Annotated in this window: 129 protein-coding genes and 1 riboswitch (2 of these 130 cut by a window edge); of the genes, 25 read left to right on the forward strand and 104 right to left on the reverse strand. The window is 38.7% G+C overall.

The genetic code is table 11. The features are described from left to right. Both spxB and ACTQ45_RS06505 read right to left on the reverse strand, forming a co-directional pair. Positions 1-297 carry the start of a pyruvate oxidase gene (gene spxB / locus ACTQ45_RS06500; RefSeq protein WP_441753260.1) on the reverse strand. It extends 1,485 nt beyond the left edge of the window, so only the first 297 of its 1,782 coding nucleotides appear in the window; its start codon is at positions 295-297; its stop codon lies beyond the left edge, outside the window. Positions 298-1,753: 1,456 nt separating this feature from the next. Beyond that, positions 1,754-3,370: a peptide ABC transporter substrate-binding protein gene (locus ACTQ45_RS06505; RefSeq protein ID WP_441753261.1), complete on the reverse strand. Its 1,617-nt coding sequence runs from the start codon at positions 3,368-3,370 to the stop codon at positions 1,754-1,756. Positions 3,371-3,909: 539 nt separating this feature from the next. Between ACTQ45_RS06505 and ACTQ45_RS06510 the strand changes: the two genes are divergently transcribed. From ACTQ45_RS06510 to ACTQ45_RS06520, 3 genes are read left to right on the forward strand one after another with little or no spacing between them, the layout of a single operon-like run. Continuing rightward, entirely contained in the window at positions 3,910-3,999 is a 90-nt protein-coding gene (locus ACTQ45_RS06510; RefSeq protein ID WP_441763336.1) for a hypothetical protein, read from the forward strand. Continuing rightward, entirely contained in the window at positions 3,999-4,283 is a 285-nt protein-coding gene (gene rhuM, locus ACTQ45_RS06515; RefSeq protein WP_441753262.1) for a RhuM family protein, read from the forward strand. Before ACTQ45_RS06510 ends, rhuM begins: the two co-directional genes overlap by 1 nt. Before the next feature lie 26 nt (positions 4,284-4,309). Continuing rightward, positions 4,310-4,411 (forward strand): DUF5960 family protein, encoded by a 102-nt coding sequence (locus ACTQ45_RS06520; RefSeq protein WP_441753263.1) that lies wholly within the window; start codon positions 4,310-4,312, stop codon positions 4,409-4,411. Between the two features lie 475 nt (positions 4,412-4,886). On the opposite strand, the gene ACTQ45_RS06525 is transcribed toward ACTQ45_RS06520, so the two are convergent. The 3 genes from ACTQ45_RS06525 to coaA all read right to left on the reverse strand — a co-directional run bounded on the left by ACTQ45_RS06525 (position 4,887) and on the right by coaA (position 8,877). Next, positions 4,887-5,399, reverse strand: a complete 513-nt coding sequence (locus ACTQ45_RS06525; protein ID WP_441763280.1) for a hypothetical protein — start codon at positions 5,397-5,399, stop codon at positions 4,887-4,889. 932 nt (positions 5,400-6,331) lie between these two features. After that, a complete protein-coding gene (gene guaA / locus ACTQ45_RS06530; RefSeq protein WP_441753358.1) occupies positions 6,332-7,891 on the reverse strand; it encodes a glutamine-hydrolyzing GMP synthase in 1,560 nt (519 codons plus the stop codon). Between the two features lie 44 nt (positions 7,892-7,935). Next, positions 7,936-8,877, reverse strand: a complete 942-nt coding sequence (gene coaA, locus ACTQ45_RS06535) for a type I pantothenate kinase (protein WP_441753267.1) — start codon at positions 8,875-8,877, stop codon at positions 7,936-7,938. Between the two features lie 320 nt (positions 8,878-9,197). Here coaA and mvk point away from each other — a divergent pair, with 320 nt between their 5' ends. The 4 genes from mvk (at position 9,198) to fni (ending at position 13,696) form a co-directional block, all read left to right on the forward strand. Then, entirely contained in the window at positions 9,198-10,235 is a 1,038-nt protein-coding gene (gene mvk, locus ACTQ45_RS06540) for a mevalonate kinase (RefSeq protein ID WP_441763281.1), read from the forward strand. Between the two features lie 83 nt (positions 10,236-10,318). After that, complete coding sequence (gene mvaD / locus ACTQ45_RS06545; RefSeq protein WP_441763282.1) at positions 10,319-11,317, forward strand: diphosphomevalonate decarboxylase; 999 nt, start codon at positions 10,319-10,321, stop codon at positions 11,315-11,317. A gap of 3 nt (positions 11,318-11,320) precedes the next feature. Then, on the forward strand, positions 11,321-12,496 hold the full coding sequence (locus ACTQ45_RS06550) for a phosphomevalonate kinase (RefSeq protein ID WP_441763283.1): 1,176 nt from the start codon (positions 11,321-11,323) through the stop codon (positions 12,494-12,496). Positions 12,497-12,601: 105 nt separating this feature from the next. Next, positions 12,602-13,696, forward strand: coding sequence for a type 2 isopentenyl-diphosphate Delta-isomerase (gene fni / locus ACTQ45_RS06555; protein ID WP_441753272.1), 1,095 nt, complete (start codon positions 12,602-12,604; stop codon positions 13,694-13,696). A 100-nt stretch (positions 13,697-13,796) separates the two neighbouring features. Here the strand turns inward: fni and ACTQ45_RS06560 are convergent, their stop codons facing one another. Then, on the reverse strand, positions 13,797-15,107 hold the full coding sequence (locus ACTQ45_RS06560; RefSeq protein WP_441763284.1) for an alpha-glucosidase/alpha-galactosidase: 1,311 nt from the start codon (positions 15,105-15,107) through the stop codon (positions 13,797-13,799). A 182-nt stretch (positions 15,108-15,289) separates the two neighbouring features. Here ACTQ45_RS06560 and ACTQ45_RS06565 point away from each other — a divergent pair, with 182 nt between their 5' ends. Continuing rightward, entirely contained in the window at positions 15,290-16,129 is an 840-nt protein-coding gene (locus tag ACTQ45_RS06565; RefSeq protein ID WP_441763285.1) for an AraC family transcriptional regulator, read from the forward strand. A 10-nt stretch (positions 16,130-16,139) separates the two neighbouring features. On the opposite strand, the gene ACTQ45_RS06570 is transcribed toward ACTQ45_RS06565, so the two are convergent. The 7 genes from ACTQ45_RS06570 to ACTQ45_RS06600 all read right to left on the reverse strand — a co-directional run bounded on the left by ACTQ45_RS06570 (position 16,140) and on the right by ACTQ45_RS06600 (position 23,542). Then, a complete protein-coding gene (locus ACTQ45_RS06570; protein ID WP_153831200.1) occupies positions 16,140-16,970 on the reverse strand; it encodes a carbohydrate ABC transporter permease in 831 nt (276 codons plus the stop codon). 5 nt (positions 16,971-16,975) lie between these two features. Continuing rightward, positions 16,976-17,869: a carbohydrate ABC transporter permease gene (locus ACTQ45_RS06575; protein ID WP_153831199.1), complete on the reverse strand. Its 894-nt coding sequence runs from the start codon at positions 17,867-17,869 to the stop codon at positions 16,976-16,978. A gap of 92 nt (positions 17,870-17,961) precedes the next feature. Further along, positions 17,962-19,224 (reverse strand): ABC transporter substrate-binding protein, encoded by a 1,263-nt coding sequence (locus ACTQ45_RS06580; RefSeq protein WP_441753277.1) that lies wholly within the window; start codon positions 19,222-19,224, stop codon positions 17,962-17,964. Positions 19,225-19,521: 297 nt separating this feature from the next. Continuing rightward, positions 19,522-20,508: an L-glyceraldehyde 3-phosphate reductase gene (gene mgrA / locus ACTQ45_RS06585; protein WP_153861538.1), complete on the reverse strand. Its 987-nt coding sequence runs from the start codon at positions 20,506-20,508 to the stop codon at positions 19,522-19,524. A gap of 418 nt (positions 20,509-20,926) precedes the next feature. Then, positions 20,927-22,231 (reverse strand): pyrimidine-nucleoside phosphorylase, encoded by a 1,305-nt coding sequence (locus tag ACTQ45_RS06590; RefSeq protein ID WP_441753360.1) that lies wholly within the window; start codon positions 22,229-22,231, stop codon positions 20,927-20,929. A 44-nt stretch (positions 22,232-22,275) separates the two neighbouring features. Next, positions 22,276-22,956: a ribose-5-phosphate isomerase RpiA gene (rpiA, locus tag ACTQ45_RS06595; protein ID WP_441753281.1), complete on the reverse strand. Its 681-nt coding sequence runs from the start codon at positions 22,954-22,956 to the stop codon at positions 22,276-22,278. 31 nt (positions 22,957-22,987) lie between these two features. Further along, the gene (locus ACTQ45_RS06600; RefSeq protein ID WP_441763286.1) at positions 22,988-23,542 is read right to left on the reverse strand and encodes a flavodoxin domain-containing protein; all 555 of its coding nucleotides are present in this window, start codon (positions 23,540-23,542) and stop codon (positions 22,988-22,990) included. 297 nt (positions 23,543-23,839) lie between these two features. Here ACTQ45_RS06600 and ACTQ45_RS06605 point away from each other — a divergent pair, with 297 nt between their 5' ends. Beyond that, the gene (locus ACTQ45_RS06605; protein ID WP_441753284.1) at positions 23,840-24,523 is read left to right on the forward strand and encodes a CpXC domain-containing protein; all 684 of its coding nucleotides are present in this window, start codon (positions 23,840-23,842) and stop codon (positions 24,521-24,523) included. A 58-nt stretch (positions 24,524-24,581) separates the two neighbouring features. Here the strand turns inward: ACTQ45_RS06605 and ACTQ45_RS06610 are convergent, their stop codons facing one another. The 8 genes from ACTQ45_RS06610 to ACTQ45_RS06645 all read right to left on the reverse strand — a co-directional run bounded on the left by ACTQ45_RS06610 (position 24,582) and on the right by ACTQ45_RS06645 (position 29,589). After that, positions 24,582-25,562 (reverse strand): glycosyltransferase family 2 protein, encoded by a 981-nt coding sequence (locus ACTQ45_RS06610; protein WP_441753286.1) that lies wholly within the window; start codon positions 25,560-25,562, stop codon positions 24,582-24,584. A gap of 30 nt (positions 25,563-25,592) precedes the next feature. Then, positions 25,593-25,988 carry a GtrA family protein gene (locus tag ACTQ45_RS06615; protein ID WP_441753287.1) on the reverse strand — a complete coding sequence of 132 codons (396 nt, stop codon included), beginning with the start codon at positions 25,986-25,988 and terminating at the stop codon, positions 25,593-25,595. Between the two features lie 273 nt (positions 25,989-26,261). After that, complete coding sequence (locus ACTQ45_RS06620; protein WP_441763287.1) at positions 26,262-26,915, reverse strand: YitT family protein; 654 nt, start codon at positions 26,913-26,915, stop codon at positions 26,262-26,264. 326 nt (positions 26,916-27,241) lie between these two features. After that, on the reverse strand, positions 27,242-27,724 hold the full coding sequence (locus ACTQ45_RS06625) for a hypothetical protein (RefSeq protein WP_441763288.1): 483 nt from the start codon (positions 27,722-27,724) through the stop codon (positions 27,242-27,244). A 215-nt stretch (positions 27,725-27,939) separates the two neighbouring features. After that, the gene (locus tag ACTQ45_RS06630; RefSeq protein ID WP_441763289.1) at positions 27,940-28,368 is read right to left on the reverse strand and encodes an ATP-binding cassette domain-containing protein; all 429 of its coding nucleotides are present in this window, start codon (positions 28,366-28,368) and stop codon (positions 27,940-27,942) included. Between the two features lie 4 nt (positions 28,369-28,372). Continuing rightward, positions 28,373-28,873 (reverse strand): hypothetical protein, encoded by a 501-nt coding sequence (locus ACTQ45_RS06635; protein WP_441763290.1) that lies wholly within the window; start codon positions 28,871-28,873, stop codon positions 28,373-28,375. Positions 28,874-29,046: 173 nt separating this feature from the next. Further along, entirely contained in the window at positions 29,047-29,268 is a 222-nt protein-coding gene (locus ACTQ45_RS06640; RefSeq protein WP_441763291.1) for a hypothetical protein, read from the reverse strand. 12 nt (positions 29,269-29,280) lie between these two features. Continuing rightward, positions 29,281-29,589 carry a hypothetical protein gene (locus ACTQ45_RS06645; RefSeq protein WP_441763292.1) on the reverse strand — a complete coding sequence of 103 codons (309 nt, stop codon included), beginning with the start codon at positions 29,587-29,589 and terminating at the stop codon, positions 29,281-29,283. Between the two features lie 531 nt (positions 29,590-30,120). Here ACTQ45_RS06645 and ACTQ45_RS06650 point away from each other — a divergent pair. Continuing rightward, positions 30,121-30,720, forward strand: coding sequence for an Rgg family transcriptional regulator (locus ACTQ45_RS06650; RefSeq protein ID WP_441763337.1), 600 nt, complete (start codon positions 30,121-30,123; stop codon positions 30,718-30,720). Between the two features lie 229 nt (positions 30,721-30,949). On the opposite strand, the gene ACTQ45_RS06655 is transcribed toward ACTQ45_RS06650, so the two are convergent. The 7 genes from ACTQ45_RS06655 to ACTQ45_RS06685 all read right to left on the reverse strand — a co-directional run bounded on the left by ACTQ45_RS06655 (position 30,950) and on the right by ACTQ45_RS06685 (position 40,958). Beyond that, on the reverse strand, positions 30,950-32,734 hold the full coding sequence (locus tag ACTQ45_RS06655) for an ABC transporter ATP-binding protein (protein WP_441763293.1): 1,785 nt from the start codon (positions 32,732-32,734) through the stop codon (positions 30,950-30,952). Next, the gene (locus tag ACTQ45_RS06660; protein ID WP_441763294.1) at positions 32,727-34,490 is read right to left on the reverse strand and encodes an ABC transporter ATP-binding protein; all 1,764 of its coding nucleotides are present in this window, start codon (positions 34,488-34,490) and stop codon (positions 32,727-32,729) included. The genes ACTQ45_RS06655 and ACTQ45_RS06660 overlap by 8 nt, the downstream gene beginning before the upstream one ends. Positions 34,491-34,700: 210 nt before the next feature. After that, on the reverse strand, positions 34,701-36,047 hold the full coding sequence (gene mgtE, locus ACTQ45_RS06665; RefSeq protein WP_441763295.1) for a magnesium transporter: 1,347 nt from the start codon (positions 36,045-36,047) through the stop codon (positions 34,701-34,703). Positions 36,048-36,249: 202 nt separating this feature from the next. Next, positions 36,250-36,413, reverse strand: a riboswitch (M-box (ykoK) riboswitch). Positions 36,414-36,495: 82 nt separating this feature from the next. Continuing rightward, the gene (locus tag ACTQ45_RS06670) at positions 36,496-37,329 is read right to left on the reverse strand and encodes an aldo/keto reductase (RefSeq protein ID WP_441763296.1); all 834 of its coding nucleotides are present in this window, start codon (positions 37,327-37,329) and stop codon (positions 36,496-36,498) included. A 271-nt stretch (positions 37,330-37,600) separates the two neighbouring features. Beyond that, entirely contained in the window at positions 37,601-39,139 is a 1,539-nt protein-coding gene (locus ACTQ45_RS06675) for an ABC transporter permease subunit (RefSeq protein WP_441763297.1), read from the reverse strand. Further along, on the reverse strand, positions 39,140-40,033 hold the full coding sequence (locus ACTQ45_RS06680; protein WP_441763298.1) for an ABC transporter ATP-binding protein: 894 nt from the start codon (positions 40,031-40,033) through the stop codon (positions 39,140-39,142). After that, positions 40,020-40,958: an ABC transporter ATP-binding protein gene (locus ACTQ45_RS06685; protein WP_441753326.1), complete on the reverse strand. Its 939-nt coding sequence runs from the start codon at positions 40,956-40,958 to the stop codon at positions 40,020-40,022. Before ACTQ45_RS06685 ends, ACTQ45_RS06680 begins: the two co-directional genes overlap by 14 nt. 166 nt (positions 40,959-41,124) lie before the next feature. On the opposite strand from ACTQ45_RS06685, the gene ACTQ45_RS06690 reads away from it, so the two are divergent. Continuing rightward, positions 41,125-41,706 carry a TetR/AcrR family transcriptional regulator gene (locus tag ACTQ45_RS06690; RefSeq protein WP_441753328.1) on the forward strand — a complete coding sequence of 194 codons (582 nt, stop codon included), beginning with the start codon at positions 41,125-41,127 and terminating at the stop codon, positions 41,704-41,706. 114 nt (positions 41,707-41,820) lie between these two features. Beyond that, complete coding sequence (locus tag ACTQ45_RS06695; protein ID WP_441753329.1) at positions 41,821-42,519, forward strand: pseudouridine synthase; 699 nt, start codon at positions 41,821-41,823, stop codon at positions 42,517-42,519. 150 nt (positions 42,520-42,669) lie between these two features. On the opposite strand, the gene ACTQ45_RS06700 is transcribed toward ACTQ45_RS06695, so the two are convergent. The 11 genes from ACTQ45_RS06700 to ACTQ45_RS06750 all read right to left on the reverse strand — a co-directional run bounded on the left by ACTQ45_RS06700 (position 42,670) and on the right by ACTQ45_RS06750 (position 48,038). Then, positions 42,670-42,963, reverse strand: a complete 294-nt coding sequence (locus ACTQ45_RS06700; protein WP_441763299.1) for a hypothetical protein — start codon at positions 42,961-42,963, stop codon at positions 42,670-42,672. A 201-nt stretch (positions 42,964-43,164) separates the two neighbouring features. Then, complete coding sequence (locus ACTQ45_RS06705; protein WP_441763300.1) at positions 43,165-43,500, reverse strand: hypothetical protein; 336 nt, start codon at positions 43,498-43,500, stop codon at positions 43,165-43,167. A gap of 154 nt (positions 43,501-43,654) precedes the next feature. After that, complete coding sequence (locus ACTQ45_RS06710) at positions 43,655-44,197, reverse strand: hypothetical protein (protein WP_441763301.1); 543 nt, start codon at positions 44,195-44,197, stop codon at positions 43,655-43,657. Positions 44,198-44,220: 23 nt separating this feature from the next. Beyond that, complete coding sequence (locus ACTQ45_RS06715; RefSeq protein WP_441763302.1) at positions 44,221-44,817, reverse strand: hypothetical protein; 597 nt, start codon at positions 44,815-44,817, stop codon at positions 44,221-44,223. Further along, positions 44,793-45,542, reverse strand: a complete 750-nt coding sequence (locus ACTQ45_RS06720) for a peptidoglycan recognition protein family protein (RefSeq protein WP_441763303.1) — start codon at positions 45,540-45,542, stop codon at positions 44,793-44,795. The genes ACTQ45_RS06715 and ACTQ45_RS06720 overlap by 25 nt, the downstream gene beginning before the upstream one ends. A 72-nt stretch (positions 45,543-45,614) precedes the next feature. After that, entirely contained in the window at positions 45,615-45,935 is a 321-nt protein-coding gene (locus tag ACTQ45_RS06725) for a hypothetical protein (RefSeq protein ID WP_441763304.1), read from the reverse strand. Positions 45,936-45,939: 4 nt separating this feature from the next. After that, on the reverse strand, positions 45,940-46,698 hold the full coding sequence (locus ACTQ45_RS06730) for a hypothetical protein (protein WP_441763305.1): 759 nt from the start codon (positions 46,696-46,698) through the stop codon (positions 45,940-45,942). Further along, positions 46,699-46,863 (reverse strand): YvrJ family protein, encoded by a 165-nt coding sequence (locus ACTQ45_RS06735; protein WP_441753338.1) that lies wholly within the window; start codon positions 46,861-46,863, stop codon positions 46,699-46,701. It abuts the gene before it with no gap. Beyond that, complete coding sequence (locus ACTQ45_RS06740) at positions 46,860-47,045, reverse strand: hypothetical protein (protein WP_441753339.1); 186 nt, start codon at positions 47,043-47,045, stop codon at positions 46,860-46,862. The genes ACTQ45_RS06735 and ACTQ45_RS06740 overlap by 4 nt, the downstream gene beginning before the upstream one ends. Next, entirely contained in the window at positions 47,038-47,442 is a 405-nt protein-coding gene (locus ACTQ45_RS06745) for a sigma-70 family RNA polymerase sigma factor (RefSeq protein WP_441763306.1), read from the reverse strand. The genes ACTQ45_RS06740 and ACTQ45_RS06745 overlap by 8 nt, the downstream gene beginning before the upstream one ends. A gap of 224 nt (positions 47,443-47,666) precedes the next feature. After that, positions 47,667-48,038, reverse strand: a complete 372-nt coding sequence (locus ACTQ45_RS06750) for a hypothetical protein (protein ID WP_441763307.1) — start codon at positions 48,036-48,038, stop codon at positions 47,667-47,669. Between the two features lie 549 nt (positions 48,039-48,587). On the opposite strand from ACTQ45_RS06750, the gene ACTQ45_RS06755 reads away from it, so the two are divergent. After that, positions 48,588-49,754: an ABC transporter substrate-binding protein gene (locus ACTQ45_RS06755; RefSeq protein WP_441753343.1), complete on the forward strand. Its 1,167-nt coding sequence runs from the start codon at positions 48,588-48,590 to the stop codon at positions 49,752-49,754. 295 nt (positions 49,755-50,049) lie between these two features. Here the strand turns inward: ACTQ45_RS06755 and ACTQ45_RS06760 are convergent, their stop codons facing one another. The 7 genes from ACTQ45_RS06760 to tsaE form a co-directional block, all read right to left on the reverse strand. Next, a complete protein-coding gene (locus tag ACTQ45_RS06760) occupies positions 50,050-51,123 on the reverse strand; it encodes an ABC transporter substrate-binding protein (RefSeq protein WP_441753345.1) in 1,074 nt (357 codons plus the stop codon). Next, entirely contained in the window at positions 51,120-51,950 is an 831-nt protein-coding gene (locus ACTQ45_RS06765) for an ABC transporter permease (RefSeq protein WP_441753347.1), read from the reverse strand. Before ACTQ45_RS06765 ends, ACTQ45_RS06760 begins: the two co-directional genes overlap by 4 nt. Further along, positions 51,943-52,761, reverse strand: a complete 819-nt coding sequence (locus tag ACTQ45_RS06770) for an ABC transporter permease (RefSeq protein WP_441753348.1) — start codon at positions 52,759-52,761, stop codon at positions 51,943-51,945. Before ACTQ45_RS06770 ends, ACTQ45_RS06765 begins: the two co-directional genes overlap by 8 nt. A gap of 14 nt (positions 52,762-52,775) precedes the next feature. Continuing rightward, positions 52,776-53,867: an ABC transporter ATP-binding protein gene (locus ACTQ45_RS06775; protein WP_441753350.1), complete on the reverse strand. Its 1,092-nt coding sequence runs from the start codon at positions 53,865-53,867 to the stop codon at positions 52,776-52,778. 1,139 nt (positions 53,868-55,006) lie between these two features. Beyond that, positions 55,007-55,927: a UDP-N-acetylmuramate dehydrogenase gene (gene murB / locus ACTQ45_RS06780; RefSeq protein WP_441763308.1), complete on the reverse strand. Its 921-nt coding sequence runs from the start codon at positions 55,925-55,927 to the stop codon at positions 55,007-55,009. 146 nt (positions 55,928-56,073) lie between these two features. Beyond that, a complete protein-coding gene (locus tag ACTQ45_RS06785) occupies positions 56,074-56,586 on the reverse strand; it encodes a GNAT family N-acetyltransferase (protein ID WP_441763309.1) in 513 nt (170 codons plus the stop codon). Positions 56,587-56,608: 22 nt separating this feature from the next. Next, positions 56,609-57,124, reverse strand: coding sequence for a tRNA (adenosine(37)-N6)-threonylcarbamoyltransferase complex ATPase subunit type 1 TsaE (gene tsaE / locus ACTQ45_RS06790; RefSeq protein ID WP_441763310.1), 516 nt, complete (start codon positions 57,122-57,124; stop codon positions 56,609-56,611). 159 nt (positions 57,125-57,283) lie between these two features. Here tsaE and ACTQ45_RS06795 point away from each other — a divergent pair, with 159 nt between their 5' ends. After that, positions 57,284-57,913 (forward strand): DUF4430 domain-containing protein, encoded by a 630-nt coding sequence (locus tag ACTQ45_RS06795; RefSeq protein WP_441763311.1) that lies wholly within the window; start codon positions 57,284-57,286, stop codon positions 57,911-57,913. Positions 57,914-58,349: 436 nt separating this feature from the next. Here the strand turns inward: ACTQ45_RS06795 and pta are convergent, their stop codons facing one another. From pta to nrdI, 8 genes are all read right to left on the reverse strand, one after another. Next, entirely contained in the window at positions 58,350-59,333 is a 984-nt protein-coding gene (gene pta / locus ACTQ45_RS06800; protein WP_441753702.1) for a phosphate acetyltransferase, read from the reverse strand. Positions 59,334-59,434: 101 nt separating this feature from the next. Further along, on the reverse strand, positions 59,435-60,391 hold the full coding sequence (locus ACTQ45_RS06805; protein WP_441763312.1) for a DUF4349 domain-containing protein: 957 nt from the start codon (positions 60,389-60,391) through the stop codon (positions 59,435-59,437). A gap of 138 nt (positions 60,392-60,529) precedes the next feature. After that, the gene (locus ACTQ45_RS06810) at positions 60,530-60,676 is read right to left on the reverse strand and encodes a hypothetical protein (RefSeq protein ID WP_153831162.1); all 147 of its coding nucleotides are present in this window, start codon (positions 60,674-60,676) and stop codon (positions 60,530-60,532) included. A gap of 105 nt (positions 60,677-60,781) precedes the next feature. Beyond that, positions 60,782-61,471, reverse strand: a complete 690-nt coding sequence (locus ACTQ45_RS06815; protein WP_441753706.1) for a permease prefix domain 1-containing protein — start codon at positions 61,469-61,471, stop codon at positions 60,782-60,784. A 17-nt stretch (positions 61,472-61,488) separates the two neighbouring features. Continuing rightward, a complete protein-coding gene (locus tag ACTQ45_RS06820) occupies positions 61,489-61,806 on the reverse strand; it encodes a PadR family transcriptional regulator (protein ID WP_441753708.1) in 318 nt (105 codons plus the stop codon). A gap of 432 nt (positions 61,807-62,238) precedes the next feature. Further along, entirely contained in the window at positions 62,239-63,219 is a 981-nt protein-coding gene (gene nrdF / locus ACTQ45_RS06825; RefSeq protein ID WP_441753710.1) for a class 1b ribonucleoside-diphosphate reductase subunit beta, read from the reverse strand. Positions 63,220-63,235: 16 nt separating this feature from the next. Then, complete coding sequence (gene nrdE, locus ACTQ45_RS06830; protein WP_441753712.1) at positions 63,236-65,413, reverse strand: class 1b ribonucleoside-diphosphate reductase subunit alpha; 2,178 nt, start codon at positions 65,411-65,413, stop codon at positions 63,236-63,238. Further along, on the reverse strand, positions 65,406-65,771 hold the full coding sequence (gene nrdI / locus ACTQ45_RS06835; protein ID WP_441753713.1) for a class Ib ribonucleoside-diphosphate reductase assembly flavoprotein NrdI: 366 nt from the start codon (positions 65,769-65,771) through the stop codon (positions 65,406-65,408). The genes nrdE and nrdI overlap by 8 nt, the downstream gene beginning before the upstream one ends. 1,054 nt (positions 65,772-66,825) lie before the next feature. On the opposite strand from nrdI, the gene ACTQ45_RS06840 reads away from it, so the two are divergent. From ACTQ45_RS06840 to ACTQ45_RS06850, 3 genes are read left to right on the forward strand one after another with little or no spacing between them, the layout of a single operon-like run. Further along, the gene (locus tag ACTQ45_RS06840; RefSeq protein WP_441763313.1) at positions 66,826-67,287 is read left to right on the forward strand and encodes a BlaI/MecI/CopY family transcriptional regulator; all 462 of its coding nucleotides are present in this window, start codon (positions 66,826-66,828) and stop codon (positions 67,285-67,287) included. A gap of 32 nt (positions 67,288-67,319) precedes the next feature. Further along, positions 67,320-67,529 carry a heavy-metal-associated domain-containing protein gene (locus tag ACTQ45_RS06845; RefSeq protein ID WP_441753363.1) on the forward strand — a complete coding sequence of 70 codons (210 nt, stop codon included), beginning with the start codon at positions 67,320-67,322 and terminating at the stop codon, positions 67,527-67,529. Positions 67,530-67,550: 21 nt separating this feature from the next. Next, the gene (locus tag ACTQ45_RS06850; protein ID WP_441763314.1) at positions 67,551-70,028 is read left to right on the forward strand and encodes a heavy metal translocating P-type ATPase; all 2,478 of its coding nucleotides are present in this window, start codon (positions 67,551-67,553) and stop codon (positions 70,026-70,028) included. A 118-nt stretch (positions 70,029-70,146) separates the two neighbouring features. Here the strand turns inward: ACTQ45_RS06850 and ACTQ45_RS06855 are convergent, their stop codons facing one another. The 4 genes from ACTQ45_RS06855 to ACTQ45_RS06870 all read right to left on the reverse strand — a co-directional run bounded on the left by ACTQ45_RS06855 (position 70,147) and on the right by ACTQ45_RS06870 (position 74,345). Further along, the gene (locus ACTQ45_RS06855; RefSeq protein ID WP_441763338.1) at positions 70,147-70,776 is read right to left on the reverse strand and encodes an IS3 family transposase; all 630 of its coding nucleotides are present in this window, start codon (positions 70,774-70,776) and stop codon (positions 70,147-70,149) included. Between the two features lie 520 nt (positions 70,777-71,296). Then, positions 71,297-72,136, reverse strand: a complete 840-nt coding sequence (gene fghA, locus ACTQ45_RS06860) for an S-formylglutathione hydrolase (protein WP_441763315.1) — start codon at positions 72,134-72,136, stop codon at positions 71,297-71,299. Between the two features lies 1 nt (position 72,137). Next, positions 72,138-73,256: an S-(hydroxymethyl)glutathione dehydrogenase/class III alcohol dehydrogenase gene (locus ACTQ45_RS06865; RefSeq protein WP_441763316.1), complete on the reverse strand. Its 1,119-nt coding sequence runs from the start codon at positions 73,254-73,256 to the stop codon at positions 72,138-72,140. 216 nt (positions 73,257-73,472) lie between these two features. Continuing rightward, positions 73,473-74,345: a DegV family protein gene (locus ACTQ45_RS06870; protein ID WP_441763317.1), complete on the reverse strand. Its 873-nt coding sequence runs from the start codon at positions 74,343-74,345 to the stop codon at positions 73,473-73,475. 514 nt (positions 74,346-74,859) lie between these two features. Here ACTQ45_RS06870 and ACTQ45_RS06875 point away from each other — a divergent pair. From ACTQ45_RS06875 to ACTQ45_RS06885, 3 genes are read left to right on the forward strand one after another with little or no spacing between them, the layout of a single operon-like run. Further along, complete coding sequence (locus ACTQ45_RS06875; RefSeq protein WP_441763318.1) at positions 74,860-75,336, forward strand: nucleoside 2-deoxyribosyltransferase; 477 nt, start codon at positions 74,860-74,862, stop codon at positions 75,334-75,336. Positions 75,337-75,366: 30 nt separating this feature from the next. Then, complete coding sequence (locus ACTQ45_RS06880) at positions 75,367-76,929, forward strand: Ppx/GppA phosphatase family protein (RefSeq protein WP_441763339.1); 1,563 nt, start codon at positions 75,367-75,369, stop codon at positions 76,927-76,929. Between the two features lie 38 nt (positions 76,930-76,967). Continuing rightward, positions 76,968-79,316: an RNA degradosome polyphosphate kinase gene (locus ACTQ45_RS06885; RefSeq protein WP_441753373.1), complete on the forward strand. Its 2,349-nt coding sequence runs from the start codon at positions 76,968-76,970 to the stop codon at positions 79,314-79,316. 221 nt (positions 79,317-79,537) lie between these two features. On the opposite strand, the gene ACTQ45_RS06890 is transcribed toward ACTQ45_RS06885, so the two are convergent. Beyond that, positions 79,538-79,882: an enoyl-CoA hydratase-related protein gene (locus ACTQ45_RS06890; RefSeq protein ID WP_441763319.1), complete on the reverse strand. Its 345-nt coding sequence runs from the start codon at positions 79,880-79,882 to the stop codon at positions 79,538-79,540. Beyond that, positions 79,879-80,253, reverse strand: a complete 375-nt coding sequence (locus ACTQ45_RS06895; protein WP_441763320.1) for an enoyl-CoA hydratase/isomerase family protein — start codon at positions 80,251-80,253, stop codon at positions 79,879-79,881. The genes ACTQ45_RS06890 and ACTQ45_RS06895 overlap by 4 nt, the downstream gene beginning before the upstream one ends. Before the next feature lie 158 nt (positions 80,254-80,411). Here ACTQ45_RS06895 and ACTQ45_RS06900 point away from each other — a divergent pair, with 158 nt between their 5' ends. Further along, entirely contained in the window at positions 80,412-80,882 is a 471-nt protein-coding gene (locus tag ACTQ45_RS06900; protein ID WP_441753377.1) for a VOC family protein, read from the forward strand. Between the two features lie 92 nt (positions 80,883-80,974). On the opposite strand, the gene ACTQ45_RS06905 is transcribed toward ACTQ45_RS06900, so the two are convergent. Continuing rightward, positions 80,975-83,134, reverse strand: a complete 2,160-nt coding sequence (locus ACTQ45_RS06905) for an LPXTG cell wall anchor domain-containing protein (RefSeq protein ID WP_441763321.1) — start codon at positions 83,132-83,134, stop codon at positions 80,975-80,977. Positions 83,135-83,448: 314 nt separating this feature from the next. On the opposite strand from ACTQ45_RS06905, the gene ACTQ45_RS06910 reads away from it, so the two are divergent. From ACTQ45_RS06910 to ACTQ45_RS06925, 4 genes are all read left to right on the forward strand, one after another. Beyond that, on the forward strand, positions 83,449-85,077 hold the full coding sequence (locus ACTQ45_RS06910) for an ABC-F family ATP-binding cassette domain-containing protein (protein WP_441753381.1): 1,629 nt from the start codon (positions 83,449-83,451) through the stop codon (positions 85,075-85,077). Positions 85,078-85,134: 57 nt separating this feature from the next. Continuing rightward, entirely contained in the window at positions 85,135-86,109 is a 975-nt protein-coding gene (gene guaC / locus ACTQ45_RS06915) for a GMP reductase (RefSeq protein ID WP_441753382.1), read from the forward strand. 225 nt (positions 86,110-86,334) lie between these two features. Next, positions 86,335-87,054: a YebC/PmpR family DNA-binding transcriptional regulator gene (locus ACTQ45_RS06920; RefSeq protein WP_441753384.1), complete on the forward strand. Its 720-nt coding sequence runs from the start codon at positions 86,335-86,337 to the stop codon at positions 87,052-87,054. Between the two features lie 51 nt (positions 87,055-87,105). Beyond that, complete coding sequence (locus ACTQ45_RS06925) at positions 87,106-87,579, forward strand: glutathione peroxidase (protein ID WP_441753386.1); 474 nt, start codon at positions 87,106-87,108, stop codon at positions 87,577-87,579. 497 nt (positions 87,580-88,076) lie between these two features. Here ACTQ45_RS06925 and ACTQ45_RS06930 read toward each other — a convergent pair whose 3' ends face one another. The 43 genes from ACTQ45_RS06930 to rpsJ form a co-directional block, all read right to left on the reverse strand. Continuing rightward, positions 88,077-88,724 carry a CBS domain-containing protein gene (locus ACTQ45_RS06930; protein WP_441753387.1) on the reverse strand — a complete coding sequence of 216 codons (648 nt, stop codon included), beginning with the start codon at positions 88,722-88,724 and terminating at the stop codon, positions 88,077-88,079. A 3-nt stretch (positions 88,725-88,727) separates the two neighbouring features. Then, on the reverse strand, positions 88,728-89,432 hold the full coding sequence (locus ACTQ45_RS06935; RefSeq protein WP_441753389.1) for an ABC transporter ATP-binding protein: 705 nt from the start codon (positions 89,430-89,432) through the stop codon (positions 88,728-88,730). Continuing rightward, positions 89,432-90,208, reverse strand: a complete 777-nt coding sequence (locus ACTQ45_RS06940; RefSeq protein WP_441753390.1) for an ABC transporter ATP-binding protein — start codon at positions 90,206-90,208, stop codon at positions 89,432-89,434. The genes ACTQ45_RS06935 and ACTQ45_RS06940 overlap by 1 nt, the downstream gene beginning before the upstream one ends. Then, on the reverse strand, positions 90,205-91,149 hold the full coding sequence (locus tag ACTQ45_RS06945; protein WP_441753479.1) for a branched-chain amino acid ABC transporter permease: 945 nt from the start codon (positions 91,147-91,149) through the stop codon (positions 90,205-90,207). The genes ACTQ45_RS06940 and ACTQ45_RS06945 overlap by 4 nt, the downstream gene beginning before the upstream one ends. 33 nt (positions 91,150-91,182) lie before the next feature. Then, complete coding sequence (locus ACTQ45_RS06950; RefSeq protein ID WP_441753391.1) at positions 91,183-92,061, reverse strand: branched-chain amino acid ABC transporter permease; 879 nt, start codon at positions 92,059-92,061, stop codon at positions 91,183-91,185. Positions 92,062-92,370: 309 nt separating this feature from the next. After that, positions 92,371-93,534, reverse strand: a complete 1,164-nt coding sequence (locus tag ACTQ45_RS06955) for an ABC transporter substrate-binding protein (RefSeq protein ID WP_441753393.1) — start codon at positions 93,532-93,534, stop codon at positions 92,371-92,373. A 518-nt stretch (positions 93,535-94,052) separates the two neighbouring features. Further along, positions 94,053-95,213: an ABC transporter substrate-binding protein gene (locus ACTQ45_RS06960; protein ID WP_441753395.1), complete on the reverse strand. Its 1,161-nt coding sequence runs from the start codon at positions 95,211-95,213 to the stop codon at positions 94,053-94,055. 249 nt (positions 95,214-95,462) lie between these two features. After that, positions 95,463-96,941 (reverse strand): hypothetical protein, encoded by a 1,479-nt coding sequence (locus ACTQ45_RS06965; protein WP_441763322.1) that lies wholly within the window; start codon positions 96,939-96,941, stop codon positions 95,463-95,465. Between the two features lie 38 nt (positions 96,942-96,979). Next, on the reverse strand, positions 96,980-97,378 hold the full coding sequence (locus ACTQ45_RS06970) for a DUF3224 domain-containing protein (protein WP_441753397.1): 399 nt from the start codon (positions 97,376-97,378) through the stop codon (positions 96,980-96,982). Between the two features lie 179 nt (positions 97,379-97,557). After that, complete coding sequence (locus tag ACTQ45_RS06975; protein WP_441753399.1) at positions 97,558-98,076, reverse strand: GNAT family N-acetyltransferase; 519 nt, start codon at positions 98,074-98,076, stop codon at positions 97,558-97,560. Between the two features lie 120 nt (positions 98,077-98,196). Further along, positions 98,197-98,967 (reverse strand): tRNA pseudouridine(38-40) synthase TruA, encoded by a 771-nt coding sequence (gene truA, locus ACTQ45_RS06980; RefSeq protein WP_441753401.1) that lies wholly within the window; start codon positions 98,965-98,967, stop codon positions 98,197-98,199. A gap of 11 nt (positions 98,968-98,978) precedes the next feature. Continuing rightward, entirely contained in the window at positions 98,979-99,785 is an 807-nt protein-coding gene (locus ACTQ45_RS06985; protein WP_441753403.1) for an energy-coupling factor transporter transmembrane component T family protein, read from the reverse strand. Between the two features lie 4 nt (positions 99,786-99,789). Then, on the reverse strand, positions 99,790-100,680 hold the full coding sequence (locus tag ACTQ45_RS06990) for an energy-coupling factor ABC transporter ATP-binding protein (RefSeq protein ID WP_441763323.1): 891 nt from the start codon (positions 100,678-100,680) through the stop codon (positions 99,790-99,792). Further along, a complete protein-coding gene (locus ACTQ45_RS06995) occupies positions 100,650-101,489 on the reverse strand; it encodes an energy-coupling factor ABC transporter ATP-binding protein (protein ID WP_441763324.1) in 840 nt (279 codons plus the stop codon). The genes ACTQ45_RS06990 and ACTQ45_RS06995 overlap by 31 nt, the downstream gene beginning before the upstream one ends. Positions 101,490-101,812: 323 nt before the next feature. Continuing rightward, entirely contained in the window at positions 101,813-102,193 is a 381-nt protein-coding gene (gene rplQ / locus ACTQ45_RS07000) for a 50S ribosomal protein L17 (RefSeq protein ID WP_441753408.1), read from the reverse strand. A gap of 34 nt (positions 102,194-102,227) precedes the next feature. After that, positions 102,228-103,172 (reverse strand): DNA-directed RNA polymerase subunit alpha, encoded by a 945-nt coding sequence (locus ACTQ45_RS07005; protein WP_441763325.1) that lies wholly within the window; start codon positions 103,170-103,172, stop codon positions 102,228-102,230. An 84-nt stretch (positions 103,173-103,256) separates the two neighbouring features. Continuing rightward, positions 103,257-103,649 (reverse strand): 30S ribosomal protein S11, encoded by a 393-nt coding sequence (gene rpsK / locus ACTQ45_RS07010; protein WP_441753412.1) that lies wholly within the window; start codon positions 103,647-103,649, stop codon positions 103,257-103,259. A 35-nt stretch (positions 103,650-103,684) separates the two neighbouring features. After that, complete coding sequence (gene rpsM, locus ACTQ45_RS07015) at positions 103,685-104,047, reverse strand: 30S ribosomal protein S13 (RefSeq protein WP_441753414.1); 363 nt, start codon at positions 104,045-104,047, stop codon at positions 103,685-103,687. A gap of 28 nt (positions 104,048-104,075) precedes the next feature. After that, the gene (gene rpmJ / locus ACTQ45_RS07020; protein ID WP_153831128.1) at positions 104,076-104,189 is read right to left on the reverse strand and encodes a 50S ribosomal protein L36; all 114 of its coding nucleotides are present in this window, start codon (positions 104,187-104,189) and stop codon (positions 104,076-104,078) included. Between the two features lie 33 nt (positions 104,190-104,222). Then, a complete protein-coding gene (gene infA, locus ACTQ45_RS07025; protein ID WP_153831127.1) occupies positions 104,223-104,441 on the reverse strand; it encodes a translation initiation factor IF-1 in 219 nt (72 codons plus the stop codon). A gap of 60 nt (positions 104,442-104,501) precedes the next feature. Then, the gene (locus ACTQ45_RS07030; RefSeq protein WP_441763326.1) at positions 104,502-105,152 is read right to left on the reverse strand and encodes an adenylate kinase; all 651 of its coding nucleotides are present in this window, start codon (positions 105,150-105,152) and stop codon (positions 104,502-104,504) included. A gap of 29 nt (positions 105,153-105,181) precedes the next feature. Next, on the reverse strand, positions 105,182-106,474 hold the full coding sequence (secY, locus tag ACTQ45_RS07035) for a preprotein translocase subunit SecY (RefSeq protein WP_441763327.1): 1,293 nt from the start codon (positions 106,472-106,474) through the stop codon (positions 105,182-105,184). Next, positions 106,474-106,914, reverse strand: coding sequence for a 50S ribosomal protein L15 (rplO, locus tag ACTQ45_RS07040; RefSeq protein ID WP_441753420.1), 441 nt, complete (start codon positions 106,912-106,914; stop codon positions 106,474-106,476). The genes secY and rplO overlap by 1 nt, the downstream gene beginning before the upstream one ends. A 33-nt stretch (positions 106,915-106,947) precedes the next feature. Further along, complete coding sequence (gene rpmD, locus ACTQ45_RS07045) at positions 106,948-107,127, reverse strand: 50S ribosomal protein L30 (RefSeq protein ID WP_441753422.1); 180 nt, start codon at positions 107,125-107,127, stop codon at positions 106,948-106,950. 13 nt (positions 107,128-107,140) lie between these two features. Further along, a complete protein-coding gene (gene rpsE / locus ACTQ45_RS07050; protein WP_441753424.1) occupies positions 107,141-107,644 on the reverse strand; it encodes a 30S ribosomal protein S5 in 504 nt (167 codons plus the stop codon). 20 nt (positions 107,645-107,664) lie between these two features. After that, on the reverse strand, positions 107,665-108,021 hold the full coding sequence (rplR, locus tag ACTQ45_RS07055) for a 50S ribosomal protein L18 (RefSeq protein WP_441753426.1): 357 nt from the start codon (positions 108,019-108,021) through the stop codon (positions 107,665-107,667). 60 nt (positions 108,022-108,081) lie between these two features. Beyond that, entirely contained in the window at positions 108,082-108,618 is a 537-nt protein-coding gene (gene rplF / locus ACTQ45_RS07060) for a 50S ribosomal protein L6 (RefSeq protein WP_441753427.1), read from the reverse strand. 43 nt (positions 108,619-108,661) lie between these two features. Continuing rightward, on the reverse strand, positions 108,662-109,060 hold the full coding sequence (gene rpsH / locus ACTQ45_RS07065) for a 30S ribosomal protein S8 (RefSeq protein WP_441753429.1): 399 nt from the start codon (positions 109,058-109,060) through the stop codon (positions 108,662-108,664). 37 nt (positions 109,061-109,097) lie between these two features. Next, positions 109,098-109,283 (reverse strand): type Z 30S ribosomal protein S14, encoded by a 186-nt coding sequence (locus ACTQ45_RS07070; protein WP_441753431.1) that lies wholly within the window; start codon positions 109,281-109,283, stop codon positions 109,098-109,100. 18 nt (positions 109,284-109,301) lie between these two features. Beyond that, the gene (gene rplE, locus ACTQ45_RS07075; RefSeq protein WP_441753433.1) at positions 109,302-109,844 is read right to left on the reverse strand and encodes a 50S ribosomal protein L5; all 543 of its coding nucleotides are present in this window, start codon (positions 109,842-109,844) and stop codon (positions 109,302-109,304) included. A 24-nt stretch (positions 109,845-109,868) separates the two neighbouring features. Beyond that, complete coding sequence (gene rplX, locus ACTQ45_RS07080) at positions 109,869-110,174, reverse strand: 50S ribosomal protein L24 (protein WP_441753434.1); 306 nt, start codon at positions 110,172-110,174, stop codon at positions 109,869-109,871. A 25-nt stretch (positions 110,175-110,199) separates the two neighbouring features. Continuing rightward, entirely contained in the window at positions 110,200-110,568 is a 369-nt protein-coding gene (gene rplN, locus ACTQ45_RS07085; protein WP_441753436.1) for a 50S ribosomal protein L14, read from the reverse strand. A gap of 33 nt (positions 110,569-110,601) precedes the next feature. Further along, complete coding sequence (gene rpsQ / locus ACTQ45_RS07090) at positions 110,602-110,865, reverse strand: 30S ribosomal protein S17 (RefSeq protein WP_441753438.1); 264 nt, start codon at positions 110,863-110,865, stop codon at positions 110,602-110,604. 23 nt (positions 110,866-110,888) lie between these two features. After that, positions 110,889-111,083: a 50S ribosomal protein L29 gene (rpmC, locus tag ACTQ45_RS07095; RefSeq protein ID WP_441753440.1), complete on the reverse strand. Its 195-nt coding sequence runs from the start codon at positions 111,081-111,083 to the stop codon at positions 110,889-110,891. Then, positions 111,073-111,507: a 50S ribosomal protein L16 gene (gene rplP, locus ACTQ45_RS07100; RefSeq protein WP_441753442.1), complete on the reverse strand. Its 435-nt coding sequence runs from the start codon at positions 111,505-111,507 to the stop codon at positions 111,073-111,075. The genes rpmC and rplP overlap by 11 nt, the downstream gene beginning before the upstream one ends. 3 nt (positions 111,508-111,510) lie before the next feature. Then, positions 111,511-112,167 carry a 30S ribosomal protein S3 gene (rpsC, locus tag ACTQ45_RS07105; protein ID WP_441753443.1) on the reverse strand — a complete coding sequence of 219 codons (657 nt, stop codon included), beginning with the start codon at positions 112,165-112,167 and terminating at the stop codon, positions 111,511-111,513. Positions 112,168-112,170: 3 nt separating this feature from the next. Continuing rightward, entirely contained in the window at positions 112,171-112,527 is a 357-nt protein-coding gene (rplV, locus tag ACTQ45_RS07110) for a 50S ribosomal protein L22 (RefSeq protein ID WP_441753445.1), read from the reverse strand. 18 nt (positions 112,528-112,545) lie between these two features. Next, complete coding sequence (gene rpsS, locus ACTQ45_RS07115; protein ID WP_441753447.1) at positions 112,546-112,827, reverse strand: 30S ribosomal protein S19; 282 nt, start codon at positions 112,825-112,827, stop codon at positions 112,546-112,548. Between the two features lie 37 nt (positions 112,828-112,864). Further along, positions 112,865-113,695, reverse strand: coding sequence for a 50S ribosomal protein L2 (gene rplB, locus ACTQ45_RS07120; RefSeq protein WP_441753448.1), 831 nt, complete (start codon positions 113,693-113,695; stop codon positions 112,865-112,867). A 33-nt stretch (positions 113,696-113,728) separates the two neighbouring features. Further along, a complete protein-coding gene (gene rplW / locus ACTQ45_RS07125) occupies positions 113,729-114,022 on the reverse strand; it encodes a 50S ribosomal protein L23 (protein ID WP_441753449.1) in 294 nt (97 codons plus the stop codon). After that, positions 114,022-114,645 (reverse strand): 50S ribosomal protein L4, encoded by a 624-nt coding sequence (gene rplD, locus ACTQ45_RS07130; protein WP_441753451.1) that lies wholly within the window; start codon positions 114,643-114,645, stop codon positions 114,022-114,024. The genes rplW and rplD overlap by 1 nt, the downstream gene beginning before the upstream one ends. 26 nt (positions 114,646-114,671) lie before the next feature. Next, positions 114,672-115,307, reverse strand: coding sequence for a 50S ribosomal protein L3 (gene rplC / locus ACTQ45_RS07135; RefSeq protein ID WP_441753452.1), 636 nt, complete (start codon positions 115,305-115,307; stop codon positions 114,672-114,674). 23 nt (positions 115,308-115,330) lie between these two features. Beyond that, positions 115,331-115,343 carry the 3' portion of a 30S ribosomal protein S10 gene (gene rpsJ / locus ACTQ45_RS07140; protein ID WP_441753454.1) on the reverse strand. It continues 296 nt past the right edge of the window, so 13 of the gene's 309 nt are visible here — the last part of the coding sequence; its start codon lies beyond the right edge, outside the window; the stop codon is at positions 115,331-115,333.

Raw genomic sequence — 115,343 nt, forward strand, 5'->3', positions numbered from 1 at the left:
TGGCGTGTTATCCATAGCTGCATCGTAAAGACCGTTGATTAAGTGAGACGCACCAGGTCCACCAGATCCCACACAAACACCAATTTTACCACCAAATTTCCATTGCATTACAGCTGCTTTTGCTGCAACTTCTTCATGCTTCACTTGAAGAAACTCAATGTTTGTTTCTTCTTGTTCACCTAGTGCTTCCATTAATGGAGCTAATGTACCTGAAGGAATACCGTAAATTGTTTCAATACCCCAATCTGCCATTACTTTTAAAGAAGCTGTACTAACTTTTGTTTTACCTGTTGTCATTATAATAATCCCCCTAATTGAATTTAGACAAAATATATATGTTTTAAATCTAACGCCCAAAATCTTATATCTAAGATTTCTCCCCATTTAATACGTTTTATAAACACTATTCTGTTCATTGGAACTAATTATATCCGAAACGTCTTTACATATCTATCTATCTTGACACCTTCTTTTTTATAAAATCATGACTTTTAATCTGTTTCATTAGGGATATTTTTCTGTATCATTTTATTGGGCATGCAAAATTGTCTGAAGCACTCACACATTCATATTCTTAGTAAATGACATCTTTTCCTTTCCAACATTTGGATTTGATTGCCTAGACATCAAAGTTGGTTTCGCTTTCCAGAAAGATTTAATCGCTTTTGATTTTCAATCTTCTCACTCTTTAGGGGGTGACTCTAGTCCGTTCTTTCTTAGTTTACGCTAACTATTTCTCTATATTTTTCAATAATAGTCCATTTGATTTTCATCATCTAAAATTCCCCATTAATTGAATTATAATAATTCTCATCATGTTCTTACGCCTTTTGATCAAGTTTAGCTCTTTATAGCTAGATAGTTGGGCAGATAAATCGGATAACTCAAGTAAGTCTGTTGATATTCTATGCTTGGTAGCAAAAATTAAGACATACCGGATTTGTTAGTAAACATACTCGACTCAAATTGAAACACAACGCATCAGGCTGTCCCCTTCATCTATTCAGCGTTTCTTAGTCTCTAAATAGCCTAACCACATCATGGCGACTTGAGCGACGATGTGAAACATGGCCTGAGATTCGTGGCGTCTTGAGCGATGGTGTGGTCGTATGACTCGGTTAGATTCTGTCTGATTTCGCCGTACTCTCTCTGGGGACCAAAACGATAGAGGTAGTCTATTTCTATATCATGCTTATTTAAATTGGCGGTGTTCTCGATCAATAAGAAATTAGCCACTTTTTGCATTTTACGGTCTTGATACTCTCTATCAATTTTAAAAGACAATAGCTTCTGCCTATTATCATAAGTTTCACTGTTTGATTACAAACATTTGAATGTACGTTCGCTTAATCAACAACCATTCATAAATATACCAAAAAAAAACTCATCCTCAATTAAGAGAGTGGGCTTGAACAATAAAATAATTTATCAATCCTATATTATGAATATTTAAACCCCCAATAGCAATTCATTATATAAATTTGATGTAATAATAGTAGCACTTAAAAAAAGACGTGTACGAGCAAACACATACAATAGCGGATTCAATCAAAGCATATTTGATTTCATCGTCCTATGAAATTTACTGCTCTCTTACATTGACTCTCATAAACATCTATTCATATTATTATTGTATATACTTTAAGTTTCATGTAAATAGCGCTAGCTAAGCCAATAAATAAAACCGCCAAAAACACTTTTAATAGTGTTTTTTGGCGGTTTTTCTACAATATTTCATAAATCAAAATAAATATTACTCTGCAAAATAAACATCTTTCAGATTAATACGCCCCACTCCATCATAATCCATACCGTGTAGTTTTTCATTCTGCACGTAAGCATTACTATAGTAGTAAAGTGGAATAACTGGCATATCTTCAATCATGACAGCTTCTGCTTGACGTAACAAATCTAGACGCGCATCAACATCTAATTCAAACATCGCTTGATCTAATAATTCTTTATATTCTTCTGATTCCCAGCCAGTATCATTATTACCGGCATCAGCAGTCTTGTAGTTGTCTAGGTAAGTCGTCGCATCATTGTATTTACCCGTCCAACCAATACGTCCAACTTGGTAATCTTTAGTATCTAATCGATCTAAGTAAACTTGCCATTCAGTGTTATCAATTTTTGCATTGATGCCTAATTCACGCGCCCATTTCTCTTGAATATCTTGTGCGATAACAGAGTGAGCTTCACTTGTATTGATTGAAATATTAATCGTTAACTCACTTGGATCCGATAGACCTAATTCTTCTAAACCAACCGTCAAGTATTCACGAGCCGAATCGTAGGCAGCATCTTCGAAGTAGCCGCGATCTTCCTCAAATCCAGGAATCACGTTTGGAACATAACCTAAAGCTGGAACTTGTCCACCCTTCGTAATATTATCGACAATATTCTGGCGGTCAACGGCAAAAGCAAGAGCTTTACGAATGTTCACATTCGCCATTGTTGGATCAGTTGTATTAATCACATACCAGTAAATCGCAGAAATAGGTTGAGTTTTTAAGATCCCTTGATCAGCAAATTCATCAATCATCCCTAAAGCGACTTCTCCATACGGTGAACCTAAATAATCCAATGAGCCTGACAAGTATTCATTACTTTGTGTAGCTTGAGATTCGATAATTTGTACATGAACTTCGTCCAAGGCTACATTCTCTTTATCCCAATATTGGTCATTCTTCGTTAATACATAGTGACTTTGATGAACCCACTCTGTTAATAAGAATGGTCCGTTTGTGATGTAATCATCTGTTAAACCAACCGCCCAATCTGGATTACCTTCCACTACCGACTGATGAACGGGTAAGAATGTATACATACCGAGTAACTCAGTAAAGTAAGCTGTTGGCGAAACTAAAGTTACTTCTAAAGTATAGTCGTCTAATGCCTTAACAGCGACATCATCGGCACTACCTTCACCAGTGTTATACGCCTGTGCGCCTTCAATGACGTATAAAAACTCTGCACGTTGTGATAAGGTTTCAGGATTTAAAGCACGTTTCCAACCATACTCAAAATCTCCCGCTACCACTTCATCACCGTTAGACCATAATGTGCCTTCACGCAGATAGAATGTATACACCAAACCATCTTCACTCATATCCCATGATTCTGCTAGTGCAGGAATTACTTCTCCTTCTGGCGTCGTATCTGTTAAGCCTTCAAACACGTTATCAATGATCGCACCAGATGTTGTATCCGTTGCGATAGCTGGGTCAATCGTTGGTGGTTCAGATCCAATAGCTAAATTTAGAATATTCTCCTGAGCACTCACTGCTAGTTGTGGAAATAACCCTCCAAATGAAACAATTAATGCCATAAAAAAAGTTGAGAGTTTATAAACAAAATTTTTCTTCATATTTTTAACACTCCTTATCCATTAATATACATAATTTCACATTAATGAAAGCGTTTGTCAAGGTTATTATTATAATTCAATTAGAATTGTTATCACTTTATTAACACCCCCTCATTTTAAAATCTGCATAATAAATATAAATTAATATCGGGGATGGTTATCACTATAATTCCCATCTATTAAATTGATAGTTTACTAATAAGTTCTGTATTTAAATGCGCTAATCTCAATTCTTTACAAAATATTAAACACAAAAGTTTGTATTATATAAATTAATCAATTTTATTATATTGTTAGCTGACACAAAATTATTTTATTTATTTCATGAGTTTATCGATTTAATACGTCTTAATGTGCCGGGTGTTCTTATAACTATCGGAGTGTTTTATATTTTTGGTTAGTATTATTCATTTGAGCTTAAATAAACTCAAAGCAAATTTCGAGCGACGTTTGTATCCAATATATTTAACGATAATTAGTTAGAACTTAATTCAACTGTTGTAAAAATTGCAACAGTTCGAAAAGAAGGTAATAGAGAGATTTCTAGGGGTTTAACCTATTATAGTATTGATGGAAATATATCAGTTGGATATCGAGTGAACTTTATACGCGCTACTCATTTCAAATAATGGGCTACCGGTGTTTTAAAAGAGTATATGATAAAAGGTTAAAACAAGGAGCGAATCTTTTAGAGAAAGACTATTTTCAAGAACTTCTCGAAATAGTACGCTCAATTCATGCGAGCGAACGAAGAATGTGGCTAAAACTGACTGCCATATTTTCCGAAGTAAGTACCGAATATGAAAATTCCAGTGAAATAACGAAATTATTTTACGCTAATGTACAAAATAAATTTCACTATGCAATTGTTGGTCAAACCGCTGCAGAAATCATCTATAATTTAGCGGATTAATCTAAAGACAATACGGGTTTTACCACTTGGAAAATTTCACCATGAGTCTTCTTATGACTTTTGTTACTGATGACTTATTATTATCAATGGCGGTCTCTCAAAAAAATTACTTTATCTTGAACAGATAAAATTCACTTGATCGAGAAAATCATTATTTTATTTTTAACGTTAAGATGGCTTCTGAAGCTTAGATGGTCAGAATTTATGAATACGTTGGACATTAGACAGCAAAAACAACCCAACACTCGGTTAAGAGAGTGGATTATTTGTACTAGAAAATACTAATGATAGTCCTTCTACTTTTTAGAGTAAGTAACCAAGCGAAAAGTAAGCATATATCAGAATTAATATTATAAGCAAAAGTATTTTACTTAATTCTATTTTACTTTTCATTCCTAATTTAGAATACTGATACAAAATATATAGATTACATACCAACGGGATTACGACAACTAATAATGTACTAAAAAAAAATTTATAATAATCTATTTCTAGTGCATTAAATAAAATGTTATAGACTAGCATAGAGATCGCACTTAAGATTTGAAAATTCTTTTTATACTTTTTATAGTTTATATCTTTCATGATAGCCCTCTTTTTTATTTATTCCCAAACTTCATATGTGTGAGTAAAAGTTGTCCCTGTTACATAATTAGTATAGGACGCATTACTATAGAAATTCATCCTTACAGTAACGTGGAACCTACCATTAGATTCTCTCCAACTTGACTGCTTGTAAGTATAGTAGATATAATCTGTATTATATTCAATTAATGTGCCAGCTATACCTATAACACCACCAACCGTACCCATACCTGCAACAGCAATAATTGCTCCAGCAAGTCCTACTACAGTTCCAGGTTTTTTAATAGAACCATAGATTGTATTTGCTCTCATCAAGGAACTTGAACCATAGTATTGTTCAAGTTCAGCCAATTCTTCCTCAGTAACCTTGTACACATATTCAATGTTTTCTCCATCTTCAATAACTGAGTATGGTTCTAGCTGATCCCATGAATTAGCATAAGCAATAGCGTTTGATAACGGAAACACAGATGGTAAAAAAATCATTACAACACAAATAAAACTTAAGATTTCCGCTATGTTTTTCCTCATTTTTATGCTCCTTTTTTGAACCGAGAGAAACAACAGAAAGCGCCTTTAGGGACGATTGTTTGGGTTTTGCTTCCACCTTCAAATGAAAAAGAAAATCACGAAAATCACGCAGCTGAAGAGAGAGTTGATAATAATATTTATAAATACAGAACAGAAGCTCGATTGCGAAGTAGGTCTTCACGCTTCGTTAAGGGCATTTTTCTAGTTTTAGATATATTAGGGTCGCTAATGATTGGTTGACTTTTTACGAATTTGACCAATAATTGGGATTATTTTACATATGGGATTGGCTCCTCCGTTGGTATACTACTAATATACCATTTGGTTACAAATGTCATTAGAATTTCTGAAAATCGTTATGTAAACAATTTAATACAAAATGATTTGATTGAAGTTCAAAATAAAAATTCTAATTTTTTAGAAATTCTATTATTCTACATAGAAAAGGTATTAGCACCGGACCATCAGGCACTCCTGATGGTCTAGTAGACAACTTGTCACAGGAAGTTGAATTCTCACAAGAAATTCCGGATACTAGTATCGAAATTTCACACACTGTAATAGACTAAGTAAGAAAACCTAGAACTATGTCTTAGGCTTCTTAGGTTCGATTCGTTTATACTATATCGTGATTTTTATTTTAGTTGAACTATTAAGCGCAGCTCATCGTGGTGGTTTACCAAAGCGGTAATAAGGGGAATCGGCGTAGCTTGGTCTGACTCTGAGCAACGCGAATTAGACAGAACCTAGCCGATTCAGCTGAAAAAGCACGAACGCCAGTGAGGCTTTGAAAGCGACCAACGCATTGGAAAACCAATAAGGTAAGCGAAGCACAAAAGGCATTCTATCAACTCTAACCTAATAATTCCTTATACTATAAAAACAGCGACGCCCCTATTTTAAAAGGGGTGTCGCTGCTTTCTTTTATTCTTCTATTCCCATTCAATTGTTGCTGGTGGTTTTCCTGTGATGTCATACACGATACGGTTTACGTGTGCGACTTCATTTACAATACGCGTACTGATTTTTTGAAGAATATCCCAATCAATACGAGCGAACTCACCAGTCATACCATCAATCGATGTCACTGCGCGAATACCAATCGTATAATCATACGTACGACCGTCACCCATCACACCTACACTACGAATACCTGGTAGGACTGTAAAGTATTGCCATACTTCACGTTCAAGACCGTGATTTGCAATTTCTTCACGTAAAATCGCATCGGATTCACGAACGATTTCAACTTTTTCTTCAGTAATTTCACCTAAGACACGAATCCCTAGACCGGGTCCTGGGAATGGTTGACGCCAAACAATGCTGTCAGGCATGCCTAGTGTTGTTCCTAATGAACGCACTTCATCTTTGAATAAAGTACTCAATGGTTCGATTAATTCGAATTCCATATCTTCGGGTAATCCACCCACGTTATGGTGAGATTTAATTGTTTGAGCTGTTTTTGTACCAGACTCAATAATATCCGTGTAAAGCGTGCCTTGTGCTAGGAAATCCACACCTTCTAACTTAGTCGCTTCGTCATCAAAGACGTAAACAAACTCGTTACCGATAATTTTACGTTTTTCTTCTGGATCGCTCACCCCACGCAATTTATCGAAGAAGCGTTTTTTAGCATCCACACGAATAATGTTTAGGCCAAACTTACCTGTTAATGCTTCCATAACTGCGTCGCCTTCACCTTTACGTAGAAGTCCGTGGTCAACAAAGATACATGTTAATTGATCGCCAATTGCTTTTTGCAAAAGAACTCCAACCACACTTGAATCGACCCCTCCGGATAAACCAAGTAATACTTTACGGTCGCCGACTTTTTCACGAATTTTAGCAATTTCAAACTCAATGAAATTGTCCATTGTCCAGTCACCTGTTGCTTGACAGATTTCAAAGGCAAAGTTACGTAACATTTCATTACCATGTGTACTATGATGAACTTCTGGATGGAATTGAACACCATAAATTTGACGCGCGGTATTCTGGAAAGCTGCGATTGGACAATGATCATTGCTTGCGATGACTTCAAATCCCTCAGGTAATTCAGTGATTAAATCGCCATGACTCATTAAAACTTGTTCTTCATCAGCTAAACCTTCAAAAATTCCAGTTGACGTTTCACTAATGTTAATCATTGAACGTCCGTATTCGCGTTTGTTCGCTTTAGAGACAGTACCATTGAATAGTTGTGTTGTTAACTGCATGCCATAACAAATGCCTAGAACCGGTACACCTAAATCATAGATTGCAGGATCTACTGTAAAAGCATCCTCTGCATACACACTATGTGGACCTCCAGATAGGATAATACCAATGACGTTTCCTTCTGCTTTAATAGCTTCTGCACTTGTGTCATTCGGTAGTAATTCACTAAATACTCCGAACTCGCGGATTCGACGTGTGATTAACTGATTGTATTGACTTCCAAAATCTAAAACAATAATCTTTTCAATCGCTTTTAATGTCGCGGTCAACTTTATTCCCCCATTTACTTCTTTAGTATTGTTCTATTCTACACGAAATTTTAGTATTTGCGAACATAAATTGCATCTATCGCGTGATCATCCGTCTTATGCAGTATAATATTCGCTCGGCTACGGGTCGGTTGAATGTATTGAACGAGGTTCGGTAGGTTGATTGAATACCAGATCTCGTCCGCATAGTCATGCGCTTCTTCGCGTGGGAGTTTACTGATTTCATAGTAGTAATTAGTCGGGTCATTCTCTGCTAAATCCATGTGCATATCAAAGCGTTCTCTGTACCATTTACGAATATTACGCGCTTCGGCATCAACATAAATCGATAAATCGAAAAAGTCGCTGACATAAAGTTGTTGGTTTTGCGGTAATTGGAACACATTGATTCCCTCAACTATCAGTATATCTGGTTGATCAACCACGCCGTATTCACCCGGTATCACATCATAAATTTCATGAGAATAAATTGGATACTTCACGGCTTCTTTAGACGTTTTGACCATACTCATAAAATTCAATAGGCCAGTCATGTCATAACTTTCTGGAAAGCCTTTACGATTTAAAAGGCCTTGCTGTTCCAATGCTTCATTTGAATATAAAAAACCATCTGTCGTTAACATCTCGACTTTACGTCCTGGATACGTTTCTTTCAATAATTGATGAAGTACTCGAGCGGTTGTGCTTTTACCTACCGCCACACTCCCTGAAATACCAATGACGAATGGGATGGCCGGTGAGTGAACCGGACTTTCTGGATCCGTCGTAAAAAATTCATCTCTCTTATTCTGAAAATTATGATCACTTCTGATGGCTATATCGACATAATGAACCAGAGGGGCATAAACTTCACGCACATCTCTTTGAGAAAGACGGTCATGTAAGGAAACTAAATCTGATAATTGTTGAACCGGAGCAATTTCGGGTCCATCATATTGGAATTGTTGCCATTCTTGACGTGTGTAACGAGTATACAATTTAAATTGAGTCACTTTTAAACTCCTTCATTTGGGATATATTGTTTATATAATTCATTCATAGATTTAGACTTGCGAGAGTAACAGCTGTTCAACTATAATAGTCTATGCTAGTTAAAGCAGACAGCTTTATCTCTTTTGGATATTTAGTTAATTTTATCACAGAAAGATGTGCTTTGTATTCAATAAATCTTAAACAGTTCAAGATAAAGCTTAAATTTATTTAAATAATACGATTAATCGTACTAATACCATGCGAACTATTGGTACAATACAATTGAAGGTCGTACGTCGTAACAACAGACAATTACAGGTTGAATGGAGGCAGTTCTTTTATGGAGTCACGTTATCAGGGACAATTTGATGAAAATCGATTAGATATATCAATTGAACAAGTCAATCAAGAACAAGCAGGCATTACATCAGAAGCAACTCAAACGACTTCTAAGGTAGGTCATGGGTATGCACACAGTAAAATTATTCTGATGGGTGAGCACGCTGTGGTCTATGATTACCCTGCGATAGCGCTACCATTCCCTGCTGTGCAAGTTCACGTCCAAGTCGAAGCTTCACAACACTCCAATTCTTATATTGATTGTCAATATTACGCTGGGCCATTGGAAGATGCTCCTTCCATGTTAGCGAACCTTAAACGAGCCATCAGCTTAACTCTTGATAGCTTTAAGATACTTTCACAACCGATTCAGATTACGATTGACAGTACCATCCCTCAAGAAAGAGGCATGGGCTCTTCTGCTGCTGTTTCTGTCGCGATTGTTCGGGCAATTTGTGATTACTATTGCGTCCCTATTTCTGACAAGCAGCTTCACTTGATTGTCAATCAAGCAGAAGTCATTGCCCATGAATCAACTAGTGGACTAGATACTCTAATGACTAGCACACCTAATCCTGTCATCTATCGAAAAAGTCAGACACCCCGTCCGTTTCCTTTGAAAATGGATGCCTTCTTAGTGGTCGCAGACAGCGGCCAGGCAGGTCAAACGAAACTTGCGGTTAACCATGTCCGACTACTGAAAGAAAAGAAACCTTTATTAGTAGAGGAATTAATGTCAGCGATTGGAAAGTTCGTTCAACAAGCACACGATGCCATCCAAGCTAATGATGCGACCGAGCTCGGCCGCTTAATGACTTACAACCACTACTATTTAAATCAACTAGGCATTTCAAATCCAATATTAGACCGCATCATTAATGCAGCCTGGTTAGGCGGCGCCCTCGGCGCTAAATTAACCGGTGGAGGTTTAGGCGGTTGCGTCATCGCACTTGCAACGGACGAGGCGAGCGCTCAAGTAGTCGCTCAAGAAATGAAAGAGGCTGGAGCCATCCAGTCATGGTATATCCCATTAGATTAAACACTACTTATCAAAGCAAGTTATTGGACAAAATAGGACCAAAAATTCCGTACAATAACTTGCACTAATAAAAGGAGTTCGTCATGACCAAGCAATTATTCTCTGCAAAGTTTCGTGCTCACACAAACATTGCGCTTATTAAATATTGGGGTAAGCGAAACAAAGAGTTATTCTTACCCGTTACCAACAGTCTCTCATTAACGTTGGATGCTTTTTATACAGATACTGAAGTCGAGTTCGATACGTCACTTACGAGTGACGTGTTTTATTTAGACGGCGTCTTACAAAATGACTTTCATACAGCAAAAGTCAGCCGCTTCCTCGACTTATTTAGAAAAGAAGCTAATCGACCTAACTTATTCGCGACTGTACGTAGTATTAACCATGTCCCAACAGCAGCTGGTTTAGCTTCCTCTGCTTCCGCTTTTGCGGCTCTAGCAGGTGCTTGTAATTTGGCTCTTGACTTAGCTATCGATACACGAACCCTATCAACTTTCGCTCGTCAAGGATCAGGCAGTGCCAGTCGTAGCTTACTCGGCGGTTTCGTTGAGTGGCATAAAGGGCAAGGTGACGACAGTGCATCAAGTTATGCAGAAGCATTTGATGATGCCGATTGGGACCTTGCAATGGTTTTCGTCATCATTAACCGACAAGCTAAGAAAGTCGACAGTCGACTTGGTATGGAACACACTAACGAGACATCCCCCTTCTATGAACTATGGCCACGCGAAGTGGCAAAAGATCTAGAGAAAATAAAACCAGCGATTAAAGCCCATGATATCGACACAGTAGGTACAATCGCTGAACATAATGCCATGAAGATGCATGCCATGACGATTGCCGCTAACCCAAGTTTCACCTATTGGGAACCTGGCTCAATCGAAGCGATGCAAATCGTGCGTCAATTACGTGAAGAGGGTATTTCGGCATACCTCACGATGGATGCCGGCCCAAATGTCAAAGTACTTTGCCGTGCAAGTGAAGCTGAACGTGTCAAAGCAGCTTTTGTGTCACGATTTGGCGAAGAACAAATTGTTATTGCAAAACCCGGGCCTAATGCCTACCCGCTAGATAAGGAGTAATGTATGAATTTCTCATCTGTTATGTCAAACTTATTTGAATTGAAACCTGAACAGAACTTCCAAACACAAAGCATCAAAGTGCCAGGTAAATTGTACATTTCAGGCGAGTATGCCATTTTAGAACCTGGTCATCCTGCCATTTTAATTGCCGTTGACCAATACTTAAATAGCCAACTTTCTATCAGCTTGAAACCTTATCATGGCTGTATTCAATCAGATTTACCAGGAATGAACGACTTAAACTACCGCCGAAACCCACACACAAATGATATTCAAATCAACATCGAACAACAATCTGCCGGCTCGCTGAAGGATTGGCGTTATGTCTTAGCAGCCATTGAGGTGGTTGAAGCGTTGATTACTGAAATTGGCCGCCCGATTCAAGACTATCAGCTGACTTTCTCAAGTGATCTTGCTTCGCAAGAAGGTAAGAAGTATGGTTTTGGCTCAAGTGGCGCTGTCACAGTTGCTACGATTCGTGCCTTGATTCAATTTTACGGACTTCAAGCGATTTCCGCTGAAACAATTTTCAAGCTGGCTTGTATTGCTTTGACTAAATTGAATACGAACGGCAGTTTTGGTGATATTGCAGCCATTACACTAGGTAATTGGGTGTACTATCAATCCTTTGACCGCGATTGGTTACGCGCTCGTTTAAGTACTAATCCATCGACCCTCGATTTATTACATGTTGACTGGCCCTATCTAAAATTAGAAACCATCCAAACGATTGAAGATATGACCGTTTTAATTGGTTGGACTCAATCCCCAGCTTCAACAGACGACTTAGTAGGCTACCTACGTCAACAAATGAATGATGCTGATACAACTTCTCCCTACAAGACTTTCCTAGAGGACAGCCAAGTGAGCGTCGAAAGCATGCATCAAGCGTTTAAGACTAAGAATATTACACTCATCCAGGAAGAGTTGGCTAATTACCGCCACCTATTATTGAAACTCAGCAAGCAATTTAATTTAACAATTGAAACACCTGCTTTGAGCGATTTAGTTAATTTATCACAGGCTTATCAATTTGAAGCCAAGTCTTCCGGCGCAGGCGGCGGCGATTGTGGCATCGCGATCGGCCATAAGAATCAAAAGTCTGAGCTTTTACAAGAACAGTGGAAAGCCACTGGCATTATACCATTGGATATTAAAGTAGCTCCCTTACAGATGTAGGGAGCTGTTTTGTTAGTGGTGTTTTCATTAATGAAGTAATAGTCGGCTTTTAGTTATAGATGTGTTAGAATTTACTTAACAAGACTTAAGAAACGGGGTGCTTTTATGACAGATGAACACAAGCAAACGATAGATTCACAGCGTAAAGATGATCATGTTAATTTAGCTTTAGAGCAACAAGCCGCCATGAAACACTCGGCTTTTGATGATGTGCGTTTCGTGCACCATTCATTTAGCGATTTATCCATGGCTCAAGTCGATTTATCCACTGATTGGGCTGGGCATACGTTCGACCTCCCCTTCTATATCAATGGGATGACTGGTGGTTCTAGTTTCACCAAGCAATTCAACCAAAAATTGGCAGAGGTAGCCCGTGAAACGGGACTGGCGATGGCGTCAGGTTCAATCAGCGCTGCTTTAAAAGACCCTAGTGTTGCAGATAGTTTTACTGTGATTCGCGAGGTCAATCCAAATGGTTTCGTGATGGCCAACTTAGGGGCTCATCATTCATTGGAAAATGCTAAGCGTGCCGTTGATTTATTACAAGCAGATGCTTTGCAAATTCATTTAAATGTCCCTCAAGAAGTCGTAATGCCTGAAGGTGACCGCGATTACCGTAGCTGGCCTGATAACATTGCTGATATTGTCCATGGCTTGGGCTTGCCGGTTATCGTTAAGGAAGTTGGTTTCGGCATGAGTCGCGAAACAATGGAACAATTAGTCCGTTTAGGCGTCCAAACCGTAGATGTAAGTGGTCGCGGTGGAACAAACTTTGTGACAATTGAAAATGACCGTCGTGATCGTTTAGACTTCAGCGACTTAGCAAGTTGGGGACAAACCACACCTGAATCACTTTTAGAGTCTCTTAGCGTGCAAAGAACTCTTGATGTTCTAGCAAGTGGTGGGATTCGTCACTACACGGATATCATTAAAGCCCTAGCCTTTGGTGCTAAAGCGACTGGTTTATCAGGTAAATTCCTTGCTTCGGTTCACGAAAAAGGGGTGGCTGAAACAATCCAAACTGTTCGTGATTGGGAAACGTCGTTGCGTCATATGATGTTAATGTTAGGTTGTTCAAACTTAGCAGAATTACGTCGTACGAACTTAGTGATTTCTGGCGACTTGCGTGATTGGGCTCAAGCACGTCAAATAGACTTCACAAAACTTGCCACACGTGGCCGCTACAACACTTTATTCTAAAATTAGACATGACTAGGAAACGCTTGGCGTTTCCTTTTTTTGTTTAGATAAATATAAAAAACCTTGGAGCGACCTCCAAGGCATTTATTACTAAGCATGATTATTGATAGGCTGGTAAATAATCCCCATGTGCTTCAATTAACTCATCACACATTGCAACAATATCATCCATTGATAATTCAGAATTCGTATGTGGATCTAAGAAAGCTGCTTGATAGATTTTACTCTTATCTAGAGTTAATGCTGCTTCAACGACTAACTCTTGCACATTAATGTTTGTACGGTTTAGTGCAGCTAGTTGAGTAGGTAAATCTCCGACATAAGTGGGTTGTACTCCGTTCTTATCAACTAAGCATGGCACCTCAACACAAGAGTTTTCAGGTAAATTAGTAATTAAACCTTTGTTCAATACGTTACCCGCGATCATGGTTGGATTTCCTGTCGTAATAGCATCCATAATATATGAGGCATACTCACGGCTACGAGTATGAGTTAGATCTCCATTTTCAACGATATCATCTCTTTGATGTTCCCAATCAGAAATTTGCTGTTCACAACGACGCAAGTACTCATTCAGCGGAATTCCAAAACGCTCAATAAGTTCTGGATATTTACTCTTAATAAAGTAAGGATGATACTCTGCATTATGTTCACTTGACTCAGTAATATAATAATCGAATCGCTTCATTAACTCGAATCGAACTGAGTCACGGTGTGGGTTTTTTTTCTCTGCTGCTAATTTTTTAATAGTAGGATAGAAGTCTTCACCATTTTTAGTGATTTCTAATAACCACGCCATATGGTTAATTCCGGCAATTTTCCATTGAAAATTATCTAAATTCTCTTCTTCTGCAATTCCCAAATGTTCAAATAACTCTGGCACACAAACTTGCACACTATGACAAAGGCCTACCGTTTTTATTTTCGTCGCTTTTAGGATTCCCATTGTTAACATAGACATAGGGTTGGTGTAGTTAAGTAACCAAGCATCCGGGCAAACTTCCTCCATCTCTTTAGCAAATTCTAACATCACCGGGAACGTACGTAAGGCTCTGAATATTCCACCAATCCCCATCGTATCACCGATAGTTTGTTGTAGTCCATATTTTTGAGGGATTTCAAAATCGATTACTGTACTCGGTTTATAGCCCCCCACTTGAATGGCATTGATAACAAAATTGGCATCTCTTAATGCTTCTTTACGATCTTGATAAGCTGTAATTGATGCACGCCCTTCGTTTGAGTTTTTATTAATTGTATTAAGCATACTTTCTGATTCTCTTAATCGATTCTCATCTATATCATAAAGTGCGATTTCTGCATGATAAAGACTGGGTGTCAGCATTGCATCACCTAAAATATTCTTAGCAAATATTGTACTTCCTGCACCAATAAACGTGATTTTAACCATTAGACAGACTCCTTTATAAATGTATTATTGTTTTTTTAGTGTGATAAAAGTAAATCGTCATTATATTTTTAAAATTTTCTTATATATACAAAATAAATTACATGAATATCAAAAGATAAAACTGCTTAGTCATATGATATACTGTTCTTATCACATATCAGAATTGACGAAAGGATTTCATCATGAAAAGAAAAAGAAAGCGTATACATATTTATCCGAATAGTTTATTTGTTGATTTATATATTGTTCAACATGGACACGAACAATGTGATTTCTCACATAGCTTCGGTCCGATATTGACGCATAATTATCTGTTTCATTATATCGTTTCGGGAAAAGGTCGTTTCTTCCAACCAGACAATAGTGATGGTACAGAGTTGACTTCTGGTCAAGGCTTCTTAATGCCACCTGATACAATTTGTTCGTATTCTGCTGATTCGGATGATCCATGGGAATATTATTGGGTTGAATTCAACGGCATTCAAGCGAAGCAATCTATGAAACTTGCTGGTTTTACAGATACTCAATTAATTTATACACCGCGCACTGATAATAAAATTGAAGAGATTGCACATATTTTTGCTGATACGTTAGAAACAAATGTTAACAATGAATATTTATTATTAGGTAATCTATATCAGTTGTTAGATGCTCTAATTCAAAATTCTAGCCAACAAATTTCTGACACACGTAATGAAATTTCCAATGTTTATATTAGACGCGCCATCGACTATATTAGAGATAATTATCAAAATGATATTTCTGTAGCAGATATTGCTAACCATTGTAACTTAAACAGAAACTATTTTACTCGCTTGTTTAAAGCAGAATTGAACTTGACCCCTTCCCAGTTCTTGATTAAATATCGTTTAAATAAAGCAGCAGATTTATTAATGAATACAGATCTTTCAATACAGTGTATTTCAGAAGAAATCGGTTATTCAAATCAATTTAATTTTTCTGCTACTTTTAAAAAACATTACAACTTCTCTCCATTTGATTGGAGAAATAAACATTCATAAACTAGAATAATTATAGTTTTCCTCCTGTAGATGCAATACCTTGAATGAAATGTTTTTGGAAAACTACGTAGATAAGAATCATTGGCCAAGTGGCCATCACTGCTGCAGCCATTAATTGGGGATAATTAACTGTATAAGCGCCTTGTATTAATGATAAGGCTGAAGATAAAGTCGCTTTGTCAGCTTGTGGATTAATAATCATTGGCCACATTAGCTCTTTATATCCAAATAATGCCGTAAATATACCTAATGCAACTAAGCCTGATTTTGCAAGAGGTAACATGATTGAGAAGAACGTCTGACCTATATTAGCGCCATCCAAAACTGCTGATTCTTCTAAGGATTTAGGCAACCCCATGAAAAACTGTCTTAAGAGGAATGTACCAAACGCACTGACAATTCCTGGAAACACTAAGGCCATAATTGTATTTCGCATATCCAGCGCATCAACCATCAAATATTGTGGAATAATAAATACTTGTGCTGGAATCATCATTTGAAATAAAACCAAGCTGAATAAGAAATCTCTTCCTGGAAATTCCAGTCGCCCAAATGCATATGCAGCCATTGCACTAAACAAGGTCGATGCAACTACTCTAATACCAATCATAGCAAAAGTATTAAAGTATAAAATAACAAAATCATATCTAGCCAATACAGCTTTAAAGTTATCAAACTTTAAACTAGATGGAAATATAACAAACGGATTTAACGCAGTTGCTTCTGTTTGAGTCTTGAAGGCTGTTAACAACATCCAGATAAATGGTAGTATCATAACAGCGGCAATCAGAATCAACACAACATGTACCGCAATCTTGGAAATTATTGGTTTCGATTTCATTTTTATCACTCTCCCATATAATGAACCCATTTATTCTGTAACTTCACTTGAATAAAGGTCAAAATCAGAATGATTACTAATATAAGAGCAACAATTGCTGAACCATAACCTCGATCACTGTATTTAAAAGTATTGTTATAGAATAAATATACTAGTGAAACTGTCGTCGGGTAAGAAGGCATCGATGGATTTATTAACATGAAAATCACATCGAAAACTTGAATCCCTTGAATAATCCCAGTAACTGATACGAAGAATAGTTGTGGTGATAAAAGTGGCAATGTTATGTTAACAGTTTTACTAAACATGCTGGCACCATCAATATCAGCGGCTTCATAATAATCTTGAGGAATTTCTTGTAATCCGGCCAATAAAAGCACCATATTATAGCCGATCGTACTCCAGATACCAATTATGGCTACAGAATAAATAGCTACGCTTGGATTCTCAATCCAATTAATTGGTCCAATTCCAACATAACCTAAGATTTGGTTGATTAACCCGAACTGATTATTGTACAACCACCGCCAAACCATAGTTACCGCTGCCGGAGCGGCTACCATTGGTAAAAAGTAAATTGTTCGATAAATTGATTTTCCTTTTATATTGTTCACGAGAACCGCTAATATTAAAGAAATAATTATAGCTGGTGGAATGACTAGTAGTGTATAACGAATTGTATTCCAAGTCGCTTGCCACACTTGAGAATCATTAATAAGTCTTGAATAATTTTCTAATCCAACAAATTCTGAACCTTTACCGAAAGCACCTGTTTTAAAGAAACTATAATAAACCGTTTGAAAGCTAGGGATGATATTCAGAATGATTAAACCAATAATTGTAGGGGCGATCATTCCATAGCCCCAGGCCCAAGTTGACTTCTTACTTCCTACGCCCATGATACTCCTCCTTCTCAAAAATTAACCTTATAATAAAAAGTAGCCATTCTCACTCAGCAGAATGACTACTCGTGTTCTGTTAACTCATCCGATTATTCTTGACTGATGAATTGATTCATCATTTCTGCTGTAGCTTTCGCCCCTTCTTCAACTGACTGCTCCCCACGATAGGCAGCATTTAACAATTCATAAGCCTTCTCTTCCCATACAGTTGTTTCGTTTGTGTAGGGTCTAATTTGTCCACTTTCTACCATATCAACATAAACTTTAAGATTAAATTCTGTATTAGAGTCAATCCATGCTTCTGCTGTTCCTTCATATGCAGATATTGCGATTCCAAGTTCTGATGCTTTTCTTTGGACTGCTTCACTTGAAAGGTATGACAAGAATAGCCATGCTTCTTCAGGATTTTCAGTATTTGCGTCAATCGCATTTCCTAAGCCGTTATAAATAGTTGTTGAATTCCCTTCTTTACTAGGTAGTGGTGCAACGTCAAAATTTTCCACTAAATACTCATTATCAAGGAAAGCGGGTAATTGCCATGATCCAAAAGTCGCCATCGCTGCAATACCATTTTCTAAGAATGCTCGACTATCAGTATCTGTATAGCTTTCTGGTGAAAGACCATCATGAACGAAGCTGAAATAATATTCTAAAGCTTCAATTGTTTCAGGTAAATCATAACCAGATGTACGTTCATCAGTTAAAATTGTTCCACCATTTTGATAGACAAAGTTATAATAACCTTCTTGGTTTGAAAGTTGGGCTGACATTCCATATTGACCTTTTTCTTCATCAGTTAAAATTTCAGCTGCTTCTCGCAATGTCTCCCAAGTCCATGTTTCATCAGGATAGTCTAAGCCAGCTTCATCAAACATTGTTTTGTTATACCATAATCCGATAGTGTCAAAATCTTTTGGAATTGCATACTGCGATTCGTTGACATTATAAATATCAACAAGTCCTTGTGGAAATTTCGTTAAGTCAATGCTATCTCGTCCAATATATTCATCTAAATTTAGCAACATATCATTTGATCCATATTTATAGATCTCATTAGAGTGCATCCAGAAAATATCCGGTAGAGAGCCACCTGTTGCAGCTGCTTCTAACATCGTCCAATATTCTCCCCAGCCAGTTACTTGGAGTTCAATTTTTATCCCTGGATTTTCCGCTTCAAAGTCATCAGCAATTTCACGTAATCCTGGTTCCTGTCTTGAATCCCAAATACCATATGTTAAGACAACTTCTTGAGCACTGACACTATTAAGGGCGCCTCCTTGTAAAGCTGTGACTAATAAAGTAGCAACAATTACCATACGACGTAAGATAGTTCTAAGACTCTTTTTTTCCAATGTAATTCCTTCCCTTCCTATGAATTATATTCATTATACAAATAGAGTATGCGCTTTCATATCGTTAGATAACGCCCTTTTTTATTTTAAAGGTTACGTTTTGCCTACTTTTTAAATATAAAGTCTCATTTATATATATTTCTTGACTTTATTTAACAATTTTGTTCTTTATTCATGCGAATAACTTCCCACACTTTGTCAGGTATCTAATTCTCACCAGAAGATTGCATGCCTTCAAAGCAACTCAAAAAAACCTCGGAGCGAACTCCAAGGCTAAGTGTTTATTGCTATCTATCGTTACTGAATGACTGCGTCAATCGCCGTTAATTCTTCTGTGGTGAAGTCTAAATGGTCAAGCGCTTTGACATTATCTTGTAATTGACTTAAACGACTTGCTCCTACTAGGACACTCGTAATAATACCATCACGTAAAATCCAAGCAATCGCCATTTCTGCTAACGTTTGACCACGCTGTGCAGCAATGTCATTCAATTTTTTTACTTTATCGATTGTTTGCACCACATTTTCTTCAGAAAGAAACGGGCTGTCACTGCGACTTGCACGTGAATCTTCTGGCACACCATTTAAGTAACGGTTTGTCAGTAAGCCTTGCGCTAAAGGACTGAAAGCAATCGCTCCTAATTCTTCCTCTACTAAGACATCTTTCAAACCATCTTCTACCCAACGGTTAAACATACTATAACTTGGTTGATGAATGATAAATGGCGTTCCTTGAGCTTTTAGAATCTCGGACATTTTTTTCGTGTCTTCTGCAGAATAATTCGAAATCCCTACATACAAGGCTTTTCCTTGTCGCACCAATAAATCTAATGCATGCGCCGTTTCTGATAAAGGCGTGTCACTATCTGGGCGGTGGTGGTAGAAGATATCAACGTAGTCCAAGCCTAAGCGTTCTAAACTTTGATCACAACTCGCAATCAAGTTTTTCTTCGAACCCCATTCACCATAAGGTCCAGGCCACATATAATATCCTGCTTTTGAAGATATGATTAATTCGTCACGATAAGGTTTTAAATCTTCTTTTAGAATCCGTCCAAAGTTAATTTCTGCACTGCCAGCAGGTGGGCCGTAATTATTCGCTAAATCAAAATGCGTAATCCCCATATCAAAGGCTCCATGAATAATTTCACGCTGATTGCTTAAAGCATCCACGTCACCAAAGTTATGCCACAAGCCCAATGAAATTGCAGGTAACTTTAAGCCACTTTTACCCACACGGTTATAAACCATTCTATCGTAACGCTGTCCATTTGCTAAATACATTAAATCTTCCTCTCACTAACTTTTATAATAATCACCTCTCTAGTTTAAGCTTTTTAACACAATAATGAAAGCGCTAACCACATAAATGTTTTATTACCAAATAGGGCGAATCTTATCCTCTGGATGGTAATGAATTGAAAACTGTTCCTTACAATTTTCTAGCCTTTACATTCGCGACACTTGCAGTTTTTCGAGAAGATTAGGTTTTGAAAAAAATTATTTTCTAAAAGTCCTTGTCATCCTATAAAGTGTCATCGTTTCAAACCTCAAAGTTCAATAGTATCGCTTCCTTTCGGTTCGAGGCGATTAAATTTAAGCACATCAACTTAAAATCGTGCCGTCCCTAGCTAGTATTCCTAGTACGCTTAACGAAAAAAGCATCCCCATTTTCACAGGAATGCCTTTGGGACACTATTAATTATGCTTGATCAATTGTTTCGTAAATAAGTGGTTGAGCTTGGGCTGAATCACTTATAGTAACGGCTGCTTGGATTTTAGCAATCACATCATCAACGTCTTCACGGTTACTGTAAATAGTCACGATATTGTCGCCCTTATTGACTGCGTCACCAACTTTAGCATGTAACATTAAGCCGACAGCTGGATCGATTTCGTCTTCTTTCGTTGCACGACCGGCCCCTAGCCACATCGCTGCTTCTCCAACTTCATTAGCTACCCAATCACTGATAACGCCGTCAGCTGTTGCTGGTACGGGGATTTGATAAGCTGCTTGAGGTAATAGACTGGTATCATCCACGAAGCTTGCGTCTCCGCCTTGACTTTCGATGAATTCACGGAATTTTTCCAAAGCGGCTCCGCTCGCTATTTTGTCCGCAAGGAGGGCTTTTCCTTCTTCGACCGTCGCTACCTTTTCAGCTGCTACTAACATACGTGCGCCTAATTCGTAACATAGTTCAGTTAAGTCATCAGGACCTTGACCTCTCAAGGTTTCGACGGCTTCTTGGACTTCTAAAGCATTCCCAACAGCCCAACCCAAAGGTTGATTCATGTTAGAAATAACTGCGAGTGTTTTACGGTTGACATGGTTGCCGATACGGACCATTGTGCGAGCTAATTGCTCAGCCTCTTCAACCGTCTTCATAAAGGCACCGTCGCCTACTTTAACGTCAAGGACAATCGCGTCAGCACCTGCCGCAATTTTCTTACTCATAATTGAGCTGGCAATCAGCGGAATGGATTGAACCGTACCTGTTACATCACGTAAAGCGTAGAGTTTTTTATCAGCCGGTGTTAAGTTGCCGGACTGACCAACAACTGCCACTTTGTGTTTGTTCACTGTATCAATGAAGTCTTCGGTGGATAATTCATATTTGAAACCTTTGATGGCTTCAAACTTATCAACTGTTCCACCAGTATGACCTAAACCGCGGCCACTCATTTTCGCCACTGGGACATCACAACTTGCGACTAAAGGCGCTAATACCAGAGTCGTCGTATCGCCTACCCCACCAGTTGAGTGTTTATCGACTTTAATACCTTCAATGGCAGATAAATCTATTTGATCGCCACTTTCTGCCATGGCCATCGTTAAATAACCAGCCTCTTCTTCAGTCATCCCTTTAAAGTAAACTGCCATCGCAAAGGCACTCATTTGATAATCTGGGACAGTATCAGTGGTGAAGCCTTCGATGATAAAGTTAATTTCCGCTTCTGTTAATGCTTTACCCGCTTGTTTTTTACTAATTAAATCGACCATTCTTATGCTCATAAAACGTTCTCCTTTTGTAAGATCTCTTTTATGGATTATTAACGCTCGTAGATTATAATTTCACCGTCTTCTTGACCTACCAAGATGACGTCTGGGTAATTTAAGAATAACCCATGATCCACAACGCCCACCATGTTCTTTAATTCAAATGCGAGTTGTTGAGGATTTTGAATATGATCTAATTGTAAATCAATAATATAATTGCTAGAATCTGTAATAAATAAAGAATCACGGCCACTTTTTCTAAAAGTTGGCTGCATTCCTGCACGGTCAAAGTTTTTGAATAACTTCCAGCTACCAAATTGAATCACTTCAACCGGCAATGGGAATTTACCTAAAAAGTCGACCATTTTATTTTCGCCAACAATCCAGATGATTTTACGGCTATTCTGAGCAACGATCTTCTCATGCAATAAAGCACCTCCGCCACCTTTAATACCGTTAAATTCTGTCGTCGCTTCATCCGCTCCATCAGCCAAAACATCAATATGGTTTACTTCATCTAAAGTTACCAATGGGATACCTAATTTACGTGCTTGATCTGCTGTTTGTTTGGACGTCGGAACGCCTTGAATGTCAGTCAGTTCACCTGACTTCAGCCGGCGTCCAATTTCATCTACAAACCAATAAGCAGTAGAACCAGTCCCAAGACCTACAACCATACCACTTTCTACATAATCAGCCGCTCGACGTCCTACTACTTCTTTTACATTTGTCATCATAACAACTCCTTGCTCGCAATTAAATGATTTAATTTGCTTCTTTATGTTTTTCTTCTGCTTCTTCAACCCACTCAATCAATGGGTTAATTGAATCCGCATCACTTGAATCAATAATAGTACCATATGTTTTTAGTAAAGCTAACCCTGCGTCATCTAAAGGTACCGTATCAATTGAACTCTGACGATTGATGTGCGCTTTGTTTAATAAGCCGTACATCAGATTCAGTCGCTTGTAACGAATTGTCCCTCTAAAATGGAAAGGCGTGATCCGTTTTTGGACAACTTCAGAGAAATTATCTTTAAAAATCGGTTCAAAATCCGTTAAGGATGGGTTAGATAAACCTACCGTAAATAAGCCCCATGTCTTATCAGGATAAGTGTTAATCCACTGCTCAATTCTGTCAGTATCATAAATTTTCCCACTTAATAAACACGTGCCGATAATCACTAAATCATAATCCGCTAATTTCTCCACGCGAATTTGTTCATGTTTTTTAATGGTTGCACCTAATTCTTCTGCGATACGTTTCGCATAACTTTCAGTCGAACCATAAGTTGTTTCATAAATTACTATCTTTTTCAAAAATTCACCCCTTTGAGGTCTGCTCGCAGGCTTAGCCCACCTAGTCGTTAATACACATGATTAATTTACGTCGTATGAAGGTAAACTTGGAGATTGTGACGTAAAATTTCTATCTTCAAGTTGCCATGGTAACCCTGTCATTTCAATTATAACACATCTTTGTTCATGACCGAACGAATAATTATCGTTTTTATGTGCTATTTTTGTTATACTTTTTTTATGGGATAGTTAAGGCACACTTATCCATAATCTTGTTGTCAAATCAATAGTCGATTGCATTTAGTAGGAGGAAATTTAATGACTCAACCTGTTACACTTGCTTGTCCGGTCTGTCAAACAGAGGCCAAGCGCAACATCCATACAGCTATCAATGCTAATACACATCCAGAACTAAAAGAACAGTTGATTGCTGGCACTTTATTAAACTTTGAATGTGATACTTGTGGCGCTAAACGTCACTTAGAAGTCGAAACCTTGTATCACGATCCAAACTTAAAATTAGTGGTTTTCCTTGCACCAAAAATCAGTGAAGCACGCGAAGACACATTGAACCGTTTGGAAACGCTTCGTGCTAAGTTACCTGTTTCTTTAGATGATTACCGTCTACGCATCGTCAACCGTCAGGCCGATTTAATTGAAAAAATTCAAATTTTTGACGAGGGATTCAACGATCAGTCCATCGAATTAGTCAAGATATTAACAGATGGCTTGTTTGCGAAAGAAAAACCAGAAGCAGTGGTTAAAGCACGTTACTTCTATCAACATGAAGCTACAACAAAACTTTTATATATCACAGAAGATGAGCAATTATTCGTTGATTTTCACGATAGTCTACTCACTTTTGTCGAGGAAAAATTTGCGAAAGCACTTAAAGAAGAGTACTTGGGACAATTCATAGTGGTTAACCAAGGTTGGGCTTTAAATCTTGCTGACAAAAAGTCAGGTCCAACAGCAAACACCGATGAATCAGACGCTGAATAAATAAAATAACAGGTAACCAAAGCACACATTAATTGTGCAAAGGCTGCCTGTTTTCTTTCTATATATTTAACTTTTCTTGCTTTAATACAGAAGGCGGTTCATTCAAATGGACTTCTTTTAATATGTACATTGGTCGTTGTTTACTTTCGATAAATATTTTGCCGATATATTTACCGACGATGCCTAAACACAGAAGTTGTAGTCCGCCCATGCCGACGACCAGAACGGCCAGTGAGGGCCAACCTGGCGTTGCTGCTCCGAAAATCAAAGTGCGAATAACTATATAAACGCCATAAATAAAGGCTGCTACGAAAGTTAATAGACCAACATAACTAGCGATCGTTAGTGGCACATCTGAAAAACTAATCAGACCTTCAATCGCGTAATCGAACAATTTGGCAAAGGACCAAGAGCTTTCGCCGACTTGACGCTCGATATTAGGATATTCTAAATATCTTACTTCAAAACCAACCCAACTGAATAAGCCTTTCGAGAAGCGGTTGCGCTCGGGCATCGCTAAAATCGCCTCAATGACCGGTCGGGTCATCAAGCGATAATCCCGCGCACCTTCTTCAATTTTCACATTTGAAATTAGATTGTTTAATTTATAGTATAAGTTCGCAAATACAGAACGTATCTTAGGTTCGCCTTCTCGGCTGACACGGCGTGTTGCGACGACATCATACGCCTTAGTCGTTAATAGCTGATGCATTTCAATCAACATTTCTGGTGGATCTTGTAAGTCCGCGTCCATCACCGCTACCCACTCACCCTGCGCATGTTCAAAGCCGGCTAACATCGCTGCTTCCTTACCAAAATTTCTAGAAAATGATAAATAAGAGATGCGCTCAGGATACTGCTTAGCTAAGTCTCGCATTTTATTTAATGTTTCATCCGAAGAGCCGTCATTGACCAGAATCAGTTCAATAAAAGCAGCTGGTAGTTGTGCTTGCGTGGTTAAAATCACCTCGATAAAGGCCTGTAAATTGTTGGCCTCGTTGTAGCATGGCACGACAATCGATAGTGTACCTGTTTTCATTCTCTTGTCATCCCTTTCTGCTTCCAATGTTTAAGAAGTTTTTCCTTCGATGAACCGCTTGCGTGTGACGAAATTAAAGACCATTACAATCGCTGTAACGAATAATTTCCCTAACATGACCGGACTGGCAAATAGATCCACACTGATAAACATCAAAAGCTCCGTTAAACCTAAGCCACATAAACTCAAGATTAGAAAGAGGCTAAACTCTTGCTTCTTCTGTTCTTGTGTAAATTTACTTTCAAATATAAAGGTCATACTGGCCCAATAATTAAACACGGTTGCGACCGCAAAGGCCACTCCTGTTGCCAGTAAATAATTCATTTGAAATTGATGATGTAATACGTATAAAACGATGAAATCAATGGCCGTTGACAGACCTCCCACAAGCATAAAACGAAAAATTTGTTTGGCTAATCGGTTCATATCTAACTTCCTTCTAATTTTACTTCCAATTTACAATAGCATTGCTGCCCTTTGAATTCAAGCAATATTGTCGCAAATATGTATGACAAATTCGTGAAGTTTCAGTGTCGCTTGAACAGAATTCGCTAACTATTGTTTCTTATTCCTCGCTCTAAAGTTTGTCTCCTTATCCACACTAGCCAAGCTACCTAAGTCATGAATAACATAAAAATAAAATCCCCGCCTGTCACTCACTTAAGTAAGTTACAGACGGGAAAAAATCAGCTGGTCTCATTAACTAATTTTGGCTGCGGGACGCTGAACAGAAAAACTGGGTTTAACCAATCTTAATTCAAATTGTCCAATTAAAAATGACGAGACTAACGTCGTTATAAAGGAATACACCAAACGAGTAGGTGAAATATAAATGAGTGATAATAACAGCACGACACCGTCCGTTATTAAGTACGCTCGGGCAATTGAACAGTTTAAACGTCTTGATAGCACTAAAGCGAGCGCATCATCGCCCCCAGCAGCTCCACCTTGTGTTACCACAAAGCCACACCCAACTCCAATAAAAATTCCTCCAAGCACTGCTGCAATTAGGGGGAAATTATATAAACTTGGAACAACGGGTCCGATTGCTAGGAATAGACGGTAAAAACCGGCAAAGAAAGTTGAAGCGACAATCGCCTTCTTCAAAAATTTCCAACCTAACATCGTGAAAGCTAAAGCATAACAAGCTACATCCAATAGAATACTCATGGCTGATGGATCTAGACCTAACACTTTATGCGAGAAGAGTACGAGCCCAAGGACTCCTCCTTCAGTAATTTGCGACGGCATATGAATATTTACAATACCAAATGCCATAATGAGACACCCTAAAGCGATTAGTACGATTTCTTTTTTCGGCAACGACAGTTTGCTTAGCGATTTGCTTAGCATGTTTCCACTCCTTATTCATGACTGACAAGGAAAGTCACTACAACGCAAAAAAGACTGCGGTCGTAGGAAATCCTCGTACATTGCAATCTAATGATGGTGTCGATGCTTTTTTGTTTGGAAATTTTTTATTATAAAAACTCTGAGCTTCGCAACAATCTTTTTAGCCTCCACAGGTCCCACATCAGGCACCTCCAAGGCTCTTTATCGATTATATAGGCATCAGATAAAAACTACCGACCTACGTCTGTCGGCAACCATCTAAAACGATTTATCTTATTGTACCACGTTTGGACCGCAGTCAAATGATGAACGCGTTTTCTTAAAAGTTAAAGATTTTCTAAAACTTCCAAAGTTTCTTCTTCTAGTGCCATAAAATCAATGACATCGAGTGAGGCAGGTTCACCAGTTTCACTAATCGTCCGAATATTTAGTACTTGAAAATACCAGCCCACGAAATCATTCGCAATCTGATCCAATTCCTGATTCAAAGGCATTTGTTCTTCTAAAGTCAGGACCGTACCATTCTCGGTCGGATCCAATTTAATGTGCACGACACCATCATCCCATTGAAACTTAATTTCTTGATTCAAACGATTATCCATAATTTCGAACACTAATTCGAGTTCATCCTCACCCATATCAAACACCAACTTTTCAGCGGCATCAATTGTTTTAAAAGAAAGTTGGGGAAACCATTCTGAAATTTTATTCGTCGCTAAATAGCTATAAACATGATCATAATCCGCATGGATAATCTCTGTTATTCTTTGGTGGTAAGCCAACTCATCTTTACGATATTGTAAATCCATCTTCATCAATCTCCTTTTTCATACGCGTAACTGGATGCCTTTATTATACGCTGAAATTCAACCGAATAAAATCATTTACACTATCAAAATATGACCTTCCATCGCTAGCCACTAATCAATAATTAGTCAATTCGATCAGCGCCTGTCTCTCTCGGTGATCTTATTATTTTTAATCCGCGACTAGAAAGGTCCCCAAAATCTTTAACTACTGCTTTTCAGGATGGCACTTCATCACGATATAACTCCAGATAACGTTGTTCAGCAGTTTTTCTAACGGATAGCTCGGCCACATCTAAATGTTCCTCTCTAATCATCCCATCTTTTAAGAACAAAATATGACTCGTCACCGCATCCACTTCACTTAAAGTGTGTGATGACATCAAAACTGTTTTTCCACTTGCCCCTAACTCTCTTATTAATTGACGAGTTTTTAATATACTTGTGGGATCTAAACCGTTTAAGGGTTCATCGAGAACGAGAATACTCGGCTCATTCAAAATAGCTAAAGCAAGCAACAGATGTTGTTTCATCCCCAAAGAATATCTCCCTGTTTTCTGTTTAACATACCCTTCTATCCCCAATTGATGACTCACTTGCCAGACACGTTCTTTAGATAAGCCATAAGTCCGAGCTGCATAACTCAACACTTTATTCTTCTAAGGTTAATCTAAACACTGAATTTTTGCCATCCTCAAGTTGAATTTCTTCATTCCCTTTAATGAATTCCCAGATTCTATTCCCTTGGAATTTAATGATCAGTCGATTTTCCATTAGTTTATACTCAGGATTAGTAAATACTAATTTATAAGAAGGGAATTGAGGTGCTTCAATAATTTCTGTAAAATGAACTTCTACGGTTTGTAGTTCTTCTGCTATGGGGATTTCTACATTTTCAGCAGTAGGATCTAAATTTCCAACTAACGCACCACCTGGTCGCATAATATCTGAAATCCACGTAAGGATTTCATCAGCATAAACTTCTTCTGGATTTTCTTCACTTAGTGGTTGGTCATTATTTAGAATAATCTGAAATTTGTTCTCATCAATTTTTATTCCATAAACAATCGATGGCCTGTCTTCTAATACATAATGCCTTTCGTACTCACCGATGTTTACTTCTTCTGCATGAATTTTTTGATTCAAAAACATATTCTTCGTGAAAAACAATACAGTTAATAAAGAAAATAATAGTTTTAATATTTTCATTCTTCCAACCTCACTTTTGATGGTATCGGATAATTCGTTCCTTCAGGATAGAGATAACCTTCATAATAGTATAAGCTTCCAATTGACTTACTCCAGTTAACACTCAAATATCCTCTTTAATTGCCATTGTAAAACAAACGAGAAAAGTAATAATGTTCACCTAAATAACTATTAGAAGGAATTTCCCACCATATTCTCCATGGAGCAGCTTGCGGGTCTACTTTAACAATATCATCTTCTATGTTTATTGAACTCGCTGACACATTTAAGTTAACAGATGTTCCTATTAATAAGAAAGATAATGCTAAAATAACGATGCATTTATATATTTGTTTCATTAGTTTCATCCCTTAATTATATCTTAATGGTACAAAAGGTCCTATATGTCCTCTATAAGTAACAACATAGTTATTTTGAGCAATGTACCAACTATCTATATATAATTGTCCGTTATATACTCCATCATTATAAAAAATAGTGGTTGGAAAAGGATTATAATATGCTGAAGATGGATCTGGATTATAGATTGATTTACTATAATATCTTGTCTCATATTTAATAGCATTTGGTATAATTATTTGGTTATCAGTATGTTGTGCATTTATAACTTGACTAGGACCAATAATAAATAAGATTATTGATAGCATACTAATAATCATTGACATTTTTTTGTACTATTCATACGTGTCATCCTTTCTGGTAGTTTTAACTGAGCTTAAGCATATATTTTCCATAAAATACTAATTTCTTTTGAATTCACTTAATTTTTTCCTAATATGATAATTCCTCCTCTCCAACATTATCCCGATATTCTGGATAATTCAAACTAACGTCTACACGTTCTGTCAAACCACCTAGCATTAAGCATACACAAAGCCCAAGCAACCAATAAGCATATTTTTTAATAATACCAACTCCATATTTGTACTTTAACATGGTAACAAAAAAATATCATGATAATTCCAATATATATTGTCTTATCTCACATCAAAAGGAGATGATATTTTGTCAACTATAGGTGCTGTATTTAGACACTTAAGAAAAGCAAAAGGGATGCCCCTTAAAGAAACAGCAGACGGGATAATCTCCTCACAGTTTCTTTCAGAGTTTGAACGAGGTCATAGTAGTATTTCTGTTGGGAACTTTTTTCACTTCTCGATAAGATAAATGTTCAGATAACTGAGTTTAAAATTCATTCAGATGAACTTACCGAGCACACTCAACAACATTTTCTCTCTCACTATGGGAAAGCTTATCGCTCTCGCAATGTTGTAAAACTTAATGAATTAATTGATTCTCAAAATAAACTATATAGGAATTTTAAACTGCCTCGCTTTCAACATAATGTCATTATTTTAAAACAATGTCTAAACCAATCAACTAATTTGCCTTTTAATCAAACAGACGCCAATTCAATTTATCACTATTTACTTAATTGTGAAGAATGGCATTACTATGAAGTCTGCCTCTTTGGTCATAGTATTTTCTTTATGAGTCTTGCTCAAGTTGAGAAACTGACTAGAACGGCCTCTCAAAAAGCTCATAAATATGAAAATTTACTCTTAAATCCCTCAACTTTTGCGCTTGTTATGATGAATGTGATTGACTATTTTCTAGAAGCTAACCACTTGGCTCCTGTTAGTCCATTAATTAAAGAAGTGGACCGTGTATTAGTCAATAAACGTTACTTTTACGATAAGAATCGTTTAAACTTCCTGAAGGGCATCTATAAAATTAAAACAGGGGCGCTCGATGAAGTAAGGAACTCTGTCAAGAAGCCATCCGCTTAATGAGCCATTTCGGTGCTATAGAAGTTGCGAACATTCTTCTGACAGAATTTGATGAATTGCTACTAAAGACACAATCCAAAGTTACTTGAGAACTTTCAGATATAATAACAATTACACTGCATTTGATTATCATCAAATTTAAAAATCTTTCACCAATCAACAACAAAGACCGCACCAAGCTTGTTAATCAGCTTGATGCGGTCTTATTTATTCTTCTTAATATGCTAACTTATGTCAGCCCTTGCAGTGATTGTAGACGGTACATGTCATAATACGTACCTTCCAAGTCAATCAACTCATCGTGTTTGCCTTGTTCAATCACGCGTCCTTTATGCAGGACGTAAATCTTGTCGGCATTCTTAATGGTCGACAGACGGTGAGCAATCACCACTAGGGTGGCTTGTTGTCGTATTTTTTCTAGACTGCTTTGAATGTACTGTTCCGTTTCTGTATCGATATTGGCAGTCGCCTCATCTAAAATAAGAATACGTGGCTGGCGTAATATCGTACGGGCAATATTAATCAACTGCTTTTGGCCAGCTGACAAGGACGCACCGCCTTCGGTGATTGGCGACTCATACCCCGCTTCTAGCTCACTAATGAATTCATCAGCACCGGTAAATTTAGCTGCTTCAATGACTTCTTCGTCAGTATAATCCCCATGCAAGCGGATATTGTCATAGAAGTTGCCATAGAACATAAAGGCATCTTGTTGAACTAGACCAATTTGCGAACGTAAACTCTTCTTATTCATCTGACGAATACTCTGTCCATCAATCATCACTTGACCACGCTGGAATTCATAAAAACGCATCAATAAATTAATGATGGTGCTCTTACCAGAACCTGTATGACCCACAATCGCAATCATCTCACCCGGTTCAGCATTCAACTCAATCTCACGTAAGACATCAAACGCCCCATCATAAGAAAAAGTTAAATCTTGAATGGTTATGCGTCCCTCGATCGCTTTATCAATCATTTCCGTCGCTTGTTGAGGTTCAGTCTGATCACTTGCTAAGAGTGCAATACCACGTGAAGCAGCGACTAAGCCATCTTGGTAGACACTTAAACTATCTAGCATACTACCAATTGGACGAAAGAATGACTTCGTATAAGAGGTAAAAGCATAAATAATCCCGACATCCACCACTGTTCCACCCAGTAATTGTCCTGCAAAAATCCAGATTACAATCACTAAGACGATTTGTTCAATTAAATTAATCGCGGGCATCAATAACAGTGCATTCATTTTAAACATATTCGTCCGAGCAATTAAGTACTCTTGATTAATCTTATCAAACTCAGCTTTCATACGCTCTGTTTGATTAAATTGCTGAATTAACCACATGCCCATCGTCGATTCACTCAAGCGAGCGTTGACTTGCCCAAGCGCTTGACGCATACGACGATAAACGACGGTACTAATTTTCTGATAAATATAGATTAAGCCTAGGACTATCGGAATAAAAGCCATAAACACCCAAGACATCGCTGCATTAAGCGAAAACATCGCCACTCCAATCGTTGCCGCATTAATAAATCCATCGAAGAAGGTTAAAAAGACATTCCAGAATTCTTTAATAGTCTCCGTATCATTCGTCACACGCGACACCACTTCACCGTTTGGCGTCACATTAAAGTAATCTAAACTCAAACGACCTAATTTATGGTAAATATTATTTCGCATATTCGCCACGGTTCTTTCGGATGCCATCTTAAAGGTGTAGTCTTTGACATAAACAATGACCATTCTTAACATCAAGAGGCCGAAATAGGTTCCTGACACCCATAAGGTGATTTGAAGCGTAGCTGAACGGCTACTCAAGTATTGGTCAATATAACGCTGAATAATAATCGGTAAGAAAGCGGACAAACTTGACGCGACAATCATTGCGACAATCGATCCCGCAAACCAGAGTCCTTCACTTTTGGCAAAAGAGAATAAATAACCGAGAATCGTCGTTTGTTCTTTTAGTGAGAAGCTTGTCTGTCTTTGTTTCTCTTTACTCATTCGCTTCACCACTTTCTGATAATTTCTCCTCTAATTGTTGTTGAGTAAACATATTATCATACCAACCTGCCTGATCAAGAAGCGCCGCATGATCGCCACGTTCGCTTACACGACCTTTGTCCAAGACTAAGATTTCATCCGCATGCATAATTGAACTGATACGGTGTGTCGCAATAATCGTAATCCCTTGTGTTCTAAATGCTTTTAAATTCGCCAAGATTCTTTGTTCGGTTTTCGCATCGACTGCCGATAAGGCATCATCCATAATTAAAATTTGCGGCTCCATTGCCAAGGTTCGAGCAATCGCAATCCGTTGTTTTTGCCCACCCGATAAACTGACGCCACGTTCCCCGACTAAGGTATCATAGCCTTGCGCAAAGTCGAGAATATCTTCATGCACATCCGCCAACTTCGCAAAACGCTCAACCTCTGCTTGTGTCATATCTGGACGTCCGAAACGAATATTATCGCGGACTGTCGTTGAAAACAGTAAATTATTCTGAGAGATATAACCCACACGGTCATTTAATTCCGTTAAGTCAATTTGCGCAATTGGCTGACCATCAATTAAAATCTGGCCATCTTCGATATCAAAGTTACGCACTAACAAGGAAAACAGCGAACTCTTACCCGATCCAGTTCGACCCACAATCCCTAATGTTTGATTGGCTGTTAACTTAAAGTCGACATGTTCTAAAATCACTGCGTCAGAATCCGGGTAGCTAAAACTTTCAATATTAACCGCTAGATCATGATAAGCTAAACCACTGACTGCATCGGACGCGTTTTCAACCTTTGCATTCACCGATAACAAATCGGTGACACGGTCGTAACTGACATTCCCTCGTTCCATTGTATTGACCAAACGTCCAACTGCCAATAAAGGCCAAGTCATATTCCCAAGATAACTGAAATAAGCAATTAATTGACCAATCGAAATTCGACCATTCTGGACAAAATACGTCCCAAAAGCAATCGTCAAAACATACGTTAAGCCCGTAATCACATCAATTACTGGCGTGTAAGCTGAATCAATCAGGTAAACTTTTCGATTCTTTTCAACGACATTCTCTGTTTCTTTTACGAAATCTTGGTAATCTTCCTCTTCTTCACCAAAAGCTTTAATGACTTTCATGCCCGAGACGCTTTCTTGGACGTGATCGTTCATTTTTGAGAAAGACTGTAAAGATCCATGAAAATGCTTGTTAATTAATTGGCCTAAATAACGTGCTACAAAAATTAACAAGGGAAAAGGTAGAATTGTCACTAAGGTTAACTGCCAATCGATTAAGAAAAACATCGAAAGCAAAGTGAACAAAGTAATAAACAATGAATCCACCAAGGTCATAATGCCTCCACCAGCCACAAAGCGTAACGCCGCTAAGTCATTGGTCGCGTGTGCCATCAAATCCCCCGTACGATAATCATTGTAGAATTTTTGGTCCATTTTCGTAAAGTGACTAAACAAACGATTACGCATAATCGCTTCTAGTAAAGTAGAGTTGCCAAATAAATTACTACGCCACATATAACGCAGGCCGTACATCGACACGCCAATCGCCAACAAAAAGCCTGTTTGTTGAATCAAGCCATCCCACGAAATGGTTCCCTGTGCCATTTGGTCGACTAAACGCCCAATAATTAACGGAATCATTGCGGATAAAATCGCACAAGCGATTAAGCCACCAATGGCTAAACTGTAGGTTTTCCAACGCATTTTGAAAAACCATCCTAACTTTCTAAATATCGCGAACATAACTTCCTCATTTCCTAAAACATTCTAATCATTATTATAACAAATTGTTCCAAGGTCTTAAAGAGCCTTGAAAACTAATCATGAGGTCTTCACTACCTTGACTATAATTGTGGGTATCAATCAGCTATTGTTAGTTAAAGCAGACAGGCTTTTCTTTCATATTTTGGCTGATGAAAAACTCCCTTTCACTGAAGTAAGGGAGTCAACGATTTATAATAAATGCAACAATTGGGTGGCAATCGAAAAGTAAATCAATAAGCCAAACGTGTCATTAATGGTCGTGATGAACGGTCCAGAAGCGACCGCTGGATCAATGTTCAATTTATTGATTAAAATTGGAATCACTGCGCCAACCACAGTTGATACGGACAATGTGATCCAGAGTGAAATACCGATGATTAAGCCCAATAAGCTGTTGCCATAGAAAATTGCGACAACTAGTCCTAAAGTCACCCCTGCTGCCAAACCTAAGATAGCTCCGACTAGAAATTCTTGCCAAACGACTTTGCCTAAGTGATTCCCTTTACGGTTCTCACCAATCGTAATTTTCCGAACGGCTACCGCTAAAGATTGGGTTCCCACGTTACCGGCCGAGTCCATAATAATCGGAATAAAGGCTGCCAGTAAGACGACCTCATTCAATGTTTCCTCAAATGAATTAATTAATCCGGCACTAATCATCCCTAGAAAAATCAGAATAATGATCCAAGGCAGCCGTTCACGAGCGATACTCCAGGTTGATTCTTCGTTAGTCGCTTGTTTCTTCGATTTACTGATGGCCGAAAATTCTTTAAAATCTTCAGTCGTTTCTTCGACAAGAATGTCCATTACATCATCAACCGTAATAATCCCAAGAATTTGCTCGCTAGCATCCGTCACCGGTAGCGCAACTAAATCATACTCCTGTAAGAGTAGGGCTGCGATTTCTTGGTCTTCGGTCGCACGGACTGATACAAGTCGTGTTCTCATTATTTCACCCAAAACGGTTTCTTCGGCGTGCAAAATTAAATCACGTAAGGAAACAACTCCCGTTAATTTTCCAGAGTTATCCACCACGTAAATATAGTAGACCGTTTCAATTTCTTCGACTAAGCGGCGAACGCGGTCAGTGACATTCTTGATTGTTTCTTCGACACGCCCAACCAGGTAACTTTTATTCATGATTGAACCGGCAGTTTCAGGTTCAAAAGCCAGTAGTTCTTCAATTGAGTGTCGCTTGTCTGTTGGAAGTAAGTCGAGCAATTGTGTGGCTTCTTGATCAGGTAAGTAGGTTAAAAATTTTACAGCATTATCAACTTCCATATATGACACGAGTTGACCAATATAGTCTATTGAGAAAATCTCATGTAGCTCTTGTTGTTCGCTCGGCGTCATCCATTCAAATAATTTAGCGAACTCGTCCGGCATTAAAAAGTCTTCAATTTTACGTTTATTCTGAGGATATAGGGTATGAAATAAATCCATTTGGTCTTTCACGTGGAGTCCGAAGAATAATGCTCGGAAGCCCTCACGGTCGTTTTGCTTAGCTGCTTTAAAAATTTTTTCGTAATTCATCATTCGTTTCATTCCTTCCAAAATAGAGTGCTCGGGCACCCTGCTTCTTGATTATTTATTGTAATATTTCTAAATTTGCACCTCTGAAAATCGGGACTTGGGTCCATGCTCCTCACCTCCTGGAAGTTTTCTAAACACAAAAAAAAGCACACCCCAAAGAGTATGCTGATTGATATAGATTAATTTACTATAATCGTTAAAAAACGCTGCACCTCTTCGTCGAGTTTTAGCTCTGAACAGCATAGGGATTTCCCAGCTGCGTTAAAAATTTCCTTAATTCGGAAATTCCTGTTGACCCATTGGCATCTTTGGATGTTTCTGGGCAGCAGCATATCTCTAGTTCAGTAGCCTCACCTAACAAGGTTATTTAATTTTGTGGTGTTGTAGTGTTGTGGTCATTGACAACTATTTCATTGTAACTGATTGACAGACAATTTTCCATCTAAAGTCCTTAAAACTCCTGATATACGGCCGGATTCTGGTCTTTATTACGACCATCTTCACGGGTTAACGTACTCATCAACGCGACTTCTTCTGTCGACAAGTTAAAATCGAAGAGTGATAAATTTTCTATTTGGCGAAGGATGTGTCCTGATTTAGGAATCGGTAAGGCACCTAGTTGCAGTAACCATCTTAGGACAATTTGTGCATTACTACGATTGTGCCGCTTGGAAATTTCAGTTATAATTGCTTCATTTAATGAAGCGTTCTGGCGTCCTAAAGGACTCCAAGCCTGAGTGATGATTTTATTTTCTTGGTCAAATTCGAGTTGGTTTGCCTGATTAAAGTAAGGATGCAGTTCAACTTGATTAATGACCGGCAGAATTCCTGTTTCGTCTTCCAAACGTTGAATATGTTCCGGAAGAAAATTACATACTCCAATCGAACGAACTAAACCGGCTCTTTGCGCATCAATTAAGGCTCGCCAAGCTTCCACATATTTGTTCTCCTTTGGGTTCGGCCAATGAATCAAATATAAATCAATGTAATCCAAGCCAGATCGCATCACCGATTCTTCAATCGCTTCAAAGGCTAGTTGATAATCATGATGGCGCCCTGCTAATTTTGACGTGAAGGTGATTTGATCACGGGGAACACCACTGTTGCGAATTGCCCGTCCGACCGTCCCTTCATTCTCGTAGTTAAAGGCTGAATCCAGCAAACGGTAGCCTACATTCAGTGCTTGTTCAATTCGCCTTGAGCCATCGACTCCTTTTAATTGATAAGTCCCCAGCCCAACTTTTGGAATTTGAAATCCATCTGATAATACATAATGTTCAGTCACGTTATCCCTCCTTGTTTAGGGCTAGTATAGCATGAAAGGAGGCAGGTTTTGAAGTTTACGGGCCTTGATTGAGTGTTGAGTGGGATTTAATCGGGACAGCTCCTAGTCACTATGGATAGGCTGTCTGGATACGCATTGGCTGGAAGGTGCGTCCGTTTTTTTTAGCGATGTCTTTGAGTTAGTGGCTCACCTAATCGCTCAGCCAAGTTTTAGTGGCTCACTTCCCACAAAAAACACCCAACCCTCTATTAGTAACTAAACTCCTAGATAATTACAGGGGTAAATCTTTCTTAACAAAAATAATATTTGACGCTATATAGAGAATTAATGCAATTGCGCCTAAAGCAATTAAACCCCAGCCAAAGTCTCCACCCGATAGAATCGTCTCTGTATCAAATAAACTTGTTAGTGTCAGATACTTGAGCGCACCTGGGCTATCCATTAACTGCTGAACCATAGTAATTAAGAAGAAAGCAAATGGTACCCCACCACCGACTGCTAAGGCAAAGCCCGTTCGGTTGAAAAAGGTGGACGCGAGGAATGAGATAGAACTCATTGCTAGGATTGTTAGCAACAGTCCTAGCATCAACCATAAGTAGACTTCTAAATCGAACTCTAGCGCAATATCGACTGAACGTGCAGAAGATACCATCCCGTGATTCGCCATGTTAATAACTTGTGCTTCAGATAAGCCAGTTGCGTCAGTGGCAGCTTCTAAAGCAATCGGATCCTTCATTAAAGTCATATTCTCACTGACTTGCTCAGCATTAATCTTTAATGCGTCTGCTGAAGAATCAATGACCATTTGCAATAAGAGTTTGGCATTGTCTTCCGTTACGATAACTGGCAGTTGCCTTTTATCCTGCATCTGTTCTTGTGCTTCGCTATCCTGACTAGTTTCTGCAGCTGCCCGATTCATTACTGTTTCTGTTCGCGCGAGTTCAGGTGCCAGATTTTCGTCTAAGGCTATAATTTCCTCGCTAATAAATTGGTGATAATCATTTACGGAAATCCCATGTATCTTCGCGCCGACATTCAACGCCTCATTGCTTGATAAAATCATAGCTGGATTAGCGACTAATTCTTCTACAGTAATTTCTATTTCATCACCTTCTATGCCGTTTGTGTCTTCATAAAAATCAAACCGTTCATCAGTAATAATGGTCGCTGTCGCTTCATATGAACGGTCTCTAATGATGCTTTCTAAATAAATGCTATAAGCCTCTGTGTCCATGTCGCGTGCAACAGCTGCTTCTCGCATCGCTTGCTTATCTTCTTGAATCAAATATAAACGTTCTGAAATATACCGTTCATCAAGATTTAAAGCGTTTGAGGCAGCCCGAATATCATCAGTTATCGGATAGCCCGTAACATTCCGGTAAGTTATTTGTGAAGCCGCCAAACCTACTAAACCGATTACACTGTACATTAAAATGACTGATAAAATTAGATAGAGGGATTTAGTGAAAATCACGCTTGAACGTTTAATCGGCGTTGACAGAGTATAGGCCATCGAACCAGAGTCCACCTCATTTACGACAAGATTATTAGCCGTAAATACGACATAAACAATCCCAAGAATAACGGCTATCAATTTATAAAAGTTTTCTAAGCTCCCTAAAAGGCTGGTCATGGAAGACAGAATATTAGAAAAAGCGGTTCCTTCCGCTGCCGCCGCAATTGATCCGTAACCGGCTGCGTCATAATTAACGATAAAACCCGCTAGGATGACCGAAGCTACGATTGTAATGATCAGTGACAACTTCCAATTAACTTGAATATTTTGTTTGAATAATGGTTTAGAAAACACTTATATTTCCCCCTTGAATGCTTCAGTGATGTAGTCTTCAAATGACACTTTAATTTCTTTAAAATAGACCAAAGAAAATTGTTTGAGATCTCGGATGAGGCGGTTAATGTCCGCATCATGAATTTGCACAAAAACTTGTAAATCATCTAGCTTTATCTGATCAAATTGATAATTTAAGTTTAAAAAGCGGTCAAAATCTGGCCGGTTGTAAAATTCTAGTCGATAAGTTTTATTTTTGTTATAACGAATCGTTGCCATATCAATGACTTCAATTATTTGGCCCTCACGAATGACGGCTACTCGTTCGCAAACTTCTTCAACTTCCTGAAAAATATGACTCGACATAAAAATTGTCTTCCCTTGCTCTTTTTCTTCTTTTAATAGGTCAAGAAAAACTTCTCGCATCAAAGGGTCTAGGCCCGTTGTCGGCTCATCCATGATCAGAATGGCTGCATCAGAGGCAAACGCTGATACAATGGCTGTTTTCTGTTTCATTCCTTTACTCATCGAACGAACTTTAGCCCTCACATCCAATTGAAAGAGCTCACTCAGTTCTTTTGCACGTTGCCAGCTACCTTTACCAGATAAATAGATTTGTTCTTTTAGAAAAGCTTCGCCAGTCGTATTACCAGGGAAGTTAATTTCTCCAGGGATATAGGACACATAGCGTTTGACTTCAGCACTGCTCTTAGTAGCATCCAACCCATTAATGATGATACTACCTTCGTCTGGTTTCAGAAAACCCATCATATGCCGAATGGTCGTCGATTTTCCAGCTCCGTTGACTCCAACAAAACCATAAGTTTCTCCTTTTTCAATGGCTAATGACACGTCAAAAATCCCCCGTCCTTTACCATAATTTTTCGTTAGATGGTTTATCTCAATGTAAGCCATAACGTAAATTCTCCTCCCCATCAGCGATCGTTTTCTTACGATCATAGAAGTCCATAAAATAATCTTCTAGTGTAAATTTTATTTCCGAAATAAATTGGACCTCAACCTCACTTAATTCAGTAAAAAGTTGCTGCAACTTCTCATCTGTTAAGTTCAATTTGATTTGATTTTGTTCGGGTCTTTTAATTGAAATCATAAATGTCGTTTGAGTCAAAAACATCTGATAATCTTGAAAAGTAGTGAACTCTATTTTGAAAGCTTTGTTTGTATTTCGTTTTAAGTCATTGGCTTCAATGGTTGAAACGAGCTGTCCTTCCTTAATGATGCCAATTCGATCACACGTTGCCTCGACCTCACTAAATATGTGGCTAGACAATAAAATCGTTTTACCTTCAGATTTTTCATTCAAAATAAATTGGATAAATCGCTCTTGCATCACTGGATCTAGGCCTGATGTCGGTTCATCTAGAATCAGAATCTGCGGATTATGCATAAAAGCAGCCACGACTGCGAGTTTTCTTTTAGTTCCTAGACTCATTTCTTTAATCCTCTCCGATGTATCCAGTTCAAACGTTTTTTTCAATTCCTCCGTCCGCGATAAATCGCTAATTTGTCTTTCTTTTGCCATAAATTCAATGAATTGGCCCCCGGTCATGCTTTTCGGAAAAGCCAATTCGCCTGGTAAATAACCAATCTCACGTTTAATGATGGCTGCTGATTTCCAACAATCTTTCCCATTGATTGATAATGCTCCTTCTTGCGCTTTAATAAAGCCCATTAAATGTCGAATGGTAGTTGTTTTTCCCGCACCATTTGGACCCAAGAATCCAAAAACCTCTCCCTGTTTTATCTCAAAAGAAACATCAAATATCCCACGTTCCTGGCCATAATCTTTTGTTACATGTTCTACTTTTATAATTGACATTGAATTCCCTCCCTCACTCTAAATGTCATATGTAAATTAACTATCATCTGTTACTTTGTTTACATCTGTTACACTTAATATTATACTTGAATAGAAAAAAAGGTCGGCAGACATAATTCTGCATGTGTCACTTAATTGACACTTACGAACCAACTGTTCATTTACTATGAAAGAGGTGACGTTTATTATCGATAAATTAGATTTACGCGTCCAGAAAACATACAAGTCACTGATCGATTCCTTTGAAGGCTTGCTGCGTGAAAAAGAATTCGAGAAAATATCTGTTAAAGAAATATGTGATGCCGCGGTAATCAGGCGTCCTACTTTCTACAAACATTTTCTAGATAAATATGACTTCCTATCTTTTTTTATCAAACACAAAATGGGGATTATTTTTGACCACGCCTTTCACAATTTAAATGACGACGGGACAAATTTCTTTATCCTGGTATTTGAGCAATTACTCGATCAATTCGATAATCTATCTTTCCTGATTTTTAGACTTCAAATGAATTCTGATATCAACATTGAGTTAGAAAACATTCAAGAATATGGCCAGAATATGTTAAACAAGCGAGTCAGTGGTGGAGAGAACACGAGTGGTATCGCAATGGGTAGTGAATACAAAGGCCAAATCATTATGGGAATCACCATTCAATCGGTCTATTGGTATAAAAACAATCAAGATAGAATGAGTCGCACAGAAATTATCGAGCTTTATCAACAAACTTTAGCTAAACTTTGGTAAGGAGGATTGATCAGTAAGTTGCTTTTTCAATCGTTCTTTACTAGCCAAATTTACATTTTTCAGGCATCATCTAATTAGCGTAAAAAAATATTTCATGAATAAGGGCGTGTCAGAATGCGTATTAATAAGTACATTGGAGAATCGGGAAAAGCCTCTAGACGAGGTGCTGACCGATTAGTTAATGAAGGTAGAGTGACCATAAACGGTGAATTGGCAGCTTTAGGGAGTGTCGTTCAAGCTGGTGATGATGTTCGAATTGATGACCAGCCAGTGTATGTTGAAACTGAGAAAGTTTACATGGCATTGAATAAGCCAGTCGGTATTACTAGTACGACCGATTCAGATATCGCAGGCAATATTGTCGACCTGATGAATCATCCCCTTCGAGTATTCCATATCGGTCGCTTGGACAAGGACTCTGAAGGTTTAATCTTAATGACAAACGATGGTGATATTGTTAACCCAATTTTACGATCTGAACATCAACATGAAAAAGAATATATCGTGTCCGTCGACAAACCGATTAAACGTGATTTTCTAAGAAGGATGTCTGCCGGAGTCGAAATTTTAGATACGACCACCTTACCTTGTAAAGTCACACAATTATCTAAATTTGATTTCAAAATAATTCTGACACAAGGCTTGAACCGCCAAATTCGTCGGATGACGGCTGCCCTAGGTTACAAAGTTGTTCACTTACAGAGAATTCGAATCATGAATATTCACTTAGGCGATTTGCCTCATGGTAAATGGCGGAATTTGACTAAACAAGAATTAATTGACTTGTTTGAAGAATTGAATTACCATCCATAAAACTAAAAACTAGGTAGAAACCAACATCATGTGGTTTCTACCTAGTTTTTTATTAATCGACGATTAGTTTTCTTTTAATGTCACTCATTCAAAAGCGATGAATGAGTGACATTTTAGCGCAATATACATCAGATAGTCTCAAGTTATTGATTAATACCAAAAGAAACCACTTTTGAATCGCCTTACATTAATCTTAGGATTTTTGCTCTTCATAAACTGCACCCATTCTTCTTCTGTCGCGTTAATAAAGGAACCTCTCGCATAATACATAATAATTCCTTTCTGATTACGAACGAAAATTATATCACTAGAGAAATAAATGCCTTTCATTCTAGAATAATCATAATGGATTATTTTTCCGTGAATACTCTGCCTAATACCTTCTTTAGTATAAATATCTTCCTGAGATTCCGGTAAATTTCTTTCATAAACATGTTGTCTCATGTTTATGAAGCCTGCCAAAATTTAAAATTTATAGTATAAGCCAAACAGAAGAATTCCCCCTAAAATTATAAGCATAATCCCCAAAAAGGAACCTACTACGAAAGGATTCAAACTCACAAATGCTCTCTTGATACCGAGTTCCCAATTCTTAGTAGGCTGCTCCGATTGATATTGAATCATGCTTGCACCGCTCCATCTCCATCACTCTATTTCTGTAAGAAGTATTACAGTTCCAAAAAAGGTCGCTTTAACAGCTTCATTAGCTATAAGAGCACCAAATGCTGATGCACCCAACACTAATAGAATTCCTGCACCAACTGCCAACATAACCATACCCGCTACCGTTTTAACAACCTCAAAATCTTGCTCAATCGATTCTACACTCGTCACCGGTTCTGTTGACCCTACCGGAGCATACAAAGGACCCATTCCTGAGAAAATCACTTCGGTTACTAAAGCACTCGCAACGGTTGAGCCATCTGTTAGTGGGACTGAGTAAGACGTAATGAAACGTAAGGTTAACTCACGTTTTGGCAAATCTATATCATGCTCAATGGATGAACCTAAGCCGGTATTGCTAATATTTTCTCTTGTTCTATTTGGATTTCAATAACTTCATCAACTAAACTAATCCTTAAATATCAATCACTGGACAGGTTTAATATTTAAGGACTTTCTTGAATTTCATCAATTAAAATCGAAAATAGTCATTCTTTAAATACTTCACTTTTATCTTAGGATTGCGTTCTTTCATAAAAGCTAGCCATTCTTCTTCTGTGGCATTGTTAAAGGAATCTCGTTCATACATTGTTAACAATTTGAATCTACTTTGAACTAAAATTACATCACTAAAAAATATTATTCTAGTTATTTCCCTATATGAAAATTTAAAAGTAGTACCTAACAATTGTCGTTCTATCTCATCTGAATTAAATATTTCACAATGTAGATTAGGTGAATTCCTCTTTTTAATAGTTCGTTTCACTCTTAAAACATATAACGGCACACCAACCAAAGATGTTAACAATAAATGACCAATAAATGTTAATAATGTAGCTTTTAGCACCCACCCAAAGTTATAGTTTATGGGCAAGTCATGTATTAAAATATACAATACCCATGCTATAAAAAAGAAAACTAAGAGAAGGCATGATTTAATATTAATTCCAACATTTTGTCTGTACACACCTTTTCTGATTGTATTCAACACATTTTTATCATTTTGATAACTCAAGGTCAAGACTATCACTTCCTTGTTTATTTTGTAAAGAGAAGTACTGCAGCAAATGATAAACCAGAAACAGGATTAAAAACCGTTATTCCAGCCACTAATACCACAGCTGCATAGTAGAGAGCGCTATTGTTTTGGTAAGTGTAATTTGTTTCTATTTCTCTTTTAATCGGTTCCACACTAGTCACCGGTTCTGATGACCCTACTGGCGCATACAAAGGTCCCATGCCTGAGAAAACCACTTCGGTTACTAAAGCACTCGCAACAGATGAACCGTCGGTTAATGTAACTGAATAAGACGTGATAAAACGTAAGGTTAGCTCACGTTTTGGCAAATCTATATCATACTCAATGGATGAACCTAGACCGGTGTTGCTACTATTCTTCAAAGGTTCTAGTATACTAAATAAATCAAAAAACTCAATACCAGATAAGCTTTTGCCTAGATTTTCTTGCAGTAAACTATCGAAGATCGATTCAACTTCTCGGCGTGCAACTGTACTATATTTCGTTCGCGATGTGCGATAATTATCTGTAAACAACTCAACTTCTGGACTATAACTATTGAATAATCCATGTCGTGCACGAACATTAAAACTTAAAGGTATATAAGGGGGCTCCATGTTTCAACTCCATACCCAATTATTTTGGGCATGATATTATCATATTTACTATAATTCAATTTATTCTGGACAAAAGTTTTTACTTGCTGATCCTTCTGATTTTTTGTTAAAGAGGTTGTCTGACTACTCTTAACCTTATTTCGAATAGCTGATAAAGCATTCGTCGCATTGTAGAAGCGATTTCCTGGACAGGTTGTACTGCCCGCTGGTCCTGGTACATCTCGGTGTCCGATAATATTCGATGGTGAGATATTGTACTTATTACATAAGAAAGATAATAAGCGAACCAAGCTGTTAACTTGAGCAGATGTAGGCATTGTAAATTCAAAGTTTCCTAACAAGGTGACGCATAATGCAATTGTATTCATCGGTTGCTTGGCATGAGCACCTACATAATTAACAGATCGTCCTTGCATAATAACTCCAGACTTACCAATCGCAAAATGATAACCAATATCACCCCAACCTAAGCTTTGGTGGTAATCTTGAACTGCCTTCATGTACGATACATCATTACTACTGTACCCAGCTGTATGGTGAACCACAATATGTGACAGTTGAGCAAGACTTCTAGTCCCTGACATACCAGATGAAATCGTCCCCGAAGCTCCCCAGTAACTTCTTGGTTTGATATCTACAACGCCTTCTCCATCTAATTCAATACCATCATAAATATAAGATATGTCCGACTCAATAGATGTTGAGCCTTCTTCATATTTTGGCAAATGTGATAGCGAACTATCTTCATCTGCTGGTGCGTAAATAGCGACTCTTCCAAAAGACTCAGTTTGAATAATTTAGACATCTAGCGCTGGATTTCCAACGACCGCGTAGCTTAAGCCACCATACTGTGCAGGTGCTAAGTGGCCAATCGCATGAGCCGATACATAAGGTCCATTGGGATTATAAACACCCCAAGAATTCATATGTGGATTTAGATTTAAATAATTACCTGCTACTGGTGACGTGGATGTCCCACCAGGACCACTTGGAACCGGATTGCCGAAATCTCCATCGCGGTATTGTGGAGATGTCGTTAAAGAGCTATCCTCATCTCGTGGGGCATAGATACCCACTTTCCCAAAAGCTTCTGTCTGGATTAAATAAATATCATTCACAGGATTACCCAGAACTTTGTACGATAGCCCCCCCGAATTCTTGAGGAGATAATCTCCCCACCAAGTAAGCTGACGTATAAGGTCCATTCTCATTATATACTGCCCATGAAGCCATATGAGGATGCAAATTCAAGAAACTGCCTGACTCCACATAATCGTTTGAATCTCCTGGATCAACAATTACACTATTATAGTTATGATAGGTAGGATTGCTAGTTCGAGAACTATCTGCATCAACTGGCGCATAGATAGCAACTTGTCCAAAGGACTCTGTTTGAATGATTAAGATATCATTCCCTTTATTACCTATGATTTTATTGGATAACCCGCCATAAGTTGCTGGACTTAGTGTACCTATTTTAGAATTTGATACATAGGGACCTCCTACATTATAAATAGCCCACGATTGCATATGTGGATGTAGATTTAAATAATTCCCTGAAATTCCTGGCGTTGGAACAGGATTACCAGGCTGACTAGGTGTGGGATTGGAAACAGCTCCATAATAGGTACTATCTGTGTAAAATGCATAAGGCCAGGTCAAGCCTTCTGTGTCGTTCGGCACATAAATAGCGACTCTACCAAAACTTTCAGTAGCTATTACATACAAATCATTTCCTAGTGATTCCGATATTTTATAAGATAATCCTCCATATAAACTTGGATTTAAATAACCGACTGCGTAAGCTCCAGAATACGGTCCTCCCGTATTATAAACTGCCCAATTTGCTCTTTTTGCGTATAAATTAATATATCTTGACATTTAATGTATCTCCTTTTCAATGTATTGACTGATAGTATTCTCTAATTGTAATATCGCTTGGTTCATCTCTTTGAGTAATACCTCAAATCGATTTAGTAGATAGATGACTAAGAATATTGGAAAACCAAAATTAGCCAACAAATTAACAAATTCCTCGATAGTCACTCCTCCTTCACACTATTAAACTTCTCCATGTATTGTATGATTGCTAAATAATACTCTTGCTTAAATTCCTCTAATCTTATCTGTGGTACATTCTTTAGATGCTTATAGATCAATGGACGTAAATAAGCGATAACCTGAGTGTAATCATTTTCTTTTAATGCCCTTACAAACATTTCATCCATAGTGAGTTCCCTCCATTATTTGCCGCATTTTCTCTAAAGCTCTTTGTTTAGTTTGGGATACTGCTTGAGGAGAGATGTGATCTCTTTCAGCAATTTCAGTTAAACTTAAGTTCTGTCCAAAGAATAAAACGAGTGTTCTTTGTTCTTTTTCTGTCAAATGATTCAAAGCTGCAAGCAAGACGGTATTAAAGACATAAGTATCAAATTGGCGCCCATTTGATGTGTCATATCCTTCATAAGTCTCTTCAATTTCTGAAAATTCAATCGTATCAGTATAACGATTTTCTTTTTTTAATAAATCTAGCTTTAAACCAGGTAACTTCTTTTTCATAACATGTAGAAATTTATAGGCTTTTTCGAAATCTTCTTGTGTAAGAGGTGTATTCTTTGAGCTCATGATCATCAATTCCTTTCCCTTACACCTAATAATACGAACGTACATTCTCTTTTTTAAACCTGATTAATCCATCTTTTTGATTATTTATTTTAAATAATCAAAAATTACTGAAGTAATTCTTTACATTGCCACTGGTATAGTAGCGTTTCATGGACATAAAAAAGTTAATACACGCCTATAAAAAACAAAAAAACGAGCCAATTAGACTCGTTGTACACTCCTATTTAAATAATGTCATCCGACATAAAACCTTCGATGCTATAGCGGCAAGCCCAATTCTTATCATGGGGTTTGCCGGCAATTTGGAGGGCCATGATCCATTCGCCGACTGCAATTGCTCCCACTTTCGTGCCGCTGCTGGCAAGCATTTCATCTTCGGAAATGATAAAGCGTTTCTTGGCGGTAATTCCCGTTAACTCAGCTCGCAAGTTATACTGACTATCGTAAATAAGCACGATATCAATCGGATGCTCAGGTACATCCAATCGAAACATTAAGCTAGACAATAGGTCTGGCACTTCAAAACATTCAATAATAAAAGAGGTCGCTGCTGATTCATGAGCGTCGATTTCAATTTCTTTTTCACTTAGTTGCATCTGATCACATCCTTACCTCTAATCTTTATCTTAGTTTATCAAATGATTATTAATTTAAGTCAAGTCTTTATGTAAAATTTTTGTAAAGGCTTACCTTCTTTTAAGCACTCACTTCTTTACCTTTCATTCGGAGGCTTTAACTCTCTCTTAATTTCATTTATTAATTTCACATGAGAAAAAGGTTGCAATTCTAATTCTGTTTTTATATAATGAATTCAACAACTTAGAGGAGGCAACCATCATGTTTAAACAAACAACAAAATTTAATACTGTTCATGTTGCGTCTGTCGCTTCTACGAACCAATACTTATTATTATTATTAGTCATCTAGGATTCCAGCCATTCGGTCGGGTCCTATTTCTCGCGAAATCGGGCCTGACTAGTAGTAATTACGACTAGCAAGCCTGATTATCATCGGGCTTGCTTTTTTGTTTGCTTCATTCTATCCGGAAGATGGGTCAAGTAAATCGGCAGTTGATACTAAGTAGAGGGATGTTTCAAACACTATTGACCACAATATGATTTATCAAACCTTAGGAGGAATTATTTATGTTTAAAAAAATCGTAACGCGTGTACTGACTGGTGCTACTATTCTATCGACGGCTATGGCTACCTTTGCTGTTGCTCCTGCAACGATTTCCGCTCAAGATGATGGCGACACGGTTCGCATCGGGTCTTTATATGAATTATCAGGAGCAGTAGCCGCTTATGGACAAACACAGTCGAAGGCGATTTCAATGGCAGTCGCTGAGATTAACGAAGCTGGTGGAATCGATGGCAAGCAAATTGAAGTCGTCGAGTTTGATACAAAATCAGATGATACTGAAGCAGCTGTCTTAGCTACGCGTCTAGCTTCTACGGAAAACGTGTCCGTCATCATTGGCCCTGCTACAACGAGCCAGATGCAAGCGGCGATTCCGATTGTGAATGAGTTTGAGGTTCCTTTGATCGCGCCGTCTGTTACGGATACAAATATTGTCTTTGATGACGAAGGAAATGTCCATCCGTTTGCTTATCGCACGTCTTGGCCAAACTCTTTCCAAGGGGCTGGGATTGGTAAATTTGCTTATGAGAACTTAGAAGCTGAGAAAATGGTTGTGATTTATGACAACTCAAGTGACTATGGTGTCGGTTTATATGAAAACTTCAAAGACAATTATGAAGGTGAAATTGTAACCGTTGAGACTGTTCAACCTTCAGATAGTGACTTTAGTGCGGTTGTGACAAACTTAATGGCTGAAGAATTCGATGCGATTACAATTCTTGCTTTCTATCAAACGGCCGGTCCATTAGTGAAGCAGATTCGTGAGATGGGCTTTGAACAACCGATTATTGGTTCAAACGGTTTTGGTAATGACATTATTTATGAATTGGCTCTACCTGAGAATATGAATGATGTTTACTATGCGTCACTTTACCCTATTCTTGAAGATGATGAATTTGTTAAAAAATATCAAGCTGAATTTGGCAGCAATCCTGATATGTTCGCGGCACTAGCCTACGATACGGTTTACATGGTTAAACAAGCCATTGAACAAGCAGGTTCGACGGATCCAGTTGCTGTTAATGAAGCTTTAGAAAACCTTGGCAGTTTTGAAGGAATTACGGGTTCATTCATCTTTGATGAAAACCACAATCCAACGAAAAATGTTGTCAACTTGATTGAAATTCAAGACGCTGAAGAAGTTGGCGTTCATGAAGTTGTGTTTGACTAAGTTTTCTTAGAGATTTATTTTAGCCCCTTGTCAATCGCTTCTATTATATAGGGCAGTTTTGAACCATTCGAAAATCTCATCAACACTCTGTTTTAGCTTGAGCTTGCCTACGCTCTGGCTGATGACAGAGTGTTTTTGTCTTGCTTTGGAAGGACCGAGTAAGAAACAGGAGTTGGGGGGATGATGGTTGATGGTGTGGTTCGTTAGGGGCTTTGGTGATTACTTGATGGTTGTATAGCTTATTGTCCCCAAATAAAAAAAGCTGTACCCGTATTGGATACAGCTTGCTTTGGTGTTAGCGTGGTTCGATTTTGACTTCTAGGTAGATTTCGTTGTATTGAATCAATTTCTCTTGTCCGAGGTCGCGGTAGACTTCCAAATGTGAGATGACTTCGTCGCTTGGGTAGAAGGCTTCGTCACTGGTGATTTCTGGATCCATCAGGTCGAGAGCGGCGGCGTTTGGTGTTGCGTAGCCTACGTATTCTGCGTTGATGCCAGCAATTTCTGGGTCTAATAGAAAGTTAATCAGTGCATGTGCACCTTCGGGATTTTTCGAATTGGCTGGAATCACGAGGTTGTCAAACCATAGGTTTGAGCCTTCTTCGGGCACATGGTAGGCGAGGTCTTCGTTCTCCCACATGGCGGTGGCAGCTTCTCCTGAAAAAGTGATGCCAATTGGTGCTTCTTCTTGGTTGACATGCATTTTGATTTCATCGGCCACGAGGGCAATAATATTTGGCATAAGTGTTTTCATTTTGGCCGCTGCTTCGAGCAGTTTGTCATCGTCGGTCTCATTGAGTGAGTAGCCGAGTGATTGTAGGCCAATGCCTAAGACTTCGCGGGCGCCGTCATAGATCATAATGCTTGAGGCAAATTCCGGGTTCCATAAGTCATCCCATGTTTCGACTTGGCTCGCATCAATATATTTCGTGTTGTAAAGAATGCCAAGCGTGCCCCAGAAATATGGTATTGAATACTCATTATTCGGGTCGAAGGGCTGATTGATGAAGCGCTGATCCAAGTATTGAAAATTTGGTAATTGGCTATAATCAATCGGTTGTAATAAGTCGGCATCAATCATGCTTTCGATCATGTATTCACTTGGTACGAGGATGTCGTACTGGGTGCCGCCTTGTTGGACTTTAGTGAACATCGCTTCGTTTGAGTCGAAGGTTTCATAGATTACACTATAGCCTGTTTCTTCTTCAAAGCGCTCGAGTAAGTCGGGGTCGATGTAGTCTCCCCAGTTATAAAACGTTAAGACTTTACCGTCGGTTAAGCCTTGTGAGCTTTCTAGTTGGTAGCGGATGCCGAATAGGGCTGCCACGACGACTAGAATAGCAATGGTCATATTGATCAGTGTTTTCATGCGTCTAACACCGCCTTGTTACGTTTTTGCAGTTTCGCTTTTCGTCTTTGTTCGTTCATTTGCAGGCTATAGTAGCCGCTAACTAGCACTAAGGCGAGTAAGAACATCAAGCTACTTAAGGCATTTATTTCTAAACTAACGCCGGTTCTAGCACGTGAGTATACTTCGACCGATAAGGTACTGAAGCCGTTACCTGTCACAAAGAATGTAACAGCAAAATCGTCTAGGGAATAAGTAAAGGCCATAAAGAAGCCTGAGAAAATTCCGGTTGAAATGCTTGGTAAAATGACACGACTGAGTATTTGACCATGGCTGGCGCCTAAATCTTGGGCTGCTACAATCATGGTAGGATTCATTTCATAGAGTCTTGGTAAAACCATCAAGACGACGATGGGAATACTAAAGGCAACATGGGCCAGTAAGACACTCGCAAAGCCTAGTTGAATTGGAACGAGTACTGAGAATAAAATCAGGAAACTGGCTCCCATCATAACGTCTGGTGTGACCATTAAGATGTTGTTCAAGTTAAGCATTGCTTGGCGTCGCCCTTTCTGACGCATATAGTAAATCGCAATGGCTCCGAATGTTCCAATGATGGTCGATAATAAAGCAGACAATAAGGCCACTATAAAGGTATTGACGATAAAAGTAATCAAGCGCGTATCTTCAAATAAGCTTTGGTAATGTTCCCAAGTGAAACCTGTGAAGCCTGTCATATCGCCACCGGCGTTGAAGGAATAGAACATTAAGTAAAAGATTGGCGCGTAGAGAATCACGAACATCAAGACGATATAAACGTTCGACCATTTAAAATTTGTTTTATTCATTGACTAACGCCCCCTTATCTTTGCGGTCGCGGGTCAAGAACATTACCATTACCATGGCGATCATTAAAATCACGCCAATGGTCGAGCCCATGCCCCAGTTTTGCGTTACTAAGAAATGTTGTTCTACGGCTGTCCCCAGTGTAATCACACGGTTACCCCCGATTAAACGCGTTAACATAAAGAGTGATAAGGATGGAATGAAGACGGCTTGAACCCCACTGCGAATACCTCGCATAGATAATGGGAAGACAACGCGTCGAACAGTTTCCAATTGTGAAGCCCCTAAGTCTTTCGATGCTTCCATCAGAGAGTTAGGGATTTCATCAATCGAGTTGAATATTGGCAACATCATAAATGGTAGCTCGATATACGCCGCTACCAATAAGAATGAGGCATCCGTAAATAAAAGTTGCACTGGCCCAATGCCCATGCCAGTCAACCATTGATTAATTGGGCCCGTTTGTCCCAACAAACCAATAAAAGCGTATGTCTTTAATAGTAGGTTAATCCATGTTGGCAATATAATTAACATCAGCCATAGACGTTTATTTTTCGTTTTAGTTAAAAAGTAAGCCATCGGGTAGGCGAATACAAAGGTCACCAAAGTGACTAGAAACGCATACCAGAAGGAACTTGCGGTCATAATTAAATAGTTGCGTGACGTAAAGAAATGCACATAGTTATCTAGAGTAAAGTTACCCTGTATATCAAAAAAAGACTGATATAACAGTAAGGCAAGTGGCGCAAATACAAACATCACAATCCATAGGTAATATGGAAGTGCTAGCATATTATTCTTTTTTGTATTCATTTTTTGGCCGCCCCCTAGTCTTCGTATTGTTCAAGACGGGCATCAAAATCTTCTTCAGATTCACCAAAGCGCATCACGTGGATTTCATGTGGTTCAATACTTAAACCGATTTGAGCACCTTCTTCGACTTTGGCTGTTGTGTGGATCATCCACTCATTATTGTCTTCATCATAAGCAATCACTTCGTTAAAGACACCTCGGAAAAGAATCGTATCGACTCTAGCTTGTAATTGACCGGCTTCTGGTTTGGTGATGGCGATATCTTCTGGACGAATCACGACTTCAACGGTTTCGCCTTTGGGAATACCTGCATCCTCACAATCAAACACATGGCCTACAAATTCTACACGGTAGTCTTCAATCATTTTTGCTTCGATGATATTACTTTCACCGATAAAGTCAGCAACGTAACGGTTGATGGGTTCATCATAAATATCAACTGGCGTGCCTGATTGGACGATTTCGCCTTCTTTTAAAACGTAAATCCAGTCTGACATCGCGAGTGCTTCTTCTTGATCATGCGTCACGAATACAAACGTGATGCCTAATCTTTGTTGCAATTCACGTAATTCATACTGCATATCTGTTCTTAATTTTAAGTCAAGCGCTGATAAAGGCTCGTCTAGCAGCAATACATCAGGTTCATTGACTAAAGCGCGCGCAATCGCAACCCTTTGTTTTTGACCTCCGGACATTTCTGAAATGTCTCTTTGTTCATAGCCTGTTAAACGAACTAATTTTAGTACTTCTGTTACTTTTTCTTTGATGGTCTGTTTATCGACTTTCTTGACCGATAAGCCAAACGCAATGTTGTCATACACATTCATATGCGGGAACAATGCATAATCTTGAAAGACCGTGTTAACCTTTCGTTGATTGGCAGGTATTTGGTTAACCTTCTTGCCCTCTATAAATACTTCACCCGAACTAGCGGATGTGAATCCAGCAATAATTCTTAAAATTGTGGTTTTACCACAGCCTGATGGTCCAAGAAGCGTATAAAATTTACCTTTTTCTAATTCCATATCAATCGACTTTAACACTTGTGTGTCATCATAGGATTTTTGGACCCCATTTAATACGACACTATAATTCTGTTTTGACATATGCACATTCTCCTCTGCATAGATTTGTTGACATTATTGACTCCTTTAATACCGATTTGTAAACTGCGTTAAAGCTCCATATGACAACTCTTAACACCATTTACTGTTTGTAAGTTTTGACCTTACGAGAAAAAATTATAACACATTAAATCTATTAAACAATCACTATTTTATCTAAAATTTACGAAAAGCGAAATGTCTAACTCAAGTGTAGTTAACACCGCTTCCAAAGGCAACTGATATACCGCCATTTCGTGCGAAAAACAATTTAAAGCGTTTCAGGTAAAGGTGCCGAGAAACTTGTGCTTGCTAGGGGTGGAGGGGTGGCATCGGTAGAGTCATGATTTGATGCTGTTGGATCTCTGCCTGGTTTTCTCTCAACTCAATTCTAATTGTCCCACTCAGACTTTGAGTGGGCACGTTAAAGTTTTAATTGTCCCACTCAACTTTCGAGTGGGATAATTAGAGCGAAAACTTAACCTTTTGCGTGTATAACCACATGCCTACTTGAACATTTCACAGGGAATCCGACTGATTTCTGGTCAATTTTAGTTAAAGCTAAATCTAATTGTTCCACTCAGATTTTGAGTGGGCACGTTAAAGTTTTAATTGTCCCACTCAACTTTCGAGTGGGCTAATTAGAGCGAAAACTTAACCTTTTGCGTGTATAACCACATGCCTACTTGATCATTTAAAGGGAATCCGACTGATTTCTGGCCAATTTTAGTTAAAGCTAAATCTAATTGTTCCACTCAAATTTCGAGTGGGCACGTTAAAGTTTTAATTGTCCCACTCAACTTTCGCGTGGGATAATTAGAGCGAAAACTTAACCCTTTGCGTGTATAACCACATGCCTACTTGAACATTTTAAAGGGAATTCGACTGATTTCTGGCCAATTTTAGTTAAAGCTAAATCTAATTGTTCCACTCAGATTTTGAGTGGGCACGTTAAAGTTTTAATTGTCCCCCTCAACTTCCGAGTGGGATAATTAGAGCGAAAAGCACGAATTATTCGTCAAAAGGTGGACATTGTATCGTCCCTATTTTAGAGAGCGATAGTAAATTAAGCTTAAATATAACATTTCTTACACATAAAAAAAAGGCAGACCAACGTCCACCTTTTCTTGTCATCATATTATTTAATTTTCCGTTATTTCTGGATTTTCACCGATAATTCTTACTTCTGGTTCTAATTCAACTTTATTAAGTTCCCAGATTCTTTGTTGAATAAATTCAATCATATCTGTATAGTCGGTTGCTGTCGCATGGTCAACGTTGACGATGAAGCCCGCATGTTTGCGAGAAATTTCTGCGCCTCCGATACGGTAACCTTGTAAACCAGCATCTTGAATTAACTTACCTGTGTAATAACCAACTGGGCGTTTAAAGACACTCCCACATGATGGGTATTCTAAAGGTTGTTTTTCTTCGCGTAATTCTGTTAAATGCATCATTTCTTCTTTAATGGCAATTGGTTCGCCGTCAGTTAATTGGAAAGTAACAGTTAGCACAATGTCTGTGCTTGATTGGAAAATACTGTGACGGTAACTGAATTCACATTCTTCATTGGTTAAAGTTTTAAATTCGCCGTCTCGTGTAATCACATCAACTGATGTAATCACTTCTTTTACTTCACCACCGTAAGCACCCGCATTCATATAAACAGCGCCACCGATACTACCTGGAATACCGCATGCAAATTCTAGGCCAGTTAATTTTTCAGTTAAGGCGCGGTAGCTCACGTCGATTAAACGAGCGCCACTATCTGCAATAATTTTTCCGTCTTCCGTTGCAGCTACTGAGTCTAAGTCAGTTAGAATCATGACAATACCGCGGATACCACCGTCACGCACAATTAAATTACTTGCATTACCAAGAATAGTTAAAGGCACCTCTTGATTACGTGCCCAGTCAACGATTGTCTTTACTTCTTCAACCGTTTTAGGAAAGGCTGTGACATCGGCCTTACCGCCTGTTTTTGTATAAGTATAATTTGCTAAGGCATCATTGTATTGGATTTTTATTGTTGGATATAAAACTGATAGTTGTTGATAATTCATGAGTCAATCCCTCTCGCACATTGTTAAGTCTTTTACTATTCTAGTGAAAGATGTCAATAAAGTAAAGCATCCACAAGTTAAGAAAAGGTAACAATCTGAATAATTGCCTTTTATTAACTTAGGATGCTTTTAACTATATGCCCTTATTATAATAGCAATTCCATTACATATGAATCATAGTAATTGCAATTGTATTTTAATCGTTGTTTAAGTGTGCCAACTATTTCGAAACCGAAGCGTTCATATAACTTAACCGCTCGTCGATTATCTTTAACAACTTCTAAAGTAATGACTTTTAAGCCAACCTGTCTACCGAAATCCAATAAGTCTTCCATCAAAAGGCCACCAATTCCGTAGCCCCAATATTCTTGGATCAGACTTAATCCAATCTCAGCTACATGGGCTTGCTTTTGACTACCAAAAGTAGCTAAATTTCCCATGCCAATAATTTGATCGTCCACTTCGACGACCAACATCAGATTCGTTTCTGAGGTTGCAAAGGTATGAATTAAGTCCATTTCCTGCGCAACGGTTAAACCAACGCCTTCTGATCCGAATGTTAAGTAGTTCGTTTCTTTACCAACTTGTTGTGTTAAGCCAATCAAGGCGCGAGCATCATTTGGTTCTGCTTGCCGAATAATCGTATCTATTTCGTGCATATCATCTTCGTGTCGAAAGTCCCTATACGAATACATTTTCCGATTCATTCCTTTCCCAATTTTTCATCCACTCTGCCACTAACTGTTCATATTTCTTGGCTTCTTTTTCTCCGTGTACGGTGATTTCAATTTGTCGCGCGGTCAACTCATTCTGCGGTACAAATCCTATTTTGATAAAAGTTTCTGGTAAATAGTCTGCAATATATTCTGACCATTCGATGAAAACAACGGTATCTGGTCTTAAATAACTATGTAAATCAATTGAATCTGCGCCTCCGGTTTCTAAACGGTAAGCATCTATATGTATCAATTCCAAGGGCTTATCCCCTTCGATTGAGTATTCCTTCACAATGGTATAAGTTGGGCTTTTTATTGCACGTCTAATACCCAACGCTTTTCCCAAACCTTGGGTAAATGTAGTCTTCCCACTACCTAGAGGTCCATCCAATAATACAACCGTGCCTGGTTGCAATACTTTTGCTAGTTCTGCTGCCAAATATTGGGTTTCCTGTGAAGAATTAACCGATAAAAGCTTCACGGTTTTTTCCTCCTTCATGTCAATTTCATTTGTGCGGGTAAATCGCACATTTTACTATATAATCATTATATTAAAATTGTGTCAAGACTGCTAATCATTTGACTTTTAGCCGATTTATTGCTAACTTTATAACATAGAATCGATTGGAGGTCGACATGCATGAAGAAATTTTTAAAATTAATTACACTTCCATTATTAGCAACTATTCTAGTTGCTTGTGGGAATGAAGCAGAAGAGCCAAATACAGAAAGTTCTGCGGTAGAAGAGACTTCGTCTGTTGAAGAAACTACGGAATCAGTTTCTGAATCTACAGAAAGCGAAACAAGTGAAAGTGAATCTGTAGAAGAAACAGAATCTGTTGAAGAATCTGAGGACGCTGACGAAACAGCTATTACTTTGTCGCTTGTAGTTTCTGGTACTGAAGAGACTTTAGGTGAATTTTCAGTTCCGTTTGAAGATGGTATGAATGTACTTGGCGCAATGGAAGCTGCTGAAGGTTTAGAGTTCACATTTAATGAAGAAGACGGCGTAATTGATGTTATCGATGGCATTACTAACGATTACGAAACCGGCGAAACTTGGGTATACTTATTAAATGACCAAATGGCTGAAATGGGAGTAGTTTCTCAAACTTTAGTTGAAGGTGACGATATTAAATGGTATTTCGGAACAATCGATCAAATTCCAATTACAATTATTCCGGCCGACGATGAAGTTGTCGAAGAAGATGTAACTGTTGAAGACGAAGCAGCTGAAGAACAAGTTGAAGTCATCGAAGATACAGAATAATCCTTATCATTGCTCGCTTTTGACCTTCTCCGGAAGGTCTTTTTTTTATTGGAATGGACTTGTGCTTGCTGGTTGTTCAGGGGGTCCCTACAGTTCAGTAGGATTTCTTTTTTATTTTGGTCTTTTGCTTGTAAATGTCCTTATTTAACCCATGGGTAAACTTGATGGACTTGATGGGGTTAGTGAAATGAATATAACCAGTACTTCCTTGTGATTTAATTGCCTCGAGTGTTAATAATAATCTGGTTTAACCTGCCGGATCGACTCGTGAGTCAACACGTTGACTATATTAAATTGTTAAAATTAACATTTGGAACCTATACTCAGACAAGCTTACAGCAATATATATCCCCTTTCCTTTATTTGATGCCAAATTACAAAAACAGCCAGCACTCATAAATGAGGCTGGCTGTTTTTAATAGGAATATAAAACTGATTAAGCTTGGATTGCTTGGTTCGCTGTAATGATTGTAACGTTATAAACGTCTTCTTCCACACAACCACGAGACAAGTCAGAAACTGGTTTGTTTAAACCTTGTAAGATTGGTCCAACTGCTTGGTAGTTACCTAAGCGTTGTGCAATCTTGTAACCAAGGTTACCTGATTGGATTTCTGGGAATACATAAACTGTTGCGCGTCCTGCTACTGTTGAGTTTGGCACTTTTTGTCTTGCTACAACTTCTGAGTATGCAGCGTCAAATTGTAATTCACCGTCAATTTCGTATTCTGGAGCTAATTCTTTCGCAATGCGCGTTGCTTCAACCACACGGTCAACATCTTCTGAACTTCCTGAACCATGAGAAGAGAAACTTAATAAAGCAACACGTGGTTCAATATCAAATAACTCAGCTGTCTTAGCACTTTCTACTGCGATTTCAGCTAATGCTTGAGCATCAGGTTTGATGTTAATCGCACAGTCAGAGAATACTAATTTTTGGCCATCTCTTTGAGGTGGAACCATGATGAATGCACCACTTGTACGTGATACACCTGGTTTAGTTTTAATAATTTGTAAAGCTGGTCTTACTGTATCACCCGTTGCGTAAACAGCACCACACACCATACCATCTGCAATGTCCATGTGAACTAACATTGTACCAAAGTAAGCTTTGTCTTTCAACATTTGGCGTGCTTGCTCTTCAGTTGCTTTACCTTTACGACGTTCAACGAATGAAGCTACCATGTCGTCAAATTGATCATATTCTTCTGGATTATAAATCGTTAATTGATCAATTAGCCAGTTGTTAGCATCCGCTAATTCTTTAATTTCAGTTGGATTACCTATTAGAATTGGCTCCACTAAATCATCAGTCTTAAGACGAATTGCCGCACCTAGAACTCGACGGTCATTTGCTTCAGGAAAAGCAATTTTTAAGCCTTTGCCTTCAATCTTTTGCGACAAACTTGTAAACATATCCATTGTGTGTATTCCTCCATAAACTTATTAACTTCACTTCTATCTTACACCTTTTTCAAAAATCTTTAAAGCCCAATACTACTATTCATTTGTAATGAAAGATATTAGTTCAGTTTATCGTTAGTGTGAACCTCTTCGTCTATTGCTTTTTTCTTGTTTTTTCGCTTGAATGGATTACGTAAACCGACCGCTTTAAAAACAGGTTTGATAATATAACGGTAAATCAAGTAAAAAATCACGATAAACAATAAGTAAGGCAGTATGAAAATTAGCGATAAAATCCCTTGCTGTAAAACATCAATCGCACGGTAGCCTGTTTGAGCAAATGCTCTGACAAGGTCATCCCAGAATGAACGCTGGCTGCCTCCTTCTTCTAATTCCAACACTTCTCTTAAGGTCACAGTGATGGTCGAACGGCTGACTTGATCGTTTAGATGTTGTTGTTCAGCTAATAATTGATCGCGTTCTAAAATTGCCGCATCTAGACTGTTTTGAATTTCAATAATATCTGAGATATTCTGAGCTTCATCTAATAATTCATTTAACCGCTCTACTCGAGCATTGATGGATTCTAAACGAATATCTAAATCACGAATTGACATCGTGACATCTTGTGAGCCACGTGATGTGCTTAATAACTCTCCGATTTCACCATTCGTTAATGTTTCTAAAAACGGTTCGAAATCATCTTGCGGAATTCTTAAGGTCAAGGATAAGGTATATAAACGCTCATCACTTTGAGAACTTGTTCGGTTATCATAGTAGGTTTGCGTATATTCGTCTTGGAACTGTACTTGCGCTGTTCCAGATTCGATTGCCTCCAACAAAGCCGCTTTCGTTTCTTCATAAGTAATTGTCTGTAACTCGACACTTGCTGTATAAATCAACGCTTGAGTATCGGTTGTTTCTTGACCAGTCTGCGTTTGTTCCGTAGACGAATCCATCGCCATTTGCTCAGCTTCACGTACATAAGGTTGTGTCTCTTGATAACTCGTTGAGTCAGTGCCACACCCCACTAATGCAACAGTAGCTAACATCAGCATCATTAGTTTCTTATACATCTCTTTCACTCTCCTTCTTAGTCCATAGTCATACTTTTATTATACACAGACCGCTTTTTAAACACGATTAAAAGCCCTTATCTGTACAAAATACAGCCCCAAAGCATTCTAGCTCCAGCGCTGTATCATTTTCTAGTTTTATTGTGTGTCGCGTACTAAATATTGGTCAATGACAGCCGCTACAGGGATAATTACCCAAGCAGTTCCCCACCAATTAAATAGAACACCAAGCACCATGTAAATGACTGAAGCAACTGATGTTAGACGGAAATTTTTCATATTCATGAATCTTCCTTCTTTCTTTTTCTCCCTAATGAGTCACAAGTGTGTTTATGTCTCAGTCCTAACTTCATTATACAAAAAATCAATACTTAATTGAATTGATAGCCCTTAGTCGAAAGCTAAAAGCGCTGTTACGATTGGGAAGATAACCCATGCGGTCCCCCACATATTGAAAAATGTGCCGGCTACTAAATAAATTGCGACTGCGACGAGCCAAATGTTGCTTCTAATTTTTGCCCAAAGATTATCATTTCTATTGTGACGAGGGGCTTTGTCTTTTAATATTTTTTCGGCTTCCCCAGGGTCTAAAAATTGAAGTAGTTCCCGTGACCTGAAATATTTCATGTAATATTCGTGTTGATTGATCAGTGATAGGAAGAAAAAGAGTGCGATGGCGCCGCTGACTAAAAAACCGATTCCCGCTACGATTCCTCCGCCCCATTGACGTAACACAATGGTAATGACTAATGGCAAGATTAATAATGCTATCGTTGCCGCGAACTTCATCGAATAATCTTTCATAAACAGTTGATATTCTTCGATTATTTCTTCGTCTTTGGCGCTTAATTTATCCTCAGTCGTTCGCTCTTTCAATACTAATTCGTCCGCCAGTTCATCAATCGTTCCAAATTCGCTCATGACTTTTCCGACTGCCGCATCATGGGACAAGCCTTCCAATGTCAAGTCACGATATTTTTCTTCCATGGTCATTAATAGCGATTCTTTGAGTCTAAGAGCTTGTTCGGTTTCCTGGTAAGCTGCAAATATATTATTTAAATAAGTATTGAAAACTTCCATTTTCTTGCCTCCTGTTTTTAGATGAATTGTGTCATCAAGCTTTTTATTAGTGACCATTCTTCCTTGCGACGTTTGAACTCTTGGCGTCCGGCGGAAGTGATGGTGTAGTTTACCCGTTTTCTACCGTGGGTTTCTTGAGTATCATATGAAGAAATCCATCCATTTTTTTCAAGCCGAGCAAAGGCAGAATAGAGTGTGGTTTCTTTCAATTGATACATCTGTGCCGCTCGTAATTTAATTTCTTTCCCAATCTCGTAAGCATAACTATCGCCTTCCGCTAATAAACTTAATATCAGCAAATCATGAAAGCCACGCATGACATCACTTGATATCAACCCGCCACCTCTTTTCATCCAATTGTCTTTTACTCCATCTGTTGTAGTAATTGTAACACGTTTACTACGACAGATAAAGTAATTACTCCAAAGTTCAGACTAAGGTCTGATAGCTAGGCTGACGACTTGGTCCGCTTGCTGTTGTGAGGATTGTCCTGGTCGCACTGTGAGCCTTGTCCTAACGCCAGCCTATGTAAGTGTCTTGATGATTATATAAAAGCGAACAGATATCTTTAATCCTTTTGAGCTAAGAGTGAAGGTCACCTTTTGCTTTTAGGATTTTAGTGAAGAAAATTGGTGAGTCTCGTGGAATTGAAACAACGAACGTAAGGTTATGCATTGGTGACCGCGAGTCTTCCTTCGCCAGCTGACTGGCGGTCATATTTTGGCAAGAAAAAAAGCCCAGTGCTGGTTGAGCACTGAGCAATTTTATTATAGCCACCTAGTATAGTCGTCGTCTGACATGGCTTCGACCGCACCCAGTAAATAACCATTCCCCACTTGAGAGAAGAAGTCGTGGTTGCTGGTGCCGGTTGAAATTCCGTTCATCACGATTGGATCGACATCGTCAGCAGTATCAGGAAACAGTGGATCAAAGCCAAGGTTCTGCAAGGCCTTGTTCGCATTGTAGCGGATAAAGACTTTGACTTTTTCCGTCCAGCCAACGCCGTCATATAACATTTGAGTAAATTTGCTTTCATTCTGGTATAAGTCGAACAAGACTTCATACACCCAGTTTTTCAATTCTGCTTGCTCGTCTTCCGGCAGCTTGTCAAAGCCGATTTGGAATTTGTAGCCGATGTAAGTCCCATGGACCGACTCGTCACGAATGATTAACTTGATAATTTCAGCCACGTTAGGCAATTTATTATTACCTAAAAAGTACAAAGGCGCGAAGAAGCCTGAGTAGAATAGGAAGGATTCCAATAAAACGCTAGCTGCTTTGGCCTGCAAATCGCTTCCGTTTTGGTAAATGTCATTGATTTTTAAAGCCTTGTATTGAATCACTTCGTTAGTATTCGTCCAGTTAAAAATTTGTTCAATTTCGGCTTTAGTATTCAAGGTACTGAAGATCGATGAGTAACTTTTCGCGTGCACCGATTCCATAAATTGAATATTATTTAAAACCGCTTCTTCATGTTGTGTCCGCGTCGACAAGCGCAAGCGCTCAATCGCATCTTCGGATTGTAGCGTGTCTAGCAGCGTTAAACCGCCAAATACTTTCGCTAACATGTCTTTTTCAGCAGCCGTCAGTGTACGCCAGTCATCCAAGTCATTCGACAGAGGAATGCGCGTATCCAGCCAGAACTGCTCGGTCAACTTTTCCCAAGTCAACTTATCAATCATGTCCTCAATTTCGTTCCAGTTGATGGCATTATAGCCAGCCTTCGCTAAGGTCTTTTCTAAGCTCATTTTGACACCTCTTCTTTTAAATTGAACAACTTTCGCAAGCGTTACTGCCCACTTCATCGCCATCATCTGTGAAGGTACGGACATAATAAATTGATTTAATGCCCTTCTTCCAAGCGTAATGACGCAGTATATTCAGATCACGCGTCGTCATTTTATTCGTACGACCATCCTTCCATTCATACATGCCTTCTGGAATTTCCGAGCGCATGAATAATGTCAGCGACATTCCTTGATCAATATGCTTTTGTGCCGCCGCATAAACATCGATTACTTTTCGCATATCAATATCGTAAGCCGATTGATAATATTGAATCGTCTCATTCGACAATTGAGGCGCCGGATAGTAAGTTTTCCCAGTTTTCTTCTCTTGACGCTCCTCAATCAAACGCGTTATCGGATGTAGACTCGCACTCGTTTCATTGACGTAACTAATCGAACCTGTCGGCGCAATCGCCAATCGATTTTGATGATACAAGCCATTGGCTTGTACTTTTTCTTTCAAGTCGGCCCAATCTTCGGCCGTCGGCATCGCCACTTTCGCCATCACTTCAGCCACTTTCGGTGAAGTAATCACAAAGGGATTTTCAACATACTTGTCAAAATATGCCCCTGAAGCATAAGCTGAATTCTCAAAGTTGTTAAAACTCTGTCCTCTTTCTTGCGCTATTTTGTTACTAGCGAGTAGAGAGTAATAATTTAAGGCATAAAAGTAGGCTTCTGTTAGTTCAATCGATTCTGGTGAACCATAGTGCATTTGGTTGATCGCAAACAAGGTATGTAAGCCCATGCCACCTAAACCAATAGTATGGGCTTGGTCGTTACCATTCTTGACGGTCGGAACCGCATCAATACTTGAATGATCTGTCACGTAAGTCAAGCCGCGCACCGCTGTTTCAACAGAAGCCGCAAAATCTGGTGATTGAACCATATTAGGTATATTCGTTGAACCAAGGTTACAGCTAATATCGGTTCCTAAAACTTCATATTCTTGGGCATTATTCAGCAGTGAAGGCTCTTGGACTTGTAGAATTTCCGAACATAAGTTACTCATCGTAATTGTGCCGTCAATCGGATTTTCACGATTGGCCGTATCGATATTGATGATATAAGGATATCCCGACTCCTGTTGTAGCTTACTAATTTCATTTTCTAATTCGCGTGCAGATATCTTCGACTTGCGAATTTCAGGATTATTGACTAATTGATCGTATTCCTTGGTAATATCAACATAAGAAAATGGCTTGCCGTAAATACGCTCGACATCATAAGGACTGAATAAATACATCATCTCGTCTTTAGCAGCTAATTCATAAAACTTATCTGGCACCGTCAATCCTAGTGATAAAGTTTTCACACGTATTTTCTCATCCGCATTTTCTTTTTTAGTTGATAGGAAAGACACCACATCTGGGTGGAAAACGTTCAAGTAAACAGCGCCAGCACCGTTTCTTTGCCCCAGTTGATTAGAGTAGCTAAAACTATCTTCTAATAACTTCATAATCGGCACTACACCGCTTGATGCATTTTCAATCTTCTTGATTGGGTCACCAGCTGCACGAATATTCGATAAATTCACACCGACCCCGCCACCGATTCTTGACAGTTGTAGGGCGGAGTTAATCCCACGACCAATACTGTTCATATCATCAGTTAACTGAATTAAGAAGCAAGACACCAATTCACCACGTCGCTTACGGCCAGCATTTAAGAAAGTTGGTGTAGCTGGTTGATATCTTTGAGCAATCATCTCATCACGTAGACGGGTGGCTAATTGTGTATCGCCATCGGCTAAAAAGAGTGCCGTAAAGGCTATACGATCTTCATATCTTTCCAAGTAGCGTTTGCCGTCATTCGTTTTCAAGGCATATTGTGTATAAAATTTGAAAGCCGACATAAAGGATGTAAAACGAAAGCGCATGTCATAAGTGCTTGAAATCAAGTCTTTGATAAAGGTACGATTATATTTTTCAATAAAGTCGGATTCTAAGTAGTCTTGATCAATTAAGTAGCGAATCTTCTCGTCTAATGTGTAAAAGAATACCGTATTCGGATTGACGTGTTCTAAGAAGAAGGCACGCACTGCCTCGCGATCTTTATGTAAAGGAATCTGGTTATCAACCGGTCGGTTCAATTCATTGTTTAATTTAAAATAAGTAACTTCAGTTGCTTTAGTAGCAAGTACTGGTTTATCCAAGTTGTTCCACCTCTTTTTTTAATTGTTCAATATCATTTGGAGTTCCTTGAAACTCAAACAAATGGAGTAAAGGCACCTTGTAATCACGGCTGTAATCTTTAGCCGTAAAACAATACAATTTTCCAAAATTCAAATTACCACTGCCTGCAAAACCCTTCAGATAATTTCGATTAGCTCCTGTCTCCAGAAAATCTCCGATTATATCTGTCGCTTCGGTTTCATAGGTCGGCGCTACGAAAATGAAAGGCTCGTCAACTTCAGTAAAGGCATTGTCGAGCGTAATTTCCAGGCTTGGCCAGCCTAGTTTTTTAACAAACTTTCTCGTTTGACCCGTCAAAGACATAAACACAACTAACATTTTCACTTCGCCCCTTTAGAAATAACTCACTTAATAATGATAACAGATTCCTTTGACTAAGCAAGTAAATAAACGCACCATATAGTGCTAATACCACAATTGAAACCCAACATATTGTGGTCGCATCACTGTTCCGACTGCTTTTAAACATAAAATTCATTTTAACAACACATCATTTAGTGTTGGGTTTTAAAAAACAATTAGAAAAAACACTAGCCAATCCTTGTGACTATATGTCAATCATTAATGTACAGAATTAGGCTAGTTGATAGAGAATCTATTCAAGATTAAGTTATTAGTTTCTTTGATAGTATGACACTAACCATGGGACACAATTGATCGAATGAATCATATGACTCATGTGACTCATGTGTTCAGTTTAATTAGCCCATTCAAGATTTGAGTGGGACAATTAAAACTTTAACGTGACCACTCTAACTCCGAGTGGAACAATTAGAATTAAGTTTAGTAAAATCAGCCGAAAATAGTCCGATTTCGGCGGATTTTGTTCAGGTTGCTGACTGATAATACACCTATTAGGTGATCTTTTAGTTTTAATTGTCCCACTCGAGATTTGAGTGGGACAATTAAAACTTTAACGTGACCACTCTAACTCCGAGTGGAACAATTAGAATTAAGTTTAGTAAAATCAGCCGAAAATGATCCAATTTCGCCGGATTTTGTTCAGGTTGCTGACTGATAATACACCTATTAGGTGATCTTTTAGTTTTAATTGTCCCACTCGAGATTTGAGTGGGACAATTAAAACTTTAACGTGATCACTCAAACTCCGAGTGGAACAATTAGAATTAAATTCGAGGAAAGATTATCCAAGGTACCTTTTATAAATGGCTATCAGCGGTTTGTCAGAGTTCTTTCAGGGGTTCTTCTTGATGCATTCGTCAGCGTGGGAGGTGGAGAATGTTGGGGGATTTGTATGGTTTGTTAGAAGATTGGCGACTTATTGTAGGAAAAGGGCTTGCTTTTTATGGGTTACAGGTGTAAACTATAAATGTATCGAGGTTACAACTGTAACCCAGAGGGAGGTTTTGAGATGTCGGTTGAATTAAAGCAGCTTGCGATTAGTGCGGCTGAGTGGGAAATCATGCGAGTCGTATGGGCCGAGGGCGCGGTGACGAGTCGTCAGGTTATTGATACGATGTTGGGGCTTTCTGATTGGAAGGAAGGCACCATCAAGTCGATGTTGAATCGTTTGACGAAAAAAGGTGTGTTGACTCAGGATACGACCGTGACGCCCTTCTTGTATTCGAGTTCGATTTCTTTAGAGGATGCAACTTTGGCGCGGACTGATGAGATTATGGTCAATACCTGTAATTTGGATCGTGCGGATATTGTGCAGCATTTGTTGGATAGCAATACGTTTTCGCAGGCTCAGATTCTTGGTTTGTTGGAGACTTTGCAGGATAAATTGAAGACGGCGCCGGAGAAGATTAAGTGTGATTGTGCGCCTGGTCAGTGTCAGTGTCATTCGCAGGGTCACGGACAATATGCGTAAGTAGAATTTTAAATTGAAAGAAGGAATAACTAATGAAAAAAGAATTGTATACAGTTGAAGGGATGAGTTGTCAAGGGTGCGCCAATGCGGTTACTCGTGTATTAAATGATGTGGTAGGCGTTGAGTCGGCGACGGTTGATTTAGACAAACAATCGGCAGAGGTGGTGTATGATGAAGCAGCCACTAATTTTGAAGGGATTCGTTCGGTTGTCGATGAAGCAGGCTATCGTTTAGTAAAATAATTTAGAAAGGGAGTGGACGTTTTGGCTAAAGTAAGCTATGCCGTCGAAGGCATGACCTGTGCTTCGTGTGCGGCCAATGTGGAAAGAAGTTTGAATAGGACTGAGGGTGTTGAGGAAGCGTCAGTCAATTTAGCAACCGAGAAAGCACAAGTGTCCTTTGATGATACTTTATTGTCGGTGGCTGATTTACAAGCAGTCGTTAAAAAAGCCGGCTATCAGTTGATTATTGAACATGATGCGGCGGCTTTAAGTCATGACCGCTTGCATCAGAACTTCTCGATTGATGGGATGACTTGTGCGTCATGTGCGGCCAATGTTGAAAAAGCGGTGGCTAAGTTACCAGCAGTCAAACAAGCTGGAGTCAATTTGGCAACTGAAACGTTGAGTGTTGATTGGAGTGAATCAGCAGATGCACAGTCAGTGTTTGATGCTGTGAAAAAGGCAGGCTATCAAGCGTCGCTGTCTTTATCAGCCCAAGAACAATATGAGATTGATCAAGCTAAAAAAGAGACTCGTTTAAAAGAGATGCGTCAACGCGTGATTTGGATGGCAGTCTTTACGATTCCACTCTTTATTCTAACGATGGGCCCGATGATTGGGCTGCCTGTGCCGGCTTTGATTGATGCACATCATCAACCAGGCATTAACGCGCTCCTCCAGTTAGCCTTAACGCTACCGGTTGTGTGGTTGGCACGTGCGATGTATCAACGTGGCTTCAAGCTCTTATTCGGGGGACATCCTAATATGGATTCTCTCGTTGCGGTCGGGACAACGGCCGCTTTTGTTCAAGGTTTAGTGATGACTTTCTTATTAGTGACCCAACGTTACATTCCAGTTGGTCATCCTGATTTATATTTCGAATCAGCAGCAGTGATTTTAACTTTAATGAATGTCGGTAGTTACTTGGAAGAACGTGCTAAAGGTCAAACGTCGGCAGCAATTAAAGCCTTGATGGATTTAACACCAAGCCAAGCGCGCCGTGTTAAGGAAGACGGATCTGTTGAATTGGTCGCTGTTGAGATGATTCAAGTCGGCGATTTAATCCAAGTACGTCCTGGGGAAAGTTTGCCGGTCGATGGTGAGATTACACAGGGGCATTCAAATATTGATGAGTCGATGTTAACTGGGGAAAGTTTACCCGTTGAAAAAACGGTCGGCGATTCGGTGACGGGTGCGAGTATTAATAAGACAGGTGCTTTTACTTACCAAGTGACGAAAATTGGTCAAGATACGATGTTGTCGCAAATTGTCCGAATGGTTCAAGAAGCACAAGGAACCAAGGCGCCGATTGCGAAGATGGCTGATGTGATTTCAGGTTACTTCGTGCCGATTGTGATGGGCTTGGCGATTGTGTCTGGTTTGTTCTGGTACTTCGTGATGGGTCAGCCGATTGAATTTGCGCTGACAATTTTCATCAGTATTCTGATTATTGCCTGTCCATGTGCTTTGGGCTTGGCGACTCCGACAGCGATTATGGTCGGGACCGGTAATGGTGCGCAAAAAGGGATTTTAATTAAAAGTGGAACGGCTTTAGAAGGCATTCACCACGCTAATGCGGTCTTGTTGGATAAAACCGGGACGATTACGGAAGGTCAACCGACTGTAACCGACTTTGTGTTAGCCGATGGTCAAGACGATGCTCAATTATTAGCATGGATTGCGGCGGCTGAATCTGCTTCGGAACATCCATTAGGTGAAGCGATTGTCCGTTACGCGACCGAGGAGAAAGGTCTGACCTTACCCGAGGTAGATTACTTTAACAGTATCACCGGTCAAGGGATTGAAGCCAAAATCGATACTCATACTATCAAAATAGGAAACCAAAGACTGATGGCTGACTTGCCGGAAAATAAAGAATTAATGCTAGCAGCGGACCGTCTAGCCAATGAGGCGAAAACACCGATGTTTATTGCAGTTGATGATCAATTAGCTGGTGTCATTTCGGTGTCCGATCCAGTTAAATCAGAAAGTGCCGAAGCGATTAAACAAATGCAGAAGATGGGCTTAGAAGTCATTATGATTACTGGTGATAATCGCAAGACAGCTGAGAAGATTGGCGAATTAGTTGGTGTCAGCCGTGTCATGAGTGAGGTTCTGCCGGAAGATAAGGCTGATATGGTCAAGAAACTACAAGCAGAAGGCAAGCATGTCATTATGGTTGGTGATGGGATTAATGATGCGCCTGCTCTAGCCCAAGCCGATATTGGGATGGCCATTGGTTCTGGAACAGACATTGCGATTGAATCGGCTGATACAGTCTTGATGAAAAACCAATTGACCGATGTGGTGGAAGCCATTAACTTGAGTCATGCAACAATTCGCAACATTAAGCAAAATTTGTTCTGGGCCTTTGGGTATAATGTGATTGGAATTCCAATCGCCATGGGTGTGCTTCATTTATTTGGTGGCCCACTACTTAGTCCAATGTTCGCAGCGGTCGCGATGAGTTTAAGTTCGGTTTCTGTTTTACTGAACGCTTTACGTTTGAGAAACCGCTAATCTTTATAGAAAAAAAGAGCCCCCGAAAACTAGTGCATGAACTGCTCCCTGTCAAGTAGACAGATAAATAAACAAAATATTTGTGCCATGTATGATAAGACATCATACATGGTATTTTTTATGCTGGTATCTTTAACCCCATGCTCAGTGTAACTCGCTTGGTGTTGTAAAAGTCAATATAATCTTTGATATCAGACTCTAACTGTTCAAAAGTCTCATAATCATTCAAACGATACCTTTCATCTTTGAGCGTCCAAAAGAAACCCTCCATTGGACCGTTATCAATACATTTACCCGCTCTCGACATACTCTGAATAACTTGATGTTCATCCGCGAAATGTTTGAAGCTGTGTGACGGATATTGAAAGCCACGATTACTATGGATGAGTGTTTTAGTTGGTTTAATTCTATCCTCAATTTGACTGACTGACTCTCGAACTAATTCATTATTATTATGTTTAGAGAGTTTGAATGTCACAATTTTCTTTTCGCCATAATCTAGGATGACACTTAGATAAACTTTTGCTTGAGTCCCGTACTTAAACTCTGTGACATCTGTTAATAGGACTTCCATCGGCTGATAGTCCTTTGGGTATTCTCTGTTCAGTATGTTTTCAGCCACATGGGATGGAGAATGAGGCTTATAATTGTAACGTTTGCGAGAGATGACAACTTTTAATCCCAATAGATGCATCAATCGTTGAATACATTTAAGGTTGACTTTAGCGTTAAGAAAATGACCTCTAATTAGACGTCAAGAAACAACCACATGGGGTTAGAATTCTATAAAGTGTACTCTATAGAATAGAGTTTTTGTGACAAGGCCCTTCGATAAAATGAACCATCCTAAAAAAGAGTGTCAAAAACTATGGACAGTTAGCCAAAAGGGTCACTTTTTTCTAGATATCTCTAAAAAAACACTATTTTTTAAGCAAACAGACACAAAAGCTCGACTCAAAGCAAAACATAGCGAAAGTACAATGTGAAACAAGACACCCTATTTAGTGAAGAGCAAATTAATCAGATTAAACTGGCACCCTATCGTTTAACTAAAGATAGCTCATATGGGAATTACGTCGCACTTATGTCATGATCGTTATGGCTCTACTGCATGTGGCTCAATTATTAGTATCTTCCTTAGATTGATTTATCGCTTCATAGCTAAAGTATCCTCATCGCTTGGCGGGCAATAAAAAAAGGCAATCTGTAAAATCTACAGATTGCCGTTGGGCTTGCCTATGACAGTATCAGTTAGCAAGATGTTTTTATTATTTGTTCAACGCTTTTGAGTGGAAGTCGATATGTTCGCCAATGAAGGTCGCAATCGTGAAATAGCTATGGTCATAACCTTTTTCCAATTGGTAGCGAACGTCGTGTCCTGTCGCTGCTTCTAGGAAAGCTGTTTCTTGTAACTGCACTTCATAGAAATTATCTGCGTCTCCTTGAGTAATTAGAATTGGCGGAACTTGTTTGGCTTCTTTAATCAAATAGGTCGCATCCCAAGTTTTCCAGCTGCTCTCGTCTGAACCTAAATAAGCTGTGAACGCTTTTTGACCCCAAGGCACTTGACTTGGATTAGAGATCGGCGCGAAAGCTGAAATGGCTTCAAAACGTTGCGGATTCTTCAAGCCAATCACAAGTGCGCCATGACCACCCATTGAATGCCCCATGATACTTTCTTTACCAGAATAGTTTCCTATTAAGTCGTAAACTATTTGCGGAAGTTCTTCTGTTAAATAAGTGTACATTTGATAGTGCTCTACCCAAGGTTCTTGATTAGCGTCAACATAAAAACTAGCGCCGGTTCCTAAATCCCAAGCATCACTATCCGCAACATTGTCACCGCGCGGTGATGTGTCGGGAATGACAACTGCCACTTCATGTTTGGCAGCATATTGTTGGAAGCCACTTTTCTGACTAAAGTTGTCATCGGTACAAGTTAAGCCTGATAGCCACCAAATTAATGATAGTTCTTTAGCTTCGTCTTGAACTACTTCTGGTAAATATAGACTAAAAATCATATCAACATTCAACGCTTTAGAAAAATGGCGGTACTTACGTAGCTCGCCACCAAAAGAACGATGTGTTTCAATTAATTCTACAGACATTTTATTTCCCTCCATATGTTAAAACAGTACGAATTGACTCTCCTTTATGCAATAAATCAAAGGCTTCGTTGATTTCAGTAAAGTCTAAGCGGTGTGTAATGAATGAATCTAAGTCAAGCTCGCCATTCATGAAGTCTTCCACCATACCAGGTAATTCTGTACGGCCTTTCACACCACCAAAAGCTGAACCGCGCCATACACGGCCCGTTACCAATTGGAATGGACGCGTGTGAATTTCTTTACCTGCACCGGCAACACCTAGAATAATACTTTCACCCCAGCCCTTGTGACAACATTCGAGAGCCGATTTCATCACTTCAACGTTTCCAATACATTCAAAACTATAATCCACTCCACCATCTGTCATTTCAACAATTACCTCTTGGATCGGACGATCTAAATCAGCCGGGTTAAGGAAATCAGTTGCACCCATTTTCTTCGCTAATTCCCATTTGTCAGGATTTAAGTCAACCGCGATAATGCGTTTTGCGTTTGCTTTTTTTAGTCCTTGGATAACCGCTAACCCAATCGCTCCTAAACCGAAGACCGCAGTCACCGCGTCCTCTTCAACTTTGGCTGTGTTTTTAACCGCACCTAAACCAGTCGTTACACCACAGCCTAAAAGACACACTTTATCTAAAGGTGCTTCTTCATCCACTTTAACTAAGTTAATTTCATTCACGACCGTGTATTCACTAAAAGTACTTGTCCCCATGTAATGATAAATCGGCTCGCCCTTGTAAGAAAAACGCGTCGTGCCATCTGGCATCAAACCTTTCCCTTGTGTTTCGCGAACTGCACTACATAGGTTTGTTTTACCTGATAAACAGAATTTACACTGGCGACACTCAGCCGTATACAAGGGAATCACGTGATCGCCCGCTGTAACAGATGTAACGTTTTTACCGACGGATAGCACAACTCCTCCACCTTCATGCCCGAGAACTGCTGGGAAAACTCCTTCTGGATCATCACCAGATAATGTGAAGGCGTCAGTATGACAAACTGACGTGTACAACATTTTGATAAGTACTTCGTTGTCTTTCGGTTCTGCTACATCGATTTCCACAATTTTCAGTGGCTCATTGGGTCCAAATGCTACTGCTGCTCTACTTTTCATCTAAAAACCTCTTTCTTGTTAAAGTGTTCTGTTCTCATTGTACACTTTTAAATTTTTTCTCGCTTGCTTCGGGTGTTTTAGTAGATGGGGTGCCGGTTCTTTTATATCATATATGATGGCACTTTACCCATTGCTTTATCAAGTTTACAATAAAAAATCCGGTTCCTTTTGATGATTTCATTCATCAAAGGACCGGCTTTTCTATTTAATGTATATTTAAGCTTTGGCTTTTTCCATAAAGAACATCGATACGCCACCCAAGCCGACGTGTGTTCCAACAGCGACACCCATCTGCATAATATGAATAATCCCTTTGAAATTCGCTTGTGTTTCAAGGCGTTCTTTTAATTGCTGAGCAATTTCGACATTAGAGGAATAGCCGATAATAATAAAATTGTTCATATCTGCTTGATTACGGCTGATAAACTCATCAACATAATATTTGAGAGCCTTATTAAGTCCCCTAACTTTCGCAACGATGGCACCCTTGCCTTGTTTCATCGACATAATAGGCTTTACTTGTAAGATACTGCCTACAAATGCACCTGTATTTGAGATACGTCCACTTTTAATAAGGTTTTTTAAATCGTCCACACATAATAAATGTTTGACGCGCTTCTTGTGAGTTTCGTTAAAATCGATTAACGCTTCGAATGTAAAGCCCTCTTCTAACAACTGAGCCGATTTTAAAATCAGCCAACCACTTCCATGACTCATCGACGCCGAATCAACCACGTGAATCTTCACATTTGAATCGGGATATTGTTCTTCAAACATATTCTTTGCTAAAACAGCTGACTGATAAGAACCACTTGTGCCACTCGACATACAGATGCATAAAAATTCAGTATAGCCCTCTGCCATCGCATCATCAACAATATTTAAATACGCTTCAGGACTTGGCATTGCGGTCGTTGGTAACTGCGATAACGTCGGAAGAAATTCGAAGAATTCATCTGAAGATAAGTCTATTTTATCACGGTAAGTCTTGCCATTAATATCAATTTTTAAAGGTGCTATACCGATATTGTACTGTTCCAAAATTTCCTGAGATAAGTCACAGGTTGAATCTGCCATAATTTTAATCATATTTAATCTCCTAATAAACAAACCAATCTTCACTCACAAAAATTAGCCTATATTCTAATGATAATAAAAGCATTTTAAATTTCTCCACCAGTCACTATATCTCACATTGGCGATTAACGCTTGAACTCAAATTATAGACAATTCATATAGATTGTGCAATAAGAAAAGCGTTTACCTTGCCTACTTTCTCGCATGACTGGCTAGTTAATGTCCCCCGTTTTCTGCTTGTTTTTATTCAAACTAATCGTAGAGCTTGGTACTTTTAAGAGACGTGTCGTTGGAAGTTCAGTATTTCTGGGTGTTTTTTTAATAAGGAAACCATCTTTGCTTGTTACTTTTACAGACAGAGCAGCTTTCCTTAGACAAGAATGTGGTGGGCTGATGACTGGGTGTTCGCCTTTATTGGGGAAGCTTATTTTTAAATCTGTGATTTTATAGGGGCTTGTGATTGTATCAGCTTGGTTGCTTCGATATAATTAAATTAGATTGAGATTTGATGAAGGGGAGTTTTAGGATGGCTAAGTTATATTTCGCGGCATCTTTGTTTAATGAGATGGAGTTGGCCTTTAATGCGTTGTTGGCGGGGCGTATGCGTGAGGAGTTGCCTGGTTTAGAGGTGTTTTTGCCTCAGGAGCAAGGGGAGATTAATGATAAGAATGCGTATGCGGATTCTAAGATGATTGCGAAGTTGGATACTGAGGCGATTCTTAAGAGTGATGTCTTGTTTGCGGTGTTGGATGGTCAGGTGATTGATCCTGGTGTGGCTTCAGAGATTGGGGTGGCTTATCAAGCTGGGATTCCGATTGTGGCTTTGTATTCTGATACGCGTCAGCAAGGTGGGGCTCATCCTGAGAAATTGGCGGCTTTACAGGTTTTGGCTGAGTCACAATTTAGTTATGTCAATTTATATACAGTTGGTTTAGTCAAATTGAATGGTAAGGTGGTTGCGTCGTCGTCTGAGGCGATTGAGGCGATTAAACAATATATCTAATATTCTGAAACTTTGAGGAGTTGGCGAGTGATGTATCAAGAAAAATTAGCGATTGTGGATATTGGATCGAATACGGTCCGTTTAGTGATTTATGGGATTGATTACGATTATTATTTAACCGAATTGATTAATATTAAGACGCCTGCTCGTTTGTCACAACATTTAACATTAGTGGATGGCGAGAAGATGATGGATCAAGCGGGGATTGATAAGTTGGTTCGCGCTTTAGAGAGTTTTCGTTTGGTGACGGATGAGCATCATGTCGATACGATTAAGCCTTTGGCGACGGCGGCGATTCGTCAGTCAGTCAATCAAGAGGATATTCTAGCTCAAGTGTTCGACCGGATGGGTTGGCAAATAGAGATTGTGCCAGAAGTGGCTGAAGCATCTTATGGCCAGTATGCGATTATGCATTCAACGTCTTATAAAGATGCGATTACGATTGATATCGGTGGCGGTAGTTGTGAGGTTACTTTATTTGAAGACAAACAGATGAAGGAATACTTCAGTTTCCCATTTGGGACGGTGTCTTTGAAGGAGCAGTTTTTTGCCGGTAAGGAGCATAATGACAAAGAAGCCATGCAGGAATTGTCGAAATTTGTCAGCAAGCAGTTCAAGCAGTTTGCTTGGCTTAAAAAAGCAAAACTGCCTATTGTAGCAGTGGGTGGCTCGGCGCGTAACGTGACCTTGGTCCATCAGCGGGCGACGAATTATCCAATTGCAGGGGTTCATGGTTATCATTTGTCTTTAGATAATTTAGAGTATACGCTAGATTTATTTACTTCAACTTCTTTAGATAAAATGAGTGACATTGATGGCTTGAGTTCGGACCGAGTGGATATTATTATCCCAGCTAACTTAGTGTTTATTGAATTATTCAACGCAGTCAAGGCCTCGACTTTCGCGATTTCGATGCAAGGTCTACGTGAAGGGATTGCCTTGAGTTATATTAATACGACTTACAATTCGCCACTTGATACAGAATTAATTAAGGCGCGTGCCATTCGTCAAGCGATTCATTTATTCCCGATTCATTTGGACGGTGCCCAATTAAGGGTCAATACGTGTTTGGATTTATACAAGCAGATGTGTGATTTAGAGCAGTTTGAGTATTCCTATCAGACTCAAGAGATGTTGGAATTTTCGACTTACCTGTATATGTTCGGTTCCTTTATTAGTGCAGAAGCCGAGTCGCAACATACCTTTTACTTACTATCAAACATGAATCTGTTCGGCTTTTCGCATATCGAACGTTTACGTTTGGCTTTACTGAGTAGTTACCGAAACCGCTCATTATTTAATCAGTATCTTGAGGATTTTGACGGTTGGTTCAGTGAGTCGACTCAAATAGAATTACAGAAATTAGGTGGTGTGATTAAATTCTGCCAAGCTTTAAATGATTCGCAGACGGCACCCATTCACACTCTAAATCTATCCCGTGAAACGGATGGCAATTTCACCTTAACGATTGAACATCACGGTCCAATTGTGGCTGAAAAATATCGGACTAATCGTCATATCAAACATTTAGAGCGTGCCTTGGATGGCAAATTATCGCTCAACTACCGTGATATTGCATCACAAGAAGCATAAGTTATATCATTTGCGATGTGCTGGAAGGAGTTTTTAGGATGATGAATGAATCGAAAAGGCCGCCTACTTCGAGTGACCAGAGTCTCGACTCGCAGCGAAGCATTGAGCCTAATGAGCAAACTAGATTGACCCCATTGCCTGTTGACGAATTCAATCAGGCGGCTAATTTTTTTAACCGTGAGTTAAGCTGGTTGGATTTCAATAAGCGCGTGATTGAAGAAGCTTATGATAATGAAAACCCCTTTTTAGAGCAGCTCAATTTCCTTGCGATTGGCAGTTCTAACTTAGATGAGTTTTTCATGGTCAGAGTAGCGGGCGTCTACGATCAATATTTAGCAAACATTGAGATTTCAGAAACGAAAACTTATATGTCCCCATTAGAATTGCTTTCTGCTATTAGTGAAAAGAACCATCAGATTGTGGCTAGGCAGTATGAGCGCTATCAAGAATTAGCACGGATGTTACCAAAAGTTCAGTGTACGATTAAACGAATCTCGCAACTGAATCAAGACGAATTGGCAGAAGTGGCGCGTATTTTTGAGCAATTAATTATGCCGACACTCTCACCTTTGGGGATTGATGCTTACCGCCCTTTCCCGCATTTAACGAATAAGTTATTGAATATTCTGGTCCGCTTAGAAAAAGATGGGCAAAGCAATGTGGCCATTGTGCCTATTCCAGCCCTCTTAAATCGCTACTTTACGATCGATGCTGGCGTTAAGAAAACGATTATTATGATTGAAGATATCATCAGTCATTTCATCCAAAGGCTCTTTGAAGGTCAAACGATTAGCTATACGTACCCTTTTAGAATTACGCGTAATGCTGACTTCGATATTATTGAAGATGGCGCATCGGATTTACTAGAAGTGATTGAAGATTATGTCAAAAAACGTAAAAACGGCATGGCAGTTCGCGTCGAAGTGGACACGTCCCAATTAGATGATTTTTCAGAAAAACAAGTCCAGTATTTATTGAATGCACTGGATTTACATATTAATGATGTCTATCAAATCAAAGGGCCACTCGATTTAACTTTCTTATTTAGTTTACGCGATGAAATCGGGGATGGATTTTCTGAGTTGATGTATCAACCTTATGACAGCTATCTAAATCCTGCCCACCTTGGTGAGAGTTTATTTACCCAAGCCAAAAAAGGTGATTTATACTTTCACCATCCCTATGACTCTTTCCAACCGATTGTGTCTTTAGTGGAACACGCAGCGAGTGATCACCAGACGATTTCTATTAAACAAACACTTTATCGTGTGTCTAAAAACTCGCCAATCATTGCGGCTTTGAAAAAGGCAGCGGAAAATGGCAAAGAAGTCACGGTTCTAGTCGAATTAAAGGCGCGTTTCGATGAGGAAAACAATGTCTTCTGGGCGCGTGAATTAGAAGAAGCGGGTTGTCATGTTTTATACGGGGTAACGGATTTAAAAACCCACAGTAAAATCACCTTGATTACTCGGCGTGAAGAGGAGCATATGCAACAATATGTTCATTTAGGAACTGGTAACTATAATGATAAAACGGCCAATTTGTACACTGATATGGGGATTATTACGACCCATGAAGGGATTGCAGCGGATGCCACTAATTTCTTTAATTATTTGAGTGGTTACACTGAACGCCCTGTCTATAAGCATTTACATGTCTCACCCTTTGCGATTCGAGATTCTTTGATGGATTATATCGAGGAGGAAATTGAGTTTCATAAGAAGTATGGTAATGGTCGCATCATTGCTAAAATGAACTCTTTGACTGATAAAGAATTAATCAAAAAACTGTATGAAGCCAGTCATGCGGGTGTGAAAATCGATTTAATCGTGCGTGGTATTTGTTGCTTGAAACCTGGAATTAAAGGCATTTCAGAAACAATTCACGTCAGAAGTATCGTTGCCCGTTTGCTAGAACATTCACGAATTTACTTCTTCCATCGTAATGGCAATCATCATTTATTCTTGTCATCGGCGGACATGATGACTCGCAATATGACCAAACGAGTAGAAATTGAGTTCCCTATTCTCGACAACACAATCGAACAAGAAATCTTTAATTATTTAGAGTTGCAATTGTCAGACACTTTAAAAGCTCAAATCTTGCAAAATAATGGTGACTATATTCAACCTGATAAGTCCCAGCAGCGCATCAACAGTCAAAATGTCCTAATCAAACGTGCCCAAATGGAGAGCGACGCATTGAAAATAGCCTTAAAAAAGGCTGAACTCGGTCAAGAAATTGCTAATGAGGCAGAACTACTTAATCAAGTAATTCAAGTTTCTGATGAGTCGTCTACTCAGTCCACTAAGCCAGAGGTACCCCCGCTGGCTGTTGAGTCACATTCCTGGTGGCTAAAATTGCTACGTTTGTTAGGTTTCAAATAATTATCAGAGTCATTACAGCTATAGAAAAGTCTTGCAACGTTCACTTTATTTAGTGAGTATCGCGAGACTTTTCTTATTTGATGGACTTGAGCATTGGGAATATTTGGAAGCAGACACGTATAAGAAGATAGCACACAACTTAAAGAGAAACAGCCGGATCTTCGTAACGTTTAATGAATACTTAGTGTTCTAAAAAATATTGTACAACGCTATGTCCACTTTTAGTTGTTTGAAAAGTTAGGTTTTCTTTTGGCAATGAAAGCATCTGTACCTTCGATAAATTGGTCAGACAACACGGCTTGGCTTTGAGCAACTGTTTCTTCCTTAAGATACCTTTCTAGTTCTGAGTAGTTGGCCGTATAGTTCAATGCTTTTAGGTCGCGGTAAGCTACGAGGCCAAGTTCGAGCGCTTCGTCGGTTGTCACTGAACGACCTGTGATACTTAGTTTTAGCTCGCGGCTACTCTCGATAGCTTTGGAAAGCAAGTATAAAATCCCACCATCTGACACTAAGCCCACGCTAACGAAGGTCGTCAGAAACTTTGCATTATCTGCCACAATAATCATATCATATCAGAGGCTAAGGCCAAACTGAAGCCTGCTCCTGCAGGGGCACTGTTAACTGAACTAATGACAATTTTCGTCATTTTTTTAATGTAAAGGATGACATCAGCGACGGCCTCTACCAGTTCTTTTAAGGTATCAGCGTCTTGTGCTTTCGCTTGTTTATTCAAGCTGACTAAATCGCCACCCGCACTAAATTTGCCGGTACTGTTAATGACGATCACTTGTGTGCCTGGGTCGGCTTCTGCTTCAATCAAAGCTGCGAGTAAATCGCTCACAATACCTAAACCCATTGCGTTTAAATTTGCTGGAGAATCGAGAGATAAGTAACTGATATGTCCTTCTTTTGTTACCTTTACCAATTGTTTGCTCATGCTTTTCTTTTCTAAAATCCAATCATTTCACTCACTTTAGTTTATCACTCTGGTCCGTCTTTGTCCGCAAAAGGCTCCTGTTTAGTTAGATGTCCTAAATGTCAGAAGTCTTTAAATCTTCTAACTAATTAAATAAATCGGTAAAGGGGTATATTCAAATGCAAGAAGAAAGGAGTTTTATTATGACAACCGGACTCATTCATCACATTCAATTATACGTTTCAAACTTGGAGTGTTTCTTGACCATCTGGTCTTGGTTATTGGAAGCTCTTGGTTACCAGATTTACCAAAGTTGGGATCAAGGTAAAAGTTGGAAGTCCGGGGATACTTACCTGGTATTTGTCCAAGCAGATGAAGCTTTTAAAGAGACACCTTTCCATCCTCGTGCCGTTGGCTTAAATCATTTAGCCTTTCATGCAACTTCGCACCAACAAGTTGATGATTTTACACAATCATTACGCGAAAGAGGCGTACGGATTTTATATGAGCCTCGCCATCCTTTTGCTGGTGGGCCGAATCATTACGCTGTCTTCTTCGAAGATTCAGATCGCATAAAAGTGGATTTGCTTGCTCCAAGCGGTCGCGAGACTTTAAAAAGCGGAGACTTAGGAGACTGTCGGGAAAGTTGAGGCGGGGATTTGGTTTAGTTAAGTGAGTGACTTATTTTTCCTAAATAAAAAGCAGGAAGCTCTTAGTGAGTTCCCTGCTTTTGTGTCTTTATTTAGTTTGCTTTGCGGCCGCGGTAAATGAGGTAGCCGGCTACTGCGATTAGAATGACTGCGACGCCACCGATCCACCATGAGCTGGTTTCACCCGTGTTTGGTAAGGTCGGTTGGTCACCTGCTTCAACGTCTGTTGATTTTGATACGGATACGCTTGTGCTATCTGATTCGCTTTCGGTTCCTGTTTCTGAGCTTGTTTCAGATGCTGCGTCTGACTCAAAGACTGCTGGATACAGTTCGCGTAAGTGTTGTTCTGCTGCCGCATAGTCCACTTCAGCGTCAGCCGAGAAGTTCGCAAATAATAAGTCGACGAATTTCATTTGGTCTACTTGGGCTTGAGTTAAGGCTGTGTTTCCTATTAAGTCTTGTTTAGCTTGGATGACTAAATCGGTAAACAGGTCTGGATATTCTTCGACTGCGCGTTGGAATGGATAAGTCATGTCGTTTCCACCTGCGTCAATCGCTTCACGGTTCCATGCTAGGAAGTCTCCTGATGGAATTTGGTTGGCGATATCCATTGTCATTGGCGTCAGGTTAACTGATGTTTCCCGCAATAGGTTCGCTTCTGAGTTCACTTGTTCGCTTGTGAAATTATCTGGGTAGTAAGTGATCAACATGCGTCTAAAGCCAACTGCGTTGCCTTCAGTCGTGTCTTCAATATCAAAGCCGAATGTGTCAATCGTTGCTTGTAGCGTTTCGTCGCCTAAGGCTGCTAATTGGTCATTCGTTATGTCCGTTTGTGAAACAACAGCAGCTTTGAAGCCGTCTAAGGCTGTTTCTTCAGTTTCAGATTCAGATTCGGCTTCGCTAGATTCCTCTTCACGGCTGACTTCATATTTAGCTTCCATGACAGCGGCTAATTCTTGGAAGTCTTCTGCGCCACCTGCTTGTAAGTATGTATAATACTCTTCCCAAATCAGAGAAACATCTGGAACAACTGCTAAGTCATCAGCATTTAACTGATATTCTTCATTTAAAACTGTACGGAAGCGGTCTGCTTCATCAGCAAATACTTCTGGATAATCTTCAATTGAGCGGTTAAAGAGATATTCGACACCATTTTCGCTTGTGTTAATCACTTTATTGTAAGCTAATAAAGCTTCAATTGGAATTTCTTCTGCTTGTGTTTGCAGCATTGGTGTTTCAGCGATTGCTGCTACTCTGACTTTGTTAGCAACTTCTTGAATTTGCTCACCAGTAAATAAGTCTGGTCTTTCACTAACTAATCGATCTTGGATCACTAAGGCAGATTCCGCGCTAAAGTTGTTTTCAACTGCAATCGGCAAGTAAGTGTTCAAGACTGTTTCATCAAAGTAAGTTAAGCCTGCTTCCGTGATAAATGTGTATTCCACTAATGAGGCTTTCATTGACTCTAAATCAGTGACTGGCACTTCTGTTGAGTCGGATTCTTCTGGCTCTTCTTCAGAGGACGGTTCCTCATCAGGTGTCGTTTCTTCTGAATCGGTTTCTTCTGGTGCTTCTTCTGACGGAATTTCCTCTTCAGAGCTGTCTTCTTCCGGTACGTCTTCAGATGACGTTTCTTCTGGAGTTTCTTCTTCAGATGATGTTTCTTCCGGTGCTTCTGCTGCTTCTGCTGCTTCTGCTTCGCGAGCGTCACGTCTTTCAATATAAGCGTCACGTGCTACGGTGATTTGCGGTAAAATCGCTGCTACCGTCGCTTCAACGTTTTGTTCGTTAGTCGCAAATTCTGTTTGGTACCAAGCAAGAATATCGCTTGGTAAAGCGGTATTTAAATCAGAAAACGAATAGCTTGAGCCTGCTACAATTGCTTCGGCCGCACGGCGGTAAGCATCATAGTTTTCTCCAGTTAATAAACCTAAATTTAGATAGTTGGCTGCAAGTGAATCATAGACAGCTTTGTAAATAACGGCACTGTCTGTACTTGCTGCAGACGCATCATTAAAGTAAGTTAATAAATCTTGATCCGATACGCTTAGTAATTGTTCTAAGTTGACAGGTTCTAAACCTGCCACTGTATCTTTAATTTGTGCAACTTGGGCTTCCTGTTCTGGAGTTAACTCTTGAGCATAAACAATGCTTGCCTGCGCCATGCCCAAAGCATCTCCTAGATAGTTTACATTCGCTGAAACAGTTCCTAATGCTAAGGCGCTGGCCGAAACGAATAATATTTTTTTCATGTTCATGTGACTTCCCCCTCTTAATGTACTTTCAATTATACGTGATAAATGTGAAATTTCATTGACTTTCTTATGTCAATTCAAACAAATTCGATTAACTGTCGGTCAAAATAGTTCCCTAAAACCTGTCCCTATTCTAACGTTTCTTCTGACTTTTGTCATTTAATTCAAGGTAAGCGTTTCATTAAAAATCCTCTTGCTAGGAATGTTCTAATTTTTCCTAAAATAGTCCTTTTATCCGCTCAGTTATGCTATTATATTACTTGTGTCAGAAGTGCTTGACACCTTCTATAAGCACTCAAGGAGGATAAATAATGTTAAACGTATCAAACGTAAGTTTGCAGTTTCCTGACCGCAAACTTTTTGATGATGTAAATATAATGTTTACACCAGGTAACTGTTACGGAGTAATAGGTGCCAATGGTGCAGGTAAATCAACGTTCCTAAATATTTTATCCGGAGAAATTTCACCTTCAACAGGTAATGTTTCAATGGATCCAAACGAAAGATTGGCTGTTTTAAGCCAAAACCACTACGGTTTCGAAGACTCTACTGTTATTGAAACGGTCATGATGGGTTACAAGGAATTGTACGAAATTATGAAAGAAAAAGATGCTATCTACATGAAAGAAGATTTTACTGATGAAGATGGTCTTCGCGCTGGAGAATTAGAAGGTCTTTTTGCTGAAATGGGCGGTTGGGAAGCAGAATCAGAAGCAAGTAACATGCTTCAAGGGTTAGGCATCACAACGGACATGCATTTCAGTTTAATGCGTGAATTAATCGAAGCAGATAAAATTAAGGTTTTGCTAGCCCAAGCATTATTCGGTAAGCCGGATAACTTGTTACTAGATGAGCCGACAAACGGTTTAGATTCTCAAGCAATTAGTTGGTTAAGTGAGTTTATTATTAACTTCCCTAACACTGTTATTGTTGTATCCCATGACCGTCACTTCTTAAACAACGTTTGTACGCATATGGCTGACGTCGATTTTGGTAAGATTAAATTGTATGCTGGTAACTATGATTTTTGGTTACAATCGAGCCAATTAGCTGCTAAATTAGCTGCTGACCAAAACTCAAAAAAAGAAGAGAAAATCAAAGAATTACAAGACTTTATCGCTCGTTTCTCTGCGAATGCTTCTAAATCTAAGCAAGCAACCTCTCGTAAGAAAACATTGGATAAAATCACTTTGGATGATATTCAACCATCTTCACGTCGTTACCCGTTCGTAGGCTTCTCGCCTGAACGCGAAATCGGGAATGACTTGTTGAGCGTCAATGGTCTTTCAAAAACAGTTGATGGCGTTAAAATTCTAGATAATATTACGTTTACTCTAGACCGTGATGATAAAGTGGCTTTCACTAGTCGCAACGATATCGCAATTTCAACCTTCTTTGATATTATCACTGGTAAAATTGAACCAGATAGTGGGACTTATGAGTGGGGAGTGACTACTTCTCAAACTTACTTACCACGTAACTCTGGCGACGAGTTTGACGGTGTGGAATTAAACATTGTTGACTGGTTACGTCAATTTGCTTCTAAAGAAGAAAGTGACAACACGTTCTTAAGAAGTTTCTTAGGCCGTATGTTATTCTCTGGTGATGACGTACTGAAAAAAGTTAACGTCTTATCTGGGGGAGAAAAAGTTCGTTGTATCCTATCTAAAATGATGCTTTCTAAAGCGAACGTTTTAGTATTAGACCAACCAACTAACCACTTGGACTTAGAGTCTATCACGGCGCTTAACGAAGGGTTAGTTAAGTTTAAAGGTGCGATGTTAGTTGCTTCTCATGACTACGAAGTACTAAACACAACGGTTAACCGCGTCATTGAATTAACACCAAACGGTTCATTAGACCGCATCAACACTACTTATGAAGAATTTATTAATACTCCTGAAACACAACAACGTGTGGAAGAGTTATACAACGCTTAATTTAATAATGTATTGTCAAAATAACTAATATTTTGCGCCAATAAAGGAGAATGTTTTGTGGAAGTTTTTGATTATGAAGATATCCAACTGATTCCAAATAAATCGATTGTTAGTAGCCGTTCTGAATGTAATACGTCCGTTCAGTTTGGTCCGCGTACTTTTAGAATCCCTGTCGTTCCTGCCAATATGCAGACAGTAATAAATGAAGAGCTGGCCGTTTGGTTTGCAGAAAATGATTACTTCTATATCATGCACCGTTTCGATGAAGCGGCAAGAAAACCATTTATTACAATGATGCATGAGCGTGGCTTGTTTGCTTCAATCAGTGTGGGTATTAAAGACTACGAATATAATTTCGTTCGAGAATTAGTTGAAGAGAATTTAATTCCTGAGTATATCACAATTGATGTGGCTCATGGCCATTCTGAGGATGTTCTAGACATGGTACGTTTTATTAAAGAAATGCTACCGCAAACTTTCTTGATTGCTGGAAATGTTGGTACACCTGAAGGTGTACGTGAACTTGAAAATGCCGGTGCAGACGCTACGAAAGTTGGCGTAGGTCCTGGTCGCGTATGTATCACAAAATTAAAAACTGGTTTCGGAACTGGTGGCTGGCAATTAGCGGCTGTTCGTTCTTGTGCAAAAGCAGCACGTAAACCTATTATCGCTGATGGTGGCATTCGTCATCACGGTGATATCGCAAAATCTGTTCGTTTTGGTGCTTCAATGGTAATGATTGGATCATTATTGGCTGCTCACGAAGAGAGTCCTGGTCGCACTCGAGAAATCGACGGTCGTACTTACAAAGAGTACTTCGGTAGTGCATCAGAACATCAAAAAGGTGAACGCAAAAACGTTGAAGGTAAAATCGAAATGATTGCCGCTCGTGGTAAATTAACAGATACTTTAACTGAGATGGAACAAGATTTACAATCTTCTATTTCATATGCTGGTGGTCGTGACTTAGATGCGATTCGTAAAGTTGACTATGTCATTGTACGTAATAGTATTTTTAATGGCGATCGTTAAGTAGAGTCATAATAAAGAAGCAATTAACTCTCTCTTTGGCCACTCGGTCCAGGAGAGAGTTTTTTATATTGTGTTGCATTAATTATTTTGGTGAATGTTCGCTTTTAAAGTAGGCATTGGGCTTCTAGAGCGGGAAAAGCCCAGTCTCATTACATTCTAACTTAACAAATGAGCCCTTTCATGTATATAATATACCTAAGACATTTAGAAAGAAGAGTGAACTTAATGGGACGTAAATGGATGAACATTCGCGAAAAAAAAGCGAAAACCGATCAGAATACCTCAAGAATTTACGCTAAATTTGGAATTGAAATTTATGCGGCAGCAAAATCTGGTGAACCCGATCCCGAATTAAATCAAAAACTTAAATTCGTTGTGGACCGAGCTAAAACTTATAACGTTCCACGTCATGTTATTGAAAAAGCCATCGATAAAGCCAAAGGAGGCGATGACGAAACATTCCAAGAGTTACGTTATGAAGGTTTCGGACCAAATGGCTCCATGATTATCGTTGATGCTTTAACGAATAATGTCAATCGTACCGCTGGAAATATCCGTTCAGCCTTTGGAAAAAACGGTGGAAATATGGGCGTAAGTGGTTCTGTAAACTATTTATTTGAATCGACTGCTGTCTTTGTATTTGCAGGCAACGATGCAGATGAAATTATGATGGGCTTATTGGAAGCTGAAGTCGATGTCCGCGAAGTCTTCACTGAAGATGAACAGATTGTCGTTTATGGTGAGCCAAATGAGTTCCACTCTATTAAAGAAGCATTAGAAAACATCGATATCAGTGATTTTGAAGTCGCTGAAATTGAAATGTTACCACAAAATGAAGTAACATTAACTGGTGAGGATTTACGCTTATTCGAACGTCTGATTGACACGCTTGAAGAAGATGACGATGTTCAAAAAGTTTATCATAATGTTGCGCTAGATGATTAAATAGCCAAACTATAAAACAACACCGCTTAGTTGCTGGTAGAAGGAGACGACATGACTTTACCCGATTTTTCATTAATTAGAAGTAATGGTGACCCTTATGCATTTAACCAATACAATGACCACGTCATTTTGGTTGTGAATACCGCAACGGAATGCGGCTTTGCAAAACAGTTTGATGGTTTAGAAAAACTATACCAAGATTATCAAGATCGCCAATTTGTTGTGATTGGATTCCCGAGTAATCAATTCAAAAATCAAGAACCTGTCAGTAATGAGGATATGACAGAGTCTTGCCGTTTGAATTTCGGAGTAACCTTTCCTTTAAACGAAAAGATTGATGTGAACGGCCCGACTGCTTCACCTTTATATCAATGGTTGAAACAAGAAAAAGGTGGCTTAATCAATTCCGATATCAAGTGGAACTTCACGAAATTTTTAATCAATCGTGAAGGTGAGGTTATTAAACGCTATCCGCCGACAACCGAACCGAAATCAATGGTTAAGGATATTGAGAAACTTCTATAGTCTTTAATGCTTGATACTTGTGCATGCGGCAACGGTTAACTGTTATTAACGTTTGATATATTTTCTTATGCTGACTGGCTTTGCTAGATAAGTACAAGTAAAGATAACTATTTAATACGATTAACGTGTTTCTTCGAGTGATTCTTATACTCAAAGGAACACGTTTTTTATTTGGTTCCTTGGATTAGTTCGTGTCTACTTGCGGTGTAGAAAGTCAAAACTAGCTGTCTTCTATCTTCAGCATGCTTACTACTCAATAGCTGATTCTTAGTTGACTTGAATGTCATCGCCTTCCTTCTTAGCTTTTAAGTAGTAAGCATCATGGCGAAGGACGCCACGAATCCTGGGCCATGTTTCTCATCGTCGCTCAACTCGCCATGATGCGAAACATAGCAGATATCATTTCAAACGTATCCAGTTTATTCCCACCATCCCTCCACTCCAAACAAAAAAAAGTCCTAAACGCAACTTTAATATGCGTTTAGGACTTTAAATGATTAGTCGGTTGTTTTTTCGTGGACAGATTTCACTTCGTAGCCACGTGCTTTAATTGCCTCTTCAAGCAAAGTTGTATCTGTTGTTGAGACATGCAGTACAAGACGGATATTTTCTTCATGATGATAAACAATCATATGAGTCAAGTTAACGTCTGTTTCTACTAAAGCATCACCGACTTCCTCGATGACCCCTTTACGGTCTCCAACTAACTCAACAACTAAACTTGATCCTGGAGTATCATAACCAGACACATCAACAAAAGCTTTGAAAATGTCTTTATCTGTAATAATACCGACCAGCTTCGAACCTTCAGTGACCACTAACACACCAATATTGTTTGAGCGCATAATTGAAGCTGCCTCTTCAACAATACTATCTGGTGCAATAGTTATCACCTGCTTCTTCATGACGTCTTTAACCGTCGTTTTTTCTAAAATATAATTCACTTCATGAGCGCTTAAACTCGTCGCTCCAGATGGAGAATTTTTAGAAAGAATGTCTTTTGTAATTAAGCCGACTAATTGGCCATTTTCTAAAACAGGTAGACGATTAATATCGTGCTGCTTTAGTAAGTCACTCGCTTTTAAAACACTTGTTTCGGGTGTAATCGTAATTAAATTCGTTGACATATAATCTTTAATATACATTCACTAACCTCCTAAGTATGCTTTTTGAACGTCGTCACTTTCTAGTAAATCCTGACCCGTACCTGATAATACAATTTCACCGGTCTCCAGAACGTATCCTCGATTCGCTATCGTTAATGCCATTTTAGCATTTTGTTCGATTAAAAGCACGGTTGTTCCTTGTTTTTGAATATCGACGATAATATTGAAGATTTCTTTAATAAAGATAGGCGCAAGTCCCATAGATGGCTCATCTAACAACAATAGCTTCGGTTTAGACATCAACGCACGTCCCATGGCCAACATTTGTTGCTCACCACCAGAGAGTGTTGCGGCATCTTGCCCTTTTCTCTCTTCCAGAATTGGGAAACGTTTATAAACAGCTGACATATCCTCTTGAATGCCCTCTTTATCATTGCGTAAGAAAGCGCCTAATTCCAGATTTTCCTTAACCGTTAACCCTTTGAAAACATGACGTCCTTCCGGCACATGTGAAATGCCTGTTTCTACAATTTTCTTGGGAGCCAGTTTTAATAAATCGTGATCGCCATAAGTGATCGAGCCTTCAGTCGGTTTAACTAATCCCGAAATGGTTCTCAAGATGGTTGATTTCCCTGCCCCGTTCGCTCCAATTAGAGCTACAATTTCACCTGTGTTTACTTCAAAGTTAACAGATTTTACAGCGTTAATCATTCCGTAGTTTACTTTTAAATTTTCAACCTTCAGCATTAATCAACACCTCCTAAATAAGCACGAATAACATCAGGATTCTGCTTCACTTCTTCAGCATTCCCATGAGCAATTAATCGCCCGTATTCCAATACATAAATTCTTTGACAAATTTCCATAACTAATGACATATCGTGTTCAATTAACACAATTGTCAATTCGAATTGTTCTCTAATTTGAGCGATCAGATTAGTTAAATCCGCTGTTTCAGCAGGGTTCATTCCTGCAGCCGGCTCATCTAAAAACAAAATCTTAGGTTGAGTCGCTAAAGCACGAACGATTTCTAAACGACGCTGTTGACCGTAAGATAAATTACGTGCTTTTTCTTCAGCAATCCCTTCTAAATTAAAGATTTTTAATAAGTCTAAAGCTTTAGTGTAAAGTCGTTTATTCGTTTCATAATGGGCACCTAAACGTAAGATACTTGAGAAAACTGAATTTCCTTGTTCACGGTGCATCGCAACCATTACGTTTTCAATTACCGTTTGATCTTTAAATAAACGAATATTCTGGAAAGTTCTTGCTAAACCTAATTCGTTAATTTTATCCGGTTTAACCCCATTTAAATTAACTTTGCCATTCTCAGTTAATAAATCAATTGTTCCTTCAGAAGGCACGTAAACCCCTGTCAACAAGTTGAAAAAAGTTGTTTTTCCGGCCCCGTTTGGTCCGATTAAACCGACCAATTCATTCTCTTCCAAATGAATTGACACATTAGAAACGGCTGCTAAACCGCCGAAGTTTTTAGTTAAATTCTTGACTTCAAGCAAACTCATGAAACAGCCTCCTTATCTTTTCGGATTGCTTTAGCAACTAATGAGCCTAAACGTAATTCTTTCGTCCCAAGGATTCCACCTGGTCTGAATATCATAATTAATACAAGCGCTACTGCATAAATAACCATACGTAATTGACCATAATCTTGTAAGAATACGTTTAGTAAACCTAATAAAATTGCTGCTACAAACGAACCAGTGAAACTACCAATTCCACCGAATACAACAATAATTAGAACATCGATTGAACGTTCAAACGTATAATCTCCTGGAGTTACAATTCCTAAGAAAGTTGCTTGTAAAGAGCCACCAATACTTGCGGTAATGGCACCCAATACAAAAGCTAATACTTTATAACGTGTCACATCAACACCCATTGATTCAGCAGCAATTTCATCTTGTTGGATAGCCATCGTTGCACGCCCTGCACTACTATAAACATAGTTTAAAATAAAAATTGTCGTGATTACCATTAAAATGTAAACATTTACCCAATTGGAAACAAGAGGGATCCCACTGATACCAGCAGGTCCGTTGGTCAAATCACGCATGTTATTTATTAATACACGCACGATTTCGGCCACTCCTAGTGTCGCAATCGCTAGGTAATCCCCTTTTAACCGTAACGTTGGAATGCCTACAAGTAAAGCAAGGATTATTGATAAAACCACCCCAACACCCATACCAGCATATAGGCCCATCGTACTATTCTCCATACTCTTAGTCAAAATGGCTGCTGAATAAGCACCAATCGCGATAAAACCAGCGTGTCCTAAAGAGAATTGTCCTGCAACCCCTAGAACGAGGTTTAAACCAACAGCATAAATTATATTAATCATAATGGTTACAAGCGTGATTTGATAAAAACGATTAATAATCCCCGCTTGAACTAAAGCATACAGCGCTACGAAACCAAGAATTGCTGCTGCGATCCACACCATATTACGTATATGAAATCTATTCACTTGTGCCACCTACACTTTCTCTTTGACATTCTTGCCGAATAATCCTGATGGCATAATGAGAAGAATGACAATCAGTAAGGCATAAACGGCTGCGTCTTTATACATGGACCCACCTAAGAACGTTACAATGGTTTCAAGCACACCAATTAAATAACCACCCACCATTGCACCAGGTATACTGCCCACGCCACCTACAACAGCAGCAACGAACGCTTTCAGTCCAGGCGTCGTCCCCATCGTAGCTGAAATTGAATTATAGTAAACACCCACGAGTACACCAGCGATTCCCGCTAAGCCTGAACCTAAAGCAAAGGTAAAGGAAATCACACGGTTCACATCGATTCCCATTAATTCTGCTGCTTCTGAATCAACTGCTACAGCTCGCATGGCTTTACCCATTTTTGTATGTTTGACAATCGCATTTAAAATAATCATTAAAGTAATCGTCGTCACAAAAACAAAAACTTGCTTCATGTTAATGACAATTCCAAACACTTTAAATGGCATCACTGGGATTGTTGAAGGAAATGCTCGAACCTCAGGTCCTAAGAAATAAATCATCACATTCTGTAAAAAGTACGATACTCCGATTGCAGTAATTAAAGCTGCTACACGTGTTGATTTACGTAATGGCTTGTAGGCCACTTTCTCAATCACAACGCCTAAAATCGCACAGAATACTCCTGATAAAATCATTGCAAGAAACACATTGATGTTTAAAGCACTAACAAGAAAATAACCGAAAAAGGCTCCCACCATATAAATATCGCCATGAGCAAAATTTATTAAACGAATCGTTCCATACACCATTGTATAGCCGAGTGCGATCAGAGCATAAATACTTCCTAACGAAACACCGTTAACAAGTTGTTGCATAAATAATTGCATAGTTAAAATCCTTTCCTACCATATTTTGCCTACTTTAAAAAAGTATATAACACACTTTCTAATAATTCAACCGTTATTTTAAATAAATTTTAATCTTATCATTGATTTCTTAGAAAAACTTTGCCCATGAAAGCCCTTAAATTGACATTTATCGCTACAAATTATTTCTATAAGCCTTTTAGCCAAAGATTAAAAACAGATTAGAAGTCTCTAATTTTCAACCTTGAGATAAAGAAATTACTTGCGCAATAAAATGAAATACTGTGAAAGTAAACGATCCAAACTTTCACAGTATCACTTAACTAATCGTTATTCGGCCGAAACTTCTTCAGCTGAAACAATTTCACCATTTTCTAATTTAAGCATCAAAGCTGGTTTAATGGGATTATGTTCCTCATCAAAAGAGAAGGTACCTGTAATCCCTTCGAAATCTTGCGTTTCCCCAATTGCTTTTATAATGGCTTGTCTGTCTGTAGAGCCTGCGCGTTCAATCGCATCTAGCAATAGATTAGACGCATCATACCCTAAAGCAGCAAAAGTATCAGGTTGCTTACCAAATTTTTCAGAATAATCATCGATAAACTGTTGGGTTTTTGGATCATCATTTCCTTCATAAAAATGCGTTGTAAAGTAAATATCCGTTGCATTCTCAGCACCAGCTAACTCGATTAATGTTTTACTATGGTAGCCATCTCCACCAATGATTGGTTGTGTAATCCCCATTTCGCGTGCTTGTTTAATAATTAAGCCTGTTTCTGTATAGTAACCAGGGATATACAGAATATCAAAGTCTTGCGCTAGTAAAGTTGTCAGAATCGCCGAAAAATCTGTATCTCCCGATGTGTACGACTGAGTATTTAGGATACTTCCACCATTTTCTTCAAATCTTTGCGTAAAACTATCTGCCAAACCTAGTGAATAATCTAAAGCTTGATCAGTTATAATGATCGCTGAATCTGCTGTTAAAATTTCGGAAGCATATTCTCCTGCAGCTAGGCCTTGAAATGAATCTTCGAAACAGACTCTAAATAAGTATTCTAAAACACTCCCATCCTCAGCTAAAGTTAATCCATCCCCTGTTGAAGCACCTAAGATGGTTGGCATCTCACCTTCAGTAATAATTGGTATGGCAGCTTTGGCTACCCCCGTCGCAGTTGGTCCAATAATCCCTACTACATCTTGAGATATTAATTTAGTCGCAACTGATGCGGCTTCCGTTAAGTCTGATTGATTGTCGGTAATCAATAATTCGATGAGCTGTCCGTCTAGTAGACCCCCTGCATCATTCTTCTGTTCAATTGCTAATTCTAATGCTTCAGCAATTGGTGTACCATAAGCCGCAGCCGCACCGGATAATTCTAAGTTACCACCAATTTTTATTGTGTCTTGTGCGTAAGTGGTTTGCGTTGTTAATAAAGCTGTCGATAATAATAAGCCTGTAAGTAACGTTTGTCCAACTTTTCTGATATTCATAATAGTTCCTCCTAATTTTTATCTGTGTATTTTTAAGCTTTTAAGCAAGCACGTGTGTTTCAATAACAACAAAAAGACCTAACCAGATTTCTAAAAATCTAGTCAGGTCTTTTAAATAATGATACTTATCCTAACTGCACAAAAAACAGCTACCGGTGGCCACCATGATAAGAACCGTTTATTATATTACACCCGAATAGATTTTCGTCCATCTATGCGGGCAACACCATAAGGCCTCCTCGTCATAGATACTTAAAGTACCACGACGACGACGACGTTATATGATGTATTCGCTTGTAATAAATTAAACTGATTCATACGCTTTGCCTCCATTAGAATAATTGATAACCTTATATTAAAACCTTCTCATTCGATTGTCAACTGTTTTAATCAAAAAATCATTTTATTTTTATAATAGCGTCTTCCCTCTAAGTGACAGGTTTTTCTGAACAGTCAAATCATGCCTTAAATTAAAAAAGCTCGGGACACTATCGTATCCCGAGCAGAGTTTCTAATGATTATTCTGCTGATACTAATTCAGCGTTTGTAATTTCACCATTTTGTAATGTAATCATTGTCGCTGGTTTAACCGGGTTATGGTTTTCGTCAATCGCGAAAGTTCCTGTTACTCCGGCAAATTCTGTCGTTGAAGCAATCGCATCTTTGACAGCTTCTGGATCTGTAGAGCCCGCTCTTTCTACTGAGTCGATTAATAACATTGCCGCATCATAACCCAAAGCAGCAAAACCATCTGGTTCTACGCCAAATTTCTCTTCATAAGCAGCCATAAATTCCACTACTACAGGCTCTTCTGATTCAGATGAGAAATGGTTAGTAAAGTAAATATCATTAACGTTTTCAGCGCCCGCTAATTCAACCAATGTTGGTGATGCAAACCCATCGCCCGCTAAGATTGGTTGCGTAATTCCCATTTGACGTGCTTGTTGGATAATTAATCCACCTTCTGTATAGTAACCTGGTACATATAATACATCAAATTCTTGCACTAATAATGATGTTAAAACAGCTGAGAAATCTGTATCACCACTTGTATAGGATTCATTAGCTACAATGGTTCCGCCAGCTTCTTCAAACTGAGTCACAAACGAGTCTGTTAAACCTTGTGAGTAATCTAATGCTTGGTCAGTTAAAATAGCGGCAGTTTGAGCCTCTAATGTTTCTGTAGCATAAGCAGCAGCTGCTGCCCCTTGGTAAGAGTCTTCAAAACATACTCTAAACAAATATTCTAATACACTTCCACTATCGTCTAAAGTAATACCATCCCCAGTTGCAGCTGGTAAAATAACTGGAATACCTGCTTCTTCAATAATAGGAATTTGAGCATTGGCTTGGCCTGTTGTTGCTGGTCCAACAATACCGACAACACCTTCTCCAACTAAACGTGTCGCAACAGAAGCAGATTCTGTTAATTCAGATTGGCTATCAAAAATAATTGCTTCTAATTGTTGACCCTCTAAGACGCCACCTTCAGCGTTAACTTGTTCAATCGCTAATTCTAACCCGTTAGCCATTGCTTGTCCATAGGATGCTGCTCCGCCGGATAATTCATAGTTTGCTCCAATTTTTACTGTCTCTTGCGCTAAAGCGGTTGTACTGGCTAATGAACCAACAATTGCTACACTTGCTAAAAAGGTTAATCCAATTTTCTTTAATCTCATGTTATTTCCTCCCATTAATTCGTTCATGTCTGAATTATAAGATATTCATGGCAAGTTTACAAGGTGTTTTTTCATATTAGTCACATTTTTATCATTAAATTCTAATTATTTGGACTTTATATTGATTTTAGGCATTTAAACGTTGATTTTTGATACTTTTCCCATTTATGGCGTTTTTTATAACAAAAAACTACCGACATAAGATCGATAGTTTAACAATTTAGTATCTAAGATTAGCAAGCTAATTCATTATTCCTCACGTGTTGTTAAATGTGCTTTGATGTGTTCGATGAAATGCTTCAACACTTGTACCCTCGCATAGTACTTATCTTGCCCCGGCACAATATACCAAGGCGCATGGGGCGTATTCGTGCGTACTAACATTTCGTTCATCGCCTCAATGTATTCATTCCACTTTTCTCGATTGCGCCAATCCTCAGAAGTAATCTTATAATTCTTTTCGGCTTCATCTAATCTTGCTTGGAAACGCTTCGCTTGCTCGTCGGCATCGATATATAAGAAAAACTTCATCACGACAGTCCCGTGATTCGTTAACACGGCTTCCATCTGATTAATTTCATCATATGCACGCTCCCAAGCCGTTTGATGAACAAAGCCTTCAACTCGCTCCACAAGGACACGTCCGTACCAACTACGGTCGAAAATGACCATCTCATTATCTTGAGGCATTTCAATTTGAAAGCGCCAGAGATAATGAAACAAACTCTCCACTTGATTAGGGGCATTAATTCCATAAATTTTATAACTTCGCGGATCTATGTGACGAGTTAAGCGTTTAATCGCACCACCCTTACCAGCAGCATCCACTCCTTCAAAAGCTAATACAATCGGAATTTTCTTCACATAACACTCATACACCAATTCTGAGGCTTGTTTTTGTAATGTTTCTAATTGCTTATCATATTCTTTATTGGATAACTTTAAGGTGATATCTACTTCATCAAGTGGCAAACTATCCGCATTAAATACGTGTTGCGGTAAATCATCTTTGCCACTGCGTCTTAACGTAATCTGTTCGATACCCGCTGTAATTTGTTCAATGACTAATCCTAAAACAGTCTTCGATGCCAATTTTAAATCTTCTGCAGCGATAATATTCCAATGACTGTAAGGTAAATCCGTCGCCTTGAGCACTTTATCAAACCATTCTTGGTGACCGCAATAGTCATCATTTTGTCGATAGTCTTCGTCTGACAGGAGTAATTGGTTACGATTAGACTTTTCTAAACGCTTGATATTTTCTTTCTGAGTTTCTTGTGTGACATTTAGAAACAATTTAATCACAATTGTTTCATCATCAATCAATATTTTCTCCAATGATAAAAGCTCATCGACTCTTTGCGAGAGTTTCTCATCCGTTCGCTGATCATGATTAAACACTTGGTAATAAAAACTACGGTCGTATACCACCATCTCGCGACGACTTGGTATCTTGCGCCAGAAACGCCAAACACTTGGATAATCTTGCTCTTGTGCATTCGGTTGCTCAAACACTTCCACTCGAACATAACGAGGATCTAGTTCACGTGTCAAATCATTGATGACAAACCCCTTACCTGAACTTTCCCAACCATCCACTAATATTAAAACAGGAATATCAAGACGCTGAACAATTCGTTGTAATTGATCCAACTGGTCGCCTAATGCTGAACGCTTGAAATTATCATATCGATTGTCTACTTGATCAAAATCAAAATCTTTAAGCATCAAATCTTCCTTTCTTACGTGTCTAAAGCGCCCTGATCTTATAACTCAATATCAAATTGCAATTCAAATTCATCTTCTGTCAGCAATTGTGTAAAAACGTAATTCCCCACTAACATTAACAATTCCTCCGTCGCATCAACAATTCTTCCTTTGGCCGTTACAGCTCCTTGATGAATCGCTCCATCTTCATGTGCAAGAAAACATCCTTTTTGCTGGTTAATCTCACCTTCAAATTTCATAAATCCTCGAAAAAGCACCGGTACACTGTCAGTATCCTCCATCTCGTAAATTAAATGATGAACTTTAGCAGACCCCTTACAATTTGGTCCGTCCAATTCGTAAGCATACTCCACCAATCTCACTGGATAACCGTCAACATCCGTATGCACCGAATGTTCCATCCGATTGACCACTTTACTTTTCAACTTAATCATCATGCTCTTCACCCCTTAACAAGCTATTAACTCCATTCTAACACTTACATCATCAACTATAAATTAAACTACACCAAGACCAAATAGGACAAAAAAAACAGACGGCCTTTCGACCCGTTTTTCTGCCCTATTCATTAGGATGCAATTCTTTTTGTTTAATCCTACCACTTACTCCATTTAACTTAATTTAAGCGTGTATAGTGATAAGCATTACGTGCTGTCCCATCACCAACATAAATAACACCACAATATTTAAATCCAAATTTCTCAATGACATGAATCATTGGCTGATTCAAATGATGGGTATCAATTTTTATATTATTATAATGATCAATCACCCACTGCATGCAATGTTGCCCTGTCCCTTTTAATTGGCCACTCGTACTTATCCGGTGAATCGTCACATAAGGAGCATCATTTAACCATTGTCCGCCTTCAACAGTCGTATAAGTAGGATCTTCACCTTCTAATGCCGCAAAGGTAGCGACAATCGTTCCCACAGGTAAATCAGTCTGATCCTTTTCATCGACGACACACACATAGCTAAAACCAGCCATCAGATCTTTCATTACTAACTCACGTCCAGGATGTCCCTTTCGCCATTGATTAGGATTTCCTGTTTTAAGTTGAACTTGACGCCCATGTTCAAATATTTCAAGAATTCGTTCAATATCTTCTTTTACTGTATGCCTTATTTTCATCCGAACACCTCAACGCTTTAGAATTAATGTCCTTATTGTATCACAGCTTCCTCATTAAGCACTAATAAAATAAAACAGAGCACCGACCAGCCTCAGCGGTCAATGCTCTGATAATTATCGTTAATTGAAAGGATTTTGCTCGTATTCTACTTTCATGAGATATAAGCCTTCTGGAGAAGCAGTTGGGCCTGCTTCATTCCGATCACGCACTTCAAGTAAACGATCCATCTCTTCTACAGACTTTAAACCATCACCAATCTGTAAAAGTGTGCCTACGAGAATTCGAACCATATTATAAAGAAATCCTTGGCCTTTAAACCGAAAGCGTAATTCCTGAGTCACCTCATCAAAATAAACCTCAGCTTCATAAATTGTCCGAACTTTATTTTCTTTATCGGTTTTCGTAGAACAGAAACTGCCAAAATCATGGGTGCCAATAATTTTCTGGATTGCTTCCTGCATCGCTTCTAGACTATAACGGTAAGGGTGATGCAAAGTATAAAGTCTTTTAAAAGGATCTGGAAACCGACTGGTATCTACCCGGTAAAGATATTCCTTTGAAATAGCATGATATCGCGAATGAAAATCGTTCGCAACATGCGCTACTTGAACTACTCGAACTGAGGGGTCTAGAATACTATTTAATGCTCTCAACATCGAATCAGTCTTAATAGCGACCGGATAATCAAAATGAAGCACTTGTCCTAAGGCATGAACCCCTGAGTCTGTACGTCCCGAACTTGATGTTGGAATATGTTCCCCTTTAGGTAACTTCGCCATCAGAACTAGAGCTTTCTCGAATTCAGCTTGAATACTGGGTCCATTGGGTTGAACTTGATAGCCCACATAATTCGTGCCATCGTATTGAATTTTTACCGCAAAACGTGGCATCTTACTTCCTCCTATAATGAAATAAAACGTAAGGCTATTAAGACTATTGTGATTGCTAAGTAACCTAAGCACACATATAAATCATTACGATCGAAATCTAATTGGCGATACTTAGTACGCCCTTCGCCACCACGGTAACCACGTGCTTCCATGGCTGTAGCCATTTCTTCAGCACGGTTAAAGGCACTGACGAATAAAGGAACTAGTATTGGAATAATAGCCTTCATTCGATCAACAAAATTTCCTTGGTTAAATTCAACGCCACGTGCTCTCTGGGCATTCATGATTCGTTGGGCTTCATCCATCAATGTCGGTACATAACGTAACGCGATTGACAACATTAAGGCGATTTCGTGAGCCGGGAAACCAAATCGAGCTAATGGACGGAGTAAATGTTCGATTCCATCCGTTAGTTCTAATGGTGCAGTTGTCAACGTTAATAATGTCGACATCATAATAATTAAAACTAATCTGGCAAAGATAAATGCCCCATTCATTAGACCAGCAGATGTAATCTGAAAGACCCAAAACTGCAAATATACTGTCCCACCTGTGGTAAATAACACTTGAAATACGACTGTAAATAGAATTAACCAAATTAAAGGCTTCACTCCATTCAAGAAGAACTTGATATCAATCCCACTCAACCAGATCGCAAAAAACGTAAAGAGTGTAAGTAATAGATAGGATAACCAGTTATTCGCCAAGAAAATAATCAGAATAAAATAGAAACTGCCAAGCAATTTCGTTCTAGGATCTAACTTATGAACGAAGCTGTTCGACTTAATATAACGACCTAATAACATTTTTTCTAGCATTTACTTACGCCTCCTCTGCCTGATTGAATGCTTTGATATTAATCAAATAATCCGCTAGTTCTTCAACCGTTAAAGGGGCTTGCTTCACTTCTGGAAGAAGCAAATCCGTTTGTTCAGTAATTCGTGTTTTAAAGGCCATTGCTTGGGGTAGACTCAATTGTTTTTTATCTAACCATTCGGCATCTTCGAATACTTGGGCTGGGCTACCATTCTTGACCATCGTCCCTTTTTCCATCACGATCACATTATCTGCATATTTAGCTACATCATCCATCTGATGTGTAACAAGTACGAGCGTAATGTTCATTGTCTTATGTAAGTTAATAAACATTTCCATCATATTCTTGTGACCTAAAGGATCTAAGCCTGCCGTTGGCTCATCCAAAACTAACACTTCTGGTTCTAAAGCGAGCACACCAGCAATCGCTACACGGCGCATTTGGCCTCCACTTAAATCAAAAGGTGAACGCTCATATAAAAACTCTGGTATACCGACTAGTTCTAGTTTCTCTTTAGCAATACGCATGGCTTCATCTTCGGAAACATCGAAATTTAAAGGTCCAAACATCACATCTTTTAAAACAGTTTCTTCGAATAATTGAGCCTCAGGAAACTGAAAGACTACTCCCACTTTTTTACGTAAAGGTTTCAATGTCTTGTGTTCGGAAGTTGAGGTAACTTTCTCTCCAACGACGGTTACTGACCCTGATGTGGGACGTAAGAGTACATTCAAGTGCTGAATCAAAGTAGACTTACCAGAGCCTGTATGACCAACAATCGCTGTTACTTTATTCTCCGGAATTGCTAAATTAACATTATGCAAAACATCCACAGCAAAAGGAGTGTTTGGACTATAAGTAAAACTTACTTGATCAAATATGATTTGATTAACCATTCAAATAGCGCCTCCTCATTTAAATAGGTATCTGGCAGTTCAACTCCACGCTGAATTAAAGCTTGTTTTAATTTTTGCGCAAATGGAACATCTAGTCCCATAGTGACTAAATCATCACCTAATGCAAAAATATTCGCCGGAGTATCACGGTTCATTATTTTCCCTTGATTCATCACAAAGATTCGGTCAGCATAACTTGCTTCATCAATATCATGAGTAATAGAAATCACTGTTAAATTAAACTCTTTTTTTAGTTCTCTAATGGCAGCTATCACTTCTCGACGACCTAATGGGTCAAGCATAGCAGTTGCTTCATCAAGAATTACTACATCTGGACGTAAGGCAATAACACTCGCTAGTGCTACCCTTTGCTTTTGACCACCAGATAAACGGGCTGGTTCATGTTCACGGAAATTTGAAATACGGACTTGTTCTAATGCGTCTTCAATACGTGTTAACATTTCTTCACGAGGGATGCCATTGTTTTCCAAACCAAACGCAATATCATCTTCAACCGTTGCTCCGACAAATTGATTATCCGGATTTTGGAAAACCATTCCTACAGCACGACGAGCGTCCCAAACAGTTTCTTCATTTAAAAGTTCTCCGTTAATATGGACTTGACCTTCATAAGGTACTAATAAGCCATTGATAATCTTGGCTAATGTCGACTTCCCTGATCCATTCGGTCCTATGATCGCTATCCATTCACCTTTCTTAATTTCCAATGAGACACCTTGTAAAGCGTCCGTTTCATTGTTCGGATACTGAAACGATATATTATTTAATGCAATGATTGGTTGAGACATTCCATCCACTCCCTATCTCTAATTATTGGTTCACAGAATATGTAAAAATAAACCTTCGTTAAATACTAGTGGTTTTCTTTCATACTTAAAGTGTCATTCAATCTTTCGTCCTTGTCAAACAACAAATATAAAGAATCACATTTTAAGTATAAAAAAAACACTTAAACGATGAATAGCACGTGATTGAGACCAACTATAAAAATTGACCTCAATCATTGAATAATAGTGATTTTAACTGATTATTCGTGCTATAGAGCTAGACTAATAAACAATATTTATTAATCGTAACACTCTCCATCATAAAAGTGAATCACATAGAGCAATTATACTAACTCTAAGATTACCATTGGTGCAGCGTCTCCACGTCTAGGTCCTTTTTTAAGGATGCGTGTATAACCACCATTACGGTTCTCATAGCGTGTTGCGTAAGTATCGAATAAACGATCTAGAACACGTTCGATTACTACCTTATCATCTTCAATTCTAGCGTCAGCAATTTCATTGCGTAAGAAAGCTGCTGCAGCACGACGTGATGATAAATCGCCTTTTTTAGCCAAAGTAATCATTTTATCAACTGTTTTACGAACTTCTTTAGCGCGAGCTTCAGTTGTTTCGATACGTTCGTTAATGATAACGTCAGTTGTTAAATCGCGTAATAATGCTTTACGTTGCGCACTTTTACGTCCTAATTTACGGTATGCCATTAAAATTTTCCTCCTTTTCTAACAAATGAAAAGTTTAGTCTTCTTCACGTAAACCTAACTCTAGACCAGCTAACTTATTCTTAACTTCTTCAAGTGATTTACGTCCGAGGTTACGTACTTTCATCATTTCAGACTCAGTCTTATTCGTTAATTCTTGGATAGTATTAATACCAGCACGTTTTAAACAATTGTATGAACGAACAGATAAATCTAATTCTTCAATTGTCATGACTAGCATTTTTTCTTTTTCTGCTTCTTCTTTTTCAACCATGATTTCAGCTTGACGTGCTTCATCACTTAAGTTCACAAAGATATTTAAATGTTCAGTTAAGATTTTAGCAGCTAAACTTAATGATTTCTCAGGACTGATTGAACCGTCTGTCCAGATATCCATTGTAAGTTTATCGTAAACATTTTTCTGTCCGATGCGTGTATTCTCAACTTGATAATTTACTTTATGAACAGGTGTATAGATAGAGTCAATTGGTAAGACTCCAATAGGCATATCTTCACGTTTATTATGTTCTCCACGAACATAGCCACGTCCATTTGATACATTTAATTGAATATCTAATTGTGCACCTTCAGCTAAAGTACAAATATATAAATCTGGATTTAGAATCTGTACTTCATTATCATGAATGATGTCTGCAGCGGTAACAGTTTTGGGACCAGTAACATTTAATTCGATTACTTTGTCTTCTTGAGTGTGAAGTTTCAATGCAAGTTCTTTCAAATGTAAGATGATTGTTGGGACATCCTCAACCACACCTTTTACAGTTGCAAATTCATGCAACACTCCATCAATCTGAATGCTAGTAACAGCAGATCCAGGCAAAGAAGATAATAAAATACGACGTAATGAGTTTCCAAGGGTTGTGCCATAACCACGCTCTAGTGGTTCAATGACGATTTTTCCATATTTGGAATCGTCACTGACTTCAATCGTTCTAATTTCTGGTTTTTCAATTTCGATCATTGATTATTCTGCCCCTTTCAAAACGTTTTGTTTCAATGATAATTTAGATGCATAATAGTTAGACAAACAATGTCACAATTATCATTAGACACGGCGACGTTTTGGTGGACGACAACCGTTGTGTGGAATTGGTGTTACGTCACGAATTGCAGTTACTTCTAGACCAGTAGCTTGTAAAGAGCGGATTGCAGATTCACGACCTGAACCAGGACCTTTTACAGTAACTTCTAGTGTTTTCATGCCATGTTCCATTGCTCCTTTAGCAGCAACTTCTGATGCCATTTGAGCAGCAAATGGTGTAGATTTTTTTGATCCACGGAATCCTAAAGATCCAGCTGATGACCATGAAATCGCGTTACCATTTACATCTGTAATCATAACGATTGTGTTGTTAAAAGTAGAGCGAATATGTGCAATACCTTTTTCAACATTTTTTCTTACACGACGGCGTCTACGTGTTTGTTGTTTTTTTGCCATGAAGTTTTTTACCTCCTTCATCTAAGTTATGTTAATTATTTTTTACCAGTGATTGATTTTTTAGGTCCTTTACGAGTACGGGCGTTGTTTTTAGTGTTCTGTCCACGTACAGGTAAATTACGACGGTGACGGTTTCCACGGTAAGAACCGATTTCTTGTAGACGTTTAATGTTTAAGCTTACTTCACGTCTTAAGTCACCTTCGACTTTTAATGCATCAATGATACCACGGACACGATCTAACTCATCGTTAGTCAAATCTTTCACACGAGTGTCTTCTGACACGTTAGCTTCAGCTAAGATGTTTTGAGCAGTTGTGCTTCCGATTCCGAAAATATATGTTAATGCAATAACTACGCGTTTTTCACGCGGAATATCTATTCCAGCAATACGAGCCATATATCTGTTTGCCTCCTTATCTTACTTATTAACCTTGACGTTGTTTATGTTTCGGGTTTTCACAAATGACCATTACTCGTCCGTTACGGCGAATAATTTTACATTTCTCACAAATTGGTTTTACTGATGCTCTAACTTTCAACTATGTCCCTCCTTAACTACTTGGCGGATGGTCTTATTTAAAGCGGTATGTAATTCGTCCACGCGATAAATCATAAGGAGACAATTCAATTGTTACCTTATCACCTGGTAGAATACGAATGTAGTTCATTCTAATCTTACCTGAAACGTGAGCTAAAATTTCATGCCCGTTTTCTAATTCAACCTTAAACATTGCATTTGGTAAAGTTTCAATGACTGTACCTTCTACTTCGATAACATCATCTTTAGCCATTATTACTTCCTCCTTTTAACAATCTTTTTACTGATATACAAAACAAGTGACGAAATAAATCTATTTCTCTAATATTGTACGAATCTCACGGTAAACTTCCTCAATTGATTGTTCACCATTGATTTTGTGTAATAGACCGCGTTGGTTGTAATAATCAAGTATAGGTCGAATTGATTCCATTTGAAGATTAATTCGATGTGCTACTCTTTCAGGTTTATCGTCTTCTCTTTGATAGAAATCATGTGACCCGCAGTTATCGCAAACACCATCCTCGGTAGGAGGATTGTAAATTTTATGATAAGTCGCGCCACACTCTCTACAAATGATACGTCCACTTAAACGAGCTTTTAAGACATCAGGATCAACATCAATTAGAATAACTGCATCGATTTGAGTATCTAAAGTATTCAAGTTTTCTTCTAATGCTTCAGCTTGCACTTTAGTACGAGGATACCCGTCTAACATGAAGCCTGTCGCTTTAACATCAGCTTGCGCTAATCTTTCACGAACTAAACCATTAGTTACGTCATCTGGAACTAAATCACCACGGTCTGTGAATGATTTAGCTTCTAATCCAAGAGGTGTTTCATCTTTGATTGCTTGTCTGAAAATATCGCCTGTCGAAATATGAACAATGTCATAATCTCTAGCAATTTGTTCACTTTGAGTACCTTTACCTGCACCCGGCAATCCCATTAATAATATATTCATCTTTATCTTCCTTCGTTTTTTAATACGTTTTATTCTTGAAGAAATCCTTGGTAACGACGTTTTACCATTCGACCTTCAATTTGTTTAGCTGTTTCAATTGCTACTCCAACAACGATTAATAAACTTGTACCACTAAGTGATATTTGCATTGGTACGTTCCATATAAAACCAATTGCAATTGGCATTACCGCGATAAACGTTAAGTAAAATGCACCAACACCACTTAATCGATTGATAAGATTTGTAATATACAATTCTGTATCATGTCCAGGTCTCACGCTTGGGATATAAGCGCTTTGTTTCTGAAGATTTTCAGCAACTTTCTCTGGATTGACTTGTACTAGAGCATAGAAATATGCAAAAGCAATAATTAAAATTGTATAGAAAATAGCACCAAGTGGGTGTTGAAGACTAAATAAATTTACAATAAATTGCATCCAAGTACTATTTGGATCTGTATCCATAAATCCAAGAATAGTTTCAGGTGTTGTAATAAATGACGATGCAAAAATTACAGGAATAACCCCAGCGGAATTAATTTTTAAAGGTAAATGAGCAGTATGGCTTGCGCCAGATGCTTTCTTCGAGTGATGTATTGGTATACGTCTTTGAGCTCTTTCCATTAAAACTACAATTACAATCAGCACAACAATTACTAAGATCACTGCTAATAAAATTAGAATGTTCATTCCTAATTGATCGCCTGCATTCACAATGCTTGTAGAAACATAACTGTAAATTTCTTTTGGAACTTCTGCAACAATCCCTGCGAAAATTAACATTGAAACACCATTTCCAATTCCGTTACGAGTGATTTGCTCACCTAACCAAATTAAGAACATTGTTCCAGCTGTTAATACTAAGGCAATTGTAAGATAAGTTGCCACGCTTGGGTTTCTCACTAAGCCTAAACCTGATAATTGGTTAAATCCGACTGAAATTCCCACCGATTGTACAAATCCTAAGACAATAGCTGTGTAAGTAGTCGTTTGATTTAACTTACGACGACCTACCTCACCTTGTTTTGCCCATTCGGTCAACTTAGGAATAATATCCATCTGTAACAATTGAATGATAATTGAAGCCGTAATGTAAGGCGAGACACCCATCGCAAAAATAGAGTATCTTTGTAACGCCCCACCGCCGAAAGTATTCAATAGTCCAGCCAAACCACCATCGGTAAGCGACTGTATTTCTGCTGCATTCACACCAGGAACTGGAATATGAGACCCAAGCCGAAAGACTGCAAGAATAAATAATGTAAACAATATTCTTTGACGTATATCCTTAATGGTGAAGGCATTCTTCAAAAATGAAAACATTAAATCACCTCGATTGATCCACCAGCTGCAGTAATTGCTTCTTCTGCTGCTTTGGAGAATTTAGCTGCTTGTACAGTTAATTTTCGTTCCAGTTGTCCCTCACCTAAAATTTTAATACCTGATAATTCGTTTTTAACGATTCCAGCTTCGATTAATAGAGCTGGGTTTACTGTTGTACCATCTTCAAAACGGTTTAAAGTTTCTAAGTTAACAACAGCATAGTCTTTACGGTTAACATTGTTGAATCCACGTTTTGGAATACGTCTGAACAATGCTGTTTGTCCACCTTCGAATCCTAAACGCACTCCACCACCTGAACGTTGTTTTTGTCCTTTTGATCCACGTCCAGCTGTTTTCCCGTTACCAGAACCTTGACCACGACCTACACGGTTACGTTCTTGTCTAGATCCTTCTGCTGGTTTTAATGTATGAAGTTTCATTAATTGGCACCTCCTTATACTAGTCTACAGTAATTACGCTTCTTTTACTTCTACTAAGTGACTGATTGTTTGAACCATACCACGAATCGCTTCGTTATCAGGTTTAACAACTGCTTTATGCAATTTAGTTAAGCCTAATGCTTTAGCTGTATCGACTTGGTTTTGAGGACGTCCAATCAAGCTACGCTTTAAAGTGATTTCTAAGTTTGCCATTGTACAGTCCTCCTTATCCTAATAGTTCTTCAACAGTTTTGCCACGTAGTGCAGCAACTTCTTCGACAACTTTTAATTGTTCTAAACCTTTAACAGTTGCACGAATCATGTTGATTGGGGTATTTGACCCTAATGATTTACTTGTTATATCAGCAACGCCCGCTAATTCCATAACGGCACGAACTGGACCACCTGCAGCAACTCCCGAACCGGCAGTAGCTGGTTTTAATAACACACGTCCACCACAGAATTCTCCGATAGTTTCATGTGGAATTGTAGTACCTGACATTGGTACAGCGATTAAGTTTTTCTTAGCAGATTCTACAGCTTTACGAATTGCTTCTGGTACTTCTTGTGCTTTACCTGTACCAAAACCAACGTGACCATTTTTGTCACCAACTACGACTAAAGCAGAGAAACGTAAACGACGTCCACCCTTTACTACTTTAGTAACACGGTTGATCGCAACTACACGCTCTTCGATTTCTCCTAGATTATCTGGATTGATAAATACCATGAATAGGTGTCCTCCTTTTCTTAAAATTCTAAGCCGTTTTCACGAGCTCCGTCAGCTAAAGCTTTAACACGTCCGTGGAATAAATATCCACCACGGTCAAATACAACTTTCTTGTATCCATTAGCTATAGCACGTTCAGCGATTAATTTTCCAACTGCAGTTGATTGCTCAACTTTAGTTCCTTTTTCAATTGCTGAATCATTACTAGAGGCACTTGCAAGCGTCACACCCGCTACGTCATCAATTAATTGAGCGTAGATGTTAGTATTCGAACGGAATACGTTCAAGCGTGGGCACTCAGCAGTACCAGAGATTTTGTTTCTTACACGATTATGTCTTTTTTGACGTAATTTGTTTTTATCTGGTTTAGTAATCACAATTGTCACCTCTTTATCTTAATTTTTAATGTATATATATAGGAGATACGATCAGGTAAATTATTTACCTGTCTTACCTTCTTTACGACGTACTAATTCGTCAACGTAACGAATACCTTTACCTTTATAAGGCTCTGGTGGACGTACCGCACGGATATTAGCAGCTAATTCGCCAACTTTTTCTTTGTTGAAACCTTCAACAATGATTTTTGTGTTAGCAGGTACTTCAACAGAAACACCTTCTGAACCTTCGAATTCGACCGGATGAGATAGACCAACGCTTAATACAAGTTTTTCTCCTTGTTTTTGAGCACGGTAACCAACACCGATTAATTCTAATTCTTTTTTGAAGCCTTCAGATACACCAATAACCATGTTATTGACGATAGAACGAGTTGTTCCGTGTAATGAACGGCTAAGTTTAGATTCGTTAGGACGAGTGAATACTACTTCGTTTTCGTTAACTTCAACTTGGATGTTGTGGTTTAACTCACGAGTTAATTCGCCCTTTGGTCCTTTGACAGTCACTGTATGACCATCGATTTCTACGGTTACGCCAGCTGGGATTGTTACAGGTTTTTTACCAATACGACTCACAGGGCTGCACCTCCTTGTTTAATTTTATAATAATTTGGTAGGATTACCAAATGTAAGCTAATACTTCTCCACCAACGCTTTGTTGACGTGCTTGTTTATCAGTTACAACACCTGTTGATGTTGAGATAATTGCTATACCTAAACCGTTTAACACTTTAGGTACATCCTCTGATTTAGCATATACACGTAAACCTGGTTTAGAAATACGTTTAATACCAGTGATTACTTTTTCGTTGTTACGACCGTATTTTAAGAATACTTTAATTACGTTTTGTTTGTTATCTTCAGCTACCTCGTAGTTTTTGATGAAACCTTCTTGTTTTAAGATTTCAGCAATCGCTACTTTCGCGTTTGAAGAAGGAGCAGATACAGTTTTGTGTCCTACGCTGTTTGCGTTACGGATACGTGTTAGGAAATCTGCGATTGGATCTGTCATTACCATTTATGTTTACCTCCTTAGTTACTAATATTCGTCAAAATTACCAGCTAGCTTTTCTAACGCCAGGAATTTGGCCCTTGTATGCTAACTCACGGAAGCAAATACGGCAAAGTTTGAATTTACGGTAAACAGAATGTGGACGACCGCAACGCTCGCATCGTGTATACTCTTGCACTTTGAACTTCGGTGTACGTTTGTTTTTTTCTCTCATCGATGTTTTAGCCATTAATTATTCGCCTCCTTATTATTTTTTGAATGGCATGCCAAGTTCTTTTAACAAAGCATGTGATTCTTCGTCTGTGTTTGCAGTAGTTACAATAACAATGTCCATACCGCGAACTTTATCTACATTATCGTAGCTGATTTCAGGGAAAATTAATTGTTCTTTCACACCTAAAGTGTAGTTACCGCGACCATCGAAAGATTTATTGCTAATTCCTTGGAAGTCACGAACACGTGGTAATGAAACAGTAATTAATTTATCTAAGAAATCATACATTCTTTCGCCACGTAATGTTACTTTAGCTCCAATTGGCATACCTTCACGTAGACGGAAGCCTGCAATTGATTTTTTAGCTTTAGTGATGATTGGTTTTTGACCAGTTAATAATGTTAGTTCATCGACAGCTTTGTCTAAGTTTTTAGCATTAGTAGTCGCATCGCCAACACCCATGTTTACAACAATTTTGTCTACTTGAGGTACTTGCATAACTGAAGTATAGTTAAATTGTTCAACTAGTTTAGCTGTTACGTCATTTTTATATTTAGCTTTTAAACGGTTTTCCATTTAATAGGATCCTCCTTCCACGGATTAGTTAATTGTTTCGTTTGATTTTTTTGCAAAACGAACTTTTTTTCCATCTTCGAAACGATAACCAACGCGTGTTGCTTCTCCTGATGTAGGATCAACCAACTTCACATTAGATACATGGATCGGTGCTGAAATTTCTTCAATTCCACCAGTAGCACTTTGAGATGGTTTAGTATGTTTTTTTGCAATGTTTAAGCCTTCAACGATTACTTTGTTTTTAGCTGGTAAAGTTTTGATAACAGTTCCTGTTTTCCCTTTATCTTTACCTGCAATAAGTTGAACTTTATCGCCAGATTTGATACGCATGAATTGTTTCCTCCTTTGTGTGTAATTATAAAACTTCTGGAGCTAATGAAACAATCTTCATATAGTTGTGATCACGTAATTCACGTGCAACTGGTCCAAAGATACGCGTACCGCGGGGACTCTTATCATCACGAATAATAACACATGCGTTTTCGTCAAATTTTATATAAGATCCGTCTTTGCGGCGAGCTCCTGATTTTGTACGTACGATTACTGCTTTAACAATGTCACCTTTTTTGACAACTCCACCTGGTGTTGCTTGTTTGACCGTTGCAACAATCACATCACCAATATTTGCTGTCTTACGACCTGATCCGCCTAAAACCTTAATTGTTAAGACTTCACGTGCTCCTGAGTTATCGGCAACTTTTAATCGACTTTCTTGTTGAATCATTTCGATGTCCTCCTTCCGAAATTAACTAATGTATTAGATAACGACTGCTTTTTCAACAATCTCTAATAAGCGGAAGCGTTTCGTCGCTGATAATGGACGAGTTTCCATAATACGAACGATGTCGCCTTCTTTTGCACTATTTAATTCATCATGTGCTTTATATTTTTTAGAGTATTTTACACGTTTACCATATTTAGGGTGTGTTTTACGAGTATCAACTTGAACCGTAATTGTTTTGTCCATTTTATCAGACACAACACGACCAAGGTAAACTTTACGTTTGTTACGTTCACTCATTCTATTTGCCTCCTTTTGCTAGTCTACTTAGACAATTCTTGCTCACGCAAGACTGTTTTGATACGAGCAATTGATTTACGTACGTGACGTAAACGGGCAGTGTTTTCTAACTGTCCCGTCGCCAATTGGAATCGAAGGTTGAACAATTCTTGCTTGAATTCTTTTTCTTTCTCAACCATTTCAGCGGCGGTTAGTTCTCTAATATCTTTAATTTGCATTCGATTCACCACCATATTCTTCGCGTTTTACAAATTTAGTTTTGATTGGTAATTTGTGAGAGGCAAGACGTAATGCTTCACGTGCTACTTCTTCAGATACACCGTCGATTTCGAATAAGATCTTACCACGTTTAACTGGTGATACCCATCCTTCTGGTGCTCCTTTACCTTTACCCATACGAACTCCGATAGCCTTAGACGTATATGATTTATGAGGGAAGATTTTAATCCATACTTTCCCACCACGTTTCATGTAACGAGTCATCGCAATACGTGCTGCTTCAATTTGACGGTTTGTAATCCATTTAGATTCAACCGCTCTTAAACCATAAGTTCCAAAGTCAACATTTTTGCCGCCTTTTGCTTCTCCGCGCATTTTACCACGGAATTCACGACGGTGCTTTACACGTTTAGGTACTAACATTGATTAGTTCCCTCCTTTCGTAGAATTTTTTTTCGCTGGTAAGATTTCACCGCGACAAATCCAAACTTTAACTCCTAATTTACCATAAGTTGTATCTGCTTCTTCCCAAGCGTAGTCGATATCTGAACGTAAAGTATGTAATGGAACAGTTCCTTCAGTATATGACTCAGTACGTGCCATATCTGCACCGTTTAAACGGCCTGAAACCATTGTTTTAACACCTTTAGCGCCAGCTTTCATAACGCGTTGGATCGCTTGTTTTTGTGCACGACGGAATGCTACACGGTTTTCTAACTGGTTAGCAATGTCTAATGCAACTAATTTAGCATCTAAACTTGGTTCTTTAATCTCAACAATATTAATGTGTACTTTCTTGCCTGTTAATTTAGTTAACCCAGCACGAACTGCATCAACTTCTGATCCACCTTTACCAATAACCATACCTGGTTTAGCAGTGTGAACAGAAACTACCACGCGGTTAGCTGCACGTTCGATTTGAATCGTTGAAACAGAGGCATCTGAAAGTTTGGTGTATAGGTATTCACGGATTTTTAAGTCTTCGTGTAGGAATTCTGCATATTTTTTATCTGCAAACCATTTTGCATCCCAGTCGCGAATGATACCAACACGCATACCTATTGGATGTACTTTTTGTCCCATGGATTAAGCCTCCTCTTTTTCTGATACCACAACAGTAATGTGGCTTGTACGTTTTAAGATTTGCGAAGCTGAACCTTTAGCTCTTGGACGGAAACGTTTCATCGTTGGTCCCTCATCCACAAATACTTCACTTACGTATAAGTTTTCTAAATCTAAATCATAGTTATGTTCAGCGTTTGCGATTGCTGACATTAGTACTTTTTCTACTACTGGTGCTGCGCCATTAGGCGTGAATTTCAAAATTGAAATTGCTTCACCGATTTGCTTACCTCTGATAAGATCGACCACTAAACGAACTTTACGAGGGGCAATACGAACTGTTTTAGCTACTGCTTTAGCAGATGTAATTTGTTCTGTCATTTAAATTCCCTCCTTCGTCTAGCGTCTTTTCGTTTTCTTATCTTCGGCAACGTGACCTCTATATGTACGAGTTGGTACGAACTCACCTAATTTATGTCCTACCATGTCTTCTTGTACGTATACTGGCACGTGTTTGCGACCGTCATATACAGCAATCGTTAACCCAATAAAGTTCGGGAAGATTGTTGAACGACGAGACCATGTTTTAATAACTTGTTTTTTTGCGCTTTCTTGTTGTTCCTCAACTTTTTTCATTAAGTGAGAGTCAACGAAAGGCCCTTTTTTCAAACTACGACTCACAGTGTGTAGCCTCCCTTCGAATTGTTCATCTAATCAATTATTTTTTGCGTCCGCGGACAATTAACTTGCTAGATTTTTTCTTCTTGTTACGCGTTTTAAGACCTAGAGTTGGTTTGCCCCATGGTGACATTGGAGATGGACGACCGATAGGTGCTTTACCTTCACCACCACCGTGTGGGTGATCGTTAGGGTTCATTACAGATCCACGAACAGTTGGACGTTTAGATAACCAACGTGAACGACCTGCTTTACCGATGTTAATTAATTCGTGTTGTTCGTTTCCTACAACACCAATAGTTGCACGACAAGTTGATAAGATCATACGTACTTCACCTGAGTTAAGACGTACTAAAGTGTATTTACCTTCTTGACCTAATACTTGTGCGCTTGTACCAGCTGAACGAATTAATTGAGCACCTTTACCAGGTTTCAATTCGATGTTGTGAATTACAGTACCTACTGGAATGTCAATCAATGCTAGTGCGTTACCAACTTTGATATCTGCTTGAGATCCTGATTCAATCTTTTGGCCTACTTTTAAGCCTTTTGGTGCAATGATGTAAGTTTTAACACCATCTTCATAATGTACTAACGCAATGTTAGCTGTACGGTTTGGATCGTACTCAATTGTTGCAATTGTTCCGATTACTCCGTCTTTGTTACGTTTAAAGTCAATCACACGGTAAGCACGTTTGTTACCACCACCGTGGTGACGAACTGTGATTTTACCTTGGCTGTTACGGCCGGCATGTTGTTTTTGTGATTCTAGTAATGTTTTTTCAGGTGTTTTAGTTGTGATCTCTGAAAAGTCATAACCAGTCATATTACGACGAGCGTTAGTAGTCGCTTTGTAATGTTTAATCGCCACTATGTTTCCCTCCTGTTTCGATTATTCAAGTAATTATTCAGCGTTAGCGAATAATTCGATAGTGTTTGAATCTGCAGTCAATGTAATAACTGCTTTCTTGTATTTACGTGTGTAGCCGCTATGACGACCAACGCGTTTAGCTTTTCCAGCTACGTTAAGTGTATTAACTTTAGCTACTTTTACACCGTCAAACATTGCTTCAACAGCTTGTCTGATATGTGTTTTGTTAGCACGAGTGTCAACTTCGAATGTGAATTTGTTGTCATCCATAAGCATCATTGATTGTTCAGTGATGATTGGACGTAAAATTACTTCTGATAATTGCATTATGCTAAAGCCTCCTCTACTGTTGAAAGTGCAGCTTTTGTAATAATTACTTTGTCGTAAGTTACTACATCTAGAACATTCACGTTGTAGTCATCAATGACTTTAACGTTTGGAATGTTACGTGCTGATAAGTAAGTGTTAGCGTTGTCGCCTTCTAAGATTAGAAGTGTTTTTTCTGAAACATTTAAGCCAGCCAACACAGCTTTGAATTCTTTTGTTTTAGGTGCATCAAAGTTTAATGCATCTACTACTACCAAGTTGTTCTCTTGAACTTTCTGTGAAAGTACTGAATGTAGCGCTAAGCGACGTACTTTTCTTGGTAATTTATAACTATATGAACGAGGTGTTGGTCCAAAAACAACTCCACCACCAACCCATTGAGGTGATCTTGTTGAACCTTGACGTGCACGACCAGTTCCTTTTTGTCTCCATGGCTTACGTCCACCACCACGTACATCACTTCTGTTTTTAACTGCGTGTGTACCTTGGCGTAATGAAGCACGTTGCATGATGACAGCATCGAAAATTACGCTTTCGTTTGGTTCAATTCCAAACACAGCTTCATTTAATTCTACTTCTCCGGCTGTTGAACCGTCTTGTTTATATAAAGTAACTTTTGGCATTCTCTCGTTCCTCCCTTCTCGATATATTATTTAACTGTTTTAATTGCTTGTTTAACTTCAACTAAAGATTTTTTAGATCCAGGAACGTTACCTTTAATTAAGATGACGTTGTTTTCTGTATCTACAGAAACTACTTCAAGGTTTTGGATAGTTACACGTTCGCCACCTGTTTGTCCAGGTAATTTTTTACCTTTGAAGACTTTAGATGGATCCGATGCCATACCCATTGATCCAACACGACGGTGGTAACGAGAACCGTGAGATTCTGGACCGCGTGATTGACCATGACGCTTGATAGCACCTTGGAATCCTTTACCTTTTGATGTACCCGTCACGTCGACGACATCACCAACCACGAATGTTTCTACTGTGATTTCTTGCCCTACTTCATATTCCCCTAGCTCAACATCACGAAACTCGCGAATGAAGCGCTTAGGAGTAGCATTTGCTTTTGCTACATGACCTTTTGCAGGTTTGTTTGATAATACTTCACGCATGTCTTGGTAACCAACTTGTACAGCTTCGTAACCATCAGTTTCGTTTGTTTTAACTTGTAAAACAACGTTTGCTGGGGCTTGGATTACTGTTACAGGGATTAATTCACCGTTTTCCGTAAAGAATTGAGTCATTCCTACTTTTGTTCCTAAGATTCCTTTGGTCATGAGTACACCTCCATTTTTTTATTTTATAATTTAATT

Origin of the sequence: Fundicoccus sp. Sow4_D5, assembly GCF_052116365.1 — a bacterium.
GTDB lineage: Bacteria > Bacillota > Bacilli > Lactobacillales > Aerococcaceae > Fundicoccus.

Excerpts from the sequence above, each read along its gene's own strand:
- ACTQ45_RS06505 (WP_441753261.1), bottom strand. The coding sequence starts at position 3,370 with ATGAAGAAAAATTTTGTTTATAAACTCTCAACTTTTTTTATGGCATTA.
- rhuM (WP_441753262.1), top strand. The coding sequence starts at position 3,999 with ATGGGCTACCGGTGTTTTAAAAGAGTATATGATAAAAGGTTAAAACAA.
- ACTQ45_RS06525 (WP_441763280.1), bottom strand. The coding sequence starts at position 5,399 with ATGAGGAAAAACATAGCGGAAATCTTAAGTTTTATTTGTGTTGTAATG.
- mvk (WP_441763281.1), top strand. The coding sequence starts at position 9,198 with ATGGAGTCACGTTATCAGGGACAATTTGATGAAAATCGATTAGATATA.
- mvaD (WP_441763282.1), top strand. The coding sequence starts at position 10,319 with ATGACCAAGCAATTATTCTCTGCAAAGTTTCGTGCTCACACAAACATT.
- ACTQ45_RS06550 (WP_441763283.1), top strand. The coding sequence starts at position 11,321 with ATGAATTTCTCATCTGTTATGTCAAACTTATTTGAATTGAAACCTGAA.
- fni (WP_441753272.1), top strand. The coding sequence starts at position 12,602 with ATGACAGATGAACACAAGCAAACGATAGATTCACAGCGTAAAGATGAT.
- ACTQ45_RS06560 (WP_441763284.1), bottom strand. The coding sequence starts at position 15,107 with ATGGTTAAAATCACGTTTATTGGTGCAGGAAGTACAATATTTGCTAAG.
- ACTQ45_RS06565 (WP_441763285.1), top strand. The coding sequence starts at position 15,290 with ATGAAAAGAAAAAGAAAGCGTATACATATTTATCCGAATAGTTTATTT.
- ACTQ45_RS06570 (WP_153831200.1), bottom strand. The coding sequence starts at position 16,970 with ATGAAATCGAAACCAATAATTTCCAAGATTGCGGTACATGTTGTGTTG.
- ACTQ45_RS06575 (WP_153831199.1), bottom strand. The coding sequence starts at position 17,869 with ATGGGCGTAGGAAGTAAGAAGTCAACTTGGGCCTGGGGCTATGGAATG.
- mgrA (WP_153861538.1), bottom strand. The coding sequence starts at position 20,508 with ATGTATTTAGCAAATGGACAGCGTTACGATAGAATGGTTTATAACCGT.
- rpiA (WP_441753281.1), bottom strand. The coding sequence starts at position 22,956 with ATGACAAATGTAAAAGAAGTAGTAGGACGTCGAGCGGCTGATTATGTA.
- ACTQ45_RS06605 (WP_441753284.1), top strand. The coding sequence starts at position 23,840 with ATGACTCAACCTGTTACACTTGCTTGTCCGGTCTGTCAAACAGAGGCC.
- ACTQ45_RS06610 (WP_441753286.1), bottom strand. The coding sequence starts at position 25,562 with ATGAAAACAGGTACACTATCGATTGTCGTGCCATGCTACAACGAGGCC.
- ACTQ45_RS06615 (WP_441753287.1), bottom strand. The coding sequence starts at position 25,988 with ATGAACCGATTAGCCAAACAAATTTTTCGTTTTATGCTTGTGGGAGGT.
- ACTQ45_RS06620 (WP_441763287.1), bottom strand. The coding sequence starts at position 26,915 with ATGCTAAGCAAATCGCTAAGCAAACTGTCGTTGCCGAAAAAAGAAATC.
- ACTQ45_RS06625 (WP_441763288.1), bottom strand. The coding sequence starts at position 27,724 with ATGGATTTACAATATCGTAAAGATGAGTTGGCTTACCACCAAAGAATA.
- ACTQ45_RS06635 (WP_441763290.1), bottom strand. The coding sequence starts at position 28,873 with ATGTTTTTGAATCAAAAAATTCATGCAGAAGAAGTAAACATCGGTGAG.
- ACTQ45_RS06640 (WP_441763291.1), bottom strand. The coding sequence starts at position 29,268 with ATGAAACAAATATATAAATGCATCGTTATTTTAGCATTATCTTTCTTA.
- ACTQ45_RS06645 (WP_441763292.1), bottom strand. The coding sequence starts at position 29,589 with ATGATTATTAGTATGCTATCAATAATCTTATTTATTATTGGTCCTAGT.
- ACTQ45_RS06655 (WP_441763293.1), bottom strand. The coding sequence starts at position 32,734 with ATGAGTAAAGAGAAACAAAGACAGACAAGCTTCTCACTAAAAGAACAA.
- ACTQ45_RS06660 (WP_441763294.1), bottom strand. The coding sequence starts at position 34,490 with ATGTTCGCGATATTTAGAAAGTTAGGATGGTTTTTCAAAATGCGTTGG.
- mgtE (WP_441763295.1), bottom strand. The coding sequence starts at position 36,047 with ATGATGAATTACGAAAAAATTTTTAAAGCAGCTAAGCAAAACGACCGT.
- ACTQ45_RS06680 (WP_441763298.1), bottom strand. The coding sequence starts at position 40,033 with ATGGCTTACATTGAGATAAACCATCTAACGAAAAATTATGGTAAAGGA.
- ACTQ45_RS06685 (WP_441753326.1), bottom strand. The coding sequence starts at position 40,958 with ATGTCAATTATAAAAGTAGAACATGTAACAAAAGATTATGGCCAGGAA.
- ACTQ45_RS06690 (WP_441753328.1), top strand. The coding sequence starts at position 41,125 with ATGAAAGAGGTGACGTTTATTATCGATAAATTAGATTTACGCGTCCAG.
- ACTQ45_RS06695 (WP_441753329.1), top strand. The coding sequence starts at position 41,821 with ATGCGTATTAATAAGTACATTGGAGAATCGGGAAAAGCCTCTAGACGA.
- ACTQ45_RS06700 (WP_441763299.1), bottom strand. The coding sequence starts at position 42,963 with ATGAGACAACATGTTTATGAAAGAAATTTACCGGAATCTCAGGAAGAT.
- ACTQ45_RS06715 (WP_441763302.1), bottom strand. The coding sequence starts at position 44,817 with ATGGAGCCCCCTTATATACCTTTAAGTTTTAATGTTCGTGCACGACAT.
- ACTQ45_RS06730 (WP_441763305.1), bottom strand. The coding sequence starts at position 46,698 with ATGTCAAGATATATTAATTTATACGCAAAAAGAGCAAATTGGGCAGTT.
- ACTQ45_RS06740 (WP_441753339.1), bottom strand. The coding sequence starts at position 47,045 with ATGGATGAAATGTTTGTAAGGGCATTAAAAGAAAATGATTACACTCAG.
- ACTQ45_RS06745 (WP_441763306.1), bottom strand. The coding sequence starts at position 47,442 with ATGAGCTCAAAGAATACACCTCTTACACAAGAAGATTTCGAAAAAGCC.
- ACTQ45_RS06750 (WP_441763307.1), bottom strand. The coding sequence starts at position 48,038 with ATGCAACTAAGTGAAAAAGAAATTGAAATCGACGCTCATGAATCAGCA.
- ACTQ45_RS06755 (WP_441753343.1), top strand. The coding sequence starts at position 48,588 with ATGTTTAAAAAAATCGTAACGCGTGTACTGACTGGTGCTACTATTCTA.
- ACTQ45_RS06760 (WP_441753345.1), bottom strand. The coding sequence starts at position 51,123 with ATGAAAACACTGATCAATATGACCATTGCTATTCTAGTCGTCGTGGCA.
- ACTQ45_RS06765 (WP_441753347.1), bottom strand. The coding sequence starts at position 51,950 with ATGAATAAAACAAATTTTAAATGGTCGAACGTTTATATCGTCTTGATG.
- ACTQ45_RS06770 (WP_441753348.1), bottom strand. The coding sequence starts at position 52,761 with ATGAATACAAAAAAGAATAATATGCTAGCACTTCCATATTACCTATGG.
- ACTQ45_RS06775 (WP_441753350.1), bottom strand. The coding sequence starts at position 53,867 with ATGTCAAAACAGAATTATAGTGTCGTATTAAATGGGGTCCAAAAATCC.
- murB (WP_441763308.1), bottom strand. The coding sequence starts at position 55,927 with ATGAATTATCAACAACTATCAGTTTTATATCCAACAATAAAAATCCAA.
- ACTQ45_RS06785 (WP_441763309.1), bottom strand. The coding sequence starts at position 56,586 with ATGCACGAAATAGATACGATTATTCGGCAAGCAGAACCAAATGATGCT.
- ACTQ45_RS06795 (WP_441763311.1), top strand. The coding sequence starts at position 57,284 with ATGAAGAAATTTTTAAAATTAATTACACTTCCATTATTAGCAACTATT.
- pta (WP_441753702.1), bottom strand. The coding sequence starts at position 59,333 with ATGGATATGTTTACAAGTTTGTCGCAAAAGATTGAAGGCAAAGGCTTA.
- ACTQ45_RS06805 (WP_441763312.1), bottom strand. The coding sequence starts at position 60,391 with ATGTATAAGAAACTAATGATGCTGATGTTAGCTACTGTTGCATTAGTG.
- ACTQ45_RS06810 (WP_153831162.1), bottom strand. The coding sequence starts at position 60,676 with ATGAATATGAAAAATTTCCGTCTAACATCAGTTGCTTCAGTCATTTAC.
- ACTQ45_RS06815 (WP_441753706.1), bottom strand. The coding sequence starts at position 61,471 with ATGGAAGTTTTCAATACTTATTTAAATAATATATTTGCAGCTTACCAG.
- nrdF (WP_441753710.1), bottom strand. The coding sequence starts at position 63,219 with ATGAGCTTAGAAAAGACCTTAGCGAAGGCTGGCTATAATGCCATCAAC.
- nrdI (WP_441753713.1), bottom strand. The coding sequence starts at position 65,771 with ATGTTAGTTGTGTTTATGTCTTTGACGGGTCAAACGAGAAAGTTTGTT.
- ACTQ45_RS06840 (WP_441763313.1), top strand. The coding sequence starts at position 66,826 with ATGTCGGTTGAATTAAAGCAGCTTGCGATTAGTGCGGCTGAGTGGGAA.
- ACTQ45_RS06845 (WP_441753363.1), top strand. The coding sequence starts at position 67,320 with ATGAAAAAAGAATTGTATACAGTTGAAGGGATGAGTTGTCAAGGGTGC.
- fghA (WP_441763315.1), bottom strand. The coding sequence starts at position 72,136 with ATGTCTGTAGAATTAATTGAAACACATCGTTCTTTTGGTGGCGAGCTA.
- ACTQ45_RS06865 (WP_441763316.1), bottom strand. The coding sequence starts at position 73,256 with ATGAAAAGTAGAGCAGCAGTAGCATTTGGACCCAATGAGCCACTGAAA.
- ACTQ45_RS06870 (WP_441763317.1), bottom strand. The coding sequence starts at position 74,345 with ATGATTAAAATTATGGCAGATTCAACCTGTGACTTATCTCAGGAAATT.
- ACTQ45_RS06875 (WP_441763318.1), top strand. The coding sequence starts at position 74,860 with ATGGCTAAGTTATATTTCGCGGCATCTTTGTTTAATGAGATGGAGTTG.
- ACTQ45_RS06880 (WP_441763339.1), top strand. The coding sequence starts at position 75,367 with ATGTATCAAGAAAAATTAGCGATTGTGGATATTGGATCGAATACGGTC.
- ACTQ45_RS06885 (WP_441753373.1), top strand. The coding sequence starts at position 76,968 with ATGATGAATGAATCGAAAAGGCCGCCTACTTCGAGTGACCAGAGTCTC.
- ACTQ45_RS06890 (WP_441763319.1), bottom strand. The coding sequence starts at position 79,882 with ATGATTATTGTGGCAGATAATGCAAAGTTTCTGACGACCTTCGTTAGC.
- ACTQ45_RS06895 (WP_441763320.1), bottom strand. The coding sequence starts at position 80,253 with ATGAGCAAACAATTGGTAAAGGTAACAAAAGAAGGACATATCAGTTAC.
- ACTQ45_RS06900 (WP_441753377.1), top strand. The coding sequence starts at position 80,412 with ATGCAAGAAGAAAGGAGTTTTATTATGACAACCGGACTCATTCATCAC.
- ACTQ45_RS06905 (WP_441763321.1), bottom strand. The coding sequence starts at position 83,134 with ATGAAAAAAATATTATTCGTTTCGGCCAGCGCCTTAGCATTAGGAACT.
- ACTQ45_RS06910 (WP_441753381.1), top strand. The coding sequence starts at position 83,449 with ATGTTAAACGTATCAAACGTAAGTTTGCAGTTTCCTGACCGCAAACTT.
- ACTQ45_RS06920 (WP_441753384.1), top strand. The coding sequence starts at position 86,335 with ATGGGACGTAAATGGATGAACATTCGCGAAAAAAAAGCGAAAACCGAT.
- ACTQ45_RS06925 (WP_441753386.1), top strand. The coding sequence starts at position 87,106 with ATGACTTTACCCGATTTTTCATTAATTAGAAGTAATGGTGACCCTTAT.
- ACTQ45_RS06930 (WP_441753387.1), bottom strand. The coding sequence starts at position 88,724 with ATGTATATTAAAGATTATATGTCAACGAATTTAATTACGATTACACCC.
- ACTQ45_RS06935 (WP_441753389.1), bottom strand. The coding sequence starts at position 89,432 with ATGCTGAAGGTTGAAAATTTAAAAGTAAACTACGGAATGATTAACGCT.
- ACTQ45_RS06940 (WP_441753390.1), bottom strand. The coding sequence starts at position 90,208 with ATGAGTTTGCTTGAAGTCAAGAATTTAACTAAAAACTTCGGCGGTTTA.
- ACTQ45_RS06945 (WP_441753479.1), bottom strand. The coding sequence starts at position 91,149 with ATGGTGTGGATCGCAGCAGCAATTCTTGGTTTCGTAGCGCTGTATGCT.
- ACTQ45_RS06950 (WP_441753391.1), bottom strand. The coding sequence starts at position 92,061 with ATGCAATTATTTATGCAACAACTTGTTAACGGTGTTTCGTTAGGAAGT.
- ACTQ45_RS06955 (WP_441753393.1), bottom strand. The coding sequence starts at position 93,534 with ATGAATATCAGAAAAGTTGGACAAACGTTACTTACAGGCTTATTATTA.
- ACTQ45_RS06960 (WP_441753395.1), bottom strand. The coding sequence starts at position 95,213 with ATGAGATTAAAGAAAATTGGATTAACCTTTTTAGCAAGTGTAGCAATT.
- ACTQ45_RS06965 (WP_441763322.1), bottom strand. The coding sequence starts at position 96,941 with ATGCTTAAAGATTTTGATTTTGATCAAGTAGACAATCGATATGATAAT.
- ACTQ45_RS06970 (WP_441753397.1), bottom strand. The coding sequence starts at position 97,378 with ATGATGATTAAGTTGAAAAGTAAAGTGGTCAATCGGATGGAACATTCG.
- ACTQ45_RS06975 (WP_441753399.1), bottom strand. The coding sequence starts at position 98,076 with ATGAAAATAAGGCATACAGTAAAAGAAGATATTGAACGAATTCTTGAA.
- truA (WP_441753401.1), bottom strand. The coding sequence starts at position 98,967 with ATGCCACGTTTTGCGGTAAAAATTCAATACGATGGCACGAATTATGTG.
- ACTQ45_RS06985 (WP_441753403.1), bottom strand. The coding sequence starts at position 99,785 with ATGCTAGAAAAAATGTTATTAGGTCGTTATATTAAGTCGAACAGCTTC.
- ACTQ45_RS06990 (WP_441763323.1), bottom strand. The coding sequence starts at position 100,680 with ATGGTTAATCAAATCATATTTGATCAAGTAAGTTTTACTTATAGTCCA.
- ACTQ45_RS06995 (WP_441763324.1), bottom strand. The coding sequence starts at position 101,489 with ATGTCTCAACCAATCATTGCATTAAATAATATATCGTTTCAGTATCCG.
- rplQ (WP_441753408.1), bottom strand. The coding sequence starts at position 102,193 with ATGGCATACCGTAAATTAGGACGTAAAAGTGCGCAACGTAAAGCATTA.
- ACTQ45_RS07005 (WP_441763325.1), bottom strand. The coding sequence starts at position 103,172 with ATGATCGAAATTGAAAAACCAGAAATTAGAACGATTGAAGTCAGTGAC.
- rpsK (WP_441753412.1), bottom strand. The coding sequence starts at position 103,649 with ATGGCAAAAAAACAACAAACACGTAGACGCCGTCGTGTAAGAAAAAAT.
- rpsM (WP_441753414.1), bottom strand. The coding sequence starts at position 104,047 with ATGGCTCGTATTGCTGGAATAGATATTCCGCGTGAAAAACGCGTAGTT.
- infA (WP_153831127.1), bottom strand. The coding sequence starts at position 104,441 with ATGGCTAAAGATGATGTTATCGAAGTAGAAGGTACAGTCATTGAAACT.
- ACTQ45_RS07030 (WP_441763326.1), bottom strand. The coding sequence starts at position 105,152 with ATGAATATATTATTAATGGGATTGCCGGGTGCAGGTAAAGGTACTCAA.
- secY (WP_441763327.1), bottom strand. The coding sequence starts at position 106,474 with ATGTTTTCATTTTTGAAGAATGCCTTCACCATTAAGGATATACGTCAA.
- rplO (WP_441753420.1), bottom strand. The coding sequence starts at position 106,914 with ATGAAACTTCATACATTAAAACCAGCAGAAGGATCTAGACAAGAACGT.
- rpmD (WP_441753422.1), bottom strand. The coding sequence starts at position 107,127 with ATGGCAAACTTAGAAATCACTTTAAAGCGTAGCTTGATTGGACGTCCT.
- rpsE (WP_441753424.1), bottom strand. The coding sequence starts at position 107,644 with ATGGTATTTATCAATCCAGATAATCTAGGAGAAATCGAAGAGCGTGTA.
- rpsH (WP_441753429.1), bottom strand. The coding sequence starts at position 109,060 with ATGGTAATGACAGATCCAATCGCAGATTTCCTAACACGTATCCGTAAC.
- ACTQ45_RS07070 (WP_441753431.1), bottom strand. The coding sequence starts at position 109,283 with ATGGCTAAAACATCGATGAGAGAAAAAAACAAACGTACACCGAAGTTC.
- rplE (WP_441753433.1), bottom strand. The coding sequence starts at position 109,844 with ATGGAAAACCGTTTAAAAGCTAAATATAAAAATGACGTAACAGCTAAA.
- rplX (WP_441753434.1), bottom strand. The coding sequence starts at position 110,174 with ATGCGTATCAAATCTGGCGATAAAGTTCAACTTATTGCAGGTAAAGAT.
- rplN (WP_441753436.1), bottom strand. The coding sequence starts at position 110,568 with ATGATTCAACAAGAAAGTCGATTAAAAGTTGCCGATAACTCAGGAGCA.
- rpsQ (WP_441753438.1), bottom strand. The coding sequence starts at position 110,865 with ATGAGTGAACGTAACAAACGTAAAGTTTACCTTGGTCGTGTTGTGTCT.
- rpmC (WP_441753440.1), bottom strand. The coding sequence starts at position 111,083 with ATGCAAATTAAAGATATTAGAGAACTAACCGCCGCTGAAATGGTTGAG.
- rplP (WP_441753442.1), bottom strand. The coding sequence starts at position 111,507 with ATGTTAGTACCTAAACGTGTAAAGCACCGTCGTGAATTCCGTGGTAAA.
- rpsC (WP_441753443.1), bottom strand. The coding sequence starts at position 112,167 with ATGGGACAAAAAGTACATCCAATAGGTATGCGTGTTGGTATCATTCGC.
- rplV (WP_441753445.1), bottom strand. The coding sequence starts at position 112,527 with ATGACAGAACAAATTACATCTGCTAAAGCAGTAGCTAAAACAGTTCGT.
- rplW (WP_441753449.1), bottom strand. The coding sequence starts at position 114,022 with ATGCAATTATCAGAAGTAATTTTACGTCCAATCATCACTGAACAATCA.
- rplD (WP_441753451.1), bottom strand. The coding sequence starts at position 114,645 with ATGCCAAAAGTTACTTTATATAAACAAGACGGTTCAACAGCCGGAGAA.
- rplC (WP_441753452.1), bottom strand. The coding sequence starts at position 115,307 with ATGACCAAAGGAATCTTAGGAACAAAAGTAGGAATGACTCAATTCTTT.